General features: G+C 72.2%; 106 protein-coding genes, 3 rRNA genes and 2 pseudogenes (2 of these 111 cut by a window edge). 72 read left to right on the top strand and 39 right to left on the bottom strand.

Going from position 1 to position 113176, the window contains the following annotated elements:
* The 3 genes in view from pheT to Cs7R123_RS28945 are tightly spaced (at most 8 nt apart) and all read left to right on the top strand, a layout consistent with a single transcriptional unit that may run on beyond the window.
* On the top strand, positions 1-462 hold the final stretch of the coding sequence (gene pheT / locus Cs7R123_RS28955) for a phenylalanine--tRNA ligase subunit beta (RefSeq protein WP_212831069.1). The gene continues 2019 nt to the left of window position 1, outside the view; only the last 462 of its 2481 coding nucleotides appear in the window; its start codon lies off the left edge, out of view; its stop codon occupies positions 460-462.
* Entirely contained in the window at positions 462-1352 is an 891-nt protein-coding gene (gene folP / locus Cs7R123_RS28950) for a dihydropteroate synthase (protein WP_212831067.1), read from the top strand. Before pheT ends, folP begins: the two co-directional genes overlap by 1 nt.
* A gap of 8 nt (positions 1353-1360) precedes the next feature.
* Positions 1361-2068: a dihydrofolate reductase family protein gene (locus tag Cs7R123_RS28945; RefSeq protein WP_212831066.1), complete on the top strand. Its 708-nt coding sequence runs from the start codon at positions 1361-1363 to the stop codon at positions 2066-2068.
* A gap of 92 nt (positions 2069-2160) precedes the next feature.
* Here the strand turns inward: Cs7R123_RS28945 and Cs7R123_RS28940 are convergent, their stop codons facing one another.
* Both Cs7R123_RS28940 and Cs7R123_RS28935 read right to left on the bottom strand, forming a co-directional pair.
* Entirely contained in the window at positions 2161-3414 is a 1254-nt protein-coding gene (locus tag Cs7R123_RS28940) for an MFS transporter (RefSeq protein ID WP_212831063.1), read from the bottom strand.
* Positions 3411-3983: a transcriptional regulator gene (locus Cs7R123_RS28935; RefSeq protein ID WP_212831061.1), complete on the bottom strand. Its 573-nt coding sequence runs from the start codon at positions 3981-3983 to the stop codon at positions 3411-3413. Before Cs7R123_RS28935 ends, Cs7R123_RS28940 begins: the two co-directional genes overlap by 4 nt.
* A gap of 131 nt (positions 3984-4114) precedes the next feature.
* Here Cs7R123_RS28935 and Cs7R123_RS28930 point away from each other — a divergent pair, with 131 nt between their 5' ends.
* From Cs7R123_RS28930 to Cs7R123_RS28890, 9 genes are all read left to right on the top strand, one after another.
* Positions 4115-4381, top strand: coding sequence for a hypothetical protein (locus tag Cs7R123_RS28930; protein WP_212831059.1), 267 nt, complete (start codon positions 4115-4117; stop codon positions 4379-4381).
* Positions 4382-4454: 73 nt separating this feature from the next.
* Complete coding sequence (argC, locus tag Cs7R123_RS28925) at positions 4455-5468, top strand: N-acetyl-gamma-glutamyl-phosphate reductase (protein ID WP_212831057.1); 1014 nt, start codon at positions 4455-4457, stop codon at positions 5466-5468.
* Entirely contained in the window at positions 5465-6619 is a 1155-nt protein-coding gene (gene argJ / locus Cs7R123_RS28920) for a bifunctional glutamate N-acetyltransferase/amino-acid acetyltransferase ArgJ (protein ID WP_212831055.1), read from the top strand. Before argC ends, argJ begins: the two co-directional genes overlap by 4 nt.
* Positions 6616-7500, top strand: coding sequence for an acetylglutamate kinase (gene argB, locus Cs7R123_RS28915; protein WP_244872207.1), 885 nt, complete (start codon positions 6616-6618; stop codon positions 7498-7500). Before argJ ends, argB begins: the two co-directional genes overlap by 4 nt.
* A 26-nt stretch (positions 7501-7526) precedes the next feature.
* On the top strand, positions 7527-8750 hold the full coding sequence (locus Cs7R123_RS28910; RefSeq protein WP_212834605.1) for an acetylornithine transaminase: 1224 nt from the start codon (positions 7527-7529) through the stop codon (positions 8748-8750).
* Positions 8747-9670 carry an ornithine carbamoyltransferase gene (gene argF / locus Cs7R123_RS28905; protein WP_212831052.1) on the top strand — a complete coding sequence of 308 codons (924 nt, stop codon included), beginning with the start codon at positions 8747-8749 and terminating at the stop codon, positions 9668-9670. Before Cs7R123_RS28910 ends, argF begins: the two co-directional genes overlap by 4 nt.
* A gap of 16 nt (positions 9671-9686) precedes the next feature.
* The gene (locus Cs7R123_RS28900) at positions 9687-10211 is read left to right on the top strand and encodes an arginine repressor (RefSeq protein WP_212831051.1); all 525 of its coding nucleotides are present in this window, start codon (positions 9687-9689) and stop codon (positions 10209-10211) included.
* Between the two features lie 118 nt (positions 10212-10329).
* Complete coding sequence (argH, locus tag Cs7R123_RS28895; protein WP_212831050.1) at positions 10330-11742, top strand: argininosuccinate lyase; 1413 nt, start codon at positions 10330-10332, stop codon at positions 11740-11742.
* 231 nt (positions 11743-11973) lie between these two features.
* Positions 11974-12603, top strand: a complete 630-nt coding sequence (locus Cs7R123_RS28890; protein ID WP_212834603.1) for a DNA-3-methyladenine glycosylase — start codon at positions 11974-11976, stop codon at positions 12601-12603.
* Here Cs7R123_RS28890 and Cs7R123_RS28885 read toward each other — a convergent pair.
* Positions 12586-13407: an ABC transporter permease gene (locus Cs7R123_RS28885; protein ID WP_212831049.1), complete on the bottom strand. Its 822-nt coding sequence runs from the start codon at positions 13405-13407 to the stop codon at positions 12586-12588. The two genes, Cs7R123_RS28890 and Cs7R123_RS28885, sit on opposite strands and share 18 nt — an antisense overlap.
* Positions 13404-14123: an ABC transporter ATP-binding protein gene (locus Cs7R123_RS28880; protein ID WP_212831048.1), complete on the bottom strand. Its 720-nt coding sequence runs from the start codon at positions 14121-14123 to the stop codon at positions 13404-13406. The genes Cs7R123_RS28885 and Cs7R123_RS28880 overlap by 4 nt, the downstream gene beginning before the upstream one ends.
* A gap of 176 nt (positions 14124-14299) precedes the next feature.
* On the opposite strand from Cs7R123_RS28880, the gene tyrS reads away from it, so the two are divergent.
* From tyrS to rrf, 4 genes are all read left to right on the top strand, one after another.
* A complete protein-coding gene (gene tyrS, locus Cs7R123_RS28875) occupies positions 14300-15556 on the top strand; it encodes a tyrosine--tRNA ligase (protein ID WP_212831047.1) in 1257 nt (418 codons plus the stop codon).
* A 590-nt stretch (positions 15557-16146) separates the two neighbouring features.
* A 16S ribosomal RNA gene (locus tag Cs7R123_RS28870) occupies positions 16147-17663 on the top strand.
* Between the two features lie 351 nt (positions 17664-18014).
* A 23S ribosomal RNA gene (locus Cs7R123_RS28865) occupies positions 18015-21127 on the top strand.
* A gap of 115 nt (positions 21128-21242) precedes the next feature.
* A 5S ribosomal RNA gene (gene rrf, locus Cs7R123_RS28860) occupies positions 21243-21359 on the top strand.
* The 16S, 23S and 5S rRNA genes sit together here, the layout of an rRNA operon.
* 96 nt (positions 21360-21455) lie before the next feature.
* On the opposite strand, the gene Cs7R123_RS40415 is transcribed toward rrf, so the two are convergent.
* Complete coding sequence (locus Cs7R123_RS40415; protein ID WP_244872526.1) at positions 21456-23240, bottom strand: hypothetical protein; 1785 nt, start codon at positions 23238-23240, stop codon at positions 21456-21458.
* Between Cs7R123_RS40415 and Cs7R123_RS28855 the strand changes: the two genes are divergently transcribed.
* The 7 genes and pseudogenes from Cs7R123_RS28855 to recN all read left to right on the top strand — a co-directional run bounded on the left by Cs7R123_RS28855 (position 23175) and on the right by recN (position 29496).
* Entirely contained in the window at positions 23175-24071 is an 897-nt protein-coding gene (locus tag Cs7R123_RS28855; RefSeq protein ID WP_244872477.1) for a lipopolysaccharide assembly protein LapB, read from the top strand. The two genes, Cs7R123_RS40415 and Cs7R123_RS28855, sit on opposite strands and share 66 nt — an antisense overlap.
* A pseudogene (locus Cs7R123_RS28850) lies at positions 24068-24868 on the top strand (HAD-IIA family hydrolase); the annotation flags it as partial. The gene Cs7R123_RS28855 and the pseudogene Cs7R123_RS28850, both read left to right, overlap by 4 nt.
* 108 nt (positions 24869-24976) lie before the next feature.
* Positions 24977-25717: a phasin family protein gene (locus Cs7R123_RS28845; RefSeq protein ID WP_212831045.1), complete on the top strand. Its 741-nt coding sequence runs from the start codon at positions 24977-24979 to the stop codon at positions 25715-25717.
* On the top strand, positions 25714-25941 hold the full coding sequence (locus Cs7R123_RS28840; protein ID WP_212835141.1) for a hypothetical protein: 228 nt from the start codon (positions 25714-25716) through the stop codon (positions 25939-25941). Before Cs7R123_RS28845 ends, Cs7R123_RS28840 begins: the two co-directional genes overlap by 4 nt.
* 7 nt (positions 25942-25948) lie before the next feature.
* Positions 25949-26788: a TlyA family RNA methyltransferase gene (locus Cs7R123_RS28835; RefSeq protein ID WP_212831044.1), complete on the top strand. Its 840-nt coding sequence runs from the start codon at positions 25949-25951 to the stop codon at positions 26786-26788.
* The gene (locus Cs7R123_RS28830) at positions 26785-27687 is read left to right on the top strand and encodes an NAD kinase (RefSeq protein WP_212831043.1); all 903 of its coding nucleotides are present in this window, start codon (positions 26785-26787) and stop codon (positions 27685-27687) included. The genes Cs7R123_RS28835 and Cs7R123_RS28830 overlap by 4 nt, the downstream gene beginning before the upstream one ends.
* A gap of 60 nt (positions 27688-27747) precedes the next feature.
* Entirely contained in the window at positions 27748-29496 is a 1749-nt protein-coding gene (gene recN, locus Cs7R123_RS28825) for a DNA repair protein RecN (RefSeq protein ID WP_212831042.1), read from the top strand.
* A 300-nt stretch (positions 29497-29796) separates the two neighbouring features.
* Here the strand turns inward: recN and Cs7R123_RS28820 are convergent, their stop codons facing one another.
* Positions 29797-30108 carry a multidrug efflux SMR transporter gene (locus Cs7R123_RS28820; protein WP_212831041.1) on the bottom strand — a complete coding sequence of 104 codons (312 nt, stop codon included), beginning with the start codon at positions 30106-30108 and terminating at the stop codon, positions 29797-29799.
* Between the two features lie 206 nt (positions 30109-30314).
* Between Cs7R123_RS28820 and steA the strand changes: the two genes are divergently transcribed.
* From steA to Cs7R123_RS28755, 13 genes and pseudogenes are all read left to right on the top strand, one after another.
* The gene (steA, locus tag Cs7R123_RS28815; RefSeq protein WP_212831040.1) at positions 30315-31493 is read left to right on the top strand and encodes a putative cytokinetic ring protein SteA; all 1179 of its coding nucleotides are present in this window, start codon (positions 30315-30317) and stop codon (positions 31491-31493) included.
* A gap of 24 nt (positions 31494-31517) precedes the next feature.
* Positions 31518-32447, top strand: a complete 930-nt coding sequence (locus tag Cs7R123_RS28810; RefSeq protein WP_212831038.1) for a copper transporter — start codon at positions 31518-31520, stop codon at positions 32445-32447.
* An 8-nt stretch (positions 32448-32455) separates the two neighbouring features.
* Positions 32456-33283 (top strand): annotated as a pseudogene (locus tag Cs7R123_RS28805) (hypothetical protein); the annotation flags it as partial.
* Positions 33284-33681: 398 nt separating this feature from the next.
* Positions 33682-35313 (top strand): murein biosynthesis integral membrane protein MurJ, encoded by a 1632-nt coding sequence (gene murJ, locus Cs7R123_RS28800; protein WP_212831037.1) that lies wholly within the window; start codon positions 33682-33684, stop codon positions 35311-35313.
* Positions 35314-35438: 125 nt separating this feature from the next.
* The gene (locus tag Cs7R123_RS28795; RefSeq protein ID WP_212834601.1) at positions 35439-36524 is read left to right on the top strand and encodes a glycosyltransferase family 4 protein; all 1086 of its coding nucleotides are present in this window, start codon (positions 35439-35441) and stop codon (positions 36522-36524) included.
* Positions 36524-38680 (top strand): hypothetical protein, encoded by a 2157-nt coding sequence (locus tag Cs7R123_RS28790; protein ID WP_212831034.1) that lies wholly within the window; start codon positions 36524-36526, stop codon positions 38678-38680. The genes Cs7R123_RS28795 and Cs7R123_RS28790 overlap by 1 nt, the downstream gene beginning before the upstream one ends.
* Positions 38681-38720: 40 nt before the next feature.
* Entirely contained in the window at positions 38721-40424 is a 1704-nt protein-coding gene (locus tag Cs7R123_RS28785) for a CTP synthase (RefSeq protein ID WP_212831032.1), read from the top strand.
* An 84-nt stretch (positions 40425-40508) separates the two neighbouring features.
* Complete coding sequence (locus tag Cs7R123_RS28780; RefSeq protein WP_244872206.1) at positions 40509-41096, top strand: NUDIX domain-containing protein; 588 nt, start codon at positions 40509-40511, stop codon at positions 41094-41096.
* 237 nt (positions 41097-41333) lie between these two features.
* Positions 41334-42449, top strand: coding sequence for an alanine dehydrogenase (ald, locus tag Cs7R123_RS28775; protein ID WP_212831030.1), 1116 nt, complete (start codon positions 41334-41336; stop codon positions 42447-42449).
* Between the two features lie 219 nt (positions 42450-42668).
* Positions 42669-43598: a ParA family protein gene (locus tag Cs7R123_RS28770; RefSeq protein WP_212831028.1), complete on the top strand. Its 930-nt coding sequence runs from the start codon at positions 42669-42671 to the stop codon at positions 43596-43598.
* A gap of 145 nt (positions 43599-43743) precedes the next feature.
* Positions 43744-44712: a ScpA family protein gene (locus Cs7R123_RS28765; RefSeq protein ID WP_374707095.1), complete on the top strand. Its 969-nt coding sequence runs from the start codon at positions 43744-43746 to the stop codon at positions 44710-44712.
* Between the two features lie 1174 nt (positions 44713-45886).
* A complete protein-coding gene (gene scpB, locus Cs7R123_RS40410) occupies positions 45887-46624 on the top strand; it encodes an SMC-Scp complex subunit ScpB (RefSeq protein WP_244872475.1) in 738 nt (245 codons plus the stop codon).
* On the top strand, positions 46611-47420 hold the full coding sequence (locus tag Cs7R123_RS28755; RefSeq protein WP_212831017.1) for a pseudouridine synthase: 810 nt from the start codon (positions 46611-46613) through the stop codon (positions 47418-47420). Before scpB ends, Cs7R123_RS28755 begins: the two co-directional genes overlap by 14 nt.
* On the opposite strand, the gene Cs7R123_RS28750 is transcribed toward Cs7R123_RS28755, so the two are convergent.
* The 6 genes from Cs7R123_RS28750 to Cs7R123_RS28725 form a co-directional block, all read right to left on the bottom strand.
* Positions 47361-48398 (bottom strand): S8 family serine peptidase, encoded by a 1038-nt coding sequence (locus Cs7R123_RS28750; protein ID WP_212831015.1) that lies wholly within the window; start codon positions 48396-48398, stop codon positions 47361-47363. The genes Cs7R123_RS28755 and Cs7R123_RS28750 overlap by 60 nt on opposite strands.
* A gap of 71 nt (positions 48399-48469) precedes the next feature.
* Complete coding sequence (locus Cs7R123_RS28745) at positions 48470-49693, bottom strand: hypothetical protein (protein ID WP_212831014.1); 1224 nt, start codon at positions 49691-49693, stop codon at positions 48470-48472.
* A complete protein-coding gene (locus Cs7R123_RS28740) occupies positions 49690-50109 on the bottom strand; it encodes a hypothetical protein (protein WP_212831013.1) in 420 nt (139 codons plus the stop codon). Before Cs7R123_RS28740 ends, Cs7R123_RS28745 begins: the two co-directional genes overlap by 4 nt.
* Positions 50110-50207: 98 nt before the next feature.
* The gene (locus tag Cs7R123_RS28735) at positions 50208-50978 is read right to left on the bottom strand and encodes a hypothetical protein (RefSeq protein WP_212831012.1); all 771 of its coding nucleotides are present in this window, start codon (positions 50976-50978) and stop codon (positions 50208-50210) included.
* The gene (locus Cs7R123_RS28730) at positions 50975-55195 is read right to left on the bottom strand and encodes a hypothetical protein (protein ID WP_212831011.1); all 4221 of its coding nucleotides are present in this window, start codon (positions 55193-55195) and stop codon (positions 50975-50977) included. The genes Cs7R123_RS28735 and Cs7R123_RS28730 overlap by 4 nt, the downstream gene beginning before the upstream one ends.
* Positions 55196-55317: 122 nt before the next feature.
* Complete coding sequence (locus Cs7R123_RS28725; RefSeq protein ID WP_212831010.1) at positions 55318-56331, bottom strand: hypothetical protein; 1014 nt, start codon at positions 56329-56331, stop codon at positions 55318-55320.
* Positions 56332-56524: 193 nt separating this feature from the next.
* Between Cs7R123_RS28725 and Cs7R123_RS28720 the strand changes: the two genes are divergently transcribed.
* From Cs7R123_RS28720 to der, 7 genes are all read left to right on the top strand, one after another.
* A complete protein-coding gene (locus tag Cs7R123_RS28720) occupies positions 56525-57259 on the top strand; it encodes a hypothetical protein (protein ID WP_212831009.1) in 735 nt (244 codons plus the stop codon).
* A 63-nt stretch (positions 57260-57322) separates the two neighbouring features.
* A complete protein-coding gene (locus Cs7R123_RS28715) occupies positions 57323-57883 on the top strand; it encodes an NUDIX hydrolase (RefSeq protein WP_212831008.1) in 561 nt (186 codons plus the stop codon).
* Positions 57884-57949: 66 nt separating this feature from the next.
* The gene (locus Cs7R123_RS28710) at positions 57950-58600 is read left to right on the top strand and encodes an endonuclease V (RefSeq protein ID WP_280517362.1); all 651 of its coding nucleotides are present in this window, start codon (positions 57950-57952) and stop codon (positions 58598-58600) included.
* On the top strand, positions 58581-59009 hold the full coding sequence (locus tag Cs7R123_RS28705) for a YbaB/EbfC family nucleoid-associated protein (RefSeq protein WP_212831004.1): 429 nt from the start codon (positions 58581-58583) through the stop codon (positions 59007-59009). The genes Cs7R123_RS28710 and Cs7R123_RS28705 overlap by 20 nt, the downstream gene beginning before the upstream one ends.
* Positions 58996-59325: a hypothetical protein gene (locus Cs7R123_RS28700; protein WP_212831003.1), complete on the top strand. Its 330-nt coding sequence runs from the start codon at positions 58996-58998 to the stop codon at positions 59323-59325. Before Cs7R123_RS28705 ends, Cs7R123_RS28700 begins: the two co-directional genes overlap by 14 nt.
* A 177-nt stretch (positions 59326-59502) precedes the next feature.
* Positions 59503-60171, top strand: a complete 669-nt coding sequence (cmk, locus tag Cs7R123_RS28695) for a (d)CMP kinase (protein WP_244872205.1) — start codon at positions 59503-59505, stop codon at positions 60169-60171.
* Complete coding sequence (gene der / locus Cs7R123_RS28690) at positions 60168-61586, top strand: ribosome biogenesis GTPase Der (RefSeq protein ID WP_212831002.1); 1419 nt, start codon at positions 60168-60170, stop codon at positions 61584-61586. Before cmk ends, der begins: the two co-directional genes overlap by 4 nt.
* Positions 61587-61800: 214 nt before the next feature.
* Here the strand turns inward: der and Cs7R123_RS28685 are convergent, their stop codons facing one another.
* Positions 61801-62010 (bottom strand): cation transporter, encoded by a 210-nt coding sequence (locus Cs7R123_RS28685; RefSeq protein ID WP_212831001.1) that lies wholly within the window; start codon positions 62008-62010, stop codon positions 61801-61803.
* A gap of 121 nt (positions 62011-62131) precedes the next feature.
* Here Cs7R123_RS28685 and Cs7R123_RS28680 point away from each other — a divergent pair, with 121 nt between their 5' ends.
* The 6 genes from Cs7R123_RS28680 to mscL all read left to right on the top strand — a co-directional run bounded on the left by Cs7R123_RS28680 (position 62132) and on the right by mscL (position 66309).
* Complete coding sequence (locus Cs7R123_RS28680; RefSeq protein ID WP_212831000.1) at positions 62132-62494, top strand: helix-turn-helix transcriptional regulator; 363 nt, start codon at positions 62132-62134, stop codon at positions 62492-62494.
* Positions 62491-63066: an SRPBCC domain-containing protein gene (locus Cs7R123_RS28675; protein ID WP_212830999.1), complete on the top strand. Its 576-nt coding sequence runs from the start codon at positions 62491-62493 to the stop codon at positions 63064-63066. The genes Cs7R123_RS28680 and Cs7R123_RS28675 overlap by 4 nt, the downstream gene beginning before the upstream one ends.
* Positions 63067-63136: 70 nt before the next feature.
* Entirely contained in the window at positions 63137-64219 is a 1083-nt protein-coding gene (locus Cs7R123_RS28670; protein ID WP_212830998.1) for a type III polyketide synthase, read from the top strand.
* Positions 64216-64734 carry an isoprenylcysteine carboxyl methyltransferase family protein gene (locus Cs7R123_RS28665; protein WP_244872204.1) on the top strand — a complete coding sequence of 173 codons (519 nt, stop codon included), beginning with the start codon at positions 64216-64218 and terminating at the stop codon, positions 64732-64734. Before Cs7R123_RS28670 ends, Cs7R123_RS28665 begins: the two co-directional genes overlap by 4 nt.
* Positions 64731-65777: an NAD(P)/FAD-dependent oxidoreductase gene (locus Cs7R123_RS28660; RefSeq protein WP_244872203.1), complete on the top strand. Its 1047-nt coding sequence runs from the start codon at positions 64731-64733 to the stop codon at positions 65775-65777. The genes Cs7R123_RS28665 and Cs7R123_RS28660 overlap by 4 nt, the downstream gene beginning before the upstream one ends.
* An 82-nt stretch (positions 65778-65859) precedes the next feature.
* A complete protein-coding gene (mscL, locus tag Cs7R123_RS28655) occupies positions 65860-66309 on the top strand; it encodes a large conductance mechanosensitive channel protein MscL (RefSeq protein WP_212830997.1) in 450 nt (149 codons plus the stop codon).
* Positions 66310-66313: 4 nt separating this feature from the next.
* On the opposite strand, the gene Cs7R123_RS28650 is transcribed toward mscL, so the two are convergent.
* Complete coding sequence (locus Cs7R123_RS28650) at positions 66314-68476, bottom strand: protein kinase (protein WP_212830995.1); 2163 nt, start codon at positions 68474-68476, stop codon at positions 66314-66316.
* 252 nt (positions 68477-68728) lie between these two features.
* Here Cs7R123_RS28650 and Cs7R123_RS28645 point away from each other — a divergent pair, with 252 nt between their 5' ends.
* The 3 genes from Cs7R123_RS28645 to Cs7R123_RS28635 all read left to right on the top strand — a co-directional run bounded on the left by Cs7R123_RS28645 (position 68729) and on the right by Cs7R123_RS28635 (position 71339).
* The gene (locus Cs7R123_RS28645; RefSeq protein ID WP_212830993.1) at positions 68729-69355 is read left to right on the top strand and encodes an alpha-ketoglutarate-dependent dioxygenase AlkB; all 627 of its coding nucleotides are present in this window, start codon (positions 68729-68731) and stop codon (positions 69353-69355) included.
* A gap of 25 nt (positions 69356-69380) precedes the next feature.
* Positions 69381-70022: a bifunctional 2-polyprenyl-6-hydroxyphenol methylase/3-demethylubiquinol 3-O-methyltransferase UbiG gene (locus Cs7R123_RS28640; protein WP_212830991.1), complete on the top strand. Its 642-nt coding sequence runs from the start codon at positions 69381-69383 to the stop codon at positions 70020-70022.
* A gap of 84 nt (positions 70023-70106) precedes the next feature.
* Positions 70107-71339 (top strand): threonine/serine exporter ThrE family protein, encoded by a 1233-nt coding sequence (locus Cs7R123_RS28635; RefSeq protein ID WP_244872473.1) that lies wholly within the window; start codon positions 70107-70109, stop codon positions 71337-71339.
* Positions 71340-71447: 108 nt separating this feature from the next.
* Here the strand turns inward: Cs7R123_RS28635 and Cs7R123_RS28630 are convergent, their stop codons facing one another.
* Together Cs7R123_RS28630 and Cs7R123_RS28625 are read right to left on the bottom strand one after the other, a co-directional pair.
* On the bottom strand, positions 71448-73940 hold the full coding sequence (locus Cs7R123_RS28630) for an RNA helicase (protein ID WP_212830987.1): 2493 nt from the start codon (positions 73938-73940) through the stop codon (positions 71448-71450).
* Positions 73941-73955: 15 nt separating this feature from the next.
* Positions 73956-74480 carry a PadR family transcriptional regulator gene (locus Cs7R123_RS28625; RefSeq protein ID WP_212830985.1) on the bottom strand — a complete coding sequence of 175 codons (525 nt, stop codon included), beginning with the start codon at positions 74478-74480 and terminating at the stop codon, positions 73956-73958.
* A gap of 111 nt (positions 74481-74591) precedes the next feature.
* On the opposite strand from Cs7R123_RS28625, the gene Cs7R123_RS28620 reads away from it, so the two are divergent.
* Positions 74592-75383 carry an alpha/beta fold hydrolase gene (locus tag Cs7R123_RS28620; protein ID WP_212830979.1) on the top strand — a complete coding sequence of 264 codons (792 nt, stop codon included), beginning with the start codon at positions 74592-74594 and terminating at the stop codon, positions 75381-75383.
* A gap of 168 nt (positions 75384-75551) precedes the next feature.
* Here Cs7R123_RS28620 and Cs7R123_RS28615 read toward each other — a convergent pair whose 3' ends face one another.
* The 3 genes from Cs7R123_RS28615 to Cs7R123_RS28605 all read right to left on the bottom strand — a co-directional run bounded on the left by Cs7R123_RS28615 (position 75552) and on the right by Cs7R123_RS28605 (position 79693).
* On the bottom strand, positions 75552-75863 hold the full coding sequence (locus tag Cs7R123_RS28615) for a hypothetical protein (protein ID WP_212830977.1): 312 nt from the start codon (positions 75861-75863) through the stop codon (positions 75552-75554).
* Positions 75864-75976: 113 nt separating this feature from the next.
* Positions 75977-77986, bottom strand: coding sequence for a PIG-L family deacetylase (locus tag Cs7R123_RS28610; protein WP_212830975.1), 2010 nt, complete (start codon positions 77984-77986; stop codon positions 75977-75979).
* 3 nt (positions 77987-77989) lie between these two features.
* On the bottom strand, positions 77990-79693 hold the full coding sequence (locus Cs7R123_RS28605) for a stealth family protein (protein WP_212830973.1): 1704 nt from the start codon (positions 79691-79693) through the stop codon (positions 77990-77992).
* A gap of 67 nt (positions 79694-79760) precedes the next feature.
* Between Cs7R123_RS28605 and Cs7R123_RS28600 the strand changes: the two genes are divergently transcribed.
* On the top strand, positions 79761-80654 hold the full coding sequence (locus Cs7R123_RS28600; protein ID WP_212830971.1) for an inositol monophosphatase: 894 nt from the start codon (positions 79761-79763) through the stop codon (positions 80652-80654).
* Positions 80655-80664: 10 nt separating this feature from the next.
* On the opposite strand, the gene Cs7R123_RS28595 is transcribed toward Cs7R123_RS28600, so the two are convergent.
* The gene (locus Cs7R123_RS28595; RefSeq protein WP_212830970.1) at positions 80665-81855 is read right to left on the bottom strand and encodes a nucleoside 2-deoxyribosyltransferase domain-containing protein; all 1191 of its coding nucleotides are present in this window, start codon (positions 81853-81855) and stop codon (positions 80665-80667) included.
* 98 nt (positions 81856-81953) lie between these two features.
* On the opposite strand from Cs7R123_RS28595, the gene Cs7R123_RS28590 reads away from it, so the two are divergent.
* Together Cs7R123_RS28590 and Cs7R123_RS28585 are read left to right on the top strand one after the other, a co-directional pair.
* Complete coding sequence (locus Cs7R123_RS28590) at positions 81954-82574, top strand: uridine kinase (RefSeq protein ID WP_212830969.1); 621 nt, start codon at positions 81954-81956, stop codon at positions 82572-82574.
* Positions 82575-82678: 104 nt separating this feature from the next.
* Positions 82679-83110: a CBS domain-containing protein gene (locus Cs7R123_RS28585; protein WP_212830968.1), complete on the top strand. Its 432-nt coding sequence runs from the start codon at positions 82679-82681 to the stop codon at positions 83108-83110.
* Between the two features lie 57 nt (positions 83111-83167).
* Here the strand turns inward: Cs7R123_RS28585 and Cs7R123_RS28580 are convergent, their stop codons facing one another.
* The 5 genes from Cs7R123_RS28580 to Cs7R123_RS28560 all read right to left on the bottom strand — a co-directional run bounded on the left by Cs7R123_RS28580 (position 83168) and on the right by Cs7R123_RS28560 (position 88194).
* Positions 83168-84811, bottom strand: a complete 1644-nt coding sequence (locus Cs7R123_RS28580) for a cation acetate symporter (protein ID WP_212830967.1) — start codon at positions 84809-84811, stop codon at positions 83168-83170.
* Positions 84808-85152, bottom strand: coding sequence for a DUF485 domain-containing protein (locus Cs7R123_RS28575; protein ID WP_212830966.1), 345 nt, complete (start codon positions 85150-85152; stop codon positions 84808-84810). The genes Cs7R123_RS28580 and Cs7R123_RS28575 overlap by 4 nt, the downstream gene beginning before the upstream one ends.
* Before the next feature lie 171 nt (positions 85153-85323).
* Positions 85324-86112: a hypothetical protein gene (locus Cs7R123_RS28570; RefSeq protein WP_212830965.1), complete on the bottom strand. Its 789-nt coding sequence runs from the start codon at positions 86110-86112 to the stop codon at positions 85324-85326.
* Between the two features lie 136 nt (positions 86113-86248).
* Positions 86249-87010, bottom strand: a complete 762-nt coding sequence (locus tag Cs7R123_RS28565; protein ID WP_374707036.1) for a LytR/AlgR family response regulator transcription factor — start codon at positions 87008-87010, stop codon at positions 86249-86251.
* Entirely contained in the window at positions 87007-88194 is a 1188-nt protein-coding gene (locus Cs7R123_RS28560; RefSeq protein WP_212830963.1) for a sensor histidine kinase, read from the bottom strand. Before Cs7R123_RS28560 ends, Cs7R123_RS28565 begins: the two co-directional genes overlap by 4 nt.
* 128 nt (positions 88195-88322) lie before the next feature.
* Here Cs7R123_RS28560 and Cs7R123_RS28555 point away from each other — a divergent pair, with 128 nt between their 5' ends.
* Entirely contained in the window at positions 88323-89804 is a 1482-nt protein-coding gene (locus Cs7R123_RS28555) for a cation acetate symporter (RefSeq protein WP_212830961.1), read from the top strand.
* 10 nt (positions 89805-89814) lie between these two features.
* Complete coding sequence (locus tag Cs7R123_RS28550) at positions 89815-90198, top strand: hypothetical protein (protein ID WP_212830959.1); 384 nt, start codon at positions 89815-89817, stop codon at positions 90196-90198.
* An 82-nt stretch (positions 90199-90280) separates the two neighbouring features.
* Here Cs7R123_RS28550 and Cs7R123_RS28545 read toward each other — a convergent pair whose 3' ends face one another.
* Positions 90281-91057, bottom strand: a complete 777-nt coding sequence (locus Cs7R123_RS28545) for a pirin-like bicupin family protein (RefSeq protein WP_212830957.1) — start codon at positions 91055-91057, stop codon at positions 90281-90283.
* 89 nt (positions 91058-91146) lie between these two features.
* On the opposite strand from Cs7R123_RS28545, the gene Cs7R123_RS28540 reads away from it, so the two are divergent.
* The 5 genes from Cs7R123_RS28540 to Cs7R123_RS28520 are packed head-to-tail and all read left to right on the top strand — an operon-like array spanning position 91147 to position 95627.
* On the top strand, positions 91147-91653 hold the full coding sequence (locus tag Cs7R123_RS28540) for a MarR family winged helix-turn-helix transcriptional regulator (protein ID WP_212830956.1): 507 nt from the start codon (positions 91147-91149) through the stop codon (positions 91651-91653).
* Between the two features lie 9 nt (positions 91654-91662).
* The gene (locus Cs7R123_RS28535) at positions 91663-92469 is read left to right on the top strand and encodes an Fpg/Nei family DNA glycosylase (protein WP_212830947.1); all 807 of its coding nucleotides are present in this window, start codon (positions 91663-91665) and stop codon (positions 92467-92469) included.
* Positions 92470-92523: 54 nt separating this feature from the next.
* Complete coding sequence (locus Cs7R123_RS28530) at positions 92524-93852, top strand: glycosyltransferase 87 family protein (RefSeq protein WP_212830945.1); 1329 nt, start codon at positions 92524-92526, stop codon at positions 93850-93852.
* Positions 93853-93904: 52 nt separating this feature from the next.
* The gene (locus Cs7R123_RS28525; RefSeq protein ID WP_212830943.1) at positions 93905-95077 is read left to right on the top strand and encodes an acyltransferase; all 1173 of its coding nucleotides are present in this window, start codon (positions 93905-93907) and stop codon (positions 95075-95077) included.
* Positions 95078-95090: 13 nt separating this feature from the next.
* A complete protein-coding gene (locus tag Cs7R123_RS28520; RefSeq protein WP_212830941.1) occupies positions 95091-95627 on the top strand; it encodes a DUF1697 domain-containing protein in 537 nt (178 codons plus the stop codon).
* Between the two features lie 105 nt (positions 95628-95732).
* On the opposite strand, the gene Cs7R123_RS28515 is transcribed toward Cs7R123_RS28520, so the two are convergent.
* The 4 genes from Cs7R123_RS28515 to Cs7R123_RS28500 all read right to left on the bottom strand — a co-directional run bounded on the left by Cs7R123_RS28515 (position 95733) and on the right by Cs7R123_RS28500 (position 99600).
* Positions 95733-96773: a family 2 encapsulin nanocompartment cargo protein polyprenyl transferase gene (locus tag Cs7R123_RS28515; RefSeq protein WP_244872202.1), complete on the bottom strand. Its 1041-nt coding sequence runs from the start codon at positions 96771-96773 to the stop codon at positions 95733-95735.
* Positions 96774-96802: 29 nt separating this feature from the next.
* The gene (locus Cs7R123_RS28510) at positions 96803-98197 is read right to left on the bottom strand and encodes a family 2B encapsulin nanocompartment shell protein (RefSeq protein ID WP_308442900.1); all 1395 of its coding nucleotides are present in this window, start codon (positions 98195-98197) and stop codon (positions 96803-96805) included.
* 253 nt (positions 98198-98450) lie between these two features.
* Complete coding sequence (locus Cs7R123_RS28505) at positions 98451-98849, bottom strand: hypothetical protein (protein WP_212830939.1); 399 nt, start codon at positions 98847-98849, stop codon at positions 98451-98453.
* Positions 98827-99600 carry an SDR family NAD(P)-dependent oxidoreductase gene (locus Cs7R123_RS28500; RefSeq protein ID WP_212830938.1) on the bottom strand — a complete coding sequence of 258 codons (774 nt, stop codon included), beginning with the start codon at positions 99598-99600 and terminating at the stop codon, positions 98827-98829. Before Cs7R123_RS28500 ends, Cs7R123_RS28505 begins: the two co-directional genes overlap by 23 nt.
* Before the next feature lie 438 nt (positions 99601-100038).
* On the opposite strand from Cs7R123_RS28500, the gene Cs7R123_RS28495 reads away from it, so the two are divergent.
* Positions 100039-102792 (top strand): glycoside hydrolase family 3 N-terminal domain-containing protein, encoded by a 2754-nt coding sequence (locus tag Cs7R123_RS28495; RefSeq protein ID WP_212830936.1) that lies wholly within the window; start codon positions 100039-100041, stop codon positions 102790-102792.
* Between the two features lie 43 nt (positions 102793-102835).
* Here Cs7R123_RS28495 and Cs7R123_RS28490 read toward each other — a convergent pair whose 3' ends face one another.
* From Cs7R123_RS28490 to Cs7R123_RS28475, 4 genes are all read right to left on the bottom strand, one after another.
* Positions 102836-103243 carry an OsmC family protein gene (locus Cs7R123_RS28490; protein WP_244872201.1) on the bottom strand — a complete coding sequence of 136 codons (408 nt, stop codon included), beginning with the start codon at positions 103241-103243 and terminating at the stop codon, positions 102836-102838.
* 49 nt (positions 103244-103292) lie between these two features.
* Complete coding sequence (locus Cs7R123_RS28485) at positions 103293-103859, bottom strand: YdeI family protein (protein WP_212830933.1); 567 nt, start codon at positions 103857-103859, stop codon at positions 103293-103295.
* A gap of 49 nt (positions 103860-103908) precedes the next feature.
* The gene (locus Cs7R123_RS28480) at positions 103909-104388 is read right to left on the bottom strand and encodes an N-acetyltransferase (protein WP_212830931.1); all 480 of its coding nucleotides are present in this window, start codon (positions 104386-104388) and stop codon (positions 103909-103911) included.
* A 62-nt stretch (positions 104389-104450) separates the two neighbouring features.
* Entirely contained in the window at positions 104451-105113 is a 663-nt protein-coding gene (locus Cs7R123_RS28475; protein WP_212830929.1) for an NAD(P)H-binding protein, read from the bottom strand.
* A 112-nt stretch (positions 105114-105225) separates the two neighbouring features.
* Between Cs7R123_RS28475 and Cs7R123_RS28470 the strand changes: the two genes are divergently transcribed.
* From Cs7R123_RS28470 to Cs7R123_RS28445, 6 genes are all read left to right on the top strand, one after another.
* Positions 105226-105783 (top strand): hypothetical protein, encoded by a 558-nt coding sequence (locus Cs7R123_RS28470; protein WP_212830927.1) that lies wholly within the window; start codon positions 105226-105228, stop codon positions 105781-105783.
* 21 nt (positions 105784-105804) lie between these two features.
* Positions 105805-106065: a BON domain-containing protein gene (locus tag Cs7R123_RS28465; protein WP_212830925.1), complete on the top strand. Its 261-nt coding sequence runs from the start codon at positions 105805-105807 to the stop codon at positions 106063-106065.
* Positions 106062-106817: a metallophosphoesterase gene (locus Cs7R123_RS28460; protein WP_212830923.1), complete on the top strand. Its 756-nt coding sequence runs from the start codon at positions 106062-106064 to the stop codon at positions 106815-106817. The genes Cs7R123_RS28465 and Cs7R123_RS28460 overlap by 4 nt, the downstream gene beginning before the upstream one ends.
* A 47-nt stretch (positions 106818-106864) precedes the next feature.
* Positions 106865-107248, top strand: a complete 384-nt coding sequence (locus Cs7R123_RS28455; RefSeq protein WP_212830920.1) for a hypothetical protein — start codon at positions 106865-106867, stop codon at positions 107246-107248.
* Positions 107249-107443: 195 nt separating this feature from the next.
* The gene (locus Cs7R123_RS28450) at positions 107444-107734 is read left to right on the top strand and encodes a hypothetical protein (RefSeq protein WP_212830918.1); all 291 of its coding nucleotides are present in this window, start codon (positions 107444-107446) and stop codon (positions 107732-107734) included.
* Positions 107735-107885: 151 nt separating this feature from the next.
* Positions 107886-109256, top strand: coding sequence for a wax ester/triacylglycerol synthase family O-acyltransferase (locus tag Cs7R123_RS28445; RefSeq protein ID WP_212830916.1), 1371 nt, complete (start codon positions 107886-107888; stop codon positions 109254-109256).
* Positions 109257-109352: 96 nt separating this feature from the next.
* On the opposite strand, the gene Cs7R123_RS28440 is transcribed toward Cs7R123_RS28445, so the two are convergent.
* The 4 genes from Cs7R123_RS28440 to Cs7R123_RS28425 all read right to left on the bottom strand — a co-directional run bounded on the left by Cs7R123_RS28440 (position 109353) and on the right by Cs7R123_RS28425 (position 111919).
* A complete protein-coding gene (locus Cs7R123_RS28440; protein WP_212830910.1) occupies positions 109353-109757 on the bottom strand; it encodes a hypothetical protein in 405 nt (134 codons plus the stop codon).
* A complete protein-coding gene (locus Cs7R123_RS28435) occupies positions 109754-111286 on the bottom strand; it encodes a hypothetical protein (protein WP_212830908.1) in 1533 nt (510 codons plus the stop codon). Before Cs7R123_RS28435 ends, Cs7R123_RS28440 begins: the two co-directional genes overlap by 4 nt.
* A complete protein-coding gene (locus tag Cs7R123_RS28430) occupies positions 111286-111576 on the bottom strand; it encodes a type VII secretion target (protein WP_212830906.1) in 291 nt (96 codons plus the stop codon). The genes Cs7R123_RS28435 and Cs7R123_RS28430 overlap by 1 nt, the downstream gene beginning before the upstream one ends.
* Positions 111577-111640: 64 nt before the next feature.
* Positions 111641-111919: a hypothetical protein gene (locus tag Cs7R123_RS28425; RefSeq protein WP_212830904.1), complete on the bottom strand. Its 279-nt coding sequence runs from the start codon at positions 111917-111919 to the stop codon at positions 111641-111643.
* Positions 111920-112161: 242 nt separating this feature from the next.
* Here Cs7R123_RS28425 and Cs7R123_RS28420 point away from each other — a divergent pair, with 242 nt between their 5' ends.
* Positions 112162-112611: a DoxX family protein gene (locus tag Cs7R123_RS28420; RefSeq protein ID WP_212830902.1), complete on the top strand. Its 450-nt coding sequence runs from the start codon at positions 112162-112164 to the stop codon at positions 112609-112611.
* Between the two features lie 27 nt (positions 112612-112638).
* Entirely contained in the window at positions 112639-113097 is a 459-nt protein-coding gene (gene rnhA / locus Cs7R123_RS28415) for a ribonuclease HI (RefSeq protein ID WP_212830900.1), read from the top strand.
* On the opposite strand, the gene Cs7R123_RS28410 is transcribed toward rnhA, so the two are convergent.
* Positions 113094-113176 carry the 3' portion of a putative glycolipid-binding domain-containing protein gene (locus Cs7R123_RS28410; RefSeq protein ID WP_212830898.1) on the bottom strand. 517 nt of this gene lie beyond the right edge of the window, so only the last 83 of its 600 coding nucleotides appear in the window; its start codon lies beyond the right edge, outside the window; its stop codon occupies positions 113094-113096. The two genes, rnhA and Cs7R123_RS28410, sit on opposite strands and share 4 nt — an antisense overlap.

Here is a 113176-nt window from a genome sequence, read left to right as displayed (position 1 = left end):
TGGCACCCGGGCCGCTGCGCCGCGATCGCCGTGGACGGTGTCGTGGTCGGCCACGCGGGCGAGCTGCACCCGGCCGTGTGCACCGCGCTGGACCTGCCCAAGCGGGCCTGCGCGATGGAGCTGGACCTGGACGCGGTGCCGCTGCCGGGCACGACCCCGCCGCCGGTGTTCTCGACGTACCCGCCCGCGCTGATCGACGTGGCGCTGGTGCTGTCGGCCTCGGTGCCTGCGGCGCAGGTCGAGGCGGCGCTGACCGAGGGCGCCGGTCCGCTGCTGGAGTCGGTGCGGCTGTTCGACGTGTACACGTCGGAGCAGCTCGGGGCCGACCAGCGGTCCCTGGCGTACAAGCTGACCTTCCGGGCGCCGGACCGGACGCTGACCGTCGAGGAGGCCGTCGCCGCGCGCGACGCCGCCGTGGCGGTCACGGCCGAGCGGTTCGGCGCGGTGCTGCGCGGCGCCTGATGTTCATCCCCGAACTGATCGCCCCGAAGCGGGTCATCGCCGGACGCGAGTTCGACTTCGACCGCGAGGTCGCGGTCATGGCGGTGGTGAACCGGACCCCTGACTCGTTCTACGACCAGGGGGCCACGTACGCGCTGGACAAGGCGGTCGCGGCAGTCGATGCCGCGGCCGCCGCCGGCGCGGACTGGATCGACATCGGCGGGGTGAAGTTCTCGCCCAACGACGGCGAGCTGCCCGCCGAGCAGGAGCTGTCGCGGGTGCTGCCGGTGGTGCAGGCCGCCGTCGCGCGGCACCCGCACCTGGTGATCAGCGTGGACACGTTCCGCGCCGACGTCGCGCAGGCGTGCCTGGAGGCGGGCGCGCACGTCGTCAACGACACCACCGGCCTGCACGACCCGGCGCTGGCCGACCTGGTCGCCCAGCGCCCCGGCACCCAGCTGATCATCACGCACAGCCTGGCCAAGCCGCGCACCCACTTCCCGAAGCCGCAGTACGCCGACGTCGCGGGCGACATCGCCGCGTTCCTGCGGGCCCGCGTCCAGGTCGCCCTGGACCGGGGGGTACGGCCCGAGCAGATCGTCATCGACCCGGGCCACGACCTGAACAAGAACACCTTCCACACCCTCGAACTGACCCGGCGCATGTCGGAGATCACCTCGATCGGCTACCCGTGCCTGGCCGCGGTGTCGAACAAGGACTTCGTGGGCGAGACGCTGAACCGCCCCCGCGAGCAGCGCCTGTCCGGCAGCCTCGCGGCCGCGGTCGTCTGCGTCATGGAGGGCGCCCGCATCGTGCGCATGCACAACATCCCCGAGTCCGTCGACGCGGTGCGCATGACCGAGGCGATCATGGGCTGGCGGGCGCCGGCGTACACCGTGCACAACATGTGAGGACGTCGATGCGCAGGCTGTGGCCCGTACCGGAGGAGGAGCTGGACCAGCGGGGGCTGCTCGCGGCCTATCCGCGCGGCGGGCAGCCGGTGGTCCGGCTCAACATGGTGTCGTCGCTGGACGGCGCGGCGACCGTGGACGGGCGCTCCGGCGGGCTCGGCAGTCCGGCCGACCAGGCGCTGCTGGGGCTGCTGCGGGCGCAGGCCGACGTGGTGCTGGTGGGGGCGGGGACGATCCGCGCCGAGGGGTACACCGGAGCGCTGATCGGCGACGCCCTGGTCGCGCTGCGGGAGGCGGCCGGGCTGGCGCCGCATCCGCGGCTGGCGGTCGTCAGCGGCCGCCTCGACCTGGACCCGGCCGTGCTGACCACGTCCCCGGTGCGGCCGCTGCTGGTCACCTCCGCCGAGGCTGTGGTCCCCGCGGCGTTCGCGGAGGCCGCCGACGTGGTGCGGGCCGACGGACCGGCGGCGATGGTGGCAGGGCTTCGGGGGTACGGGCTGGCGCAGGTGCTCTGCGAGGGCGGGCCGAGGCTGGCGGGGCAGTTCGCGGCGGCGGATCTGCTGGACGAGGTGTGCCTGACGGTGAGCCCCGTGCTGGCGGGGCCGGGGGCGTCGCGGATCGTGGCGGGGGAGTCGGGGACGGCGCCGCGCCGCCTGGAACTGGCCCACACCCTCACCGACGGCACCCACCTGTTCCTGCGCTACCGCCGCCCATAAACGTTGGCCTATCTCATCGACTTTGATCTACGTCCAGTCGATGAGATAGGCCAACGTTTATGAAGAAGCGTCGGTCGGCGCGGCCGCGTGGGTTACGCGGTGACCGGGTCAGGGGTGGCGGGTGCGGGGGCGGGGCCGTGCAGGCTGCGTACCCCGCGTGACGCGATCATCGCCAGCACCACCACCGCGTTGATCCCCGCCGCCGCCAGCAGCGCGTTCGACGTGCCGATCGCCGCGGCGGCCGGTCCGGCCGCGATCTGCCCCAGCGGCACCGCCAGGATCGAGCCGAGGATGTCGTACGCGTACACCCGCGCCAGCCGGTCCGCCGGGATGTGCTGCTGGAGGGACATGTCCCAGGCGATGCTGAACTGCTCCACCGCCGCCCCGCTGAGGAACCCGACCACGACCAGCGCCGCCAGCGACCCGGGCCACTCGGCCAGTGCCACCAGGAACACCACCTCGGCGAGCATGCACACGCATCCGACCAGCAGCGGCCGCCGCAGCTTGAGCCGCAGCGCGACCAGCGCCCCGGCGACCATGCCCGCGGTCACGGTGGCCAGCACCACGCCCCACCCGGAGCGCCCGACGGTGCCGTCCGCGACGACCGGGCCGAGCACGTAGAAACCGCCGACCCAGGTCGCGTTGAGCACCATGAACGCCAGCACGATGATCCACACCCAGCTGCGCGAGGTGAACTCGGTCCAGCCGACCCGCAGCTCGGCGAGGACGCCGTCGCGGGGCGCGGTGCGGTCGCGTACGTCGGTGACGCGGACCAGGGCGAAGAACAGGGCGCTGACGGCGAACGTGGCCGCGTCGGCGACCAGGCCCCAGCCGGGCCCGGCGGTGGCGACCAGTGCCCCGCCGAGCGCGGCGCCGCCGATCATCGCGCCGTTGCCGGCCAGCCGGTTGAGCGCGTTGGCCTGCTGGAGCAGGTCGCCGGGGACGGTCTGCGGCATCAGGGCGGCGGTGGCGGGCAGCGAGAACGCGCTGACCATGCCGTTGACCGCGCTCAGTGCCATCAGCAGCGGCACGGTGGCCGAACCGGTGAGGACGAGTGCGGCGACGGCGGTCTGGGTCGCGGCCGCCATCAGGCTGGAGCCGACCATGACCAGGTGGCGGGGCAGGCGGTCGGCGATGACGCCGCCGAACAGCACGAACGCGACGTTGGTCAGCGAGCGGGCGCCGACGACCAGGCCCAGGTCGCTGGCCGAGTGGGTCAGGTCGAGCACGGCGAAGGCGAGCGCGATCGGCGCGACGGCGTTGCCGAGCAGGCTGATCAGGCGGCCGAGGGCGAGGTTGCGGAAGGCGGAGTGGCGCAGGGGTGACAGCGCGGCGGCCAGGGTCATCGGTCTTCCATCCGGAACAGGGCGATCGTGGCGCTGACGTGCAGCGTCCCGGGGGTGTGGGGGCGTTGGGCGATACGGTGCAGGTCGTCGGCGGCCGCGGCGACGCGGTCGCGGATCTCGCGCCACTGGTCGGGGTCGACCCACAACTCGGCGTCGGTGAGGAAGTTGGCTCCGCCGGGGATCATGGCGCGGGCGCGGCGTTGCAGCTCGGCGGCGAGCGCGGCGTAGACCAGCCGGGCGCCGTCGGGGTCGGGCGCTCGGTCGGGCCGGCCGGGAGGCCTGTTCAGCTCGTGGTCGTGGTCGTACCGGTAGCGCTTGGCGCGGCCGCCGCGCACCTGCTCCTCCCCGGCGGTGGTGATGGTGCCGCTGGCAAGCAGCAACCGCAGGTGGTAACTGGCGTTGGCATGCGTGATGTCCAGCTCGCGGGCGACCTCGGCGGCGCTCATCGCCGCGCCGGTGAGCAGGGACAGCATGCGCAGCCGGATGGGGTGGGCGAAGGCCCGCAGCCCCTCGGTGACCTCGCGCAGGGACGGTTCGTCGAAGACGTCGTCCGTGTCTCCCAAAGACATGTTGGGGAGTCTAGGAGCGGGCCGGGCGACTGTCAAAGAGTTGTTGGGGAGTTTCCCGGCGCGTCGCTCCTGGTTCGGGCAACCTGGGCCCGGCATCCAGTACAAGCTGGAAGGCGGGATTCGATCGGGCGGTGGCGACGGGGGTGGACGTGGATCGGCACGAGCTGGCGCTGGCCCTGCTGGAGGCCGGGCAGCCGCCCGAGTCGTTCCAGCTTCCGGGGGTGCATGAGCATGTGCCGGTGCCGGACGAGTGCTGGTTCCTGCGGCAGGCGGGCCCGCGCTGGGAGATCGGCGCGTACGGCCGCGGCCGGTACGAGGTGCGCGAGTCCTTCGACACCGAGGCCGCCGCGTGCGCCTGCCTGTTCGAGGTGCTCGTGGGCGCCGCGCCGCCGGAGTGAGTGACCCGGACCTCACTTGCATGAAAATGCAGTGGGCCGTATTCTCATCAGGAATACTTATACGGAGGTCATCATGGGAATCCGGGTCGCGGTCGCCGGCGCCAGCGGGTACGCAGGCGGCGAGCTGCTGCGCCTGATCGCCGGGCACCCCGAGTTCGAACTCGTGTCCGCCACGGCGCACAGCCAGGCCGGCAAGCCGCTCGCCACGGTCCACCCCCACCTGACGGGGCTCGACCTGACCCTAGCCGAGACCGGCCCCGACGCGTTCGCCGACGCCGACCTGGTGTTCCTGGCCCTGCCGCACGGCGAGTCCGCTGCCCTGGCCGCCACCCTGCCCGCCACCGCCAAGGTGGTCGACCTCGGCGCCGACCACCGGCTGCACGACGCCGACGCCTGGAGCAGCTACTACGGCGGCGCCCACGCGGGCGCCTGGGTCTACGGCCTGCCCGAGCTGCCCGGCCAGCGCGCCAAGATCGCGCAGGCGCAGCGGGTCGCCAACACCGGCTGCTACGCCGTGGCGATCACGCTGGCGCTGGCGCCGCTGCTGCACAGCGGCCTGGCCGAGGCCGACGACGTGGTCGCGGTCGCCGCCTCCGGCACCTCCGGCGCGGGCAAGTCCGCCAAGCTGCACCTGCTGGGCAGCGAGGTCATGGGCGACCTGAGCCCGTACAAGGTGGGGGCGCACCAGCACGTGCCCGAGATCAAGCAGGCCACCGGGGCGCGCTCGCTGTCGCTGACCCCGGTGCTCGCCCCGATGCCGCGCGGCATCCTGGCCACCGTCACCGCCAAGCCCACCAGCTGCGACATCACCCCGTCCGTGGTGCGCGCGGTGCTCGCCGACGCCTACGGCGACGAGCCGCTGGTGCACCTGCTGCCGGAAGGGGCGTGGCCGCACACCGCCGCGACGCTCGGCTCCGGCGCGGCGCACCTCCAGGCGACCGTCGACGTCGACAGCGGCCGCGTCATCGTGGTCAGCGCGATCGACAACCTGGGCAAGGGCGCCGCCGCGCAGGCGGTGCAGAACGCCAACATCATGTTCGAGCTGCCCGAGACCGCGGGCCTGTCGGTGTTCGGGGTCGCACCATGACTGTCACTTCGCCCAAGGGCTTCCGGGCCGCCGGTGTCGCCGCGGGTCTCAAGGGGTCCGGCAAGCTCGACGTGGCGCTGATCGTCAACGACGGGCCCGACGCCACCGCCGCGGCCGTGTTCACCGGCAACCGGGTCAAGGCCGCGCCGGTCATGTGGTCGCAGCAGATCATCAAGGGCCGCGCGGTCAAGGCGGTCGTGCTCAACTCCGGCGGCGCCAACGCGTGCACCGGGCCCGGCGGCTTCCAGGACACCCACGCCACCGCCGAGTACGTCGCCCGCCGCCTCGGCGGCATGGGTGCCGGCCAGGTCGCGGTCTGCTCGACCGGCCTGATCGGCGAGCGGCTGCCCATGCCCAAGCTGCTGTCGGGCATCGAGGGCGCGGCCAAGGCGCTGGCCAAGGCGGGCGGGTTCGCCGCCGCCGAGGCGATCATGACGACCGACACCAAGGCGAAGATCACCGAGGTGGCCGGGGACGGCTGGACCGTCGGCGGCATGGCCAAGGGCGCGGGCATGCTCGCCCCGGCGCTGGCCACGATGCTGTGCGTGCTCACCACCGACGCGGTCGCCGGGGCGGACGCGCTGGACGAGGCGCTGCGCGAGGCGTGCCGGGTCACCTTCGACCGGCTCGACTCCGACGGCTGCATGTCGACCAACGACACCGTGCTGCTGCTGGCCTCCGGCGCCTCCGGCCTGGAGCCCACGCAGGAGGAGCTGACCGAGGCGGTCACCGCGGCCTGCCGCGACCTGGCCATGCAGCTGCTGGCCGACGCCGAGGGGCACACCAAGCAGGTGGCGGTCGAGGTGGTCAACGCCGATACCGAGGAGGACGCGGTCGAGGTCGGCCGGGCGGTGGCCCGCAACAACCTGGTGAAGGCCGCGCTGTTCGGCAAGGACCCGAACTGGGGCCGCGTCCTGGCCGCGGTGGGGACCACCGGTGCGGTGTTCGAGAGCGACGAGCTGGACGTGGCCATCAACGGGGTATGGGTGTGCCGCTCCGGCGCCGCAGCCGAGGACCGGGCCAAGGTGGACCTGAGCGGAGTGCAGGTGAAGATCACGATCGACCTCAACGCCGGCGACGAGTCGGCCACCGTGTGGACCAACGACCTGTCCCACGCGTACGTGCACGAGAACTCGGCGTACAGCTCGTGACGCCGCAGGACCGGGCGCAGGCGCTGGTCGGGGCGCTGCCGTGGCTGAACCGGCTGCGCGGGGCGATCGTCGTGGTCAAGTACGGCGGCCACGCCATGACCACCCCCGAGCTGCGCGGCTCGTTCGCGGCCGACATGGCGTTCCTGCGCGCCGCCGGGCTGCGCCCGGTGGTGGTGCACGGCGGCGGCCCCCAGATCTCGGCCATGCTCGACCGGATGGGCATCGCCTCGGAGTTCAAGGGCGGCCTGCGGGTCACCACCGCCGAGGCGATGGAGGTCGTCCGGATGGTGCTGCTGGGCATCGGCAAGGACCTCGCGCGCACGATCGGCACGCACGGCGTGCGCTCGGTCGGGCTGTGCGGCGAGGACGGCGGCCTGATCACCGCCGTACGCCGGGGCACGGTCGTCGACGGACAGCAGGTCGACCTGGGCCAGGTCGGCGATGCGGGCGACGTCGACACCGCGCTGCTGCACGGCCTGCTCGACAAGGGCGTGGTGCCGGTGGTCTCCACGGTCGCCCCCGACGCGGACGGCGTGCCGCACAACCTCAACGCCGACACCGCCGCCGCCGCGCTCGCGGTCGCGCTCGGCGCCCGCAAGCTGATCGTCCTCACCGACGTGCCCGGGGTGTACGCCAACTGGCCCGACACCTCCACCCTGCTCTCGCGGCTGACCGCCAAGGAGCTGGAGGCGCTGCTGCCGACGCTGTCGGCGGGCATGGTGCCGAAGATGGAGGCGTGTCTGCGCGCCGTGCAGGGCGGCGTGCCCGCCGCGCACGTGGTCGACGGCCGGGTGCCGCACTCGACCCTGCTGGAACTGTTCACCGACGAGGGCTTCGGGACGATGGTCGTCCCCGGCGCCGACACTGAGGAGACGTCGTGACTCTCACCGACCGGTGGAAGCAGTCCATGATGGACAACTACGGCACCCCGCCGCTGGCCCTGGTCAGCGGCAAGGGCGCGGTGGTGGTCGACGAGTCCGGCCGCGAGTACGTCGACCTGCTCGGCGGCATCGCCGTCAACGCCCTCGGCCACGGCCACCCGGCCGTGGTGGCCGCGGTGACCAAGCAGATCTCGCAGCTGGGCCACGTGTCGAACCTGTTCGTGGCCGAGCCGCCGGTCGCCCTGGCCGAGCTGCTGCTCGCGCTGACCGGCCGCCCCGGCAAGGTGTTCTTCGGCAACTCCGGCGCCGAGGCCAACGAGGCCGCGTTCAAGATGTCCCGGCGCACCGGCCGCACGAAGATCGTCGCGGCCAAGGAGGCGTTCCACGGCCGCACCATGGGCGCGCTGGCGCTGACCGGCCAGCCGAGCAAGGCCGACCCGTTCCGCCCGCTGCCCGGCGACGTCGTGCACGTGCCGTACGGCGACACCGCCGCGCTGGCCGCGGCCGTCGACGGCGAGACCGCCATGGTCATCCTCGAACCGATCATGGGCGAGTCCGGGGTGCTCCCGGCGCCGACCGGCTACCTGGCCGCCGCCCGTGAGATCACCGCCCGCCACGGCGCCCTGCTGGCGCTGGACGAGGTGCAGACCGGCATCGGCCGCACCGGCCACTGGTTCGCCCACCAGGCCGAAGGCGTCGCCCCCGACATCATCACCCTGGCCAAGGGCCTGGGCGGCGGCCTGCCGATCGGCGCGGCGATCGCGTTCTCCGACGGCGCGTTCGCGCAGGCCCACCCCGGCGGCGCCGCGGCCCTGTTCACCCCGGGCCAGCACGGCACCACCTTCGGCGGCAACCCCGTCTCCTGCGCCGCGGCCCTGGCCGTGCTGCGCACCATCGCCGCCGACGGGCTGCTCGACCATGTCAAGCGGATCGGCGAGCGGATCCGGCGCGGCATCGAGGCGCTGGGCCACCCGCTGGTCTCCGGCGTACGCGGGGCCGGGCTGCTGCTCGGGATCACGCTGACCGCCCCGGCCGCGGGGGCGCTGACCAAGGCGCTGCTGGCGGACGGGTTCATCGTCAACGCCAACCAGCCCGACGTCATCCGGCTCGCCCCGCCCCTGATCCTCACCGCCGAGCAGGCCGACGCCTTCCTGGCCGGGTTCGCCCACGCTCTCGACACCCTCGGTGCCGCCGCCGTCCCCGAGCAGACCGTCCCCGCCGACACCCCTGCCCAGGAGAAGGCCGCATGAAGCACTTCCTCAAGGACGACGACCTCAGCTCCGCCGAGCAGGAGCAGGTGCTCGACCTCGCGGACGTCTACGCCGCGGACCGGCTCGGCAGCCGCACCGCCCTGGACGGGCGCGCCATCGCCGTGCTGTTCGAGAAGCCGTCGCTGCGCACCCGGGTCTCGTTCGAGGTCGGCATCTCCGAGCTGGGCGCGCACGCGGTGCTCATCGACGCCACCAACACCCACTTCGGCCGGGGCGAGACCATGTCCGACGCGGCCCGGGTGCTGTCGCGATACGTCGACGCGATCGTGATCCGGACCTTCGAGGACACGCGCATCGAGGAGCTGGCCGCCGCGGCGACCGTGCCGGTGGTCAACGCGCTGACCAACGACTTCCACCCGTGCCAGGTGCTGGCCGACCTGCAGACCATCCGGCAGCGGCTGGGCACCCCGAAGGGGAAGGTCCTGACCTACGTCGGCGACGCGGCCAACAACATGGCGCACTCGTATCTGCTCGGCGGGGCCGTGGCGGGCATGCACGTGCGGATCGCGGGTCCGCACGGGTTCACCGCCGACCCGTCGATCGTGGCGCGGGCGGCGGCCGTGGCGGCCCGCACCGGCGGCTCGGTCCAGGAGTTCTCCGACCCCAAGCAGGCCGCCGCCGGGGCCGACGTCATCGCCACCGACACCTGGACCTCCATGGGCCACGAGGGCGACGGGCTGGACCGGATCACCCCCTTCCTGCCGTACCAGGTGAACGACGCTCTGCTCGGCCACGCGCATCCTGATGCGATCGTGCTGCACTGCCTGCCCGCCCACCGCGGCGAGGAGATCACCGACGAGGTGATGGACGGACCGGCCAGCGCCGTGTTCGACCAGGCCGAGAACCGGCTGCACGCCCAGAAGGCGCTGCTGACGTTCTTGATGACACAGGCGTCGTGAACCAGGGGGAGCCGAGATGACCGCACCGCAGACCCGCACCGCGCGCCACGCCCGTATCGAGGAGCTGATCCGCGGCGGCGGGGTGACCTCGCAGACCCAGCTCGCCGAGCTGCTGGCCGCCGACGGCGTCCAGGTCACCCAGGCCACGCTCTCGCGTGACCTGGAGGAGCTCGGCGCGGTGAAGGTACGCGGCCGCGACGGCGGACCGGCGGTCTACCTCATCCCCGAGGACGGCCACCCCGCCCTGCGCCCCGCCACCATGGGCCCCGCCCGCCTGATCCGCCTGCTGCGCGAGGTCCTCAACGGCACCGACCACAGCGGCAACCTGGCCGTCCTGCGCACCCCGCCCGGCGCCGCCCACTACCTGGCCAGCGCCATCGACCGCAGCGGCCTGCCGGACGTGGTGGGCACCATCGCCGGCGACGACACCATCTTCGTCGTGGCCCGCGGCCCCGAGGCCGGCGAAGCCCTGGCAGCCAAGTTCCAATCCTGGGCCCTCGACACCACCCCCGTCGCCGACGACCCCGACGACCCCCTGTAACCCACCCGGCCCCGGCCCACCCCGAACGTTGATCATGAACTTATGGCAGTGTTCGACGGTGTGTCGGCACCCATAACTTCATGATCAACGCATTTTTGTGAACTGGTGAGGGAGACACATGACCAGGCTCTGGGGAGGGCGGTTTGCCGACGGGCCCGCCGAGGCGCTGGCGCGGCTGTCGGTGAGCGTCCACTTCGACTGGCGGCTCGCCCCGTACGACATCGCGGGGTCGCGTGCGCATGCCCGGGTGCTGGCCGCGGCGGGGCTGCTCGACCCGGACGAGCTCGGGCAGATGCTCGCGGCGCTGGACGACCTCGACGCCGCGGTCGCGACCGGCACGTTCCGGCCCACCATCGAGGACGAGGACGTGCACACCGCCCTTGAGCGCGGGCTGCTGGAGCGGCTGGGCACGCTCGGCGGCAAGCTGCGCGCCGGGCGCTCCCGCAACGACCAGGTCGCCACCGACCTGCGGCTGTACCTGCGCGACCACGCCCGCGGCCTCGCCGGAGTGATCACCGAGCTCGCCGAGGCGCTCACCGACCAGGCCGCCCGCCACGTCGGCACCCCGGCCCCGGGTATGACCCACGTGCAGCACGCCCAGCCGGTCACCTTCGGGCACTGGCTGCTGGCGCACGTACACCCGCTGCTGCGCGACCTGGAGCGGCTGCGCGACTGGGACCACCGCGCCGCCGTCAGCCCGCTCGGCGCCGGTGCGCTGGCCGGCTCCGGCCTGCCGCTGGACCCGGTCGCCGTCTCCAAGGAACTGGGCTTCCGCACCTCGTTCGCCAACTCGATGGACGCCGTCAGCGACCGCGACTTCGTCGCCGAGTTCCTGTTCGTCACCGCGCTGCTCGGGGTGCACCTGTCCCGGCTCGGCGAGGAGGTGGTTTTGTGGACCTCGTACGAGTTCGGCTGGGTCGAGCTCGACGACGCCTTCGCCACCGGCTCGTCGATCATGCCGCAGAAGAAGAACGCCGACATCGCCGAGCTGGCCCGGGGCAAGGCCGGCCGCCTCATCGGCGGCCTGGTCAACGTGCTCACCATGCTCAAGGGCCTGCCGCTGACGTACGACCGGGACATGCAGGAGGACAAGGAGCCCGCGTTCGACGCCCTCGACACGCTCAGCCTGGTCCTGCCCGCGCTCACCGGCATGATCGCCACCATGACGGTACGCACCGACCGCCTCGCCGCCTCCGCCCCGGTCGGGTTCTCGCTGGCCACCGAGGTCGCCGACTGGCTGGTGCGCCGGCACGTGCCGTTCCGCGACGCGCACGAGATCACCGGCAAGCTGGTGGCGCTGTGCGCGCTGCGCGGCTGCGAGCTGCACGAGGTCAGCGACACCGACCTCGCCGCGATCAGCGCGCACCTCGACCCGTCGGTGCGCGACGTGCTCACCGTCGACTCGGCCCTGGCCGCTCGGACCACCCCCGGTTCCACCGGCCCCGGCCCGGTCGCCGACCAGCTCGCCGCCGTCCAGGACCAGCTCAAGACCTGGCACGACTGGGCCGCGGAGACCGTCGTCCCCCGCTGACCGCCCACCCCGGCCGACCCGCCCACCGGCGAGGCCGCCGAGCCCGTCCTTTCACAGACGTTGGCCTATCTCATCGACTGGATCGAGATCATTCTCGATGAGATAGGCCAACGTTTATGAAAAACGGGGTCGGCTGACACCGCACGAGCCGGAACCGGGTGGCTGTGCGGCGGACCCGGGCAGCGCGGCAGGCACCGGGTGGGGTTAGCTGGGGCGGTGGATTACGCGTGGATGCGGGCGCCCGCCGCGCAGGTGGCCCAGACGGCGCAGACCCTGCTGGGCTGGGAGCTCGGCTGCGGCGGCGTGCGGGTCCGGCTGACCGAGGTCGAGGCGTACGCGGGCACCGGCGAAGACCCCGCCTCGCACGCCCACCGGGGCCCCACCCCGCGCACCACCGTCATGTACGGCGCGGCCGGGCACGCGTACCTGTACTACATCTTCGGCGCCCACTGGTGCCTCAACATCGTCTGCGGCCGCCCCGGTGAGGCCGCCGCCGTCCTGATCCGGGCCGGCGAGGTGATCGCGGGCGAGGACCTGGCCCGCACCCGGCGCGGCGCGGTGGCCCACCGCGACCTGGCCCGCGGCCCGGCCCGGCTGGTCCGGGCGCTGGGCGTCGACCCGTCCGCCAACGGCAGCTCGATGATCGACGGCAGCGGCCCGCTGCTGCTGTCCCCGCCGACCCGCCCGATGGATCCCGCATCCGTCACCGCCGGTCCGCGCGTGGGCGTGGCCGCCGCGCACGACGTGCCGTGGCGGTTCTGGATCGCGGGCGACCGCACCGTCAGCGCGTACCGCCGCCACACGCCCCGCCGCCGCACCGAGCGGGGACCTACCGCGCCGGAGTCAGTCGCCGAAGCGTGACAGCTTGCCGTGCTCGCGGGCGTGGCGCAGCGCGTACGCCAGGAAGGCCAGCGCGAGCGCCACGTACACCAGGTCCAGCCCCGCCGCCGCGGCCAGCGCGCCCCAGTCGATCGCCCCGCCCGCCAGCACCGTGCGCATGCTCTCGAAGACGTACGACGCGGGCACCGCCCTCGACGCCGTCTGCAACGCCTGCGGCAGCACCGACAGCGGATAGAACACCGCCGAGAACGGCTGGAACACGAACGACAGGATCCACGCCAGCACCTGCGCGCTCGCCCCGAACCGCACCACCACCGCGATCGCGAAGACGCCCAGCGCCCACCCCATCACGATCAGCACCACCATGTACGGCACCAGCGCCGGACCCATGCTGAACAGCCCGAACCCGAACATCAGCAGCGCCAGCCCGCCCATCGCGGCCGCGCTGACCGCCATCTTGAACGAGCCGAACAGCACCAGCCCGGTCAGGTACTCCCGCACCGTCACCGGGGTCACGAACAGGTTGACCAGGTTGCGGCTCCAGATGTCGTCCAGGAACGCCAGCGACAGCTCGCCCTGCGACCGGTAGAGCACCTGCCACAGCAGGGTCGCGCCCAGCAGCGCGCTCACCGCCGCCGACATCGCGTTGGCCTGTAGGTACAGCGAGACCGAGCCCCAGATGATCAGCTCCAGGGTCGGCCAGAAGATCGTCTCGATCCATCGCGGCGTGTTGCCGCGGAACGCGTAGAAGTCGCGCAGGATGATGCCCCAGATCCGCCGCCGCGAGGCGCCGGCACCGGAGGCGAGCAGCGGTGATGTCGTCACTGGCGGGCCACCTTCAGGAAGACCTCTTCGAGGTCGGCCACTCCGAACTCTCCGGCCAGCTGCGCGGCGTCGCCCTCGGCGACGATCCGGCCGCCGGCGATGAAATGGATGCGATGGCACATCCGCTCCACCTCCCGCATGTTGTGCGAGGTGATCAGCATCGCCCGGCCGGTCTGGCGGGCCTGCGTCAGCAGCAGCTCGCGCATCCGGTCGCCGACGTCGGGGTCCAGGCTCGCGGTCGGCTCGTCCAGCACCAGCAGCTCCGGCTCGTTGATCAGCGCCTTGGCCAGCTGCACCCGGGTCTGCTGGCCGGACGACAGCTCGCGGAAACGCTGGTCGCGCTGCTTGCCCAGGTCCAGCAGCTCGATCATCTCGGCCACCCGCGCGGCCGGGCGGGCCACGCCGTACGAGAAGGCGAACGCGCGCAGGATCTCCACGACCCGCAGCGAGCCGGGCAGGCCTAGGTAGCCCGCGGCGAAGTTGATGCGGCTGAGCACCTCGACCCGGTGGCGGGCCGGGTCGCGGCCGAACAGCCGCACGGTGCCGGAGTCGGGGGAGATCAGGCCGAGCACCATGTGCAGCGTGGTGCTCTTGCCCGCCCCGTTCGGGCCGAGCAGCCCGACGATCTCACCGGGCTCGACGCGCAGGCTGACCCCGTCGACCGCCTGCACCGCCCCGAACGCTTTACGGATCGCGGATACATCGAGGACAGTCACATCCGTCATGGTGGCGCGGGTCCCGGGTGGGGACAACGGAATTTCACGGGGGTACGCCGAACGCGGCGTCACGCCGTACCCCCTGGTGGAAGTGCTGGTCGCGAGCTGGCGGCCGGGCGCGGCGCGCGACCAAACCGGTTGCCGGGCCGCGGCCGCCATGCGCGACAATCGACGGCGTGACGGACATCCTCGACGATCTGCGGTGGCGCGGCCTGCTGCAGGACTGCACCGGCCCTGACGAGCTGCGCGAAGACCTGGCCAACGGCCCGCTGACCTTCTATGTCGGCTTCGACCCGACCGCGCCCAGCCTGCACCTCGGCAACCTGGCACAGGTGGTCACCGCGCGCCGCTTCCAGCTCGCGGGCCACCGCCCGCTGCTGCTGGTCGGCGGGGCGACCGGGCTGATCGGGGACCCGAAGGAGAGCGGCGAGCGCACGCTCAACTCGCCCGAGGTGGTCGAGGGCTGGGTCGACAAGATCCGCGCGCAGGTGGAGCCGTTCTTCGACTTCGAGGGGCCGGCCGCCGCGCGCATGGTCAACAACCTGGACTGGACGTCGAAGCTGTCGGCGATCGAGTTCCTGCGCGACGTGGGCAAGCACTTCCCGGTCAACAAGATGCTGGCCCGCGACGTGGTGAAGAACCGCCTGGAGACCGGGATCAGCTACACCGAGTTCAGCTACCAGCTGCTCCAGTCGCACGACTACTTCGAGCTGCACCAGCGGTACGGCTGCCGGCTCCAGTTCGGCGGCTCGGACCAGTGGGGCAACATCACCGCGGGCGTGGACTACATCCGCCGCCGGGGCGCCGGGCCGGTGCACGCGTTCACCACGGCGCTGGTCACCAAGGCCGACGGCACCAAGTTCGGCAAGACCGAGGGCGGGGCGATCTGGCTCGACCCGACCATGACCAGCCCGTACGCGTTCTACCAGTTCTGGATCAACACCGACGACCGCGACGTGCTGCGCTACCTGAAGTTCTTCTCCTTCCGCTCCCGCGAGGAGCTGGTGGAACTGGAGCGCGAGACCGCCGAGCGGCCGTTCGCGCGGGCGGCGCAGAAGGCGCTGGCCGAGGAGCTGACCACCCTGCTGCACGGCAAGGACGAGTGCGCGCAGGTCGTCGCGGCCTCGCAGGCGCTGTTCGGCCGGGGTGCGCTGGACGCGCTGGCCCCGTCGACGCTGCGCTCCGCGCTGGCGGAGGCGGGCCTGGTGAGCGTGTCGGAGCTGCCCAGCGTGGCGGTGCTGTTCAAGGAGTCGGGCCTGGCGGCGAGCCTCGGCGAGGCTCGCCGCGCGGTCGGCGAGGGCGGGGCGTACGTCAACAACGAGCGCATCACCGACGCGGACGCCCCGCTGTCTGAGGACCTGCTGCTGCACGGCCGGTTCCTGGTGCTGCGGCGCGGCAAGAAGACCATCGCGGGCGCGGAGCTGGCCCGATGACGCGCTGACCTGCCCGTATAGGGGCCTCTGGATCATGTGACGGGGGACGCGGCCAGCCGATTTGCGATCGGAGCCGCGTCCCCCGTAATGTTCTCTCTGCCAGCGCGGAACGGACAAAAACGCCAGGGCCTGAGGGTCTAGGTGAAAGTGGACGGAGCGCACCGGGCGGGGCGGATTTGATCGCGCGAACCCGACCGGGTACGGTAATCGAGCCGGTGACGAGCCGGGCGGACAGCGGTGCCGAGATCTTCGGCGAGCCGCGTCGGCCGGGTCACTGGTTCTCCCCGAACCGCTCAAACCCTCAGGGGTTTGGTGTGTGCGGGGTGTCCAAACGGACGAGTCGGGCAGATCCGAAAAATCGGGTTTGACACGAAGCGGCCGGATGGGTAGGCTGGATGAGTTGCCCCGGAGGCGACCGAGACAAGATCTCGGAAGTCGCGGTGTGTGCTTGTTCTTTGAGAACTCAACAGGGTGCTAGATATGCCAGTGCCAATTTATTGATCACCTCGTCGTGGTCATTCCTTTGGTATTAAGCAAACATTCGGACATTTTTTATGTCGGTGGTTGTTTTTTGCCGGGTTTTTGAATTCTTTTTGGAGAGTTTGATCCTGGCTCAGGACGAACGCTGGCGGCGTGCTTAACACATGCAAGTCGAGCGGAAAGGCCCTTCGGGGTACTCGAGCGGCGAACGGGTGAGTAACACGTGAGTAACCTGCCCCTGGCTTTGGGATAACCATCGGAAACGGTGGCTAATACCGAATATTCACTTCTGGTCGCATGGCTGGTGGTGGAAAGTTTTTCGGCTGGGGATGGGCTCGCGGCCTATCAGCTTGTTGGTGGGGTGATGGCCTACCAAGGCTTTGACGGGTAGCCGGCCTGAGAGGGCGACCGGCCACACTGGGACTGAGACACGGCCCAGACTCCTACGGGAGGCAGCAGTGGGGAATATTGCACAATGGGCGGAAGCCTGATGCAGCGACGCCGCGTGAGGGATGACGGCCTTCGGGTTGTAAACCTCTTTCAGCAGGGACGAAGCGAAAGTGACGGTACCTGCAGAAGAAGCGCCGGCCAACTACGTGCCAGCAGCCGCGGTAAGACGTAGGGCGCGAGCGTTGTCCGGATTTATTGGGCGTAAAGAGCTCGTAGGCGGCTTGTTGCGTCGTCCGTGAAAACCTGGGGCTCAACTCCAGGCTTGCGGTCGATACGGGCAGGCTAGAGTTCGGTAGGGGAGACTGGAATTCCTGGTGTAGCGGTGAAATGCGCAGATATCAGGAGGAACACCGGTGGCGAAGGCGGGTCTCTGGGCCGATACTGACGCTGAGGAGCGAAAGCGTGGGGAGCGAACAGGATTAGATACCCTGGTAGTCCACGCTGTAAACGTTGGGCGCTAGGTGTGGGGGGCCTCTCCGGTTTCCTGCGCCGTAGCTAACGCATTAAGCGCCCCGCCTGGGGAGTACGGCCGCAAGGCTAAAACTCAAAGGAATTGACGGGGGCCCGCACAAGCGGCGGAGCATGCGGATTAATTCGATGCGACGCGAAGAACCTTACCTGGGTTTGACATGCACTCTAAAACTGGAGAGATTCAGTGTCCTTCGGGGGGGTGCACAGGTGGTGCATGGCTGTCGTCAGCTCGTGTCGTGAGATGTTGGGTTAAGTCCCGCAACGAGCGCAACCCTCGTTCCATGTTGCCAGCACGTTATGGTGGGGACTCATGGGAGACTGCCGGGGTCAACTCGGAGGAAGGTGGGGATGACGTCAAGTCATCATGCCCCTTATGTCCAGGGCTTCACGCATGCTACAATGGCCGGTACAATGGGCTGCGATACCGTGAGGTGGAGCGAATCCCAAAAAGCCGGTCTCAGTTCGGATCGGGGTCTGCAACTCGACCCCGTGAAGTCGGAGTCGCTAGTAATCGCAGATCAGCAACGCTGCGGTGAATACGTTCCCGGGCCTTGTACACACCGCCCGTCACGTCACGAAAGTCGGCAACACCCGAAGCCCATGGCCCAACCCGTAAGGGAGGGAGTGGTCGAAGGTGGGGCTGGTGATTGGGACGAAGTCGTAACAAGGTAGCCGTACCGGAAGGTGCGGCTGGATCACCTCCTTTCTAAGGAGCACCTACCTGCGAAAGCGGGTCAGGACCCAGCTGCTGCGAGTGTCAGCAGTGGGGCTCATATGGCGGAGACGCTGGCAGAGAAGTATCGGCAACGGCCGGATCCCTAGTACTGCATCTTCGTGTGCGTGGAACGGCCCGGTGCGGCTGATGGCTTCGTATAGCACCCTGTTGGGTCCTGAAAGAACAAGCTCCGAGTTCGGGGCGGGTTTTTTCTGGATCGCCGATCGCATCTTCTGATTCAAACTGCCGCGTGTGTGGTGTGTGTTTCGGGTGTGGGTGTGGGTTGGTTGTTTGTTGAGATGTGCATAGTGGACGCGAGCATCTTTGTTTTCTGCGTATTGTAGGTAAGTTTTTAAGGGCAGACGGTGGATGCCTTGGCACCAGGAGCCGATGAAGGACGTGGGAGGCCGCGATAGGCCTGGGGGAGCTGTCAACCAAGCTGTGATCCCAGGGTGTCCGAATGGGGGAACCCAGCCCGAGTCATGTCGGGTTACCCGCACCTGAATTCATAGGGTGTGTGGAGGGAACGCCGGGAAGTGAAACATCTCAGTACCGGTAGGAAGAGAAAACAACATGTGATTCCGTGAGTAGTGGCGAGCGAAAGCGGATGTAGCCTAAACCGTGTGCGTGTGATACCTGTCAGGGGTTGCGTACGCGGGGTTGTGGGACCCTGCAGATCCAGCTGACACTGGGTGACACAGTTATAAAGTCGTGGGCTAGGCGAATCCTCTGGAATGAGGGACCGTAGAGGGTGAGAGTCCTGTAGCTGAAAGTTTACGACCTGTGGTGGGTGTTCCCGAGTAGCGGCGGACTCCTGTAATCTGCCGTGAATCTGCCAGGACCACCTGGTAAGGCTGAATACTCCCTGGTGACCGATAGCGGACTAGTACCGTGAGGGAATGGTGAAAAGTACCCCGGGAGGGGAGTGAAATAGTACCTGAAACCGTCTGCCTACAATCCGTCGGAGCTGAGGACTTGTTCTGAGGTGACGGCGTGCCTTTTGAAGAATGAGCCTGCGAGTTAGTGGCATGTGGCGAGGTTAACCCGTGTGGGGAAGCCGTAGCGAAAGCGAGTCTGAATAGGGCGCTTTAGTCGCATGCTCTAGACCCGAAGCGGGGTGATCTAGCCATGGGCAGGTTGAAGCGACGGTAAGACGTCGTGGAGGACCGAACCCACCAATGTTGAAAAATTGGGGGATGACCTGTGGTTAGGGGTGAAAGGCCAATCAAACTCCGTGATAGCTGGTTCTCCCCGAAATGCATTTAGGTGCAGCGTCGCGTGTTTCTTGCCGGAGGTAGAGCTACTGGATGGCCTAGGGGGCCCACAAGCTTACCGAAGTCAGCTAAACTCCGAATGCCGGTAAGTGAGAGCGCGGCAGTGAGACTGCGGGGGATAAGCTTCGTAGTCGAGAGGGAAACAGCCCAGATCACCAGCTAAGGCCCCTAAGCGTGTGCTAAGTGGAAAAGGATGTGGGATCGCATAGACAACCAGGAGGTTGGCTTAGAAGCAGCCACCCTTGAAAGAGTGCGTAATAGCTCACTGGTCAAGTGGTTCCGCGCCGACAATGTAGCGGGGCTCAAGCACACCGCCGAAGCTGTGGCATTCACACAATGACTCGGCCAGCGTGAGCTGGTCCAGGTGTGTGGATGGGTAGGGGAGCGTCGTGTGGCGGGTGAAGCGGCAGAGTGATCTAGCCGTGGACGCCACGCGAGTGAGAATGCAGGCATGAGTAGCGAATGCAGGGTGAGAAACCCTGCCGCCGGATGACCAAGGGTTCCAGAGTCAAGCTAATCTGCTCTGGGTGAGTCGGGACCTAAGGCGAGGCCGAGAGGCGTAGTCGATGGACAACGGGTTGATATTCCCGTACCCGCAAAGCAGCGCCCGCGACGAACCTGGCTGTACTAACCTTCATGGACGTGGATCACCTTCGGGTGGGAAGCGCGAGTGCTGGGATCTTGGCTGGTAGTAGTTGAGCGATGGGGTGACGCAGGAAGGTAGTCGAGCCCAGGCGGTGGTTGTCCTGGGGTAAGCGTGTAGGCCGTGGTGTAGGCAAATCCGCACCACAACAGGCTGAGACGTGATGCCGAGCCGTATCAGGTGAAGTCGATGATCCTATGCTGCCGAGAAAAGCCTCTAGCGAGCTGTGCGCGGCCCGTACCCCAAACCGACACAGGTGGTCAGGTAGAGAATACCGAGGCGATCGGGCGAACTGTGGTTAAGGAACTCGGCAAATTGCCCCCGTAACTTAGGGAGAAGGGGGGCCTCGTCTGGTGAAGGCCTTCGCGGCTGGAGCTGGGTGGGGTCGCAGAGAGCAGGGGGAAGCGACTGTTTACTAAAAACACAGGTCCATGCGAAGTCGTAAGACGCTGTATATGGACTGACGCCTGCCCGGTGCTGGAACGTTAAGGGGACCTGTCAGCCTTTCGGGGTGAAGCGGAGAACTTAAGCGCCAGTAAACGGCGGTGGTAACTATAACCATCCTAAGGTAGCGAAATTCCTTGTCGGGTAAGTTCCGACCTGCACGAATGGCGTAACGACTTCCCCACTGTCTCAACCACAGGCCCGGCGAAATTGCAGTACGAGTAAAGATGCTCGTTACGCGCGGCAGGACGGAAAGACCCCGGGACCTTCACTATAGCTTGACATTGGTATTCGGTTCAGATTGTGTAGGATAGGTGGGAGGCTTTGAAGCTGTGACGCCAGTCATGGTGGAGCCATCGTTGAAATACCACTCTGTTTGATCTGGGTATCTAACCTCGGACCGTGATCCGGTTCAGGGACAGTGTCTGGTGGGTAGTTTAACTGGGGCGGTTGCCTCCTAAAGGGTAACGGAGGCGCCCAAAGGTTCCCTCAGCCTGGTTGGCAATCAGGTGTTGAGTGTAAGTGCACAAGGGAGCTTGACTGTGAGACTGACGGGTCGAGCAGGGACGAAAGTCGGGACTAGTGATCCGGCACTGGCATGTGGAAGCGGTGTCGCTCAACGGATAAAAGGTACCCCGGGGATAACAGGCTGATCTTCCCCAAGAGTCCATATCGACGGGATGGTTTGGCACCTCGATGTCGGCTCGTCGCATCCTGGGGCTGGAGTAGGTCCCAAGGGTTGGGCTGTTCGCCCATTAAAGCGGTACGCGAGCTGGGTTTAGAACGTCGTGAGACAGTTCGGTCCCTATCCGCCGTGCGCGCAGGAGACTTGAGAAGGGCTGTCCCTAGTACGAGAGGACCGGGACGGACGAACCTCTGGTGTGCCAGTTGTCCCGCCAGGGGCATGGCTGGTTGGCTACGTTCGGAAGGGATAACCGCTGAAAGCATCTAAGCGGGAAGCTCGCTTCAAGATGAGGTCTCCCACCCAGAGATGGGGTAAGGCCCCCGGCTAGACCACCGGGTTGATAGGCCAGAGATGTAAGCACAGCAATGTGTTCAGTCGACTGGTACTAATAGGCCGAGGACTTACCTAACTATCTTTACGTCAGAAGCTGCGCAAAGAAACGCTCGCGTCCACCATGCACATCACGGCATGCAACCGCCTCCACCGTTCGGTGTCGTAGGCAAGGGTTGATATGTTGATAGTGTTACGGCGGTCATGGCGGAGGGGAAACGCCCGGAAACATTCCGAACCCGGAAGCTAAGCCCTCCAGCGCCGATGGTACTGCAACGGGGACGTTGTGGGAGAGTAGGACACCGCCGGACAAACGTTCCATACGAGGGCCTCCCCGCCAGGGGTAGGCCCTCGTGTGCGTTGTGCCGCCGTTTTTCGGCCGCATCAGGAAGGATGTACCCGTGACTTCAGAAGACAAGCCCCGCGGCGAGCGAGGGCATTCCGGCGGCGACGCTGGTGGACAGCGCGGCGACCGGGGCGGGTACGACCGCTCCCACGGTAAGCGTGAGGGCTTCCGCCGCGACGGCGATCGCGCCCGCGGCTTCGACGGCGGCTACGACCGGGCCAAGGGCACCGGTGACCGAGGCGGCTTCCGTTCCGGCGGCAGCAGCGGCGGCAGCACCGGCGGTTCGCGCGGCGGTTTCAGCGGCGGCGGCGAGCGCCGCGAGGGCGGTTTCCGCAGCGGCGGCGACCGGCCGGCATCCGGCGAGCGTCGCGAGGGCGGCTTCAACCGTGAGGGACGTCCCGGCGGCGACCGCCGCGAGGGTGGTGGCTTCCGCTCCGGTGGTGACCGCCCGAGCTACGGCGGCGGTGGTGACCGTCGTGAGGGCGGCTTCCGCTCCGGCGGCGACCGGCCGAACTACGGCAGTGGCGAGCGCCGTGAGGGCGGGTTCCGTTCGGGCGGTGACCGGCCGAGCTACGGCGGCGGTGGCGACCGTCGTGAGGGCGGCTTCCGCAGCGGCGGTGACCGGCCGAGCTACGGCGGCGGCGGTGACCGTCGTGAGGGCGGGTTCCGTTCCGGCGGCGGCGAGCGTTCCGGCGGCGACCGTGGCGGCTTCCGTTCCGGTGGTGACCGTCGTGAGGGCGGTTTCAACCGTGGTGGCGACCGGCCGAGCTACGGCGGCGGCGGTGACCGTCGTGAGGGCGGGTTCCGTTCCGGCGGTGGCGAGCGTTCCGGCGGCGACCGCCGCGAGGGCGGCTTCAACCGTGAGGGACGTCCCGGCGGCGAGCGCCGTGAGGGCGGGTTCCGTTCGGGCGGTGACCGGCCGAGCTACGGCGGCGGTGGCGACCGTCGTGAGGGCGGCTTCCGCAGCGGCGGTGACCGGCCGAGCTACGGCGGCGGCGGTGACCGTCGTGAGGGCGGGTTCCGTTCCGGCGGCGGCGAGCGTTCCGGCGGCGACCGTGGCGGCTTCCGTTCCGGTGGTGACCGTCGTGAGGGCGGTTTCAACCGTGGTGGCGACCGGCCGAGCTACGGCGGCGGCGGTGACCGTCGTGAGGGCGGGTTCCGTTCCGGCGGTGGCGAGCGTTCCGGTGGCGACCGGGAGCGTACCGGTGGCGACCGTCGTGAGGGCGGCTTCCGCCGTCCGTCCGACGACCGTGGCGGCTACCGCGGCGGCTCCTCGTTCGGTGAGCGCCGTGAGGGCGGCTTCCGCCCCGGCGGCGACCGGGAGCGCTTCGGCGGCGGCGAGCGCCGTGAGGGCGGTTTCAACCGTGAGGGCCGTCCGGGTGGCGACCGCCGTGAGGGCGGGTTCCGTTCCGGCGGCGACCGCGAGCGTACCGGCGGCGGCGAGCGCCGTGAGGGTGGCTTCCGCAGCGGCGGTGACCGGCCGAGCTACGGCGGCGGCGGTGACCGTCGTGAGGGCGGGTTCTCGCGCGACGGTGGTGGCGACCGTGGCGGCTTCCGCTCCGGCGGCGACCGTGACCGCGGTGGCGAGCGGCGCGAGTTCGCCCCCCGCACCGAGGACCGTGCCGGGTTCAAGAGCAGCGAGGAGCGCGCGCCGCGCGAGGACCGCGAGGACGTCACGAGCGGTGCCAGTCCGGCGCTGCCCGCCGACATCTCCGCGTCCGACCTGGACGCCGACGTCCGGGCCGAGCTGCTGTCGCTGGCCAAGCCCGTAGCCGACACCGTGGCCAAGCACCTGGTCGCCACGGGCCAGCTGCTGGACGACGACCCGGAGCAGGCGCTGCAGCACGCGCTGGCCGCACGCCGGCTGGCCTCGCGCATCGCGGTGGTCCGCGAGGCGGTCGGGCTGGCGGCGTACCAGGCCGGGGACTGGGCCAGCGCCATCGCGGAGCTGCGCACGTACCACCGGATGACCGGGCGGCAGACGCACCTGGCCGTCCTGGCCGACTGCGAGCGGGCCCTGGGCCGGCCGGAGAAGGCGATCGACCTGTTCCGCGCGGCCGAGCGCGACAAGATGAGCCAGGGCGAGGCCCTGGAGCTGCTCATCGTCGCCGCCGGGGCGCGTAGCGACATGGGTCAGCACGACGCGGCGGCCGCGATGCTGCAGGTGCGCGAGCTGACCGTCGAGTCGACTGAGGACTGGGCGCCGCGGCTGCGGTACGCCTATGCCGACGCGCTGCTGGCCTCGGGCCGTACCGACGAGGCGCGGGAGTGGTTCACGAAGGCCGCTGCCGCCGACACCGAGGCGGTGACCGACGCGGCCGAGCGCCTGCTGGAGCTCGACGGCGTCGAGCTGGCGGACGAGTCCGATGAGGACGACGACCGCCCCGTCGCCCGCGCGTCCGCCGAGGGTGCCGAGTCCGATGAGGACGAGGACGACGAGGACTACGACGACGAAGACGACGACGAAGACGACGACGAAGATGACGACGAAGATGACGAGGACGACGACTACGACGACGAGGATGAGGACGACCTCGACGACGAAGACGACGACGAAGACGACGACGAAGATGACGAAGATGACGAGGACGAGGACGGCGAGGACTCCGATGAGGAGGACCAGCAGCCCTCGGCGCCGGCCGGGACCACCGAGCGGAAGGCGGACGCGGCCTCGTGACCTCTCTCGTCGAGGCATATGACCTGGTCATCTTCGACCTCGACGGCGTGCTCTACCTCATCGACCGCCCCATTTCCGGGGCGGTCGATGCGCTCGCGAAACTGCGGGCGCAGGGCATGCCGGTCCGGTTCGCGACCAACAACGCGTCGCGGCGCGCCGGTGAGGTGGCCGCGCTGCTGCGCGGCATGGGCATCGACGCCCAGACCGACGAGGTGCTGACCTCGGCGGGGGCCGCGGCGGCGCTGCTGGCGCAGCGACTGGAGCCCGGCTCGCCGGTGCTGGTGGTCGGTGCCGCCGCGCTGCGGGCCGAGGTCGCCGACGCCGGGCTGCGGCTGGTCGACAGCGCCGAGGACGAGCCGCGCGCCGTGGTGCAGGGGTTCGGCCCGGACGTGGGCTGGGCGCAGCTGGCCGAGGCGTGCGTGGCGATCCGGGCGGGTGCCTGGTGGGTGGCCACGAACACCGACCGTACGCTGCCGACTCTGCGCGGGCCCGTGCCCGGTAACGGGTCGCTGGTGGCGGTGCTGGTCTCGGCGCTGGAGCGCGAGCCGGACGTGGTGGTCGGCAAGCCCGAGCCGGGCCTGTTCGCCACCGCCGCGACCCAGGCCGGTGCGCACCGGGCTCTGGTCGTCGGCGACCGGCTCGACACCGACATCGCCGGGGCGCACCGCGCGGGCATGGACAGCCTGCTGGTGCTGACCGGGGTCTCCACCGCGGTGGAGGCGGCCAAGGCTTCGGGTCAGCAGCGTCCCACCTATGTGGCGGCTGATCTCGGGGGCCTCTTCACGGCGCCTGCGGTGCCGGCACGGTAGTTTTGGACGGCGTAGGCCGGAGCCTGCCCGTTGCGCCGCCGTACGGCGGCGCAACGGGCAGGCCCTTTCCGGGTGCGTCAGTCGGCAGGATGGATGGTGACAGCAGTGGCAACCAAGTCGGGCGAACCGGTCCAGGACGTGGTCAAGGCGTACCTTGAGCTGGCGTTCGGGCTCACCGAGGCGTCGAAGAAGAAGGCCGAGAAGACCGTCCGCAAGGCGGCCAAGGAGCTGCTGGGCAAGAGCGGCGCGACCGCGACCCAGTTGCAGGCGATGGCCGAGGACCTGGTCAGCACCGGGCTGGCCAACCGCGAGGCGGTGACCCGCATCGTCCGGCTGGAGCTCGACCGTGCCCTGGGCCGCGTCGGCCTGGCCACCGCCGAGGAGGTCGCCACGCTGACCGCCCGGATCGAGGACCTGGAGCGCGAGCTGCACGAGGCCCACGCCGCGTCGGCCGCCCCCGCCGCCGCGACCCCGGCTGAGCAGGCCTCGGCCGCCGAGCCCGTCCCGGCTGCGGCGTCGAAGCCCGTGGTGGCGAAGAAGGCGGTCGCCAAGAAGGCTGTGGCCAAGACCACTGTCGCGAAGGCGGCTGAGCCCGCGAAGGCGGCTGAGCCCGCCGCCGCGCCGGTCGCCGCCGCCGCGCCGAAGGCCGACGACGTGCCGGTGGCGGCGAAGAAGGCGCCGGTCAGGAAGGTCGCGAAGGCGGCCGCCAAGACCGAGCCCGCCAAGACGGAGCCCGCCAAGGCCGAGCCCGCCAAGGCCGAGCAGAAGACCGCGGTCAAGGCCGTGGCGAAGAAGGCGCCCGTCAAGAAGGCGGCTGCCGGTAAGGCCGGGTCGTGAGCTCGCCGCAGCTGCCGCTGTCGTTCTCGACCGGGGCGTCCGCGCCGCGGGCGGTGCCGAGCCCGGCGACGCTCATGCCGGGTCCGACCGGGCACCACGCCGTCGACGCGGCGGTGCGCGGGGTCGCCAACGCGGCCGAGCTGCCCCTGTCGGAGCAGCTGGAGGCGTACGAGGCGGCGCACCGTACCCTGCGCGAGGTCCTGACCGCGATCGACGCGGCCTGAGGCTGCCGTGGCCAAGCGCACCCGCCTGGACGCGGAGCTGGTCCGCCGCGGCCTGGCCCGCTCGCGTGACCACGCGGGCGAGCTGATCGCCGCGGGCCGGGTCGAGGTGCGCGGCACGGCGGCGCACAAGGCCGCGGCGATGGTCGACCCCGCCGACGCGGTGCGGGTCGTCGACGTCGCCCCGGGTGACGAGTACGTCTCCCGGGGTGGGCACAAGCTGGCCGGCGCGCTGGCGGCGTTCGTCCCGCAGGGGCTGGGCGTCGCCGGGCGCCGCTGCCTGGACGCCGGGGCGTCCACCGGCGGCTTCACCGACGTGCTGCTGCGCGCCGGGGTGGCCGAGGTGGTCGCCGTCGACGTCGGCTACGGCCAGCTCGCCTGGTCGCTGCGTACCGACGAGAGGGTGAAGGTGCACGAGCGCACCAACGTGCGCACGCTGACGCCGGAGCTGATCGGCGGCGTGGTGGAACTCACCGTCGCCGACCTGTCGTTCATCTCGCTGCGGCTGGTGCTGCCCGCGCTGGCCGCGTGCACCGACGGCGACCTGGTGCTGATGGTCAAGCCGCAGTTCGAGGTGGGCAAGGAGCGCGTCGGCGCGGGCGGGGTCGTGCGCGATCCGGCGCTGCGGGCCGACGCGGTGCTCGACGTGGCCGCCGCCGCGGCGCAGTTGGGCCTCGGTGTGGCCGGGGTGGTCGCCAGCCCGCTGCCGGGCCCGTCGGGCAACGTGGAGTTCTTCGTGTGGTTCCGTCGGGACGCGCCCGCGGCCGACCCCGCGCACATCCGTGCGGTCGTCGAGGCCGGGGTCGGGTCCGGGCAGGCCGAGGACGACGAGACGGGGGAGGTGCGGTGACGGAGCGCGTGGCGCTGCTGGTCACCCATACCGGGCGCAAGGATTCCACCGACCACGCCCGGACGGTGGCCCGCGACCTGATCGCGGCCGGTTTCACGGTACGGGTCGTCGCCGAGGAGGCCGAGGACCTGGACCTGTCCGGGGTGAACCCGGTCTCGGGCGCCTGCGCGGCGCGCGAGGCCGAGATCGTGTTCGCCATCGGCGGCGACGGCACGCTGCTGCGTGCCGCGGAGCTGGCGCGCCCGGAGGGCGCCCCGCTGCTGGGCATCAACCTGGGCCGGGTCGGGTTCCTGGCCGAGGCCGAGATCGCCGACCTGGACCTGGCCGTACGCGACGTGGTGGCGCGCGCCTACAGCGTCGAGGAGCGGCTGACCATCGACGTCTCCGCCGAACTGGCGGGCGAGACGATCGCCGAGTCCTGGGCGCTCAACGAGGTCAGCGTCGAGAAGGCCAGCCGGGAGCGGATGCTGGAGCTGCTGGTCGATGTGGACGGTCGCCCGCTGTCGCGCTACGGCTGCGACGGCGTGGTGTGCGCCACTCCGACAGGCTCTACGGCGTACGCGTTCTCGGCGGGCGGGCCGGTGGTGTGGCCGCAGGTGGAGGCGCTGCTGCTGGTGCCGATCAGCGCGCACGCGCTGTTCAGCCGCCCGCTGGTGACCGCGCCCAGCTCGCTGATCCAGATCACCATCGACCCGTACACCGAGCAGGCGGTGATGTGCGCCGACGGGCGCCGCGTCTTCCATCTGCCGCCGGGAGCGCAGGTCACGGTGCGCCGAGGGGCGCTGCCGGTGCGGGTGGCGCGGCTGCGGCCGCAGCCGTTCACCGACCGGCTGGTGGCCAAGTTCGGGCTCCCGGTGGAGGGCTGGCGGGGTCACGGCGGCCGTCACGGTGCCCACTGAGCAGGTGACGCGCCCCTCCCAGCGTGACAGTGTCACAGGGGCGGACTACTGTCATCTGCTGTGCTGGAAGAGTTGCGCATCACCGGTCTCGGCGTCATCGAGGACACCACGCTCCCGCTGACCCGTGGCATGAACGTCATCACAGGCGAGACCGGGGCCGGCAAGACCATGGTCGTCACCGGGCTCGGGCTCCTCTTCGGCGGCCGGGCGGACGCGGGCCGGGTCCGGCAGGATCCGGGCCGGGCGTCGGTCGAGGGCCGGCTGCGGCTGGGCGGGCACGCCGCCACCGCCGTGTCGGCGCGGGTCGCCGACGCCGGGGCGGAGGCCGACGTCGACGGCAGCCTGCTCATGAGCCGCACCGTCACCATCGAGGGCCGCTCCAAGGCGTTCGTCGGCGGCCGCACCGTGCCGGTGTCGCTGCTCGGCGAGGTCGGCGAGCTGGTCGTCGCCGTGCACGGGCAGTCCGACCAGCTGCGGCTGCTGCGCCCGTCCGAGCAGCGCGGCGCGCTGGACCGCTTCGCCGGTCCGGAGCACGAGAAGCTGCTCGTCGAGTTCAAGGAGCTGTTCACCCGCTGGCGGGGCGTCGCCGACGACCTGGCCGACCGCCGCGCCAACGCGCGTACGCGGGCGCAGGAGGCCGACCTGCTGCGCCTGGGCCTGGACGAGATCACGCGGGTCGACCCGCAGCCCGGCGAGGACGAGGAGCTGCGCAACGAGGCCCAGCGGCTCGAACACGCCGAGGGGCTGCGCACGGCCGCCCACATCGCGCACCAGGCCATCGCCGGCGGCGGCGAGACCGACAGCGAGGACGCGACCAGCCTCATCGGCACCGCCCGGCGCACGCTGGAGTCCCAGTCGACCGTCGACACCAAGCTCGGCGAGTACGCGGCCCGGCTGGAGGAGGCGGCGACGCTGCTCGGCGACGTGTCGGTGGAGCTGTCGACGTACCTGGCCAGCCTCGACGCCGACCCGGCCCGCCTGCAGTTCATCTACGAGCGGCGCGCCGCCCTGCGCTCCCTGACCCGCAAGTACGCCGACGACGTCGAGGGCGTCATCGCCTGGGCCGAGCACGCCAAGGCGCGCCTGTCGGCGCTGGACACCTCCGACGAGCTCCTGGAGGAGCTGGAGCGCGAGCTGAACCGGCTCGCCGGTGAGGTCGCCGTGGTCGCCGAGAAGCTGCGCGCGGCGCGGCTGGAGGCGGCCGGCCGGTTCGCCGACAAGGTGACCGTCGAGCTGGCCGGCCTGGCCATGCCGCACGCCCGCATCCAGGTGCTGGTCGTGCCGCGTCCGGCCGGTGACGTCAGCCTGGTGGTCGGCGGGGTCGAGTCGGGCGTGACCCCCGACGGCGCCGACGACATCGAACTGCGCCTGCTGGCCCACCCGGGCGCGCCCGCGCTGCCGCTGCAGAAGGGCGCCTCCGGCGGTGAGCTGTCACGCGTGATGCTCGCGATCGAGGTCGTGTTCGCCGGGGTCGGCGGCCCGCCCACGCTCGTGTTCGACGAGGTCGACTCCGGGGTCGGCGGCCGGGCGGCGGTCGAGATCGGCCGTCGGCTGGCCCGGCTGGCCCGCAACCACCAGGTGCTGGTGGTGACCCACCTGCCGCAGGTGGCGGCGTTCGCGGACCGGCACCTGGTGGTGGCCAAGGACACCGGTGGCGCGATCACGACCAGTGGCGTGCGGGTGGTCGAGGAGACCGAGCGGGCGCGCGAGCTGGCCCGCATGCTGGCCGGTCTGCCCGACTCCGACCTGGGTATCGCCCACGCCGAGGAACTGCTGGCGGTGGCCGCCCGCGAGCGCACCGCCGAGTGACCCGTCCCACCCGAAGCCCCGTCCCGCCACCGGCGGCACGGGGCTTCGCCCTTTCCACCCGCTGCCCTCCCGCCCCGCCCCGCCGCTCCGCCCGCCCCGCCGCCGGGCGGGGGTGATTCGTGCAGTTTCGGGGAAACTGCACGAATAGCGGCCAAGATTCGCGCACTTTCCCCGAAACTGCACGATCCACCGGGCCGCCCGGTCCGGCGGGCCCGCCGCGGCGGGCCCGTCCCGTCCCGGCGTGGCGTGGCGGGTGGGGCGTGGAGGGTGGGTCGCGGCGTGGAGGGGGTGGGGCGTGGGTCAGTGGGACTGGCCGAGTTCGAGGGCCGCCACGCCTGCGGCGACGAGGACCAGGCCGACGACCTGGATCCAGGTGAACCTGTCATGGAAGAAGACGACGCCCGCGATGGCGACCAGGGCCACGCCGATGCCGGCCCAGACGCCGTACGCCAGGCCGAGGGCCATGCCGCGCTTGAGCACCTGGCTGAGCAGCACGAACGCGGTGATGTACCCGACGACCACCACGACCGACGGCACGACCTTGGTGAAGCCCGCCGAGGCGCGCAGGCAGACCGTGGCGGCGACCTCGGCGAGGATCGCTCCCGCAAGCATCAGATACACCATCGGCTCACTCTAGACACGCGGCGTCCCGGGAGGGGCGGGCCCGGTCCGGCCGGGGTCGGGGCGGCGGCTGAAATCCGACACGCCGAGGTCAGTGCGGTGTCCAGCACATTTCCTGGATCACAATTCGGGCGGTATCGGCCGATCAAGGGGTGTCGTACCCGCGAACCCCGAAGTGACATGCCAGGATGGCAGCGATGCGTCTTCCCACCTTGCGCCGGACCCGGACTGCCGAACCGGGAAACCTGACCGGCACCGCACGGCTAGATCGCCGGACCAAGCGTCTGGTCGGTCGTCTGCGTCCTGGTGAGATCGCCGTGATCGATCACGTCGATCTGGACCGGGTCGCGGCAGACTCCCTGGTCGCTGTGGGGGTCGCCGCGGTCCTCAACGCCAAGCCGTCGATCTCCGGCAGGTACCCGAACCTGGGCCCGCAGGTGCTGGTCGAGGCTGGCATCACGCTGATCGACGACCTCGGCGAGGGGGTGTTCCAGCAGATCCGCGAGGGCGACCAGGTGCGGATCGAGGGCAACACCGTCTATGTCAAGGGCGAGCCGGTGGCGCATGGGACGCGCCAGGACGCCGACACGGTGAGCAAAGCGATGCTCGACGCCCGCGAGGGCCTGTCGGTGCAGCTGGAGGCGTTCGCCGCCAACACCATGGAATACCTCAAGCAGGAGCGCGAGCTGCTGCTCGACGGTGTCGGCGTGCCGGACATCAAGACCCAGATCTCGGGCCGGCACTGCCTGATCGTGGTGCGGGGCTACGACTACAAGGCCGACCTCGACGTGCTGCGGCCGTACATCCGCGAGTTCAAGCCGGTGCTGATCGGCGTGGACGGCGGCGCGGACGCGCTGGTCGAGGCGGGCTACACCCCCGACATGATCATCGGGGACATGGACTCGGTCACCGACGACGTGCTGCGCTGCGGCGCGGAGGTGGTCGTGCACGCGTACCCGGACGGGCGCGCGCCGGGTCTGGACCGGGTGCATTCGCTGGGCGTGTCCGGGATCACCTTCCCGGCTGCGGCGACCAGCGAGGACATCGCGATGCTGCTGGCCGACGAGAAGGGCGCGACCCTGATCGTGGCGGTCGGCACGCACGCCACGCTCGTGGAGTTCCTGGACAAGGGCCGCGGCGGCATGGCGTCGACGTTCCTCACCCGGCTGCGGGTGGGCGGCAAACTGGTCGACGCCAAGGGCGTGAGCCGGCTGTACCGGCAGAGCATCTCCGGATCTTCGCTGTTGCTGCTGGTACTGTCCGCGATCGCCGCGATGGCGGCCGCGGTCGCCGTGTCGACGGTGGGCAAGGCCTACCTGTCGCTGGCCGCCGAGCGCTGGGACGCGCTGATGTTCCAGTTGCAGAAACTGTTCTAGGCTCCCGGGACGATAGGCTTCATCGTGATCAATTTCCGATACCACGTGGTGTCGATGACCGCGGTCTTCCTGGCCCTGGCGATCGGCCTGGTCGTGGGCACGGCCGCGCTCAACGGCCCGGCGGCCGACGCCCTCGAGGACAACGTCAACGCGCTGCGCAAGACCAACTCGCAGCTGCGCGACCAGGTCACCGGCCTGCGCGACCAGGCCAACCGCGAGGAGCAGTTCGTCACCGAAGCGGCTCCGATCATGCTCGCGGGCAAGCTCACCAACCGCCGCGTGGTGCTGGTGACCCTGCCGTCGGCCCGGGACCACGTCCCGGCCGTGGCCACGATGCTCAAGACCGCCGGTTCCAAGATCGTCGGTACGGTGGACCTGCAGGACAAGTTCTTCAACCCGGACAACAGCGCCGAGCTGCTGGACCTGGCCAGCAACGCCGAGCCCGCCACGGTGCCGACCTCGGCGATCCCGACCAACAGCGACGGCGTCGAGACCGCCAGCGCGCTGCTGGCCGCCGTGCTGCTGGACCGCTCGCCGACCGTGCCGAACCCGGACCGGCAGGCGGTGCTGACCGCGTTCAACAAGCTGGGCTACCTGAACTTCGACGCCACCATCTCCGGCCCCGCCGAGGCGGTCGTGATCGTGTCGGGGTCGCCGTACACCGACAGCCAGGCGGCGGGCAAGAACGCCTCGGTGGTCACCACGGCGGTGCAGTTCGACCACGCCGGGATCGCGGTGGTCGCGGGCGTGCTGGGCGGCGAGGGCAACCTGATGCTCGAGGTGCGCGACGACGCCACGCTGGCCAAGACGATCTCCACGGTGGACAACGCCGACACGGCGCAGGGCCAGGTCGCCACGTCCCTGGCGGTGTACGAGCAGATCTCCGACAACAAGGCCGGGCACTACGGCGTCGGCACCAACGCGACCGCCCTGCTGCCCCAAGAGGCGAAGTGAGCTGAACTGTGGGCCTGCTGGCAAGGGCAGCGTTGATCGGCCTGGGCGCCTGGGGCGCCCGGGCCGCGCTGCGTACGGTGAACACCCGGCCGCAGGCCGGGCAGCTTGAGCGCACCAACTTCCGGGGCCGCACGGTGACCCTGGCCGGGGGCCCCGCCCTGGCGGTGTCGGCCAGCCTCACCAGCGCCCTGGGCGCCGGTGACGTGCGTACGGCCACCGCCGCCGCGACGGCGGGCCTGTCCGCGGGCGCGGTGGGCCTCTACGACGACATCGTCGGCGCCCGCCCCGACCAGCGGGGCGACAAGGGCTTCCGCGGCCACCTGCGCGCGCTGCGCGAGGGCCGGGTGACCAGCGGCCTGGTCAAGATCGCCGGAGTGGGCGCCGGGGCGCTCGCCGCCGCCGCGCTGCTGCCGGACCGCCGCGGGCGCGGCCGCGCCGGACGCCTGGTCGAGGTGGTGCTGGGCGCGGGTGTGATCGCGGGCAGCGCCAACCTGATGAACCTGCTCGATCTGCGCCCCGGCCGGGCGCTGAAGGCGGGCGTGCTGCTCGGCGTGCCGTTGACGGCGACCCGAGCCGGCGGGCTGGCCGCCGGGCCGCTCGGCGCGAGCGTCAGCCTGCTCCCCGACGACCTCGGCGAGAACATCATGCTGGGCGACAGCGGGGCCAACTCGCTGGGCGCGCTGCTCGGCGTCGCGGCCACCGCCCGCACCGGGCTGTTCGGCCGCGCGGTGATGCTGACCGGCATCACCGCGCTGACCCTGGCCAGCGAGAAGGTCAGCTTCACCAAGGTCATCGAGCGGACGCCGGTGCTGCGCGACATCGACGCCTTCGGCCGCCTGCCCGCCGACCGCCTGCCCGCGACCGCGGCGGCTGCGGCGACCGCGGCCACCGCCGTGTCGCCCGGCGCTGCCGTGTCGCCCGCCACCGCCGCGTCGCCCGGCGCTGCCGCCGTTTCGCCGCAGAGATCGCCGTCTTCGGTCGTTTCCTCGCCGCAGACAGCAGATTCCGACCGCAAACGCCGATCTTCGGCGGCCCCGGCCGACGCGGACGCCGAGGCCGCTGGCGGCGCCGACGCCGCTCGCGGTGCCGAGGCCGCTCGCGGTGCCGAGGCCGCTGGTGGTGCCGAGGCCGAGGTCGACGTGGAGGCCGAGGACGGGGCCGGGGCCGGGGCTGAGCCGGTGGCGCCGAAGCAGGCCAAGACCACCCGGGCGCGGGCGGCTCGCCGTACCGCTACATGACCGTGGCCGCCGACACCCCCGTCGGCGCCGCCGCACCCGGTGACCGCGCCGCCGCGCGCATCGCGGGCGCGGCGACGCTGATCGCCGTGCTGACCGTCGCGAGCCGGGTCGCCGGGTTCGCCCGCACCTGGGTCTTCGCGCACACGGTCGGCTCCGGCGACCTCGGCGGCATGTACCTGGCCGCGAACACCATCCCCAACATCATCTTCGAGATCGTGGCGGGCGGGGCGCTGGCCGGGCTGGTGGTGCCGCTGCTGGCCGGGCCGCTGGCCGCCGGGGACCGCGACGGCGTACGCCGCACCGTCTCGGCCCTGCTCACCTGGACGCTGACCGCGCTGGTGCCGCTGGCGCTGGTGCTGTGGCTGGCCGCCGGGCCGGTCATCGGCCTGCTCGCCCCGAACGCCGACCCGGGCCTGCACGAGGCCGGGGCCGACATGCTGCGCGCGTTCGCACCGCAGGTGCCGCTGTACGGCATCGGCATCGTGCTCACCGGTGTGCTGCACGCGCACCGCCGGTTCGCCTGGCCGGTGCTGGCGCCGCTGCTGTCCAGCCTGACCGTCATCGGCGTGTACCTGCTGTTCGCCGCCACCGCGGGGGCGACCCCGGCCCTGGCCGACGTCGACGGCCGGGAGCTGGCCATCCTCGCGCTCGGCACCACGGCCGGGGTGGTGGTGCTGTCGCTGTGCCTGCTGATCCCGGTGAGCCGCCTGCGGCTGGGGCTGCGGCCCACCTACCGGGTGGCGCCGGGCGAGCGGCGGCGCATCGGCTCGCTGGCCTTCGCGGGACTGGCGACCGTGGCGGCGCAGCAGGTCGCGCTGCTGGTGACGATCCGGCTCGCGCTGGCCGTCGACGGCGCCACCAACTCGCTGTACAACTTCGCGCAGACCCTGTTCCTGCTGCCGTGGGCGGTGCTGGCCGTGCCCGCCGCCACTGCGGCGTACCCGGCCATCGCCACCGCGCACGCCACCGCCGACACCGCCACGCTGCGGGCCACCACGGCCCGGACCGGCCGGGCGGTGCTGCTGCTCAGCGGGCTGGGCGCGGCGGGGCTGGCGGCGGTGGCCAAGCCCGCCGCCGGGCTGATGCTGGCCGACCCGCAGCAGGTCGGGACCCTGGCGGCCGCGGTGACCGCGTTCGCGCCCGGCCTGCTCGGCTACGGCCTGACCGCCCTGCACCAGCGCACCCTGTACGCGGTCGGCGCCAACCGGCTGGCCGCGCTCGGGGTCGGCGCGGGCTGGGCGGTGACCATCGGCGCCGCGCTGTGGCTGTCGGCGGCGCTGCCCGAGTCGGAACGGGCTGTCGCGCTGGGCGCCGCCAACGCGGTCGGCATGACCGTGATGGGGCTCGCCCTGGCGCTGGCGGTCCGGGCCCGGCTGGGGCGTATGGCCCTGTCCGGCCTGCCCAGGGCCCTGCTGGCCGCTTCGGTGGCCGGATTGGCGGGCGCGGCCGCCGGAGTGGAGGCCGGTCGTGTGGTCTCCGGGCCGACCCCAGGCATCATGGGTTTGATCGGACAGGGCATGCTGTCCGGTGGCGTGTCACTCGCCGTGTTCCTGGGCGTGTGCGCCCTGCTCGACCTGCCGGACCTGCGTCCCCTGATCGAGCGGGTGGCGCGGCGCGGGCGGCGGTGACGGGCCAGGCAACGGGGCGTACGGGCGAACAGGGAGTGCACGAGCAGGTGGAGCGGGCTGAACACGGGCGGGCCCAGGATCGGGGTGTTGTCGTGACGGCTGGGCAGGACTGGGCCGGCAGCGTCATGCTCGTGCTCGCCTCCAGCATCGGAGGCATCGGCCAGCACGTGGCGAGCCTGGCGGCCGGGCTGTCGCAGGCCGGGTGCGCGGTCACCGTCTGCGGTCCCGCCGCGACCGAGGAGCACTTCCGGTTCACGGACCGGGGCGCCCGGTTCCACCCGGTGGAGATCCCGGCGAACCCGCACCCCAGCGACATGCGGGCGGTGCGGCAGGTGCGCGCCCAGCTCGCCGCCGTGCGGCCCGACGTCGTACACGCGCACGGGCTGCGCGCCGGAATGGCGGCCGCCCTGGCCCGCCCGACCTGCCCGCTCGTGGTCACCTGGCACAACGCCCCGCTGCGCGCGGGCCTGCGCGGCCGGGTGCACACCCTGATCGAGCGGATCGTGGCGCGCAGCTCCACGGTGACCCTGGGCGCCTCCGCCGATCTGGTGGCGCGGGCCAGGGCGGTCGGCTCGGCCGACGCGCGCCTGGCGCCGGTGGCCGCGCCCGTGCCGCGCCGCACCCGCCGCAGCACCGCCTCGGTGCGCGCGGGGCTGGGCGTGCCCGACGGCGCGCCGCTGATCCTGTCGGTGGGCCGGCTGCACGAGCAGAAGGCATACGACCTGCTCGTCTCCGTCGCCGCGCGCTGGCGGGAACTGACCCCGACGCCGCGGGTGCTCATCGCGGGGGAGGGCCCGAGCTACCTCGACCTCGCCGCGCAGATCTCGCAGCTGCGCGCCCCGGTCACCCTGCTCGGTCACCGCAACGACGTGGGCGACCTGATCGCCGCCGCCGACCTCGGCGTCGTCACCAGCGTATGGGAGGCACGGCAGCTGTTCGCCCAGGAAGCCCTGTCCGGCGGCCTGCCGCTGGTCGCCACCGCCGTCGGCGGCATCCCCGAGCTGGTCGGCGACGGCGCGGTGCTGATCGAGCCGAACGACCCCGACGGGCTGGACACGGCCGTACGCAAGCTGCTGGCCGATCCGCAGGCGCGGGCCGCGCTGGCCGAACGAGGCCGGGCGCAGGCGGCGACCTGGCCCGACGAGGCGGCCACCATGTCCGAGCTGCGCGACATCTACGCCGAGCTGACCGGCCGGGCGGGACGCGGCTGATGCTCAGGCCGCCACCCCTCCTCCTGGCCGCCGTCGTCTCGCTCCTGGCACTGCTCGGCCTCGGCGTGTCCGGCACGGCCGCCGCCGCCAAGCCGCTGTCCGACGACGACGCCGACTACGTGATCATCGCCGGCGCGGCCGGGCTGCGCTGGGACGACATCGACGCCGAGCGCACCCCGACGCTGTGGATGCTGGCCGAGCGCGGCGCGATCGGGTCCCTGTCGACCCGGTCGGCGCACGTGCCGACCTGTCCCGGCGACGGCTGGCTCACGCTGGGCGCGGGCAACTACGCCGAGCGCACCACGACCGAGGTCGGCGAGGTGTGCCCGAAGCTCGACGTCGCGATCGAGCGCCCGGACGCGATCGGGGCCTACCTGCCCGACCAGCGGGCCGTGGTGGAGCGGCAGCGGGAGCTGCCGTTCGGGACCGTGCCCGGTGCGCTGCCGGAGTCGGTGCGCTGCACCGCGGCCGTCGGCCAGGGCGCGGCGGTGGCCGCGGCGCGCTCGTTCGGCCGTGTCGACCGGTACGCCCCCGAGCTGCCCGCCGACCCGACCTCGACCCTGTCCAAGTGCCTGCTCAGCATCGTCGACCTCGGTTCGGTCGACGGGCTCACCCCGCAGCGGCGGGCCAAGCAGGTGCAGGCCGCCGACGCGGTGCTCGCCAAGATTGTCAAGGGCCGGCCGGAACGCTCCACGCTGCTGGTCGCCGGGGTCTCCGACACCGACCGCACCTCGCGGCTGCACGTCGTCATCGCCGACGGCCGGGGCTGGACCGGCGGCTGGCTGACCTCGGCGTCCACCGGCCGGCCCGGTTACCTGGAGCTGGTCGACCTGGCCCCGACAGCCCTGTCCATGCTGGGCCGGGACGCGCCGAAGAAGATCATGGCCGGGCACGCGGCCGCGCACGCCCAGGGCCGCCCGGACGACCTCGGCGAGGCCACCGCGGCGGGCACCGACGCCGACCGGCAGGCGGCCGCGGCGCGTACCGTGTCGGCCTGGTTCTTCTGGCTGCTGGCGCTGGCGCAGATCGGCCTGTTCGCGGCCGTGGTGCCGCTGCTGCGGCGCAGCTACCGCCACGCCGGGCCCACCGGGCCCACCCCGCCGCCCGAGCGCGTGGTGCGGCTGCTGGAGCTGCTGCTGGTCGGCGCCGCCCTGGCCATGCCCGCCGCATTGATCACCGGCATCGTGCCGTGGTGGCGCTTCGGCCAGCGCGGTCTGATCTTCTTCGCCGTCACCGGGCTGGTGCTCGCCCTGCTGACCGTGCTCACGGTGCGGCTGCCCGTCTCGCGTGCCCGGACCCTCGGCCCGGTCGGGGCGGTCGCCGCGATCGCCGCCGCCGTGGTCGGCCTGGACCTGGTGACCGGCGCGAAACTCCAGCTCAACGGCGTCGCGGGCTACTCGGCGCTGGAGGGCGGCCGCTACGCCGGGATCGGCATGGTCGGCATGGGGGTGTTCTTCGCCGCCGTCCTGCTCAGCGCGGCGTGCCTGGCCCAGCTCGTGCCGCAGCGGCGCCGCCCGCTGCTGGTCGCGGGCGTCGGCGCGGTGCCGATCCTGCTGGTCGGCACCCCGGCGTGGGGCGCCGACGCGGGCGGCGCGATCGCGCTGACCGCGGGCGTGTGCCTGACCGCCGCGCTGTGCCCCGGCGGCTGGCTGAACTTCCGGCGCCTGGCCGTCGCGCTCGGCATCGGCCTGGTGGTGGCCGTGGGCTTCGCCTACGTCGACCTGCACCGCCCGGTGGAGCAGCAGGGCAGCCTCGGCCGGTTCCTGGCCCAGTTCGCCGACGGCACGTCCGGGCTGACCCTCAACCGGCTCGGCAGCGCCAACCGCATCGCGCTGGTCACCAGCCCGCTGACGGTGCTGGCGCTGGTGGCGGCGGTGTTCATGTGGGCGGTGCTGATGCGCCCCTGGGGCGGCCTGAAGCGCCTGTATGGCATCTACCCGCCCGTACGCGCCGCCGTGGTCGGCATCGCCGTGGCGTCGGTGCTGGGCGGCCTGCTGGGCGGCGCCGCGCTGAACGTGGCGGGCACCGCCGCGGCCACCGCGCTGCCCCTGCTGACGCTGGGGGCGATGCGGGTGCTCGGCCACGCGGCCGACCGGACCCGGATCGTGGAGGAGTCAGTGAGCGCCGACACCCCGGTGGGGGTTTCGGGGGCGTAGCCGCCGGATGAACGCACCGCCCGTGTTAGGGTGAAACCCCGTGGTAGCAGCGCGGACGACCAAACATATCTTCGTCACTGGAGGCGTCGCCTCCTCGCTGGGCAAGGGCCTGACGGCCTCCAGCCTCGGCAATCTCCTCACCGCTCGCGGTTTGCGCGTGGTCATGCAGAAGCTCGACCCGTATCTCAACGTGGACCCGGGCACCATGAACCCGTTCCAGCACGGTGAGGTCTTCGTCACCGAGGACGGAGCGGAGACCGACCTCGACGTCGGCCACTACGAGCGTTTCCTGGACCGGGACCTGTCGGCCAAGGCCAACGTGACGACCGGCCAGATCTACTCGGCGGTGATCGCCAAGGAGCGGCGCGGGGAGTACCTCGGCGACACGGTCCAGGTCATCCCGCACATCACCAACGAGATCAAGTCCCGGATCCGGGCCATGGCCGAGCCTGACGGCCATGGCCGCACCCCGGACGTGGTGATCACCGAGGTGGGCGGCACGGTCGGCGACATCGAGTCGCTGCCGTTCCTGGAGGCGATCCGCCAGATCCGCCACGACATCGGCCGGGACAACATCTTCTACCTGCACGTCTCGCTGGTGCCGTACCTGGCGCCGTCGGGCGAGCTGAAGACCAAGCCGACCCAGCACTCGGTGGCGGCGCTGCGCAACATCGGCATCCAGCCCGACGCGCTGGTGTGCCGGTCCGACCGGGACATCCCGGCCAGCGTCAAGAGCAAGCTGGCCCTCTACTGCGACGTCGACGTCGAGGCGGTCGTCGCGGCGCCGGACGCGCCGAGCATCTACGACATCCCGAAGGTGCTGCACCGCGAGGGCCTGGACGCGTACGTGGTGCGCCGGCTGGGCCTGTCGTTCCGCGACGTCGACTGGGCCTCGTGGGACGACCTGCTGGAGCGGGTGCACCACCCGGTGCACGAGGTCACCATCGCGCTGGTCGGCAAGTACATCGACCTGCCGGACGCGTACCTGTCGGTGTCGGAGGCGATCCGGGCGGCCGGGTTCGGCCACCGGGCCAAGGTCAAGCTCCAGTGGGTGCCCAGCGACGACTGCCAGACGCCCGAGGGCGCGGCCAAGGCGCTGGCGCACGTCGACGGCGTGGTGATCCCGGGCGGCTTCGGCGTGCGCGGCATCGAGGGCAAGATCGGCGCCGTCCGGTACGCCCGCGAGAACCGCATCCCGACCCTGGGCCTGTGCCTGGGCCTGCAGTGCATGGCCATCGAGGTGGCCCGGCACGTGGCGGGCATCGCCAACGCCAGCTCGCTGGAGTTCGACGAGCGCACCCCGGACCCGCTGATCTCCACCATGGCCGACCAGCAGGACATCGTTGCGGGCAAGGGCGACCTGGGCGGCACCATGCGCCTGGGCGCATACCCGGCGAAGCTGACCCCGGGCTCGATCGTGGCCGAGGTCTACGGCGGCACCGAGGTCAGCGAGCGGCACCGGCACCGGTACGAGGTCAACAACGCCTACCGGCCCGCGCTGGCCAAGGCGGGCCTGCAGATCTCCGGCACCTCGCCCGACGGGCGCCTGGTGGAGTTCGTGGAGCTGGACCGGGAGCTGCACCCGTACTTCGTGGCCACGCAGGCGCACCCGGAGCTCAAGAGCCGGCCGACGCGCCCGCACCCGCTCTTCAGTGGACTCGTGGGTGCGGCCATCACCTATGCTCAGGCCGACCAGCTGCCGGGCGTCGCCGAGGCGGCCGAGCCGGTGGCGGCACAGCGCTAGGCACCACAACCACACACCACGCGGCGGTCGCGACCAGGCCTTTTCGGCCCGGTCGCGACCGCCTCGTCTTTCGAGGGGGTACGGGTGTACGAGGTCGTCGACAGCATCGTCCGGTTCACCGGACGGGTCTTCGGTGTCCGCACCGACAGCGTGACGATGCCGGACGGGTCGGTGGCGCCGCGCGACGTGGTCAGCCACGTCGGGGCGGTCGTGGTGGCCGCCCTGGACGACCGGGACCACGTCGTGCTGGTCCGCCAGTACCGCCACCCGGTCGGCCGCTACCTGTGGGAGCTGCCGGCGGGGCTGATGGACGTCTCCGGCGAGGACCTGGCCACGGCGGCGCTGCGCGAGCTGGCCGAGGAGGCCGACCTGACGGCCGGGCGCGTCGACCTGCTGGTCGACCTGCACACCTCGCCGGGCTTCTCGAACGAGCTGGTGCGGGTGTTCCTGGCCCGGGACCTGGCCGAGATCCCCGAGGCGGACCGGCACGTGCGCGGCGACGAGGAGGCCGACATGCAGGTGGCCCGGGTGCCGCTGGACGAGGCGCTGGCCATGGTCGCCGACGGCCGGATCAGCAACGCGGCGGCGGTGGCGGGGCTGCTGGCGGCCGCCCGTGCCCGCGACACCGGCTTCCAGGGCCTGCGCCCGGCGGACGCGCCGCTGCCCCGGTGAGCGGCTCCGGGCATACCCGGTAAAAGGCATTTTTCCTTTTCGGCACTATCCTTGAGAACAGCTGCGGGCGGCCATCCTGTCGAGGATGCGCAACACGGTGTCAGGTCGATGGATCATCGCCTGACACTCTGTCAGGGCTTCCGGCCACCGCGCCGAGCCTAGACTGCCGCCGCAGGGGTGGACCGCCGGCAACGGCGCCGACGGCACTCCGGCAGCAGGCAACGAGGAAGGTGCATCGTGAAGGTCGGTATTCCCCGCGAGGTCAAGAACCACGAGTACCGGGTGGCGATCACCCCGGCGGGCGTCCACGAGTTCGTCCGCAACGGGCACGAGGTCGTCGTCGAGACGGGTGCCGGGCTGGGCTCGTCGATCACCGACGCGGAGTACACGGCGGCCGGGGCCCGCATCCTCGACACCGCCGACGAGGTCTGGGCCTCGGCCGAGCTGGTGCTCAAGGTCAAGGAGCCCATCGCCGAGGAGTACCACCGCCTGCGCGAGGGGCAGGTGCTCTTCACCTACCTGCACCTGGCCGCGTCCAAGGAGTGCACCGACGCCCTGGTCACCCAGAAGGTCACCGGCATCGCCTACGAGACCGTCGAGACCGCCGAGGGCGCCCTGCCGCTGCTCGCCCCGATGAGCGAGGTCGCGGGCCGGCTCGCCCCGCAGGTCGGCGCGTACCACCTGATGAGGTTCGCGGGCGGCCGCGGCGTGCTGCCCGGCGGCGTGCCCGGCGTGCGCCCCGCCAAGGCGGTCGTCATCGGCGCGGGCGTGTCCGGCCTCAACGCCGCCACCATCGCCCACGGCCTGGGCTTCGAGGTCACCGTCCTCGACAAGAACATCAAGAAGCTGCGCGAGGTCGACCAGCAGTTCGCCGGCCAGGTCCGCACCGTGATGTCCAACGCCTTCGAGCTGGAGCAGGCGGTGCTGGAGGCCGACCTGGTCGTCGGCGCCGTGCTGGTGCCGGGCGCCAAGGCCCCGACGCTGGTCAGCAACAACCTGGTGTCCCGGATGAAGCCCGGCAGCGTGCTCGTCGACATCTCGATCGACCAGGGCGGCTGCTTCGAGGACTCCCACGCCACCACGCACGCCAACCCGGTGTACAAGGTGCACGAGTCCATCTTCTACTGCGTGGCGAACATGCCCGGCGCGGTCCCGCACACCAGCACCTACGCCCTCACCAACGTCACCCTGCCGTACGCGGTGGAGCTGGCCAACCACGGCTGGCGCGAGGCGCTGCGCCGCGACCCGGCCCTGGCGCTGGGCCTGAACACCTACGCGGGCGAGATCGTCTACGGCCCCGTGGCCGAGGCGCACGGCCTCACCGCCGCCAGCCTCACCGATCTGCTTGCCTGACCTGCGTTTTCCCGGTGCCGGCGACGATCTCCGTCGCCGGCACCGTCATGTCGTGATCCCGGATGGCCGACACGCCGAGCCGTGCGGTACGCCGAAGCCCCCCGGTGACGTACAGTCGGACGACGACGACAACAAACAGCCGGTTGGGAAGCTGATGGCCCGACTCACGACGGCGCCTCAACCGGACGGTCGGAAGTCGTCGGGAAGGGCGTAACGGAGATGGCAGGCAACGGTCGCGCTGAGGCGTGGACCTCGACGCTGCGAGCGGAACAGTCCGCTCTGGACCTCGGTGCTGACCTGGGTCCAGCGGATCCGTCTGCCTACACCGCGCGCAAGGAGATCCCCGAACCGATGCCGACGGACCGCCACGGCCCGTCCCGCATCATCGCGATGGCGAACCAGAAGGGTGGCGTCGGCAAGACCACGACGACCATCAACCTGGGCGCCGCGCTGGCCGAATACGGCCGCAAGGTGCTGCTGGTCGACTTCGACCCCCAGGGCGCGCTGTCGGTCGGCCTCGGCGTCAACCCGCACAACCTCGACCTGTCGGTCTACAACCTGCTCATGCAGGACGACGTCACCGCCGAGGACGTCATCATCAAGACCGACGTTGCCGGGCTGCACCTGCTGCCCGCCAACATCGACCTGTCCGCGGCCGAGATCCAGCTGGTCAACGAGGTCGCCCGCGAGATGGCCCTGGCCCGGGTGCTCAAGTCGGTCCGCAAGGAGTACGACTACATCCTGATCGACTGCCAGCCGTCGCTGGGCCTGCTGGCCATCAACGCGCTGACCGTCGCCCACGGCGTGCTCATCCCGCTGGAGTGCGAGTTCTTCAGCCTCCGGGGCGTGGCCCTGCTGCTGGACACCATCGACAAGGTCCGCGAGCGCCTCAACTTCGACCTCGAACTCGAAGGCATCCTCGCCACCATGTACGACAGCCGCACCACCCACTGCCGCCAGGTGCTCCAGCGGGTCGTCGAGGCGTTCGGCGACAAGGTGTACCAGACCGTGATCACCAAGACGGTCAAGTTCCCCGAGTCGACCGTCGCCGGTGCGCCGATCACGTCCCTGGACCCGGCTTCCTCCGGCGCCCGCAACTACCGCCAGCTCGCCCGCGAGGTCATCGCGGCCGAGGCCGCCCGGCGCTGAACGCCTGATCCCGATCGTCGCCTGGTGCAGCGGCCGTTCGGTGGTATCCGTAGCGCAGCGAAGGATGCCGCCGATTAAGGCCGCGGAAACAGGCGAGCATGTTGTGGCCGACCGGGCTGCGTGGTCCAAGTGAGCTGCTGGGATACTGTCCGACGTGAGTGATCCTGTGGTGACGGCGCCCCCGGCGGCCGAGCAGTCCGCCGAGCCGTCCGGTTCCGGGCGCTTCACCGTACGGCTCACCAACTTCGAAGGCCCGTTCGACCTGCTGCTGCAGCTCATCGGCAAGCACAAGCTCGACGTCACCGAGGTCGCGCTGCACCGGGTCACCGACGACTTCATCGGCCACATCCGCGCCATGGGCAAGGACTGGGACCTCGACGAGGCCAGCGAGTTCCTCGTCATCGCCGCGACCCTGCTCGACCTGAAGGCCGCGCGGCTGCTGCCCACCGCCCAGGTCGAGAACGAGGAAGACCTCGCCCTGCTGGAAGCCCGCGATTTGCTGTTCGCCCGGCTGCTGCAGTACCGGGCGTTCAAGCAGGCCGCCGCGTTCATCGCCGACCTCGAAGCCCACGGCCTACGCCGCTGGCCCCGCGCCGTCGCCCTCGAACCCCAGTACGCCGAGGCCCTGCCCGACCTGGTGCTCGGCATCGGCCCCGACCGGCTGGCGAAGCTCGCGCTCAAAGTGTTCACCCCCAAGGTCGTGCCGACCGTGTCGGTCGCGCACATCCACCAGATCCGCGTCAGCGTCCGCGAACACGCCGAGATGCTGCGTGCCCGCATCTTCGAACTCGGCAAGGCCACGTTCCGCGAGCTCACCGCCGACTGTGAGAACACGCTGGAGATCGTGGCCCGGTTCCTGGCCCTGCTGGAGCTGTACCGGGAAGGCCTGGTCGGCTTCGACCAGGAGACGGCGCTCGGCGAGCTGACCGTCAACTGGATCGGCGGCGAGGCCGCGAGCGGGGAACTGGCGGTCGAGGAGTACGACGGCGACGGCGACGCGCGCCAGGCGTTGGCCGCCGCGGACGCCGAGTCTGACGCCGACGCGGAGGCCGTGGAGCAGGAGACCGAGCCGGAGGAAGAGCCCGGCGAGGGTGGGGGAGACGACGATGAGTGACAACGAGTCCCTACAGCAACAGGCTGCGGCCTGGGTGCCCCCGTGGGCCCGGCCCGCGCCGGAGGGCGCCGAGCCTGGCGCGGAGGAGGCCGGGGACACCGACAGCCGCCCCGCATCCGGTACACCCACCGAGGCTGACGCATCCGGCGCGCCCACCGAGGCTGACGCGGCTGGTGCGCCCACCGCGGCTGGCGTGGCTAGCGCACCCACCGGGGCTGACGCGGCCGCTGCGCACGCCGAGGGCGGCGCGGCTGGTGCGCACGCCGGGGCTGGCGTGGCTGGTGCGCACGTCGAGGGCGGGACGGTTGGTGCGCGCGCCGGGGCTGGTGCGGTCGGAGCGCGTGCCGAGGGCGGCGCGGTTGGCCATGATCGCGGGTTTGGGACGGAATCGGCTGCTGTAGCCGCAGAGGTGACCGCAGGCGGCGATCTTGCCGCGCTGGTGGCGGCGGCGTGGCAGGGGCGTGAGGCGGTCGGGTCGGCGGGGGCGGCCGAAGATCAGCGTTTGGGGTCGGAACCTGCTGCTGGAGTTGAGGATTCGACCGGAAGTCGTGATCTCGGCGGCGAGCGGGCGGATGCGCCGGGGGCCGAGGCTGTCGCGTCGGCCGGGGCGTCGGCCGGGGCGTCGGCGGCTGGGCTGGACGATGATCGCGATTTCGGGTCGGAAGCTGAAGCTGGCTGCGAGGTCGTGACCGGAGACGGTGATCTCGCTGAGGCGCAGACCGACGAAGCGGACATTTTTGTGCCTCGCCAGCGGGTCGACGAGGTCGAGGCGGCCTTCGAGGAGCCGGTTTCGTGGCCGGGTGACGCGGAAGTCCGCGACGCCGAGGTGGTCGATACCGACGGCTCGGGATTCCTGGACGTCGCGCCGGTGGCCGCCGATGATACGGCCGAGCAGGCAGATGACGGCGCAGCCGGTGCCGCCGCCGTCGAGGCGGATGCCCCGCAGTACGGAGACGCGCAGGCGTCCGGAGACGCGGCGCGGTCCGGAGACTTCCAGGAGTCGGGTGTCGCGGCGCGGTCCGGAGATGCGCAGGCGTCGGGTGTCGCGGCGCGGTCCGGAGACTCGCAGGAGTCGGGTGTCGCGGCGCAGTCTGAAGGCGCGCAGGAGTTCGTAGACGCGGCGCAGTCTGAAGAGGCGCAGGCGTCCGGTGACGCGGCGGGGTACGAAGACGCGCTGGGGTTCGGAGCGGGCGGCGCTGCCGTCGGTGCCACCGCGACCGCGGTGTCGGTCGGCGAGGCGGACGGGATCGAGACCGTCGACAGCGCGGCGTTCGACGCGGTCATCTTCGGGACGGAGCAGTCCGGCAGCGCGGCGGCCGCGCCGGAGCCTGCTGCGGCGCAACTGGGGGTCGCACCTCCCGGGCTGTCGCCGCTGGACCTGGTGCCGGCGCTTGAGGCGATCATGCTGGTCGTGGACGAGCCGGTCAGCGAGCTGACGCTGGCACAGGTGCTGGAAATGCCCGCCGAGGAGATCGCGGCGACGCTGATCGAGCTGTCGGCGGCGTACACCCGGCAGAACCGGGGGTTTGATCTGCGCCGCGCCGCCGGTGGCTGGCGGCTCTACACGCGCGCCGACTACGCGCCATATGTCGAGCGGTTCGTGCTCGATGGGCAGCAGCTGCGGCTGACGCAGGCTTCGCTGGAGACCCTCGCGGTCATCGCCTACAAGCAGCCGGTCACCCGTTCGCGGATTTCCGCGATCCGCGGTGTGAACTGCGACGGCGTCGTCCGTACGCTGGTCACCCGCGGAATGATCGAGGAGTGCGGGACCGAGCCCGAGTCCGGCGCGTACCTCTACCGCACCACCATCCTGTTCCTGGAGAAGCTCGGCCTGGACTCGGTCGACCAGCTTCCCCCACTGGCACCGTTCCTGCCGGACAACGTTGAGGAGATCGCCGATGAGCAGCGCTGACACCGAGGGCCTGGATCGCCTGCAGAAGGTGATGGCCGCCGCCGGTGTCGGGTCGCGGCGGGCCAGCGAGGAGCTGATCGCCGCGCGGCGCGTCACCGTCAACGGCAAGGTCGCCAAGCTCGGCGACAAGGCCGACCCGATCAACGACGTCATCCACGTCGACGGGCAGCGTATCGTCACCGACAGCCGCCTGATCTACCTGGCGATGAACAAGCCGCGCGGCGTCGTGTCGACCATGGCCGACGACAAGGGGCGTGAGGCCGTCGCCGACTACCTCGGCAACCTCACCACCCGCGTGTACCACGTGGGCCGCCTCGACGCCGACAGTGAGGGCCTGCTGCTGCTCACCAACGACGGTCAGCTCGCCCACAAGCTCATGCACCCGTCGTACGAGGTGCCGAAGACGTACCTGGTCGAGCTCGTCGGGCCGCTGCCCCGGGCCGTCGGCCGTGACCTGCTCGCCGGGGTCGAACTGTCCGACGGGCCCGCGCGGCTCGACGGGTACAAACTGGTTCAGGCGATCGACAAGCTGGCGCTGGTCGAGGTGACCCTGCACGAGGGGCGCAACCGGATCGTGCGGCGGATGTTCGACGAGGTCGGATTCCCGGTGGAGCGGCTGGTGCGTACGGCGATCGGGCCGATCAAGCTCGGTGACCTGCGGGCGGGCCGCCACCGCCGCCTCAACGCGGGGGAGGTGGCGGCCCTGTTCAAGATGGTCGACCGCAAGCGTGGGGCGTCATCTGCCCCGGCGGCCGGCGAGGATGACGGCGCCGACGACGAGGGCTACGAGGACTAGTAGGCCAGCCAGTCCTGCGAGCAGGATGCCGAGGTTCAGCGGATCGTCCGCTGGGGCCTCGGCATTCGTGCTTGGTGGGGCGGATGGCGGGGTGCTGGGGGCTGCGACCGGGGTCAGCGGAGGGACGTTGGCGGTTAGCGCGGCTACGAGGTTGAGCACGCCGTAGCCGTACTGGTCGTCGCGTCCCTTGGGGCCCTTGTCGGTGGCGGTCGCGGTGAGGCGGTGGATGACCTCGGCCGCGGGCATGTCGGGGTACTTGGACCGAATCAACGCCACAGCCCCGGCTACGATCGCCGCCGCGTCAGAGGTGCCAGAGCCCAATGACCAGTCGTTGTTGGTCGACGTCGAGGAGATTCCTTCGCTGGGCGCAGAGATGACGACCTCTGGTCCGGCAACAGACACGGCCGAATGGTTGCCATGTCGGTCAACGCCAGCGACTGCGACTACCCCTGGCTGCGAGGCCGGGTAGTCGACTGTCGTGCTGTCAGGTCTGTTGCCCGCGGCGGCGACCACCACGATGTCGGCCTTCATCGCCGCTATCAGGGCATTATGGACGGTGAGGTCATACTTTCCGCCCAGCGATATGGAAATGACGTCGGCTCGCTGTTCGATGGCCCATCTGATTCCCGCTTCAAGCGACCCTCTACCGGTCAGGACCCCACCGGCGGTCTCCTGCACCCGAACGGTCAAGATCTTTGCGGCGGGAGCGACGCCATGGACCTTCCCGTTGGCGGCGATGATCCCCGCCATCGCCGTGCCGTGGCCGATCACGTCAGTGCGGCCGTCCGGACTGCCGGTGCCGGTGATATCAACCCCGGAAAGTACTGCGGAATCGAGATCTGGATGATGAGCGACGCCGGTATCGAGGACCGCGACTACAGTTCCGGCGCCGCTCGAGGCGCGGTGAGCTTCGGTGGTCCGAAGGAACTGGTGGAACCACTGGCCGTCGGACAACTTGTCGATCGCCCCGGCGGCCATGCCGGCTCCTGTGTTCGCTCCTGCGAGTCCGATCGCCACTGCCAAGATCAAAACCCGCCGGTATCGTCCTTTCACCGGTCTTCTACTCCTCGTCGGATCGTCACTGTCGGCGCAGGTCCGTCGTCGCCCTCAAGGCGCCACGGCATCGCAAGCTCGGTATACCACTCTTGGAATGCTGCTGAGGTGTCGTCCTGCTCGACTCCATGCTGCTGCAACTTTGCTTCAGGCATGATTACAGGAGGAACGCCCTGGCGTACCGGCCAAGTCGTCTCACCCTGCCTGCGGTAGCCGCCTTGACCGCCGCTGCCCCGACCTGGTGCGGGTGCGCCACCAACCGGCATGGGCATCATTCCGCTGCTGCCGTTAGGTCCTAGCCGACCACCGGCGTTCGTTCCATAGCCTGTTGCGGCTGTGGATGCCGTGGGCATCGGCACGACATATCCGCCGCGACCGACGCCAGGACCGGGAAGAATGTAGGCACCCCCGCCTGGCACATATGGATTGCCGGGCGCGATGGGCAGCATGGACACAGGTTGTCCCGGCACCGCAGGAACCCCTGCCGGAAGACCTTGAAGATCTGGCCCAGAACCTTGTAGCGGTGGGAATCCAGGCACAGGAGGGATCGGACGGGCTGGTCTGAAGTTCGGTCCGCCAGTTCCAGGGCCGAACCCTGTTCCAGCCTCCGGACCTCCCTCGCCACTCTTGATGGTCGTCCTCTTGTCGCGAACGGGACTCTGGACTATCTGCGGGACGATGAGCCGAGAGCGGTAGGAATTAACGTCAGCGTCGCTCTTTCCCATGATGGAACGGGCTTCCCTGTTCAGCCGGTCTGCTACGTGCGACCACCATGGGCCGGGTCTGGCGACATGGCTCGTGTGATTGAACCATTCCTCCGCCAGCGGCTGCATCTCCCGCTTCGCGGTTGAAAGGCTGACCATGATGCCGTTTAGTCCGTGGGATGACGTCGCGGCGGCCAATGAATCTGACTTAAGTGCGCTTATGTGCTGGTCAAGTGCCTTGAGCAGGGTGACGGCGGCTGGCGTGCTTTCGGGCGGCCATGCCTGCCAAAGCTGTTCACGCTGACGCTCAAGCGCTGCCACATGGCTGTCGATCAGTTCGCTCAACTGCTTGAAGCCCTGGATCTGCTCCCAACCCAGGGCGTCGTCCTCGTGACGGACCATGTCCCACATACGGGGCACGTCGTACGCGTTCCAGTCGACGTCGCGGTATTCCCAAGTCGGCTGTGGTGGGAGTCCGTCGGGCAGCTTGTACAGGATCTTCTTTTCCTGGATCATGCCGTCTCGCCTCGGGCATGCAGGTTCTGCTCTGGCAGCCGGTCGGGAGCGACCAGCGCTGCGGCCTGGGCGAGCAGCGCGTCGACAGTCTCCATCTTCGCCTTGGCGAGATGGTCGGCGTCCGCGTAGTTAGTGAGGATGTTGTCTATCGCCAATGACAGGGCGGCGGCCGCGCGGACGTGTTCGGGGCCGTTGTAGAAGTGCGTCGTCAGCGCCGTCACCAGAGCGTGGCGGGCGGCGTAGCCGGGTCCGCTCGGCGAGTGCAGCGCGAATCTCGCGCCGTGCTGCATCAACTGGTCACATCGGACGAGTCCGGGTTCGAGTTCCTTGCTGGTCTGGCGTTGGACCGCGGTCGCGATCTCTTTCAACCCGATCAGGTCGACTCTGACCTTTTGCGGTGCATGCTCGTCAGACATCGTTGCCTCCCCCAGCAGATGTGCTGCGCAACCTCGGTTGGTCCCCGGCCTGCGGGCAGGGTAACGGATCGGACACACTCAGTACAGTCACGCCCTGCTCACCGCGTCTCGTACGCGTCCACACTGGACCCAATCTCGATGATCGCCCGCTTCCCCTGCTCCACCAACGGTGTCACCGCCCGGCTCAGCACCGCCGCGTCCCGAGCCGAGAACATCGCCACCCCCAGGCACCACCAGTCCGTCCCCGGCGTACGCGTCAGATCCACCACGACGCCCTCCCCGCCCACCGCCGTCAGCACGTCCCCGAACGTCACGTCCTGCGGCACGCCGAGCTCCCCGTACGGCAGCATCCCCATCCGTTCGCGCAGCGTCTCCAGCGCCGCCGGCGTCATCGCGTGCCGGAACCGCAGGAACCACCGCCGCGGCTGTGGCTCGGTGGCGGGATCGGCGATCGGCACGTCAGGCCGTACGCCGATGTCGGCCATGGCCAGCCCGTAGTGCTCGCACACCACCAGCACGGCCTGGATCAGCTCGTGCATGGTCTGCCGGACGGTCTCGTCGTCGACCAGCGGCGGTTCGGCGGCGCTGACCCGCAGCCGGTCGGCGCGCAGCTCGACGACCCAGTGCCCGTCGGCGGTGCCGCGGACGAGTTCGAGCCGTCCCCGGCAGTCGGCGACGGGCAGGTCGCGCGCGGCGACGACGTCGGCGGTGCCGTCCTGCGGGTCGGCGAGCGGGCGCAGGGACAGCGGCCGGCACAGCTCGGCCAGGGTGGCGGCGGTCAGGGTGCCGCGGAGGTGGACGGTGACCGCGCGCAGGCGGGCCAGCATCTCGGCGGGACCGCAGGGCGGGAAGGAGGTCTGGATGGTCACTGGTGGCTCCGGTCGGGGTCGGCGCGCAGATGGTCGGCGATGGCGGCCAGGGTGTCGGTGGTCGGGGTCTCGCGTACGGTCAGCGCCCGCCGCAGCGCGGCGGCCGCCTGGGGCGACTGGCACAGCCGCAGCAGCAGTTCGGGTTGGTCGGTCAGCGCCGCCCGCAGGGTCGGCGAGTCGAGCAGGACGTCTACGACGTCGTCGTTGCCGCGTACGGCCCGGACGAGGTCGTCGGGATCGACCGCGCCGGTGTCGAGGCGGTCTATCGCGGTGGCGAACTCGGGCAGGGTGAGGGCGGCGGCGCGGCGCCGGGCACGTTCGGCATCCCCCGGTTCGGGGTCGAGGTCGAGCACCCAGTCGGTGCCGCGGAAGTGCGACGACAGTTCGGGTGACTTGTCAGGCGGCCCGGCCGAGTGGAAGACGGCGGGGGCGACCTCGCGGCCGAGCTCGCGTTCCCAGGTCCTGGCCCAGCGGTAGAGCTCGGGGAACGCCAGCTCGATGCTGGACTTGTTCAGGAAGTTGTACGTGTTGTTGGTCAGCGGTGAGTCGGGGAAGAACAGGCGGCGGATCTGGTCGGTGCGGGCGGCCATGGCGTCGCTGGACAGCTGGACGTCGTAGTCGCTGGGGTCGCGGTCGATGCCGAGTCGGTACATGGAGTCGAACGGGCGTCGCTGCGGACGCCTGCGGTCGGCGAACCAGGTACGCAGTGTGCCCGCGAGATGCCGGTATGTGGGGTCGCTCTCGTGCGGCATCTTCTTGTGCCCGCCGGAGAAGAACTCCGACGACGAGCCTTTCAGCCGGGCGTCGACCTGGTCGGCGGTGACGCCACGAGCGGCGAGGGCGTCGGCCAGCGTGGCGGCGAACAGGCGGAACTGCTGCTCGGTCATGCCCAGCGGCGCGATCCGTGCCGCCCAGCGGACCACCGCGTCGGGGACGACGCGCAGATGGTCGGCCTCGTCCGGGTGTACGCGGTAACCGCTTCCGTCGCCCGGCAGCAGGTGTGCGGCCTGGTCCCAGGTGCGGGTCAGCTCCGGTCCGGGTTGCCCCGCGTCCGGAAGAACCAGCGGATCGTGTCCTCGTCCGGCAGGTTCTCCCCGCCCGTGAAGCCCGGGGTCGCCGTCTCCGCCTGGGCCCGGTCGATCGGCCGGCGTCGGTTCCGGTACACCGGGTCGCTCATGATCCGGCCCGCTCCCGTCGGGTCGTAGTCCCAGCAGCGGTTGCGGTGGCTCCACATCATGGCGTGGTAGCGCCAGTCCGGCTCCGGATCCGTCGTGTCCACCACGATCCCCACCGGCGGCTCGCCCGTCAGCCAGCCCTGATCGCTGCGATAGAGCGCGTAGTAGTACAGCTCGCGCGGGGTGTCCATCGGTTCCCTTCGTCAGATCGGCGGTGGTGAGTCCGAACTCGGCGACGACGTCGGCGAGGTCGCGGCCGTGGTAATCCAACCACGCCTGGTAGTCGTCCCAGTGTGCTCGGTTTGCGGCGATCCAGTCGGCCAGGCTGGTCCCGTGCGGCGGCGGCCAGCCCGCGGGTACGCGCGGCAGCACGGCGTCCAGGCCCAGTTCCCGGCTGACGGCAGTGATCTGCAGCAGCGCGTGTACGCGCCGGGCCGGGCGCTCGTCACGGCGGGCCGCCAGCTCGTGCAGTCCCTCGGTGCGGCGGTCGGCTTCCAGCGCGGCCGTGGTGGCGAACCGGACCTGGAACGACTGCCCCTGCGGGGTGCGCAACGTCGCCTCGACCCCCGGGCGCGGGTTGCCGTCGGCCCACAGGTTCCGGATCGGACCGATCTGCCGGTAGCCGCGTTCGAGCATCCCGGACAGCGCCGACTCGACGTCGGCGGCGTAGCCGTCGCCGCCGGGCAGCTCGACGGTGAAGCGCAGCACGCGGTCGCCGTGGTCGGCGACGAAGGTGCGCAGGTCCTGGTGGAATCGGTCGTTCGCGTCGAGGAACGTGTCGGCCAGCGTCTGGTACGACATGACGTTCGGTTCCCCGGGAGTCGCCAGCCCCAGCCCGCGCAGGTCCGCCTCGACCACGGGGGCCGCGGCCTCGGCGCCCCGGATCAGGTTGCGCAGCGCCTCCTGGACGCGCCGTCCCAGCGGCACCCGCTGCGACGGCGGTGGCGGCAGCAGCATGGGTTCGTGGCCGGTGCCGTAGAGCTGGGCGGGCAGCAGGCTGCTCTGCCGGGCGGCCCGGAACAGGGCCAGCTCGCCCCAGGTGCGCGGCGGGACCCCGCGCGGATGGACGATCTCGCCGACGCTGCCGCCGACGACCAGGCTGCCGTCGGGGCGCCGCCGGATGTCGACGTCCGGGGCCGCCTCGGCGAGCTGCTTGGCCGTGAACTCATGCGGCCAGTCCGCCAGCGCCTCCGCCGGGCGGTGCACGGTGACGGGCACCGCCTCCAGCCCGGCGCGGCGGGCCGCGCGCAGCCGTTCGTTGTCCAGCGCGGCGAGGCTGCCGTCGCCCCACCGTACGGCGTGGATGGGCAGGCCGCTCCAGCGGTCGAGGGCGTACTGCGTCTCCAGGGCGACCGAGGTCTGCTGGCCGACCTTCACGGCCGCGGCGCGCTGGGTGTAGCGGAGCTCGGTCGGCGCCACCAGCACCGTCTGCGGCAGCGCGGCCTCGATCCGGGCTCGCTCGCGACCGCGGACGTCTGCGGGGTCGAGGTTCAGGTCGCGTACGGTCGCGGCGCCGAGCACGTCCGCCCCGGCGTCGCCCGCGTCGCCGAACATCACCTCGGCGAGCACCGGTCTGCCGGATGGCGCCCCTGCGCCCGGTCCCGCCGGCTGCTCGTGGCCGCCCGCCTGCGGCGCTCCGGTCCCGCCGCCGGGTAGTCCGAGATCGGCGGCTCCGGCGGAGTCCGGCGCCGGGACACCGTGCTGCGCGGCGGTGTCTGCCTGCGACTGCACCGCCTCGACGGCATGTGCCCGCGGCTGCGCGGCGGCGATGGAACCCGGCGCAGCCTGGGCGGTCGGCGGCCCGTCGTGCGACGCGGCGGGTACACCGTCGGCCGCGCCGATGGCGTCCTGGCCGGTCTTGTGTGCGCCGACTGGTTCGGGTTCGGCCCCCGGCGTCGGAACCGGCTCGGCGTGGGTGCCGAGCGAGGCGTCGGCGGGCGGGGCGGCGGCTGCCGTGGTGTCGGGTAGCGAGATGGCGGCGGCCGCCGCGATGGTGCCGGACAGGGTGGCGGCGTGCAGGCCGGGCAGGTGGGTGGTGGCCAGCTGGTGGGTGGCCAGGTGGTGGGTGTTGCCGGTGATCGCGCCGGAGGTGGCCGAGGTGGCGGCCATGCCGAGGGACTGGAGGCTGACGCCCTGGCCGCTGACCAGGCCGATGGCGCCCTCGGCGAGGATCTCCCCGCCCGCGCCGCGCAGCGAGTGCTCGGCGTAGCTGCCGAGCAGCCCGCCCGCGTGGCGGCGGCCGAGCGAGGCCAGCCCGCCGGCGCCGCCGCCGAGCGCGCCGTATCCGGCGGAGGCGGCCAGGTCGACGCCGTCCAGACCGCTGCGGTTGCCGGACTGGATCTGGTAGAGCTGGGTGCCGAGCGACGTGACGGTCTCCTCGACCGCCTCTTCGACAGCCTCCTCGCCCATCTCCAGGACCAGCCGGGAGCGGACGCGCCTGCTGATGCGGTCGCGGATGGCGTGTTTGAGCCGGTTGGTCAGGCCCTTGCGGGCGCCGCGCTCGATGAGGCGCCTGGCCGCGGCCTTGAGCGCCTGCTGGATGGCGAAGCGGGTGCCCAGCATGGCGGGGGCGGCTCCGGCCATGGAGGCGCCGAGGGTCACCGCGGCGGTGGCGGCCAGCGTGATCAGCTCGATGAGCAGCAGCCCGAGCTCGACATAGAACTCGATCTTCACGCTCTCGACGTCGTTGGCGCCCGCGTCGATCAGCTCGCCGAACTCGCCCAGCAGGTCGGTGACGGCGCCGAGCGCGGCCTGGTCGTCGCCTCGGCCGAGCTGCCGCCACAGGTGGCTGATCGCGGCGGCGACCTCGCCGTCGGGGCCGCCGTTGGCCGCGATCGCGGCCAGTGCCGCGTCGTCGGCGTCGTCGAGCAGCGGGCTCATGGCCTGCCCGGCGGCGCGCCACTCGTCGGCGAGCTCGCGCATGGCGGCCTCGTCGCCTTCGGGCCAGTCGACGCCGACGACCCACTCCAGGGCGGTCCGCGTCCAGTCAGGCGCATCGAAGAACGTCAGTGGATGCGGAATCGGAGATGCTAACGCAGGCATCGATGTAAGTCCCTCCCCAGGTACCCCTGGCGTGACCGTAGCCGACGCCGGTGCGGCGCGTCACGAACTGGTTCGCGCCTGTGGATAACTTCGGCGGGGTGCCGGGGGAGGGACGTCGAGCGCTAGCCGAGCAGGGCGTTGACGACCGTGGTCGCGTTGTCCTCGTGCTTGGCGTACGCGTCGGGGAAGGCCGAGATCTGCACCGACTGCGCGGCCACCGTCAGCGGCAGGTTCTGCCAGCCGTCGACGGTCACCAGCACGGCGTAGAAGGCGCCCGCCGAGTACGACGGGTTCATGATCTGCTGGACGGTGCCCCAGCTGCCGCTGGCCCGCTGCTGGAACAGGCCGACCGAGTCGTGGTCGGCACCGGTGCCCTGGTGCGGGTAGTCCAGCGACTCCGGCACCGCGTAGCTGGCCAGGTTGTACAGGGCGCTCTCCTGCATGGAGGTGGCCACCGCGATGACCATCGCCCGCCTGGGCAGGCCCATGTCCAGGGCCTTCTTGACGATCGCCGCCGCGTTGTCCATCTGCTGCTGGTCCAGGCCGGCGACCGGCCTGACCACGTGCTTGGTCGGCTTGGGCTTCGGCGGCGGCGCGGCGGGCTTGCGGGTGAACGTCGGGCTCGGCTTCGGCGGAGCCGGCTTGGTCGGCTTCGGCTTCGGCGACGCGCTCGGGGAGGTGCTCGGGGAGGCGCTGGGCGTGGGCGAGGAGGCGCTGGGAGACGCACTGGGCGAGGCGCTCGCCGTGGGGGCGGCCAGGTCGGGCGAGCGGCTCAGCAGCGACCGGCTGGCGGCGTCGTCCCGGTCCGCGACGCGCTGCACGGTCAGGGTCGGCGCCGGCAGCGCGGCGTTCGGGTCGGGGTTGCCGCCGTTGACCCCGCTGAACAGGGCGAACGTGCCGATGCCGACGAGCGCGGCAGTGGTGAGCAGCGGGGCGACGGCGCGCTGCAACGCGGTGGGCGCGGCGCGGTGGGCGGGTTCGTAGCCACCGTGGCGGCCGCGCCGAACGGGGGCTTCGTCGGCGGCGGAGGCGCGGGGACGGACGAGGGCGGTCGGCTGGAGCGCTGCTGGGGCGGTGGCGCGCCGGAAAGACGCCTGTTCGCCGAAGGGCAGCTCACGGGGGTCACGCGGGGGCATGCCGGGAATAGTAGAGACGCAAAACCGCAGGTCAAAAGGGGTGCGCTCAGTTTTCTTCCAGCTGCGCCCTGATTTGGGGCGAATTGCGGGGACTTGTGCTGAGAATCTTTGCCCAGCTGCGCAAATGTTGGGATCAGGTAAGGCTTCCCGGCGGACCCGCTCCGGCGGGCGCGGGCTCGGTACAGTGCCGCCCGTGACCGAGCGCCCCACACGGCCCCTGCCACCCGCGGTCGACCCGTGGGCCGGGCAGGACGACACCGCCGTCAACATCGTCGGCATGTCGGGCATTCCGACCCGGCCCGAGCCCGCCCCGCCCGCGCCGACCGGCGTCCTGCCCGGACCCCAGATCGTGTATGTCGAGCGGCCACGGCGCCGCCGCTGGCCCTGGGTGCTCGGGGTCCTCGGCGTGCTGGGCCTGGCCTGCTGCGGCGCGGCCGCGGTGCTGACCGAGCCGATCCGCGCGCAGTACCCGGTGCACACCGAGATCCACGGGCGCGTCGCCGGGTTCGTCGTCGACGCCGACCCGAAGGTGCGGGCCGAGGCCGTCAAGATCGTCGCGAAGATCAAGGCCGAGCAGGGCGCCGACGGCGCGTTCGCGGCGAAGCTGGACGATCCGCGGGACCCGAAGCGGCCGGTGGTGGTGTTCGGGGCCACGCGGCTGGTGTGGGACCCGGCGGCCGAGATGAAGAAGGCGATCGGCGGGCTCGGCGACGGCCAGGTCACCGGCGTGACGGCGTACCCGGTGCGGGTGCGCGACGCCCAGCTGCGCTGCGCCGACACCCACGACGACCAGGGCGTCGCGGTGGTCGTGTGCGCGTGGTTCGACCACGGCAGCGTCGGGGTCGGGCTCTTCTACGGCGGGCGTACGAAGGACGACAGCGCCGCCGCGCTGCGCGAGATCCGGGCGGCGATCCTCGTCAAGGATTGACGGCCGTCGCCGTCGTCGCTGGTCGGCGGGTTATCCACAGGGTCCGAACGCGCGGGCCCGCGGATGTCTACCATCAGCCGGGTGAACGAGACCCTGCACGCCGACGCGCTCGCCCTGTTGACCGGGTGGCAGCCGCCCGCCGACGCGCACGACGACTGGCGCCGCACCCTGGACCTGCTCGCCCTCGGGCCGCAGGTCATGGCCAAGCCGCACCCCGGCGGCCACCTCACCGCCAGCGCGGTGATCGTGTCGCACGACCGCAGCCGGGTGCTGCTGTGCCTGCACGGCAAGCACGACATCTGGTGCCAGGTCGGCGGCCACTGCGAGCCCGGCGACGCGACCATGGCCGCCGCGGCGCTGCGCGAGGCGACCGAGGAGTCCGGGATCGCCGGGCTCACCGTCGACCCGGTGCCGGTCGACGTCGACGTGCACGACGTGCCGTGCGGCGGCCGCCCCAACCACCACCACGACGTGATCTTCCTGGTCTACGCGCCGCCGCAGGCCCAGGAGCTGGTCAGCGAGGAGTCGCACGAGCTGGGCTGGTTCGACCCGGCCGCGCTGCCCTCGCCGCTGGGCACCGACACCGGCCGCGTCGTGGCCAACGCGCTGCGCCGGCTGGGCTGAGCCGTGCGCGTCGAGCACGAACCGTGGCCGCGCGATCCCGAGCAGGCCGAGCGCATCCAGCTCGCGCTGCGCGAGCAGGTCGTCCCCGATGGTGAGGTGACCGGGGTGCGCACCGTCGCCGGGCTGGACGTGTCATACGACCCCGACTCCGCGCGGGTGGTGGCGGCCGCGGTCGTGCTGGCGCTGCCCGACCTGACCGTGCTGGAGGCGGTCACGGTCCCCGGCGAGGCGACGTTCCCGTACGTGACCGGCCTGCTGGCCTTCCGCGAGCTGCCGACGCTGGTCGAGGCGCTGCGGCGGCTCACGGTCACCCCCGACGTGCTGGTCTGCGACGGGTACGGCGTGGCCCACCCGCGCCGCTTCGGCCTGGCCTGCCACCTCGGCGTGCTCACGGGGCTGCCCACGTTCGGGGTGGCCAAGACCCCGCCGCCGCTGGCCCGCCCCGACGAGGCGGCCGGCGTCCGCGCCGCCCCCGGCCCGGCGCGCGGGGACTGGTCGCCGCTGGTCGAGGACGGGCAGGTGCTCGGGCGGGCGCTGCGTACCCGCGAAGGGGTCAAGCCGGTCTTCGTCTCCGTCGGCCACCGCATCGGCCTCGACGCCGCCACCGACCTCACCCTTGCCCTGTGCCGGGGTTTCCGGCTGCCGGAGACCACCCGCCAGGCCGACCAACTGTCCCGACGCGTGCTGGGAGGCGTGTATGCCACCGACCGACCGTGACGCCAACGCCGCGCTGCGGGCCCGCTTCGACGAGGTCCACAGCCGCTACACGCACCTGCGCGACAACGTCGCCGAACTCAAGCGCCGCCTGGACGGGCTGGAGGTCACCGCACGCTCGCCCGACGGCACCGTCACCGTGGCCGTCGGCGCCCGCGGGCAGCTCACCAGGCTGCGCCTGCACGAGAAGGCATACGCCCACCGCCCGGACCGGCTCGCCGACCTGATCACCGAGACCACGAGGAAGGCCGAGACCGCCGCGGGCGAGGCGGTGCTGCGGCTGACGGCGCAGGTGGTGCCCGCCGAGGCGGGCGTGGCCGACCTACTGCGCGGCGGCGACCTCGGCGGCCTGCTGCGCCGCCACGACGAGGCCCTCGGCTGGCGCCCGGCAGGCGACGATGGACGGCGGTGAGCTGCGGCTCGACCCCGACGCGGCGGTGCGCGCCGGAGCGGACCTGCACGACGCCGCCGACCGGATGGCGCGGCTGCGCGACGGTGCCGGGGAGAGGCTCGCCACGGGCGGCACGGCCGCGCCGTGGGGCCGCGACGCCCTGGGCGCCTCGTTCGCGGCCAACTACGACCCGAACGCCGGACCCGTGCTCCAGCTGTGGCGCGACGCCGCGCAGCAGGCCGCGCTGATGGGCCAGCAGATCACCCGGGCCGCCCGCCGCACGGCCGAAGTCGACAGGGCCGGGGCGCACCGCCTCGACCAGGCCGGCGGCCTGTGAACCCGGTCACCGGCCGGGATCGAAGCGGCAGCCGGTGGCGTTGTGCCGCCAGGGGCGTGTGCGCAGGCAGAGGAGGGTGGGACGTGTTCTGCGCCGCGTCCGGACCCGGCTGCCTGCTTACCCTTCGGACGCACCGGGCAGAATGGGAGCATCAAACCTAGGGGCGGAGGATAGGTCGTGGCTGAGCTGCGCTGTGTGGTGGCGGTGGACGGTCCGTCGGGCTCGGGCAAGTCGACGGTGTCGCGGCGGCTGGCACAGCTGCTCGACGCCCGCTACCTGGACACCGGCGCGATGTACCGCGCGGCCACCTGGGCGGTGCTGCAGGCCGGGGTCGACCTGGCCGACACCGACGGCATCGCCAAGGTCGTGGTCGACCTGGAGCTGCTGATCACCACCGACCCCGCGCACCCCTCGATCAGCGCCAACGGCGAGAATGTCGACGGGCCGATCCGCGGGCCCGAGGTCACCGCGGCGGTGTCCGCCGTGTCGGCAGTGCCGTTCGTGCGGCAGGTCATGGTCGCGCGCCAGCGCGCGCTCATCGACGAGTCGGCCCGGATCGTGGTCGAGGGCCGCGACATCGGCAACATCGTCGCCCCCGACGCCGACCTGAAGGTCTTCCTGACCGCCTCGTCGGCCGAGCGCGCCCGCCGCCGCAGCACCGAGAACGCCACCGATCACGCCGCGACCGAGGCCGACCTGGCCCGCCGTGATCACCTGGACTCCACCCGCAAGGTCAACCCGTTGCAGCAGGCCGCCGACGCGGTCGTGCTCGACTCGACCGAGCTGGGCATCGATGAGGTCGTCAGCGAGCTGCACCGGCTGCTGACGACAAGGAAGGCAGCATGAGCGAGAGTGAATGGACCGAGCTGGTCGTCGTCGAGACGGCGGAGCCTGAGGTGTCGGCCGAACCGGCCGCCCCGCAGCCGGTCCTGGCGGTGGTGGGCCGCCCCAACGTGGGCAAGTCCACCCTCGTCAACCGCATCATCGGCCGCCGTCAGGCGGTCGTCGAGGACATCCCGGGCGTGACCCGCGACCGCGTCGCGTACGACGCGCAGTGGGCGGGCCGCCGGTTCACCGTCGTGGACACCGGCGGCTGGGAGCCCGACGCGAAGGACCGCGCCGCCGCCATCGCCGCGCAGGCCGAGGCGGCCGTCGCCATGGCCGACGTGGTGCTGTTCGTGGTCGACGCGACGGTGGGCGCCACCGACGTGGACGAGAAGGCCGTACGCATGCTGCGCCGCAGCGCCAAGCCGGTGCTGCTGATCGCCAACAAGGCGGACAACAACACCATCGAGCACGAGGCGCATGCCCTGTGGGCGCTGGGCCTCGGCCAGCCGTGGCCCGTCTCGGCCCTGCACGGCCGCGGCTCCGGCGACCTGCTCGACGCGGTGCTGGCGGCGTTCCCGAAGGAGGCTCCGCGCGAGACCTTCGCGGTCGGGCCGCGCGGCCCGCGCCGGATCGCCCTGGTCGGGCGCCCGAACGTGGGCAAGTCCAGCCTGCTCAACCGGCTGGCCAACGAGGAGCGCTCGGTCGTCGACCCCGTCGCCGGCACCACGGTCGACCCGGTCGACTCGCTGGTGGTCATCGGCGGCGAGACCTGGCAGTTCGTCGACACCGCCGGGCTGCGCAAGCGCGTCGGCAAGGCCAGCGGCACCGAATACTTCGCGTCGCTGCGTACCGCGGCGGCGATCGAGGCGGCCGAGGTCACCGTGGTGCTGCTGGACTCCAGCGAGGTCATCAGCGAGCAGGACCAGCGCCTGCTGTCGATGGTCACCGAAGCCGGCCGCGGCGTGGTGCTCGCCTTCAACAAGTGGGACCTCGTCGACGCCGACCGGCGGCACTACCTGGACAAGGAGATCGAGCGGGAGCTCAAGCGCATCCCGTGGGCGCTGCGCGTCAACATCTCCGCCAAGACCGGCCGCGCCGTGGAGAAGATCGCCCCGGCCCTGCGTACGGCGCTGGCCAGCTGGGAGAAGCGCGTCCCGACGGGCCAGCTCAACCAGTGGCTGACCGCCCTGGTCCAGGCCACCCCGCACCCGGTGCGCGGCGGACGCGCCCCCCGCATCCTCTTCGCCACCCAGCCCGGCGTGGCCCCGCCGAAGTTCGTCCTCTTCACGACAGCCCCCCTCGACCCGGGCTACATCCGCTTCGTCGAGCGCAAGCTGCGCGAGGAGTTCGGCTTCGACGGCAGCCCCATCGACATCTCAGTAAAGCCCCGCAAGGAAAAGGGCCCCGGCGGCCGCGGCAAAACCCACGGCTAACCCCGTTCTACCGCCCGCCCCCGCGGCCCCGGGCCGCACCCCTCTCCGCGTCGATCATGAACTTATGGCACGGGTCGACGGTGTGTCGTGGGCACAGCTTCCTGGTCAACTCGCTTAGGCGTTGACGATCAGGAGGTTGTGCCCGAGACACACCGTCGACCCGTGCCATAAGTTCATGATCAACCGGGTGGTGGGGGCCGGGGTGGGTGGTGGGTTAGAGGGGGATGGCGGGGTAGCCGTGGTGGGTGATGGTGGTGGCTACGTCGGCGGGGGTTGTCGCGGGGGAGAGGTCTACCTCGGTGCGGGCGGTGGTGTGGCTGGTGTGGGTGGCCAGGACGCCGGGTAGCTGGGATACGGCCTGGTCGATGAGGTCGGCGCAGTTCTCGCAGTGGATGCCGGATACGGCGAAGGCGTGCTTGCCCATGGAGACTCCTCGGGTGCGGCGTGGGGGATTCGAGGGGATAACTGCCGTTCGGGGGTACGGGTCACCTCGACCTTCTCTTTAAGTCCTTGCTTATATAAGGCCGGACGTATATTGTCGGTACGTGCACGCGTTCGACATCCTCGGCGATCCCGTCCGGCGTCGGATCCTCGAACTGCTCGCCTCGGGCGAGCGGTCCGCGGGAGACCTCGCCGCCGTGGTGCAGGCCGAGTTCGGGATCTCGCAACCCGCGGTCTCCCAGCATCTGAAGGTGCTGCGCGACAACGGCTTCGCGACGGTACGTGCCGAGGGCACGCGCCGTCTCTACGCCGTCGACGCCGAACCCCTGCGGCAGGTCGACGAGTGGCTCGATCCCTACCGGCGCTTCTGGACGCAGCGCCTGGACGCCCTGGCCACCGAACTGGCCCGGGGCAGACAAGAGCGGCAGCAGGCCGACCCGACCACGAAAGGCACCGACCAGCCATGAACAGCACTGAGACCGCCAAGACCGACATCGAGCTGTACCGGCGCGAGATCGCCGCCGGCGAGGCGCGCTGCGCCGTCTTCCGCCGCGTGTACGACGCGAGCATCGAGGACGTGTGGGACGCATGCACCGACCCGGAGCGGCTGGCCCGCTGGTACGCCCCCGTGCAGGGCGACCTGCGCGTCGGCGGCGAGTTCAGCCAGGGCGACTTCGGGCCCGGCCGGGTGCTGCGCTGCGAGGCGCCGCGCCTGCTCACCGTGGCCCTGGGCGGCGGCGACCCGGCGCCGGACGAGATCGAGCTCCGCCTGTCCGAGGGCCCGGACGGCACCACGGTCCTGGAGTTCGAGCACGCGACGACGCTGTCCGAGCACAACATCGGCGGCCAGCTGTTCGACGCCGTGTACTGCATGGGCGGCGGCTACGGCCCGCGCCTGGTGACCCTGGACCGCTACCTGGGCGGCACTCTCGGCGACGTCGACGCGACCCAGCTGCACCTGCGCGAGGACCTGCGCCCGGCCATCGAGCACGCGATGTCGGCCCTGGCCGTACTCGTCGAGAAGGACAAGAACCGCTGACGAGCCGGCTGACCGCCCCCGTCGGGCGTGGTGGACGGGCGGGGCACCGCCGGCGCGGTAGGGTCGCGTGATGAGTGACGTCGATGTCCGCGCCCCTCAGGTGGCGTCGGTCGCAGTACGCTTCCCCGCGCACCGATACCGCCAGGAGGACATCGTCGCCGAGTTCGCCCAGCTCTGCCTACCGGCGTCGCACCCGTCCCGCGAAGCCTTCGCCCGCTTCGGCCGCAACACCGGCGTGCGCACCCGCCACCTCGCCCTCCCGCTGGACAGCTACGCGGACATCACCGGTTTCACCCAGGCCAATGACCACTTCATCGAGGTCGCCCTCGAACTCGGCGAGGCCGCGCTGCGCGGCGCGCTGGACGCGGCGGGAGTGGACGCCGCCGAAGTGGACCTGATCGCGACCACCAGCGTCACCGGCCTGGCCGTCCCGTCGCTGGAGGCCCGGCTGGCGCAGCGGGTGGGGCTGCGCCCGGACGTCAAGCGGCTGCCGCTGTTCGGCCTGGGCTGCGTCGCGGGCGCGGCCGGGGTGGCGCGGCTGCACGACTACCTGCGCGCCTGGCCGGGTCACACGGCGGTGCTGCTGGCGGTGGAGCTGTGCTCGCTGACGTTGCAGCAGGAGGACACCACCGCCGCGAACCTGGTCGCCACCAGCCTGTTCGGTGACGGCGCGGCCGCGGTGGTGCTGGTGGGCGGCGACCGGCCGCTGCCGGGGCCGGGCCGGCCGCGGGTGCTGGCCACGCGCAGCCGCCTCTACCCGGACACCGAGCAGGTGATGGGCTGGCGGATCGGGTCGAGCGGCTTCCGGATCGTGCTGTCGACGGAGGTCGCGCCGATCGCCGAGCGGTATCTCGGCGACGACGTGCGCGGGTTCCTGGCCGAGTTCGGCCTGTCCCCGGCCGACGTGGGCACCTGGGTGTGCCATCCCGGCGGCCCGAAGGTGATCGACACCGTGCAGCGGGTGCTGGACCTGCCCGCCGCGGCGCTGGAGCCGACGCGGATGTCCCTGGCGGCCCGGGGCAACCTGTCGTCGGTGTCGGTGCTGGACGTGCTGCACGCCGGGTTGGCCGATCCGCCGCCGCCGGGCACGCCCGGCCTCATGATCGCGATGGGGCCGGGGTTCTGTTCCGAGCTCGTGCTGCTGGAGTGGTGAGCGTGCTGCCGTACACCCTGCTGATCCTCGCCGTGGCGGCCGAGCGGCTGGTGGAACTGGTCGTGTCGCGGCGGCATGCCGCGTGGGCGCGGGCCCGGGGCGGCCGCGAGTTCGGCCGGGGCCACTACCCGGCGATGGTGGCGATCCACACCGGACTGCTGGCGGGCTGCCTGGCCGAGGTGTGGCTGGCCGACCGGCCGTTCCTGCCCGCGCTGGGCTGGCCGATGCTGGCGCTGGTGGTGGCGAGCCAGGCGCTGCGCTGGTGGTGTGTGGCCACGCTGGGGCAGCGGTGGAACACGCTGGTGATCGTGGTGCCGGGGCTGCCGCTGGTGGCCCGCGGCCCGTACCGGTGGCTGCGGCATCCCAACTACGTCGCGGTGGTGGTGGAGGGGATCGCGCTGCCGCTGGTGCACACCGCGTGGGTGACGGCGCTGGCGTTCACGCTGGCCAACGCGGCGGTGCTGGCGGTGCGGATCCGGGTGGAGAACGCCGCGCTGGCGCAGGCCGCCGCGTGAGCCCTGGCGCCGGCCTGCGCGACGCCGACCTGCTGGTCGTCGGCGGCGGCCCGGCCGGGCTGGCCACGGCGCTGCTGGCGCGGCGGGCCGGAATGTCGGTGGTGGTGGCCGAGCCCCGCGACGCCCCGATCGACAAGGCGTGCGGCGAGGGGCTGATGCCCGGCGGGCTGGCCCGGCTGCTGGACCTGGGCGTGGACCCGCCGGGCGTGCCGTTCCACGGCATCGGCTACCGGGGGCCGGACCGCGCCGTCGACGCCCGCTTCGCGGCGGGGCCGGGCCGGGGCGTGCGCCGCACGGTGCTCCAGGCCGCGCTGCACGCGGCGGCGCAGCGGGCGGGCGTGGGCTGGGTGCGGCACCGGGTGACCGGCCTGGTGCAGGAGGCGGGCGGCGTCGTCGCGGCGGGGGTACGGGCGAACTGGCTGATCGGCGCCGACGGGCTGCACTCGGCGGTGGCCCGCGCGGCGGGCATCGCCTCGTCGGCCGGCTCGCCGCGCCGCTACGGGCTGCGCCGCCACTGGCGCGTGGCGCCCTGGTCCGACCTGGTCGAGGTGTGGTGGTCGCCGCACGCCGAGGCGTACGTGACCCCGGTCGCCCCGGACGAGGTCGGGGTGGCGATCCTGCACCGGCAGACCGGGGCGTCGTACGAGCGGCTGCTGGCCGGGTTCCCGGGGCTGGTAGCGCGGCTGGCCGGGGCGCAGGCGTGCGGGCCGGTGCGCGGGGCCGGGCCGCTGCGGCGGCGGGTGCGGGCCCGGGTGCAGGGCCGGGTGCTGTTGGTCGGCGACGCGGCCGGGTACGAGGACGCGCTCACCGGCGAGGGGATCAGCCTCGCGTTCGGTCAGGCCGAGGCGGCGGTGGCGGCCCTGGCCGCCGGGCGGCCGGAGGGCTACGAACAGCAGTGGCGCCGCCGCACCCGGACGTATCGGCTGCTCACCCGTGGTCTGGTGCTGGCCACCGCGCCGCGCCCGCTGCGCCGCGCGGTGGTGCCGGTGTGTGCGGCCGCCCCGGCGCTGTTCGGCCGGATCGTGAACGTGCTCGCGGGCTGATGTGAGCGGCTTCACCTGATCATTCCGGCGGAACCGGTGTCGCGGCTGGGTGCATCACCGCAGGTGACGTACGGTGAGGTGCATGCTGAACGGCTTCAAGAACTTCGTCATGCGCGGCAACGTGGTCGACCTGGCGGTCGGTGTGGTGATCGGTGCGGCTTTCACGACGCTGGTCACCCAGTTCACCGCGTCGTTCCTGCAGCCTCTGATCAAGATGATCGGCGCCGGTGGTGCCGTGTCGGGGCTGAAGTTCACGATTCCCGGCGACCAGAACGCCATCGACCTCGGCTCGTTCATCAACGCGCTGATCACGTTCGTGCTGACGGCCGCGGTGCTGTACTTCCTGGTCGTGCTGCCGATGAACAGGCTGGCCGAGCGGCGGGACCAGGGCAAGGAACCCGAGCCGAAGCCGATCACCGAGGACGTCCGGCTGCTGACCGAGATCCGCGACGCGCTGGTCGCGGGGCGGGTGCCCGCGCAGGCCGTACGCGCCGAGACCGGGTCCGCCGCCGAGCCCGTCGCCGAGCGCTGACCGCTCAGGTCTGCGGTTCCAGCGCCACGGCCAGCACGTCGGCCTCGTCGGAGTCGGGGAACGGCGGCGGGCGCAGCACCACGTACGCCAGCGGCGGCCGCAGCACCAGCGCCTCGATGCCGCCCTCGTCGGCGTTGGGCACCGGCGCGTTCCAGGCCGTCCTGCCGTCGGGGGTGATGGCGGCGATGTGCTCGTCGCCGACGACGTAGAGGGTTCCGCCGTCGGGCGCGACCGCCACGCGGGCCCCGCGCAGGCTCGGCCCGGACCACGCGTTCTCGCCGTCGCTCTGGCGTAGCGTGACGATCCGGTCGGCGCCCAGCACCACCAGGTCGCCGAAGAGCGCCATGGTGGCGACGGGACGTTCCCAGACGCGCTGCCAGACGGTGCCGCCGTCGGACAGGCGCATCCGCCGGACCTGCATGCGGTCGCGTACGACCACATGGTCCTCGGTCAGCCGCGCCTCGCCGACGATCCAGTCGTCGTCCGGCGGGCCGCCCGGCCCGCCGGGGCCCCCGTCGCCCGGCCCGCCCGGTCCGCCGCCCCCGGGCGGCCCCTGGTCCGCACCGGCATCGAACTGCTGCTGCCAGACCCGGTCGCCGGAACCCGCCTCGCGCAGCGTGATCGTCACGGTGCCGCCGCTCTGCCGCCGGGTGACCAGCCAGCGGCTGTCGGCGGCCAGCGGCTGCTCCGACGAGGACAGCTCCCATACCCGCACCCCCGCCCGGCTGTACGCCAGCAGCTTCGCGCTCTGCTGCACGAACGCCGTCTCGGTGCTGGTCAGCACGGCGGTCACGGTGCTGGTGGTGTCCACCTCGAACTCGACGCCGCCGGAGACGGTGTTGACCCGGAACAGCTTCGCGCCGCCGGTGACCAGCACGGACGGGCCCCAGTCGTGGACGGCGAGCGTGCCGCTGCTCTTGAGCGGCCTGGTCCACAGCTCCCTGTCGTCGCGGACGTCGCGGGCGAAGACCCGGGTGCCGTCCGTGCCGACGATCCGGCCGTTGCGGTCGATGACCAGCCGGTGCCTGTCCGCACTGGCGTGCGACGCGGCTTGGGCGACCACGTCGCCGCGTCCGCCGGCGCCGCCGCGGCTCGGATCGGGCTCGTCGGAGACGATGTGCAGGCTGGGCCCCGGGCTGGCCTGCCCGTCCGGCGTGCCGCTGCCGCGGCCCAGCGCCCAGGCGACCCCGGCGATCAGCGCGGCGCCGCCGCCCGCGCCCGCGATGAGCAGGGTGCGCCGGGACACGCGCGGCAGCCGCGACGGGGCCGGGTGCGGCCAGCCCTCGGGCGGGGTCGGCGGGTGGTGCGGTCCGGCCGGCAGCGTCCGCTGGACCCCGGGCTGGTACCAGCCCGGGGTCGGGCCGGACACACCGGTGCCGATGAGGATGCGTGCCAGCTCGACGGCGGTCGGCCGGTCCTGCGGGCGCAGGCTGATGCACCGGACGATGAACGGCCGCAGCGTCGGCGACAGCTTGCCCAGGTCGAACCGGCCCTGCGTGACCTGGTTGATCTGCTCGAACATGCTGCCGCCGGAGATCAGCGTGCGGCCGGTGGCGGCGAAGAACAGCAGCGCCCCCAGCGAGAACACGTCCCCGGGCGGCCCGCTCTCCTCGCCCTGGATCCGCTCGGGCGCCATGTACGACGGCGTGCCGACGTTGACGCTGGTGGTCATCCGCTCGTCGGCGGAGTCCAGCGCGATGCCGAAGTCGATGATGTGCGGGCCGTCGTCGTCGAGCAGCACGTTGGCGGGCTTGAGATCGCGGTGGGTGAGCCCGACCCGGTGGATCGAGGCCAGCGCCTCGGCCAGGCCGGTGGCCAGCGTGAGCACTGCCGGCTCGGGCAGCGCGCCGTGCTCGGCGATCTGCCGCTCCAGGCTCGGTCCCTCGATGTACGCGGTGGCCAGCCAGGGCGCCTCGGCCTGGGTGTCGGCGTCGACGACCGCGGCGGTGAACAGCGGGCTGACCGACTTGGCGGCGGCGACCTCGCGGCTGAACCGGCGCCGGAACACCGGGTCGGCGGCCAGCTCCTGACGGATCACCTTGACCGCGACGCGGCGGCCGCTGGGGGAGTGTCCGAGGTAGACGCGGCCCATGCCGCCGCCACCGAGCACCCCGGCGAGCCGGTACGACCCGACCGAGATCGGGTCTGAGGTTTCCAGCGGACGCATAGCTCACCCTCATACACGATTCATCTAAATCTTCGGCGGCATACTATCCCCGTCGATACCTCGGTTCGCATGCTGCGACACGGCTCGATTTCCGGATCGGACGGTCGGCGTGCCGTTCCACCCGGACGGTGCTCGGGTTCCACGGGACGGGACCGTCCCCGCCGCGCGTGCCGTCCCGGGCGTGTCGCGTCGGCGGGCCGCCTCGGCGGACCGCTCGCACAGGTGTACTAACCGGGGTGTATTCTCGCAGCCATGGCCCCAGTCGCCCACCAGCCGTCGATGTTCGATCTCGCCGAGGAGGCGAGCCTGGGCCCGCTCGCCCCGACCCGGCACGAGCTGACCCGCGGCGCGTGGGTCGACCACCTGCCCGCCTGGGTGGCCGGGTCCGAGGCGGTGCTGGAGACGCTGCTCGACGAGGTCGACTGGCGCTCCGGCCGCCGGGAGATGTACGACCGCGACGTCGACGTCCCCCGCCTGCTGCGCTGGTACGGCGGCGGCGAGCCGCTGCCGCACGCGCTGCTGGCCCGGGCCCGCGACCGGCTCAGCGCGCACTACGCCGCCGAGCTGGGCGAACCGTTCGTGACCGCGGGGATGTGCCTCTACCGCGACGGCCGCGACAGCGTCGCCTGGCACGGCGACACCCTCGGCCGCGGCGCCGCGCACGACACCATGGTGGCGATCGTGTCGTTCGGCGAGCCCAGGCCGCTGCTGCTGCGCCCGCGCGGCGGCGGGGACAGCATCCGGTTCCCGCTCGGCCACGGCGACCTCGTCGTGATGGGCGGCTCCTGCCAGCGCACCTGGGAGCACTGCGTCCCGAAGACGGCCCGGCACGTCGGACCCCGGGTCAGCGTCCAGTTCCGGCCCGTGAACGTGGGCTGACCTGCCGCGGCTACGCTGCCTGCGCATGGACGACACCGACCTGGCGTACTGGGAGACCGCGGGCGCCACGAAGACGTACAGCCACCCGCTGCGACCGTCCTGGCTGGACGGGGTGCCGCACGACGCGCGGGTGCTGGACTACGGCTGCGGCTACGGCCGGACCATGAACGAGCTGGCCGGGCTCGGGTTCACCGGGCTGACCGGGGTGGACGTGTCGACGGCGGCGGTCCGCCGGGGCCGGGAGAGCTTTCCGGGGCTGGACCTGCGCGTGGTCGGCCCCGGTGCGGTGCTGCCGTTCGCCGCCGGGGCGTTCGACCTGGTGCTGCTGTTCGCGGTGCTCACCTGCGTGCCGGCCGACGCGGCGCAGGACGGTCTGGTGGCCGAGCTGGTCCGGGTGCTCGCCCCGGGCGGGCTGCTCTACGTCAGCGACCTGCCGTTGCAGCACGACGAGCGCAACCGCGAGCGGTACGCCGCCCACGCCGCAGGCTCGGAGCTGCCGTACGGCACGTTCACCACCGACGACGGCGCGACCTGCCGCCACCACGACCCGGCCTGGCTGCGGGACCTGCTGTCCGCCTGCGACCTGCTGCGCGAGGAGACGATCCCGGTCACCACCATGAACGGCAACGCCGTGCACGCCCTGCAACTACTCGCCCGAAAACCCTGAGCCCGGCCGCCCTGGAAGGTGCCCTTCCTTACCTGTGGGCGGGGGATTTCGCGGGGGACGATCTTGGGTGATACTGCGGCGGTGATGCTCCCCTCCGAGGACATGCTCGAGTTCTTCCGCAAGTGCGGCGCCGCCCTGTGCCTGGCCGGGGAGACGGCCAGCCGCATCCCGGAGGAGCTGTCGGCGCTGGCCGACGCGTACGGGATGCGCAACGTCGAGTTCCTGGTGGTGCCCACGGGCGTATTCGTCCGGGTCGCCGGGCAGGGCGGAGTCACCGTCGACTTCGCCAACGCCGACTCCGCGCCGCTGCGGCTGGACCAGGTCGACCGGCTGTACAAGCTGATGGACCAGGTCAGGGCGGAGCCGATCCCGCCGGCCGAGGCGATCGCGAAGCTGGAAGAGATCATGGCGGCGCCGCCGCGGTTCGGCGCGGTGGTGAGCGTGCTCGGGCACGGGGTGCTGACCGTCGGGATCGGCCTGATGTTCGTCCGCGAGGCGCGGGCGCTGACCATCCTGGCTGCGCTGGGCCTGCTCGTGGGCATCATGCGGCTGCTGGCCGACCGGGTGCAGGTGCTGTCGCTGGCCCTGCCGGTCGCCGCCGCGATGGCGGTCACCGTGGTGGCGTACCGGTTCAGCCCGCAGCTGGGCACCGAACCGGCGAGCCTGCTGATCCCGCCGCTGGCCACGTTCCTGCCCGGGGCGGCGCTGACCCTCGGCGCCCAGGAGATGGTGACCCGGTCGATCATCAGCGGCGCCAGCCGCCTGGTCGCCGGGACGTACGTGCTGCTCCTGCTCACCTTCGGCATCTACGCCGGGATGCAGCTGGCCGGACCGGTCCCCGCCGCGCCGCCGGTCGACCGGCTCGGCCTGTGGGCCGCGTGGGTGGGCGTCGTCGTCTTCGGGCTGGGCATCTACATCAACAGCTCCGCCCCGTCGCGCTCGCTGCCGTGGCTGCTGCTCACCCTGCTGATCGCGTACGGCGCCCAGTACGGCGCCGGGCTGCTGGCCGACAGCCTGTTCGCCGCCTTCGTCGGCGGCCTGGTCATCGTGCCGATGGCGATCGTCGTGCAGCGCCTGGGCGGCCCGCCCGCGCAGGTGGTGTTCCTGCCCGCGTTCTGGCTGCTGGTCCCCGGCGCGCTCGGCCTGATCGGCACGACCGGCGCCACCGGCCTGCTCGCACTGGCCCCCGGCGGCAAGTCCAACCTGGTCACCGCACTGCTGACCGTGGTCGCGGTCTCCCTCGGCGTCCTGGTCGGCTCCAGCCTCATGGCCAACGTCAAGGAAAGCTCGCGTCTCGCCACCGCCCGCGCCGTCTGATGGTGCAGTTTCGGGGAAAGTGCGCGAAAGCTGGCCAAGATTCGTGCACTTTCCCCGAAACTGCACCGACCCACCACCCGCGCGGGGTGGTGGGTCGGGGGCGGAAGGTCAGAGCTGGCCCACGTCGGTGATGCGGATGACGGCGTGGCCGGCCTCGTCGGAGGCGGCCAGGTCGATCTCGGCGCTGATGCCCCAGTCGTGGTGGCCGTCCGGGTCGTCGAGGATCTGGCGGGCGAGCCAGATCTCCGTGCGCTGCTCCAGGATGAGGCGGGCCGGGCCGCGCGCGTCGGGGCCGATGCCGATCTCGTCGTACAGCTCGTAGTACGGCTCCAGCGCCTCGTGCCAGGCGTCGGCGTCCCAGCCGGACTCGGCGTCCAGCTCGCCGAGCAGGTCCCAGCGCCGCCGCGCGGCCAGCTCGACCCGGCGGAACAGGGCGTTGCGCACCTGCACCCGGAACGCGCGCACGTTGCGGGTGACCGCGGGCGGGGTCGCCGCGGCCGCGGCGGCGAGCTTGTCGGCGGTGGAGGTGCCGGACTGGAGCTGCTCCCACTCGTCGAGCAGGCTGGAGTCGACCTGGCGCACCAGCTCGCCCAGCCACTCGATCAGGTCGAGCAGCTCGTCGGTCTTGGCGTCCTCGGGGACGGTCTGGCGCAGCGCCCGGTACGCGTCGGCGAGGTAGCGAAGCACCAGGCCCTCGGAGCGGGCGAGGTTGTAGAAGCTGACGTACTCGGTGAAGGTCATGCCCTGCTCGAACAGGTCGCGCACGACGGCCTTCGGGGACAACCGGTGGTCGTCGACCCAGGGGCTGCTCTTGCGGTACGACTCGAACGCGACCTCCAGCAGCTCCTCCATCGGCTTGGGCCAGGTCACGCCTTCGAGCAGGGCCATGCGCTGCTCGTACTCGATGCCGTCGGCCTTCATCTGCGCGACGGCCTCGCCCTTGGCCTTGTCCTGCTGGGCGTAGAGGATCTGCCGGGGGTCCTCCAGCACCGCCTCGATGATCGACACGACGTCCAGGGCGTACCCGGGCGAGGTGGGGTCGAGCAGCTCGATCGCGGCGACGGCGAACGGCGACAGCGGCTGGTTGAGCGCGAAGCCGAGCTGGAGCTCGTTGGTGACCCGGATGCGCCCGTCGTCGGTCTGCTCGACGATGCCCGCGGTGCGCAGCGCCTTGTAGATCGAGATCGCGCGGCGGATGTGCTTGCGCTGCGCGGGCCGCGACTCGTGGTTGTCGGTCAGCAGGTGGCGCATGTTGGCGAACGCGTCGCCGCCACGCTCGATCACGTTGAGGACCATCGCGTGGCTGACGTGGAAGCTGGAGGTCAGCGGCTCGGGCTCGGCGGAGACCAGGCGCTCGAAGGTGGGCTGGGCCCAGCCGACGAAGCCCTCCGGCGGCTTCTTGCGCACCAGCTTCTTGAGCTTCTTCGGGTCGCCCGCGGCCTTGGCGGCGGCCTTCTCGTTCTCGACCACGTGCTCAGGCGCCTGCACGATGACGGTGCCCAGGGTGTCGTAGCCGGCCCGCCCGGCCCGGCCCGCGATCTGGTGGAACTCGCGCGCCTTGAGCAGCCGCATCTTCTGGCCGTCGAACTTGTTCAGGCCGGTGAACAGCACGGTGCGGATGGGCAGGTTGATGCCGACGCCGAGGGTGTCGGTGCCGCAGACGACCTTGAGCAGGCCGGCCTGGGCCAGCAGCTCGACCAGGCGGCGGTACTTGGGCAGCATGCCCGCGTGGTGCACGCCGATGCCGTGGCGGACCAGGCGGGACAGGGTCTTGCCGAAGCCCGCCGTGAACCGGAAGCTGCCGATCAGCTCGGCGATGGCGTCCTTCTCGGCCCGGGTGCACATGTTGATGCTCATCAGGGCGCTGGCCTGCTCCAGGGCCGCGGCCTGGGTGAAGTGCACGATGTAGATCGGGGCCTGCTTGGTGGTCAGCAGCTCCTCGATGGTCTCGTGCAGCGGCGTGGTGACGTACGAGTGGATCAGCGGGACCGGCCGCTCGCCGGAGCTGACCACGGCCGTGGCCCGCCCGGTGCGCCGGGTCAGGTCGTCGACGAACCGGGTGACGTCGCCCAGGGTGGCCGACATGAGGATGAACTGCACGTCGGGCAGCTCGATCAGCGGCACCTGCCAGGCCCAGCCCCGGTCGGGCTCGCTGTAGAAGTGGAACTCGTCCATCACGACCTGGCCCACGTCGGCGTCGGCGCCGTCGCGCAGGGCCAGGTTGGCCAGGATCTCCGCGGTGCAGCAGATGATCGGCGCGTCCGGGTTCACGGCGGCGTCGCCGGTCATCATGCCGACGTTGTCCGGGCCGAACGCCGCGCACAGGGCGAAGAACTTCTCCGAGACCAGCGCCTTGATCGGCGCGGTGTAGAAGGTCCGCTTGCCCTCGGCCATGGCCGCGAAGTGGGCACCCAGCGCGACCATGCTCTTGCCGGAGCCGGTGGGGGTGCTCAGGATCAGGTTCGCCCCGGAGACGATCTCGATGAGCGCGTCCTGCTGGGCCGGGTACAGCGAGAAGCCCTGGCTCTCGGCCCAGCCGGAGAAGGCCTCGTAGAGGGTGTCGGGGTCGGTGTCCGCGGGGATCTGATCAGTGAGCGACATGGTCCGCAAATTGTCTCACGTTTCGAGTTCGGCCAGCGCTTCGCGTAGCCACGCCTTCTCGGCACGGCTGGTGGCGCGCGCCACCTCCAGCATGCCCCGCCGGAACGGATCGGTCTGGTCGGCCGCGCGCTGCGGTCGCGCCCCGGTGTGGAAGAAACTCGCGGGCTGGTCCAGGAAGTCGAGCCGGCGGCGCAGCACGGCGGCCTGCGCGGCCGGGTCGGCCAGCTGCCCGAGGAACGCCAGCAGCGCGAAGAACCGGGTGCTGTCGGTCACGTCGAGCTCGGCGGGGTGGGTCAGCCGCCGGTGCAGCTCGGTGCGGCCCGCCTCGGTGAGCTCCAGCGTATGGCGCTGCGCCGCGGCCGCCCCGGCCTCGTGGCGGCGGGTGAGCAGCCCCGCCTTCTCCAGCCGGTTGATCGCCGGGTACAGCGTGCCGTCGCTGATCGGGCGGGCGTGCCCGACCAGCTGCGCGATGCGCGTGCGCAGCTCGTAGCCGTGCAGGGGCTGCTCGGCGAGGAAACCGAGGATGGCGAGCTCGATCACACCCGCATTCTCCCTGCCCCGAGCTTTCCTCGCCCCGAGCTCCTTGCCTCGATTCGAGGTATGGCCCTACCGTATACCTCGAATCGAGGTATCACGAACGGGAGAACTCTCATGGACGTCCTGGGCCACGGCGGCGTACGGCTCAACGTGCTCGACCTCGGCGGCTCCGGTCCCGGCATCCTGCTGCTGCACGGCCTCACCGACCGGGCCGCCACCTGGACCGGCACCGCCGAGTGGCTGACCGCCCACGGCCGCGTCTACGCCTACGACGCCCGCGGCCACGGCTACAGCGACAAGCCCGACGGCCCGTACGACCGCGACGCCTACGTCGGTGACGCCGTCGCCGTGATCGAGGCCCTGGGGCTCGGCCCCGCGCTGGTCGTCGGGCATTCGATGGGCGGGCTGACCGCCTGGCAGCTCGCCGGGCGCCGCCCCGACCTGGTGCGCGGCATCGTCGTCGGCGACATGGACCCGGTCACCCCGGACGACGGGATCGCGAAGTGGAAGGCGTGGCTCGACGACTGGCCGGTGCCGTTCCCGACCCTGGCCAAGGTTCGGGAGTACTTCGAGGGCACCGATCCCGGCGAGGGCGGGGTGTTCCCGGAGGTGATGGCGGGCGGGCCGGACGGGTGGCGGCCGCTGGTGCGTACCGAGCACGTGCTCGCGACGCTGGAGCACCTGATGGCCCAGGACCGCCGATCGGAGCTGGCGGCGGTGGCCTGCCCGGCGCTGGTGGTGGCCGGGGCCGCGCGCGGACGGGCGGTCGAGGGCAAGCGCGAGTCGGCCCGGCTGCTGCCGCACGGCCGCTACGCCGAGCTGCCGCTGGCCGGGCACGTGCTCCACTTCAGCGACCCGGCCGGCTGGCGCGCCGCCGTCGAACCCTTCGCCACCGAACTCCACTGACCCGGCCCTGCGCCGCCCGCGGTGCACCAAGATCGCGCAAGTTGCCGGGCAATCGGGCGTATCAAGGGACTTGATACGCCCGATTGCCCGGCAACTTGGCCGCCTGCGCGGGGCGGTGCGGTGCGGCCGGGTTCGGGCGGGTGCCCGGACCCGGCCGCAGGCGGGACGTCAGCGCTTCGGGCTGTGCTTGGGCTGGTTGCCCTTCTTGGACTTCATCGCCGTCGGCACGGCGGCGGTGTGCTCGTGCTGCGCGACGCCGGTCGCCACCGCGGTCGCCGCGGCCTGCTGCGCCCCCTGCTGCTGCGTGCCCTGCTGGGGCTCGCGCTGCTGGGACTCGCGCTGCTGGTCGCCCGAATGCGCCGCCATGCCACCGCTGGCGTGGGTCGTGTGCGGCTGGCTCGCGTGCGGCTGGGCCGGACGCGGCGCGTCGTTGCGGCGGTCGGTGCGCGAGTTGCGGTCGGGTCGGTTGTTCTTCGCCATTGTCGCGTTGCCTCCTCGGCTGACGGCCGCAGCACCATGCTGAATCGGCCCAGGCCCACGCTAGGGGAGAACCGGGGCGGTTCGGGGCTGAATGGACATACTCGACATGACGCTCAGAGTGGGGGTGCGTCGGCCGCCCGCCACTCGGCGGCCTGGGGCGAGCCGCCCAGGCGGCACGTCCACAGGCGCCCGTCCACGCCGACGATCGCCGCGACCGGTCGCCCCGCGCCGTCCAGGGCCGCGGCGGGCGCACCCGTGAACAGGGCACCCGTCGGCCACCAGCGCGGCCGCCGCCCGGCAGGCAGCGGGAAGCTCAGGTCCACCCCGCCGGAGTCGTTGCGCCGCAGCAGGTGCGTCATGCCGTCGCAGATCACCCCGGCCAGCGGGCCGGTGCCGCCGTTCGCCCGCAGGGTGCGCACCGTGTCGCCGTCGACGAGCCCGAACGCCGCCCCGTCGGCGTGGCCGACCAGCACCGGCGCGGCGGTGCCGGGCCGCGTGCGCACCAGCGACAGCGTGCCGTCCAGCGGCGCCGACAGCACCCGTTCCGGCTCGCCGAACGTCGCGGATGGACTGTCGCGGCGCCAGCGCAGCAGCTCGCGGGCGGTCACCGCGTACAGGTCGGTGCGGTCGCCGGCGGTGGCCGCCACCAGGGCGTCGCGCAGGCCCTCGCCGGGCAGCGCGGTCCACGGGCCCCAGCCGCCGCCGGCCAGCTGCGTCCGCAGGCTCACGCCGCGCCGGAAGTCGCGGGTGAACACCGTGAGCAGCCCGTCGGGTCCGGCCGCGGCGGTGGGCAGGCCGAGCTCGCGGGCGCGTACGCCGTCACCGTCCGGATTGCCCAGTTCCTCCCAGCCGGTGAACGGCCCGCCCGGCCACGCCTGGGCCGCGTGCACCACCACCTGCCGCTCCCGGCGCGCCTCGATGAGCTGGCGCAACCCGAACAGGTGCAGCCGCCCGTCCATCCCGGACACCACCTCCAGGTGCGGCACCAGGCCGTCGCCGCCGAGGTCGGCCGGGGCGCCCCAGGCGTCCGGGCCGCCCGACCACAGCAGCGCCCGCCCGGCGAAGACCGCGAACGCGGCCAGCCCGCCGGTGGGCTGCGAGGCCAGCCAGGTGGTGGTGCCGGGGTAGCGGTAGGTCTGGCTGCGGCCGTAGCGCTTGTCCCGGGCGACGGTGCCCACCTGGAGGTCGCCGCAGCCGTACGACTCGGCGCAGGGGCGGGCGTCGGCCCAGCCGTACACGTCGAGGAAGGTGAACTTGCGCCCGTAGACGCGGGGGCTGAGGTTGCGCGGCCAGTACCGGTTGAAGTAGCCGCGGTAGCTCTGCACCTGGACCGGCCGGTCGGCCGTGCGGGCGTGGCGCCGCGCCGCCTCCAGCGCGAAGTACGCCGCGTGCCGGTGGTCGTCGTGATCGGAGTAGGCGAGCGAGCCGCCGTCGGCGTGCAGGTGCTCCGGCGCCGGGTCCAGGGTCCGCACCACCGTGGGGCGGGTCCGGTCCAGCAGCTCCGCGAGGATGCCGAGCAGCTGCTCGCGGTCGAGCCGCCCGGGGCCGGGCAGCAGGCTGCCGGTGGGGCGCAGGTAGTCCTGCCGCTCGCGCCGCCCGGTCCACAGCCACTCCAGCCTGCTCGCGGCGGGGCCGCTGCGGCCGAGCTGGGCGCGGATGTTCAGGTCGAGCAGGGTGACGTGCGGCGCGGCGGCCAGCACGGCCAGCTCCACGGGCACGCCCGCGAGCTCGTGCAGGGACCGCTGCCAGGGGCTGTCGCGGTCCCCGGTGGCCATCATCGCGTACGCCGACCGGATGCCCTCCTGCCGCGCCGCCGCGTACGCCGCGAAGTCGACCGGATGGTCCCCGTGGCCCGCCCCCTGCGCGGCGTTGATGCCGTCCGCCTCGCCCGCGGTCAGGTACACGCTGGTCACCGGGCAGCCGCAGTCGAGTGCCTGGAGCACGTCGGGGTTGAGGAAGTACAGGTCGTCGTCGGGGTGGGCGCAGATGTTGAGGAAGCTGCCCGCGCCCCGGGGCAGCGCGGCGGGCGCGGCGACCGGCCAGCGGTCGCCGCCGCCCAGGGTGACGGTGCTCAGGGTGGTGCCCGCCGCCAGCAGCAGGCCCAGGCAGGTGCGCCGGTCCACGGCTCAGCCCCGGCCCGGCGCGTCCAGCTCCCACGGCGCGGCGACCGGGAAGTAGCCGGCGAGGAAGTCGCGCAGCAGCCGCTCCTGCACGGCGCGGGCGCCGGGGTCGGGCTCCTCGTCGTTGAGGCAGAACACGTCGAGGTCGCGTGCGGCGCGCAGCCGGTCCAGCCGCTGCGCGTCGCCGGGCGCGGCCAGGCTCAGGTAGACGCTGGCGATCCGGTCCAGCACCGCCCGGCCGGTGGCCAGGGCGTAGTAGTGGTACGCCGACGACGCCGGGGACAGGTCGGCCGGGTCGCGGAACTGGTGCGCCGCGGTGCGGGCGAACCCGTCGGGCCAGCGCTGCTCCATCTCGGCCAGCACGCTGCGGCGCAGCGCGTGCGGGGTGTGCTTCATCTTGTACGTCAGCAGCAGCCCGAAGTCCCGCCCGATCAGCTCCCGGTTGTTCTTGCCCGCCGAGGTCGCGCCCTTGTCGGCGGCGACCGGCTCGCCCGGGTCGACCTTGCCCTTGGACGGGAACAGCTTGGTCAGCCCGTTGGGCTGGAAGAACCGGCTCGGCGGCACCGGCCGCCCCAGGAACACGTCGTCGTTGAAGTACAGGAAGTGCTCGGCCAGGCCGTCGACGTGGTGCAGCCGGCTCTCGATCGCGTGGGAGTTGAACGTCGGCAGCACCCCGGCGCCGCCGAACAGCTGCTTGTGGCTGACCACGGTGATCCGCGGATGGCACGGGTCCAGCCACGGCGGCACCTGGTCGTCGGTGACCAGCCAGACGTGGCGCAGCCAGGGGGCGTACAGGTGCAGCGAGCGCAGCGAGTAGCGCAGCTCGTCCCGGTCGGCGAACCGCGCGTCGACGGCGGCCTGCGGCGGCACGCCCCGCTGCGCCAGCGCGGCGTCGCGGCGGGCGCGCCAGGCTGGGTCGGCGCCGTCGACCCAGGTGTAGACCGCGTCGACCGGGAACGGCAGGTCGTCGAGCAGCCGCCCGGCGAACTCGGGCCGGGTCGGCCGGACCACGGCCGCGCCCGCGTCGGCCAGGCGGGTGAAGCTCTCCTCGGGCAGCTCGATCTCGGGGCCGTCCTCGGCGATGTCGTCGGCGGCCCGGTTCGGGCGCGGCGCGCGCAGCCGCCCGGCGCGGGCGTGCCACAGCTCGACGTCGCAGCCGTGCTCGGGGCCGTACAGCAGCGCGCCGGACGGGTCGCGCAGGAACCGGGTCACCCGGATCACCCGGTGCCCGGACAGGGCCTGCCAGGCGTGGTGGGTGCCCGCCGGACGGGGCGGCAGCAGCTCGCCCTCCTCGGTGACGGCGCCGACCCACAGCGGGCGGTGCCGGGCCAGCGCGCGCAGGGCGGCGTACGCGGCGCGGCGCTGGGACAGCGGGACCGCCACGGCGGCGGCCCGGTCGTCGAGCCCGCGTACGCAGAACCGGGTCACCCCCGCCTCGGCCAGCACGTCCAGCACCAGCTCCAGCGCCTCCCGGCGGGCCCGCAGCGGGGTCGCGTCGGCGGCGGTGGCCGCCAGCACCGGCCCGTACGCGGTCTGCGTCAGCGTGCCCGCCTCCGGTGGGAACACCGCGCGCAGGTGCCAGGCGACGGCCGCGCGGGTCCACCGCTCGCGCCTGCTGCCCGCCGCGGCGGGGCGGCGGGACAGCCGGTCGACGGCGCGGCGGGACAGGGCGGCGCGCAGCGCGGCCCGGTCGGGTACCCGAAAGATCACGCCCGGTAAACGACCCGGCAACGTGCCGGTTGCGCTTTCTTCGCCCGCGCCGTGGCAGGCTGGGCGGGTGTTTGACGACAGAGACATGGCCCGGGTCGAGCAGGTGGTGCGCCGGGTGGCCGCAGAGCAGATCATGCCGCGGTACGGGCGCCTGGCCGCCGCCGACGTGAGCGAGAAGAGTCCGGGTGACCTGGTCACCGTCGCCGACCACGCCGCCGAGCGGGAACTGACGCGGGAACTCACCGCGCTGCTGCCCGGCTCGGTGGTCGTCGGCGAGGAGGCGGTCGCCGCCGACCGGGGCGTGCTGGCGCAGCTGGAGGGCGACGCGCCCGCCTGGATCATCGACCCGATCGACGGGACGGCGAACTTCGTCGACGGCAGCCCCCGGTTCACGGTGCTGGTCGCGCTGGCCCACCAGGGCGAGCTGCTCGCCTCGTGGACGTACGCCCCGGCGCTGGGCCTGGTCGCCACCGCGCGGGCCGGCGGCGGCGCCTGGATCGACGGCGAGCGGGTCCGGGTGCGCCCGACCGGCCCCGCCCTGAAGCACCTGGACGTGACCGTGGCCAACCCGAAGTGGTGGTCGGCGGAGCACCGGCGCGGCTTCCACGCGCTGGCCCGGCGCGGCGTGTCGATGGCGTACTACGACACCACCGGCCTGGACTACCTCGCGCTGGCCCGGGGCGGTCGCGGCGCGATCGTGGTGACCTGGGACAACCCGTGGGACCACGCGGCCGGGCTGCTGCTGGTCGCCGAGGCGGGCGGGGTGGCCCGCACCGCGTCCGGCACACCGTTCCGCCTGGCGGGCGGCAACGCGCTGCCACTGGTGGCCGGCGCCGACGCCGAGTGCACCGCCGCCGTCCTGGCCGCCTTCGCCGACGAGCCGACCCCGTCCCGCCTGACCGTCGGCCTCCCGTCCCCCGCCTCCCGCCTCAGCAGCACCACCACGCCCGCAGCGCGATAGGGACTGCTGCTCACCTCAGCGCCGCGGCGACGAGGGCGAGGGTGCTCCAGTCGACGTCCGCGGTGTCGAACAGCGCCCCGTACGTCGTGATCTCGACGGTGGTGTGCTCGCCGTCGGCGGTCACCCCGTGCTCGCGCGGGCCGTCGGCCAGGGCGGTCAGCTCGGCCTCGGTGAGTTCGAGGCTGAACAGGTGAAGCCGGTGCGCGGACAGGGTCGCCGCGACCTGGCGGGCACCGTGGGCGCGCAGCCGGGCCGGGTCGACCCGCAGCCCGGTCTCCTCGGCGAGTTCGGCCACGGCGGTGGCCAGCGGGTCGAGCGGTCCCGCACCCGGTCGGGTCGACCCGCCGGGCAGCTCGTGGACGTAGCCGTCGGTGGTGACGGCGCTGCTGCGGAACTCCCGGACCAGCACCACGCGGGTGTCGGCCGGGCGCGCCGCGGGCAGGTACGCCACCACCGCGCTGACGTCGGGCCGGCCGAGCACCACCTCGGTGTCCTTGACCCGCCCCTCGGCCGTCACCTCGACCGCCACGTGCGCGGCCCAGAAGAACGGCCGCTGGTCCGGCCCCGGCCAGGTCCAGGCGACCCGGGCCGAGCGCAGCCGGTTGCCCGCCGCCTCCTGCGCGGCCAGCCAGGTGCGCACCCCGGCGTCGCGCCACAGCGGCAGCGGCAGCTGCCGGTGCGCGCCCGCGCGGCGCTGGCCGGGCGTGACCGCCGCCAGGGCCGCCGCCAGCGTCCCGGCGAGCGTGCCGGCCACCGGCGCCCCGTGCACCTCGGCGTAGTGGCGCAGGTAGCGCAGGCCGGGGGCGTCGGCCGGGGCGCCGAGTACCACCCGGCCGCTGCCCTCCCACCGCCCCCACTCCACGTTGGTGGTGAAGCCGGGCAGGGTGGCCAGGTCGCGCGGCACCCAGAACACGATCGCGTCGCTGAGGTGCAGGCAGGCGTCCTCCCAGCCGACCTGGGCGTCCCAGCCGTGCGGCATGCCGCCGGTCTCGGTCTCCGGCACGAACACCGCCAGCCGCCCCGGACCCTGCCACAGCTCGTCCAGCAGCTTCAGCGCGACCGGGCGCCAGGAGGCGACGTCGGGGGAGCGCGGGGTGGGCCCGGCGAGGAACAGCGCCGCGTCCCACCAGTCCGGCGGCTCCTGCCCGGCGTACACGACGGCGACCTCGGTGGGTTCGTACACGGTGGACACGGTGGACATGGCCCGCAGCGTAGCGGCCTCATGTTTCGACGCCTGCGGCCCAGATTCCTAGGACGGCGTGGACGTGGTGCCAGGCGGCACTGCGGCATGATGGCGGGGTGCGTGCGATCTCTCCATCACGGCTGCGGGACGAGCTGACCGGGCGGATCGCCGCCCTGGCCGCCGAGCGCGACTGGACCCGGGTCGCGGTCGACGGGGCACCGGCCGCCGGTCCCGACGAGCTCGCCGCCGACCTGGTCGCGCCGCTGCGGGCGCTGGGGCACGAGGTGCTGCACGTGCGTACGGCCGATTTCCTGCGCCCCGCCTCGCTGCGCCTGGAGTTCGGGCGGACCAATCCCGACTCGTTCTACGAGGGCTGGGTCGACGAGGCGGGGCTGCGCCGGGAGGTGCTGGACCCGGCCCGGCCCGGCGGCACCGGCCGGGTGCTGCCGACGCTGTGGGACGCGGGGCGGGACCGGGCGACCCGGGCGCCGTACCAGGCGCTGCCGCCCGGGTCGGTGGTGCTGGTCAGCGGGGCGTTCCTGCTCGGCGCCGGGCTGCCGTTCGAGCTGGCGGTGCACCTGCGGATGTCGGCGGCGGCGCTGGCCCGCCGCACCCCGCCGGAGCTGGCCTGGACGCTGCCCGCGTACGCCCGCTACGACGGCGAGGTGGCCCCGCACACCTTCGCCGACGTGGCGGTGGCCCTCAACGACCCCCGCCACCCGGCCCTGATGACCTGACCCCGCGCTGTCGCCCCGTGGGCGGTGATGTGTGTCGATTCGGGTGCGCGGCGGCCTCCGGCCAGCGCAGGATGGCCCCAGGGGACCGCTCTAGGGGGTATGTCATGACCACGGCGAAGCAGATGATGCACTTCGGGGTGCAGTGCGTGCCCGAGCACGAGACGCTCGACCGGGCCGCCCAGCTGATGCGCGACCTGCAGGTGGGCTCGCTGCCGATCTGCGGCGACGACGACAAGCTGCGCGGCATCATCACCGACCGCGACATCGTCATCAAGTGCATCGCGGCGGGCAAGGACCCGGCCAAGATGACCGCGGCCCAGCTCGCGCAGGGAACGCCGATCTGGGTCGACGCGAAGGCCGACGAGGACGAGGTGCTCAAGCTGATGGAGCAGCACAAGATCCGCCGGATTCCGGTGATCGAGGACCACCAGCTCGTCGGCATGATCAGTGAGGCCGACCTGGCCCAGCACCTGGACCACGACAAGCTGGCCCACTTCGTGGAGGCGATCTGCAAGGCCCCGCCCAGCCGGGCGTGAGGCGAAGACGCCGGTGGCGCGGGTCCGGGCAGACCCGCGCCACCGGCGTGTTCTCGTTCAGTGCGCGCCGTGGCCGGTCAGCGACCGGACCTCCAGCTCGGCGTACTTGGCCGCGTCGGCGGGCTCGCGCGACAGCATGGTGCCGATCCAGCCGCAGAGGAAGCCGACGGGGATCGAGATGATGCCCGGGTTGGACAGCGGGAAGAAGTGCCAGTCCGAGTCCGGGAACATCGCGGTCGGGGTGCCCGACACCACGGGGGAGAAGAACACCAGCACCACGGCGGTGATCAGGCCGCCGTAGATGGCCGCGGTGGCCCCGGCGGTGGTGAACCTCTTCCAGAACAGCGAGTACAGGATGGCGGGCAGGTTGCCCGAGGCCGCCACGGCGAACGCCAGCGCGACGAGGAACGCCACGTTGAGGCTCTGGGCGAAGATGGCCAGCACGATCGCGACCGCGCCGATGGCGAACGCGGAGATGCGGGCCACCCGGACCTCGCCGCCCTCGGTGACCTGGCCCTTGCGCCATACGTTGGCGTAGAGGTCGTGGGCCAGCGAGCTGGACGAGGCCAGGGTCAGGCCGGCGACGACGGCCAGGATGGTGGCGAAGGCGACGGCGGCGATGACGGCGAGCAGGGCCGCGCCGCCGGTGGCGCCGCCGAGGTACTTCTCGCCGAGCGCCTCGGCCAGCTGCGGGGCGGCGGTGTTGCCGCTCTTGTCCTGTGCGGTGATGGCGGCGCCGCCGACCAGGGCCGCGGCGCCGAAGCCGAGGGCGAGGGTCATCAGGTAGAAGACGCCGATGATGCCGATGGCCCACAGGACGCTCTTGCGGGCGGCCTTGGAGTTGGGCACGGTGTAGAAGCGGATCAGGATGTGCGGCAGGCCGGCGGTGCCCAGGACCAGGGCGATGCCGAGCGAGAGCAGGTCCATCTTGTTGTAGAAGGTCTGCGTGGCGTCGCCGGCGACCTCCTTGCCGTAGCGCAGGCCGGGTTCGAGGAAGGCCGCGCCCTTGCCGGACTTCTCGGCAGCCGCGCCGAGCAGGCCGGACAGGTTGAACTTGAAGGCCGCGAGCACGAGCACGGTCATCAGGGCGGCGCCGACCATGAGCAGGAACGCCTTGACGATCTGGACGTAGGTGGTGCCCTTCATGCCGCCGACGGTGACGTAGACGATCATGAGGATGCCGATGAAGATGATGGTGGCGATCTTCGCGGTGGCGGCGTCCATGCCGAGGAAGGTCTGGCCGGGCTTGATGCCCAGCAGCAGCGCGACCAGGGCGCCTGCGCCGACCATCTGCGCGAGCAGGTAGAAGATCGACACGGTGATGGTGGAGATGGAGGCGGCGACCCGGACCGGGGTCTGCCGCATCCGGAACGCCAGCACGTCGGCCATCGTGTACTTGCCGGAGTTGCGCAGCAGTTCGGCCACGAGCAGCAGCGCGACCAGCCAGGCGACGAGGAAGCCGATGGAGTAGAGGAAGCCGTCGTAGCCGGACAGGGCGATGATGCCGGCGATGCCGAGGAAGCTGGCGGCCGACATGTAGTCGCCGCCGATGGCCAGGCCGTTGGCGAAGCCGGAGAAGGAGCGGCCGCCGGCGTAGAAGTCGGTGGCGGTGCGGGTCTGGCGGCTGGCCCAGATCGTGATGGCCAGCGTGATCAGTACGAAGACGACGAACAGGACGATGGTGAGGGTACGGGCGCTCACTGGTCGCCTCCTTCCAGCTCGGCCTTGATCTGCCCGGCGACGGGGTCGAGCCGGCGGCCGGCGTAACGGGCGTAGAGCCACGCGATGAGGAACGTGGAGGCGAACTGCAGCAGGCCGAAGATCAGCGCGACGTTGATGTTGCCGACGACCTTGGTGCCCATGAAGTCGCGCGCGTACGCGGACAGGATCACGTACAGGGCGTACCAGGTGAAGAAGGCGATGGTCATCGGGAAGACGAAGCGCCGCAGGGCCGAGCGCAGTCCGGCGAACTCGGGGCTCGCCGCCGTCTGCTCGTAGCGGTCGGAAGTGGCTGTGCTCTTCTCGGGAGCGTCGGTGCTCATGTGTCACCAGCCTCGGGTGGGGAGGGAACGGTTCAGCGCAGGCTAGGGCCGGTGATCGCCCGCCGGTACGGGCAAATCGGGCATGGTTGCCGCACGCGCCGAACGGTAGCCGCCGCGCGCCCAGCGGCGACCCCGCCTCGCCGAACGGCACCCCGAACCGGCTGCCCCGTCCTACGGGGCGTAGGTGAACGTGTACGACCCGGCGAGACCCGCGCAGCCGTCCTTGCCCGCCTTCGTGCTGATGCGGACGCCGTAGCGGGCGGCCGTGCGGTAGGTGTGCTTGGCGACGAGCCTGGTCTGGGCGGCGGCGCCGTCCACGGTCGCCGTGGCGGGTCTGGAGCCGTCGCCCCAGTCGACGGTCTCGGTGAACCGGCAGGCCTTGCCGCCCGGATTGCCCTTCTGGTAGATGCTCAGCACCGGGTTGGGGCTGGTGCAGGCCAGCCGGTCGCTGTCGCCGAAGCCGCAGGCGGCGACCGGCTCGGCCGCCGGGTCCTCGGTGTCGACGGCCAGGCCGCAGTAGCCCAGGCACACGAAGATGACGACGAGAAGCGCGCCGAGGGCGCGCTTGCCGCCGCGGCCGACGCTGCTGGCCACGGTGGGAATGGCTTTGTGGCAGGTCTCGCAGATCAGGTGGGGGCCCGGGAACCGCCTGGTGATCCACTTGCGCATGGCGAGGACCAGCAGCAGCATCGTCAGCCCGATCACCAGCACGGTCCGGGCCATGGTCGGGATGCTGGGCCAGGGGCTGGTCATCCAGTGCCACAGGTGCAGTCCCACCAGCGAGCCGAGCCAGTTCGCGGCGGTGATCGCGACCGTCGTGCCGAACGTCAGCAGGAAGATCACCAAGCAGCCGCCGGGGTCGTGCACGCCGGAGGTGTTGCTGAGGACGCCCGAGGTCCCGGTGGCGGGGTCGCTGACGACCGAGTGGGTCGGGGTGCCGCAGTGCGGGCAGACGCTCATGGACGCTCCTTGACCGGAGTCCGTCAGCTTCGGCCGTGCGACGGGCGAGGCGACCATATAGGAGGGATGCGCGCGTCGGCACCGGTTGCAAGCCCAGGTGAAACAGTGTGCAACACGTCGGGCGCGGGCGCTGCGGTCAGGCGGTCCAGTGCTGCTTGGCGGGGCGGATGAGGCGGTCCTTGAGCGCCCGGGTGTGCCGCCGGGCGACGGGCAGCTGGTGGCCCTCGACGGTGACGACGTACCCGGAGCCGGTCAGCCGCAGCTCGGTGACCAGGTCGAGCCGGACCAGGTAGGAGCGGTGGATGCGCAGGAACCCGGCCTCGGTCCAGCGCTCCTCCAGCTGCGTCAGCGACACCCGGACCAGGTGCGACCCGTCGGCGGTGTGCAGCCGGGCGTAGTCGCCCTGGGCCTCGACCCAGCACACCGCAGAACGGGGCAGCAGCTTGACGACGCCGCCGAGCTCGACCGGGATGGTGACGTCGCCGCCGTGGTCGGGGGCGGGCCGCTCGCCGCCGTGGCCGCGTTCGGCCAGTACGCGGCGCAGCGATTCGGCGATCCGCTCGGACCGGACCGGTTTGCGGACGTAGTCGACGACGCCGAGGTCGAACGCGTCGGCGGCCCGGTCGTCGTAGGCGGTGACGAAGACGACGGCGGGGGAGCGGGCGAAGCGCTGGAGCAGCCGGGCCAGGTCCATCCCGTCCAGGCCGGGCATGCGCAGGTCGAGGAAGACGGCGTCGACCTCGGTGTCGCGCAGGATGCGCAGCGCCTCGGTGGCGTCGGGGGCGGTGTGCACGTGCCCGACCCGGGGGTCGTTGCGCAGCAGGTAGGCCAGTTCGTCCAGGGCGGGGGGCTCGTCGTCGACGGCCAGCACCCGCAGCGAGGTCTCCATCGCGGTCATGCGCGGCTGCTCCGGTGGAATTTGGGGATGCGCAGGCTGACTCGGGTGCCCGCGTCGGGGGCGGTCTCGACGACCAGGCCGTACGAGTCGCCGAAGACCGCCCGCAGCCGGTCGTCGACGTTGCCCAGGCCCACGTGGCGGCCGGGTTCGCCGTCGCCGACCGGGGCCGGGTGCAGCAGGATCGCGGGATCCATGCCGACGCCGTCGTCCTCGACGATGATCTCGCAGTCGGCGCCGGCGTCGGCGGCGCTGATGCGGATGGTGCCCATGCCGGGCTTGGGGTGCAGGCCGTGCCGGACGGCGTTCTCGACCAGCGGCTGGAGGCACAGGAACGGCACCTCGACCGGCAGCACCTCGGGCGCGACCCGCAGCCGCACCTGGAGTTTCTCGCCGAAGCGGGCCCGTTCGATGGTCAGGTAGCGGTCGATGGAGCGCAGCTCCTCGGCCAGGGTGGTGAAGTCGCCGTGGGCGCGGAAGGAGTAGCGGGTGAACTCGGCGAACTCCAGGATCAGTTCGCGGGCGCGTTCGGGGTCGGTGCGCACGAACGAGGCGATCGCGGTGAGGGCGTTGTAGACGAAGTGCGGGCTGATCTGGGCGCGCAGGGCGCGCACCTCGGCGCGGGCGGAGCGGGCGCGTTCCTCCTGGAGTTCGGCCAGTTCCAGTTGCAGCGCCATCCAGTTGGCGGTCTCCAGCACGACGCGCAGCAGCCCGGGTGACGGGCGGGCGTCGGTGACGGCGATCAGCGCGGCGGCCGGGCCGCCGGTGCGGGAGCGGGCGCCGACCGGGGCCGCCACGACGCCGCGGACCGGGCAGTCCAGCCGTACGCAGGACAGCTCGTCGGCGTGCAGCAGCACGGGCCGCTCGGTGGCCAGGGCGCGGCGGGCCGCGCCGAGCACCGCGTCGCGGTGGTCGGCGCCGCCGCCGTCGTGGGCGACGATCCCGGTGCGGTCGGCCAGGGCGAGCCCGGCGGTGCCGACGAGGGTGCGCAGGTGCTTGAGGGCCGCCGCGGCGGTGTCGTCGCGCAGCCCCTGCCGCAGCGGCCCGCTGGCCAGCGCCGCCGAGTGCAGCACCTGGTACGTCGCCCGCTCCGTCGGCGTGATGACCCGCCGCCGCCCGCGCAGCATCACCACGGCGGCGGCCACGATGACGCCGACCACGGCGGCGACCCCCAGCGCTGGAAGCATCCCCCGATGGTGCCCTCCCGCCCCGCGAGAAGGAAGGGCACCTTCTCATCGCTTCACGCATCCCCACCGCCGGAGGCTGGCGCGTAGGCGTGGCGCGCGGGCGCCGGGGCGGTTACGATCCGACGCCTGTGAACACCTATGCCCTGCTCGCTGTCACGGCCGTCACGGTGGCGACGGTCGTGATCGGAGCGTGGGGGGTGCGCCTGGTGCGGGGCACCTCGGATCTGCTGGTCGCGTCGCGGATGGTCAGTCCGACGCAGAACGCGGCCGCGATCGGCGGGGAGTACCTGTCGGCGGCGAGCTTCCTGGGCGTGGCCGGGCTGATCCTGGCGTACGGCGCCCGCATGCTCTGGTATCCGGTCGGCTTCGCCGCGGGCTACCTGGCGCTGCTGCTGTTCGTGGCGGCGCCGCTGCGCCGGTCGGGGGCGTTCACGCTGCCGGACTTCTGCGAGGTCCGGCTGGGTTCGCCCCGGCTGCGGGCGCTGGCGACGGGGTTCGTGCTGTTCATCGGCTGGTTCTACCTGCTGCCGCAGTTGCAGGGGGCGGGCCTGACGTTCGGGATCGTCACCGGTGGGCCGCACTGGCTCGGGGTGGTGCTGGTCGGCGCGGTGGTGACCGGCAACGTCGCGTTCGGCGGGATGCGCTCGGCGACGTACGTACAGGCGTTCCAGTACTGGCTGAAGCTGACCGCGATCGCGGTGCCCGCGTTCTTCCTGCTCGCGCGGTGGCGCGGCGACGGCAGCCCGCCGGTGCCTGCGGACGTGGCATGGGCGGCGCCGACGGGCGGGCTGGTCGGGACGTACTCGCTGATCCTGGCGACGTTCCTGGGCACGATGGGGCTGCCGCACGTGCTGGCCCGGTTCTACACCAACCCCGATGGGGCGTCGGCGCGGCGCACCACCGCGATCGTGCTGGCCCTGGTCGGGGTGTTCTACCTGTTCCCGGCCGTGTACGGGGTGCTGGGCCGGGTCTACACCCCGCAGCTGGCGGGCGGGCGCAACGACACCGTGGTGCTGCTGCTGCCCGGGGCGGCGCTGGGGCCGGGCGTGGCCGCCGACTGCCTGGGGGCGCTGGTGGCCGCCGGGGCGTTCGCGGCGTTCCTGTCGACCTCGAACGGGCTGCTGACCAGCGTCGCCGGGGTGCTGGCCAACGACGTACGGCTGCCGGGCTGGCTGGCGCGGCGCACCAGCGGGCCGCTGACGTCGTTCCGGCTGGCGGCCCTGGTCGCGGGCGCCGTGCCGACGGCGCTGGCCCTGGCCGTGCACGGGCTGAACGTGTCGCAGGTGGTGGGGCTGGCGTTCGCGGTGGCGGCGTCGAGTTTCTGCCCGCTGCTGGTGCTGGGCATCTGGTGGCGGGGCCTGACCGCGAGCGGGGCGGCGGCGGGCATCCTGGCCGGGGGCGGCAGCGCGGTGGTGGCGGTGCTGTGGACGGTGTTCGCCCCGCCCGCGCCGGGTCTGGCCGCCGACCTGCTGGCGCAGCCCGCGGCGTGGACGGTGCCGCTGGCGTTCGCGGTGATGACGTCGGTGTCGGTGGTGACCCGGCGCCGGGTCCCGGCCGGGGTCGGGGCGATGCTGCTGCGGCTGCACGCACCCGAAACACTGCGGCTGTAGGTTGGCGGTCATGAGCGAACGGGTGCGGGTCGACCTGGCCGCCCACCGCCGGACCCGGCCCGTCGCGGGCGCGCACGCCGAGCTGGTGGAGCAGACCCCGGTCGGCGACGTGCTGGTGCGCGAGCTGATGCGGGTGCAGCTGGGGCTGGCGCTGCGGCTGGCCGGGGTGGTCGCGGTGACGCTGGGCGGGCTGCCGCTGGTGTTCACGCTGTGGCCTGCCGTGACCCGGGTGAGCGTGGCCGGGATCGGGCTGCCGTGGCTGCTGCTCGGGGTGGCGGCGTTCCCGTTCCTGGCGGTGGCGGGCTGGGTGTACACGCGGCTGGCCGAGCGCAACGAGGCCGACTTCGCGGCCCTGGTCGGCCGCCCGCCGGAGTCCCCCCAGCGCCGTCCCTGACCCGCCCCGGCCACCGCTGACGGAATGGAGAAGGGCACCTTCCACCTCGCCGTGCGATGAGAAGGTGCCCTTCCTTTGCGGGTCAGCCGGCGATGGTGGCGTTCATCTGCCAGACCAGGACCTCGGCGTCGGTCGTCGCGGTGAGGCGCTGGCCGCCGCTGGCCGTCAGGCGCACCGCGTCACCGGCGCCCAGCGGCCCGGCCTGCTCCAGCGCCACCTTGCCGCGGGCGACGAACACGTGCAGGTACGGCGCGTGCGGCAGCTCGACGCTGTCGCCGGGCTGCATCCGCGCCACCTGGAGTGCGGCGTGGCGGTTGCGGATGCGGATCGCGGCGGCGCCGCGGTGCTCCTTCATCCCGGAGGCGACGGTGACCAGGCCGCCGCGCAGCAGCTCGTCCTCGATCTCCAGCTGCTCGTAGCCGGGGGTGACGCCGTCGCTGTCCGGGACCACCCACATCTGGACGAAGTGCACGGGGTCGGCGTGGCGGGCGCCTTCCAGGCGCCAGGAGTCGTTCTTCTCCGAGTGCATGATGCCGGTGCCGGCGCTCATCCGCTGGGCCAGGCCCGGGTAGATGACGCCCGAATGTCCGGTGGAGTCCTGGTGCACGAGCGAGCCGCGCAGCACCCAGGTGACGATCTCCATGTCGCGGTGCGGGTGGGTCTCGAACCCGGCGCCCGGCGTGACGATGTCGTCGTTGTTGACCAGCAGCAGGCCGTGGTGGGTGTTGCGTGGGTCCCAGTGCTGGCCGAACGAGAACGAGTGCTTGGAGTCGAGCCAGGAGATGCGGGTCTTGGCGCGCTCGGCGGCCGAGCGCACGTCGATGAGCTCCCGGCGCGGGGTGGCGGTGGACAGCCTCATGGTCGCAACCTCCGTGTCGTTGCGGTGTCAACGAATTCACCATACAGGACATCGTTGCGCCGTCAACTATTCCCGGTAGACTGTGACGCATGGCAGAAACGCGCTGGCTCGACGCCGACGAGCAGGAGACCTGGCGGGCGTACCTCGAGGGCACCCGCCTGCTCATCCAGGCGCTCGACCGCCAGCTGGAGAACGACTCCGGGGTCTCGTTCACCGACTACGAGCTGCTGGTCCACCTGTCGGAGGCCCCCGGGCGGCGCATGCGCATGCGCGATCTGGCCGACGCTACCTTCTCCTCCCGCAGCGGCGTCACCCGGGCCGTCACCCGGCTGGAGGCCGCGGGCTGGGTGCGCCGGGTCGAGTGCGACGACGACCGGCGCGGCATGCACGCCGAGCTGACCGCCACGGGCGCGCGCAAGCTCGCCGAGACCGCGCCCGGCCACGTCGCGGCGGTGCGCCGCCACATGATCGATCTGCTCACCGCCGACGAGCGCGGCCGCATCCGCGACGCCTACAGCCGGATGCGCGGACGGCTGCGCCCCGGAGCGGCGGCCGGGGCGGCGGCTCCGGCCGGTGACGGCCCGGGCGCCGAGTAGGGTGGCCGGGTGCCAGAGGGACACACCGTACGCAGGCTCGCCGACCGCCACCGCGAGCTGTTCGGCGGGCGGCCGGTCGCGGCGGCCAGCCCGCAGGGGCGCTTCGCGGCGGGCGCAGCGCGGCTGTCCGGGGCGGTGCTCCAGGACACCGAGGCGTACGGCAAGCACCTGCTGCACCACTATGAGGGCGGCCTGACCCTGCACGTGCACCTGGGGCTCTACGGCAAGTTCGCCGACGGCGAGCTGCCCGCCCCGGACCCGGTCGGGCAGGTCCGGCTGCGGCTGGCCAACCCGGCCCACTGGCTCGACCTGCGCGGCCCGACCGCGTGCGAGCTGCTGGACCCGCCGCAGGTCGACGAGCTGCGCGCCCGGCTGGGCGCCGACCCGCTGCGCGCCGACGCCAAGCCCGAGCAGGCGTACGCGCGCATCCGCCGCAGCGGCAACGCCCTGGCCGCGCTGCTGCTGGACCAGTCGGTGGTGGCCGGCACCGGCCTGATCTTCGTGCTGGAGTCGCTGTACCGCGCGGGCATCGCCCCGACCCGGCCCGGCCGGGAGCTGACCGAGGCGGCCTGGCAGGCGATCTGGGACGACCTGCGGCAGCTGATGGCCCAGGCGGTCGGCACCGGCCGCATCGACACGGTGCGCCCCGAGCACACGCCCGAGGCGATGGGGCGGCCGCCGCGGGTGGACCGCCACGGCGGCGAGGTGTACGTCTACCGCCGCCCGGGGCAGCCGTGCCTGGTCTGCGGGACCCCGGTCAGCCGGGGTGAGCTGGCCGGACGCAACTCGTACTGGTGCGGGGTCTGCCAGCGCTGACCCGGCCGACCCGGCCGCACAGGTGAGGGTTTTTCGGGCTAGGATTCGGGCCCTATGGTCATCGAGCGTATCCGCCGGTTCGCCGCAGGCGCCGCCCCCGACCACGCCGCCCGTCCCCGGACAGCCATCCCCAACTGGCTGCTGCTGCCCGGTTTGGTCGCGCTGGCCGTGTCGCTGGCGGTGTACGTCGCGTACCTGCGCCACCATCCGTACAGCGGCACCGACTTCAGCATGTACCTGGGCGCGGCGCATGCCTTCGCCGACGGCAAGGCCGTCTACCAGTTCGGCTACACCGCGCTGAACCTGCCGTACACGTATCCGCCGATCACGCTGCCGGTGCTGGTGCCGCTGACCTGGCTGGAGCCGCGCACCGCGCTGTACCTGGTCAACGCGCTGGGCTTCGTGGCCATCCTCGCCGCCGTGTGGCTGACCGGCGGCATGCTGGGCCACCGGGGCTGGCGCGGCCGGCTGGGCGTCGTCGCCGGGATCGGCGCGGTGCTGCTGTGGACCGAGCCGCTCCAGCGCAACCTGAACCTCGGCCAGATCAACATCTTCGTGATGCTGCTGGTCGTCGCCGACCTGTCGCTGTCGGACCGCAGCCGGTTCAAGGGCATCGGCATCGGCGCCGCCACCGCGGCCAAGCTGCTGCCGGGCCTGTTCGTGGTGTACCTGCTGCTGACCCGCCGCATCCGGGCCGCGTTCACCGCCGCCGGGGCCTTCGTCGGCCTCACCCTGCTCGGCTGGCTGATCCAGCCGGGCGGCTCGCACGACTACTGGCTGGCCGGGCGGGCGTTCGACTCGCACCGGGTGCTGATGGCGTTCGGTCCCCGCTACGGCGGCAACCAGTCGCTACAGGGCCTGACCTCGCGGCTGCTGAACACCGACGAGCACAACACCGTCTGGTGGATGCTGTCGGTCGTGGTCGTCGCGGTCGCCGGGCTGGCGCTGGCCGTGTACGCGCAGCGGCGCGGCCAGGAGGCCATGGCCATGGTCGTGGTCGGCTTCCTCACCCTGCTGATCTCGCCGGTCAGCTGGTCGCACTACTGGCTGTGGATCGGCCCGCTGGGCGCGGTCCTGGTCGACGCGGTGCTGCGCAGCCGGGGCCGGGCGCGGGCGGTCGCCGCCCTGGTCGCGGTCGCGGCGACGCTGCCGTTCCTGATGTGGCCGCTGCGCAACGGCAGCGGCGACTTCGTGCCCCGTGGCCTGATCTGGCTCGCGGGCCGCTTCGACGGGCTCGCCCGGCACCTGGCCGTCGACCCGTACGTGCCGACGGTGCTGATCCTGTTCGCGATCGCCGCCCTGTGGCTGCGCCGCCGCCAGGACGACCCGCCCCTGCCGGCCCCGGCCGTCCCGACCGCCGTGCCCGTGACCGCCGACCGATGAACCATCCCACGCCGCCGGCCCCCGGCTGCGCGAAGAATACGAGGAGGCGCCGGTGAGCCAGGCGATCCAGCAGAGCGAGCCCGCGACGGTGACCCTGCCCGCGCAGCGCGAGCCCGAGCGGGACCACGCCGAGCAGCCTGCCCTCGCCGAGGCGCCCGCGCCCGGCGTGGCGGCCCCGGCAAAGGCGCACGCCCCGCGCCTGCTCGTGCTCGACGGGCTGCGCCTGGCCGCGGCGCTGATGGTGGTCTGCTACCACCTGATCGGCGACCGGATCGGCGTCTGGCAGCCGAAGGCCGAGAACCTGTTCGGGCCCGCGCACGGCCCGGCCATGTACGGCTTCCTCGGCGTGCAGCTGTTCTTCATCATCAGCGGCTTCGTGATCTGCATGAGCGCGTGGGGCCGCCCGCTGGGCGACTTCTTCGTCTCCCGCGCCGTGCGCCTCTACCCGGCGTACTGGCTGGCGGTGCCGGTGACGGCGGCGCTGCTGTACCTGGTGCCGATCACCGGATACCGGCCGTCCGGCCGCGATCTGCTGGCGAACCTGACGATGATGCAGGACTTCCTCGGCATCAAGAACCTGGACCAGTCGTACTGGACCCTCGCCGTCGAGATGATGTTCTACCTGCTGTTCGCCGTCGTCGTGGCGCGCGGGCTGACCTACCGCCGGGTCGTGGTGTTCTGCTCGGTGTGGACCGTGGTGTCGGTGCTGGCACCCCGGTTCGGCAGCACCTGGCTGTCCACGGTCACCGGGGCGGGCACCGCCTGCTACTTCATCGCCGGCATCGCCCTGTACCTGATCCACCGCTTCGGGCAGAACCTGCTGCTGTGGGGCATCGTCGGGCTGTCCTGGCTGCTGGCGATCGTGCGGCTGCCCGGCCTGGCCGACGCCCGCCACGTCGCGTTCACGCCCACCGCCGCGATCGTCACCGCGTTCTTCGTCGTCATGGCGGCGGTGGCGCTGGGCTGGTTCTCCTGGGTGAGGGCCGGGTGGATGGCCACCGCGGGCGCGCTGACCTACCCGCTGTACCTGATCCACCAGACCGTCGGCCTCGCCGTGATCAAGAAGGCCCAGGCGTACGTACCCGCGTGGCCGCTGCTGCTCGGGGTGCTGGCCGGCCTGCTGGCGGCCGCGTGGCTGATCCACCGGCTGGTCGAGCGGCCGGTCTCGCGCTGGATGAAGCGCCGCCTGACCGCCGCCCTGGGCCAGATGCGCGCCGCGCGCTGACCGGGGAGGGTCGATGAACCGCTACGTCGCGCTGCTGCGCGGGATCAACGTCGGCCGCAACAAGCAGATCCCGATGGCCGACCTCAAGGACCTGCTGGCCGGGCTCGGCCACACCGACGTGTCGACCTACCTGCGCAGCGGCAACGCCCTGTTCACCAGCGACGGCACCGACGAGGAGGCGCTGGCCGAGCAGATCTCGGCCGCGATCGCCGCCCGGTTCGGCGCGCAGGTCGGCGTGCTGGTGCGCGGCCGCGACGAGCTGGCCGCGATCACGGCGGCCGACCCGCTGGCCGACCGGGTCACCGACCCGGCCCGCTACCTGGTGGTGTTCCTGTCCGCCCCGGTCACCCAGGCGGTCGTCGACGGCATCGACCGCGCCGCGTACGGCACCGAGGTCATGGTCGCCGGCCGCCGCGAGGTGTACGTCTGGCTGCCCGACGGCATCGCCGACAGCAAACTCACCCAGGCCTTCTTCCAGAAGCGCCTCTCGGTAGACACCGCCACCGCCCGCAACTGGAACACCGTAACCAAACTGACCACCCTGCCCTGACGATCACCCCCACCCCAGCCGAATTGCCGGGCAATCGGGCGTATCTTGACCGTTGATACGCCCGATTGCCCGGCGACTTGTGCTGGTTGTGCCGAGGTTGACCGCTCAGCGCTGGCGGTGGGTGGCCATCCGGGCCAGGGCGTGCAGGGCGGCCGCGCCGTGCGGTTGGGGCCGCGCGGTGTGCAGGGCGCTCATCGCGTCGGCCAGCAGCTCGTTGGCCGCGCTGCGCCCGGCGGTGCGCGCCCCCGCCGCCTCGATCAGGTCGGCGGCCTGGACCGCCTCCGCCTCGCTCAGCGCCCGGTCGAGCCGGTAGAGCCGGTCCAGTTCGCGCCCGGCCGGGGTGCCCGAGGTCAGCGCCGTGACCACGACCAGCGACTTCTTGCGGCTGTGTAGGTCCGAATGGACCGGTTTGCCGGTGACCGCCGGGTCGCCCCAGATGCCGAGCAGGTCGTCGACGTACTGGAAGGCCAGGCCGAGCCGGGTGCCGAAGGCACGCAGCCCCGCCACCCGGTCCGGGTCGGCCCCGCCGAGCAGCCCGCCCAGCGCGCACGCCCCGCCGAGCAGGGCCGCGGTCTTGCCCTCGGCCATGATCCGGCACTCGGCCAGGGTCACGTCGTCGCGTTCCTCGAACGCCACATCGGTGGCCTGCCCGTCGATCAGTTCCAGCACCGCCGCGTGCAGCATCCGGCCGGCCTGCGGTGCGGCCGGATGGCCGCACCCGGTCAGCACGTCGTACGCCAGCGACAGCAGCGCGTCCCCGGCCAGGATCGCCGAGGCCTGCCCGAACACGCTCCACGCGGTCGGCCGGTGGCGGCGGGTCACGTCGCCGTCCATGACGTCGTCGTGCAGCAGGGAGAAGTTGTGCACCAGCTCCACCGCCACCGCCGCGGGCACGGCGTCGGCGGCGGAACCCCCGACCGCCTCGGCGGCCGCCAGCGTGAACGCGGGCCGCATGGCCTTGCCCGCGTCCGCGCCGGCGGGCGCGCCGTCGGCGTCGTACCAGCCGAAGTGGTATCCCGCGATGCGCCGCATCGACGACGGCAGGCGGTCCACCGCCTCACGCAGCGCGGAGTCGACGATCGCTCGGCTCCAGGCGAGCACCTCGCGGGCGGACTGGCCGCGGGCCAGCAGGTCGACCGTACTCACAGAGATCACCTCTTCGTCTGGTGCGGCGGTCAGTGGCCGAGCTCGACGTTCTCGAGCACGCCCAGGGCGTCGGGCACCAGGATCGCCGCCGAGTAGTAGGCGCTGACCAGGTACGACATGATCGCCTTGTCGTTGATGCCCATGAACCGCACCGACAGGCTCGGCTGGTACTCGTCCGGGATGCCGGGCTGGTGCAGGCCGATGACGCCCTGCTCGGCCTCGCCCAGGCGCATGACCAGGATCGAGGTCGTCCCGTTCTCGCTGACCGGGATCTTGTTGCAGGGCAGCAGCGGCACGCCGCGCCAGGCGGGCACCCCCGAGCCGTGCAGCTCGACGCCCTGCGGGTAGATGCCGCGGCGGGTGCACTCGCGGCCGAACGCGGCGATGGCCTTCGGGTGGGCGAGGAAGGCGTGCGAGCTGCGCCGCCGGCTGAGCAGCTCGTCGAGGTCGTCGGGCGTGGGCGGGCCGGTTCGGGTGTGGATGCGCTGCTTGAGGTCGGCGTTGCTGAGCAGGCCGAACTCGCGGTTGTTGATCAGCTCGAACTCCTGGCGCTCCTTGAGCGCCTCGATCGTGAGCCGCAACTGCTGCTCGATCTGGTTCATCGGCTCGTTGTAGAGGTCCGCGACGCGGGTGTGCACCTGGAGCACGGTCTGGGCGACGCTGAGCTCGTACTCCCTCGGCGTCAGCTCGTAGTCGACGAAGGTGCCGGGCAGCTGCGCCTCGCCGAAGTGGCCGGCCGAGATGTCGATCGCGGCCTCGCCGTGCTTGTTCTGCGCCGGGATCGGGCTGTCCCGGCGGCGCCGTACGTGCTCGCGCAGGCTCTCCGACAGGGCCGCGACCTCCTCGAACGCGCTGCGCGGCAGCGACAGCACGATGCAGGAGGTGACCGCCTTGACGGTGGCCTCCCAGGTGGCGCCGGTCTGGGTCAGCGACTGCTCGCCGAAGTACTCGCCGTCGGCCAGCACCCCGAGCACGATCTTGTCGCCGTACTTGCCGGTGCCGATCCGGTTGACCTTGCCGTGGGCGAGGAGGAACACCTGGTCGGCGGGCTCGCCGCTGGAGACGATGACGTCGCCGGGGGAGAACTCGTGCTGGCGGAACCGGTCGGCCAGGGCCTCCAGGACCATCGGGTCGTCGAAGTCGCGCAGCAGCGGCAGCTCGCACAGCTCCGGCGGCACCACGCGGACCTGGCCGCCGGCGGTCGTGAAGCTGAGCCGGCCGTCGCCGACGGCGTAGCTCAGCCGCCGGTTGACCCGGTACGTACCGCCCTTGACCTGCGTCCACGGGAGCATGCGCAGCAGCCACCGGGAGGAGATCTCCTGCATCTGCGGCGCGGACTTGGTCGTCGTCGCGAGGTTGCGGGCTGCGGCTGTCGCGAGTGACTGCTGCCGCTGTCCATTGTCGACCTCTGTGCGGGCGTCCACGGACACCACGATCACCACCCCTGGATAGGAGGAACCGGCGGGGGGAAGCCGCCGGTGTGTACCGCGACGCGGTTTTGATTACCTTGCGTCCGGTTCGTACTAATTCTTAGGGGTCGGGAGGCGGTTGTGGAAGTCCCGATCGCTGGAAAATATCCGCTTTTAATATGCTACGGCCTCTGCTAAGGTGCGACCGTCCACGACGCGCCGCCCTCACCCCTGTGGGGTGGCGTGCAGTGCGATGTGTGCCGTGTGGTCAGGCGGTGGCGAACCAGTCGCGGACCGACTGCATCGAGTCGAAATGGCAGGTCGGGAAGGTGGCGGGCCCTTCGGGGGCCGGTTCGGCCTCGGCCGCGTACGCGGGCGGCATCAGATAGGCCATTTTGGTCACACCGGCCCGGTTCCAGGCCGGGATCAGGTTGGTGTCGCACCAGGAGTCGAAGCCGGCGTCCGGCCGGTGGTGCAGTTGGCGGGCGTCGACCACCACGTACTCGGTGGGCAGCTGCTCGGCGGTCTGCGCGAACCGGCTCATCAGCGCCCGGAAGTCGGCGTCGGTGATGTGGTCGGTCGCCGGAGACCAGGTCAGCTCCAGGACGTGCTTGGCGTCGTCGTGGCTGATCGCGCCGTATTCGTCATGGTAGATCGAGTTCGACATGGTGATCCCTTCCTCGGGCGACGCTGTCGGTGGTCCCGTGCTCGCCGCCGCTGACCTCCAGCACCTGGCCGGTCACCCCGGCCGCCTCGTCGCAGGCCAGCCAGGTGATCGCCGCGGCGACCTCGTCGGCGGTGACCGCGCGGCCCAGCGCGTTGTCGGCGTACATGCGCGGCCCGCTGCTGTGGCTGGTGCGCACGTGGTTGACGCGGATGCCGCTGGAGCCGTATTCGCTGGCCATGCTGCGGGTCAGCGCCTCCAGCGCGCCCGCGATCGCCCCCAGCGCGCCGGTGTGCGGGCGGCCGCTGCGGCCGTCGGTCGTGGCGACCGTGATGATCGAGCCGCGCCGGGCGGGCAGCATCACGCGCGCCGCCTCGGCGCCGGTGAGGAACTGGGCGCCGACCACGTGCCCGAGTGCGCCGGTCAACGCCGCCGGGTCCAGATCGTGGTACGGGACCCCGTCGCCGACCGCGGTCCCGGCCAGGCAGAGCACGTTGACCACCGTGTCGATCGGGCCGGTCGCGGCGACCTCGGCCAGGTGACCGCGTACCTCGTCGCGGTCGCCCGGATCGACCGACGCCGCGGTGGCCTCGCCGCCGTCGGCCCGGATCTTCTCGGCGAGGGTCTGCACCGCGTCCTCGTCGCGGCCGCTGACCCAGACCGCGGCGCCGTTGCGGGCCAGATGGCGGGCGACCGACCCGCCCAGCCGCTCGTCGGCGGCGAACACCAGCACCCGCTTGCCGGACAGCATCATCGGTATCCCCTCACCCGTCGCACACAGCATCCGCCCAGCTCAGCCACTGGGCAGTCCCCACCGGCATCGTCCCACCCGCACCCGCCCCCCGTCCGCCACTCGCCCGCTCCGGTCGAACCCCGGCCCCCGCCGGGCCGAGGGACAACCCGCCGGGCCGCGGGACAACCCCGCCAAGTTGCCGGGCAATCGGGGGAATGCGGGTCCATGATTCGCCCGATTGCCCGGCAACTTGCGAAAGGGGCCGCGGGGAGGTGGGCGGGGCGGGAGTGGGGCCGGGGGTTTTCATGGGTGTGGATGTCACGTAAGCTGGCGATTGCGGGAGCGCTCCCACCAACCGGGCTCGGTGGGGATGACGTCCCTCGGTCGGCTGGTCGGCACCGCCGGGCTGAGGGTTCACTGTCGCGGGACCCGTCCCGCCCCTGTCACTCGGGAAACCCCATGAGACTCTTGCGTACCCGCGCCCTGCTGGCCGCGCTGCTGGGGGCGAGCCTGCTCGCCGTACCGGCCCCCGCCGGCGCCGCCGGCCTGCCCTATCAGGACCCGTCCCTGCCCGTCGCCACCCGCGTCAACGACCTGCTGTCGCGGATGAGCCTGGACGACAAGCTCGGCCAGATGACCCAGGCCGAACGGGCCTCGGTCAGCACGAGCGAGCTCACCTCGTACCGGCTCGGCTCGGTGCTGTCCGGCGGGGGCTCGGCGCCGTCGTCGAACAACGCCACCGGCTGGGCCGACATGACCGACAACTTCCAGCGCGCCGCCCTGGCCACCCCGCTGGGCATCCCGATCCTGTACGGCGCCGACGCCGTCCACGGCCACAACAACGTCGTCGGCGCCACGATCTTCCCGCACAACATCGGCCTCGGCGCGACCCGCAACCCGGCCCTGGTGCAGGACATCGGCCGGGCCGTGGCCGAGGAGGTCACCGGCACCGGCGTCGACTGGGACTTCGCGCCCTGCCTGTGCGTGGCCCGCAACGACCGCTGGGGCCGCACGTACGAGTCGTTCGGCGAGAAGCCCGAGCTGGTCAGCTCGATGGCGACCATCGTCACCGGCCTACAGGGCACCAGCCTCGGCGGCACCGCCTCGGTGCTGGCCACGGCCAAGCACTACCTGGGCGACGGCGGCACCACCAACGGCACCGACCAGGGCAACACCCAGATCTCCGAGGCGGAGCTGCGCGCGATCCACCTGCCGCCGTTCCAGGCCGCCATCGCCAAGGGCGTCGGCTCGGTCATGATCTCCTACAGCAGCTGGAACGGTGCCAAGCTGCACGGCAACCAGTACCTGATCACGACCGTCCTCAAGGGAGAGCTGGGCTTCACCGGCTTCGTGGTGTCGGACTGGAACGGCATCGACCAGATCGACGGCGCCACCGGCATGAGCGCCACCGACGTCCGCAGCGCGGTCAACGCGGGCATCGACATGGTGATGGTGCCCACCGACTGGAAGAACTTCATCAACCTGCTGCGCACCGAGGTCAACGCGGGCCGGGTCACCACCGCGCGCATCGACGACGCGGTGCGGCGCATCCTGACCAAGAAGTTCGAGCTCGGCATGTTCGAGCGGCCCCTGGCCGACCGCAGCTTCACGTCCGGTGTGGGCGGTGCCGCGCACCGGGCCCTGGCCCGCAGCGCGGTCGCGCAGTCCATGGTGCTGCTGAAGAACAGCAACAACGTGCTGCCGATCGCCCCGACCGGCGGCAAGATCTTCGTGGCCGGGCGGCACGCCGACAACATCGGCCTGCAGAGCGGCGGCTGGACCGTGACCTGGCAGGGCGGCTCGGGCAACACCACGCCCGGCACCACGATCCTGCAGGGCATCCGCAACACCGTCGGGTCCGGCGCGACCGTCACCTACAACGCGAGCGGCAGCGGCATCGACAGCTCGTACAAGGTGGCGATCGCGGTCGTCGGCGAGCAGCCGTACGCCGAAGGCCAGGGCGACCGCACCGGTGACCTGGGGCTGGACAGCACCGACCTGGCGGCGCTGACCACGCTGCGCAACTCCGGCGTGCCGGTGGTCGTCGTGCTGGTGTCCGGGCGGCCGCTCGACGTCGCCGCGCAGCTGCCGAACTGGAACGCGCTGGTCGCCGCCTGGCTGCCCGGCACCGAGGGCCAGGGCGTGGCCGACGTGCTGTTCAACGTCGTCGCGCCGACCGGCAAGCTGCCGATGACCTGGATGAGCAGCGCCAGCCAGCAGCCGATCAACGACGGCGACGGCAAGACCCCGCTGTTCGCGTACGGGTACGGCCTGGCGTACTCGACCCAGCCGCCGGTCGACACCACGCCGCCCAGCACGCCGGGCACCCCGTCGGCGAGCCAGATCGGCACCAGCGGCGCCACGCTGAGCTGGACCGCCTCCACCGACAACGTGGGCGTCACCGGGTACGACGTGGTGCGCGTGCAGGGCACGACCGAGACCGCGCTCGCCACGGCGACCACCAACTCGGTCGCGCTGACCGGGCTGTCCGCCTCCACCAGCTACACGGTCGCCGTGTACGCCCGCGACGCGGCAGGCAACCGCTCGACCCGCTCCGCCACCGCGACCTTCAGCACCACCGTCGTCGACGGCGCCCCGCCGACCGCGCCGGGCAGCCTCACCGCCTCGAACGTGACCAGCAGCGGCGTGACGCTGAGCTGGACGGCGTCCACTGACGACATCGGGGTGACCGGATACCAGGTGTTCCAGGCCCCGGGCGCGTCCGGCGGCACGTTCACCCAGATCGGCACCACCGCCACCGCGACCACGTTCGCGGTGACGGGCCTGGCGGCGTCGAGCACGTACCGGTTCTACGTGCGGGCGACCGACCGGGCGGGCAACGTGTCGGGCAACTCGAACACCGTCACGGTCACCACGCTGTCCGGTGGCGGCGGCGCGAGCTGCAAGGTCGGCTGGGTGCCCAACGACTGGGGCGGCGGGTTCACCGCCAACGTCACCATCACCAACACCGGCACGGCCACCATCAGCGGCTGGACGCTGGCCTGGACGTTCACCGGCAACCAGGTGCTGACCGGCGGCTGGAACGCCACGCTGACCCAGACCGGCAGCGCGGTCACCGCCCGGGACGTCGGCTGGAACGGCACCGTCGCGCCGGGCGGCAACGCCCAGTTCGGCGTGCAGGGGACGTACAGCGGCACCAACGCCGTCCCGTCGGCGTTCACCGTCAACGGCTCCGCCTGCACCCTGGGCTGACGTGAGCTGGGGCACCCTCCGCAGGGAGGGTGCCCCAGCTCACTCACGGTCGGGGCGGGAGGATCTGGATCGTGTCGGTGGGTTCGCGCAGGGCGCGGCCGACGGTGCAGTAGCCCTCGTGCACCCGGTGCGCGACCGCCTCGAACACCTCGGCGGCCTTGTCGTCGCCGGGCGGCAGCTCGATCTCGTACGTCGCGGTCACCGGCCCGATCTTGCTGGTCTCGACCTTCTCCGCGTCGACGCGCACCGCGAGCTTGACCAGCCGGTGTCCGCGCTTGGCCGTCAGCGGTTCCACGGTCACGATCTCGCAGCCGCCCAGGGCCACCAGCAGCAGCTCCACCGGGCTGAACACGCCGTCCTGATCGGAGCTGCCGATCTCCACCCGCGCGCCCCGCGCGTTGGTCGCGAAGAAGCCGCCGTCATCGGTCCGCTCGACCCTCACCTCAGCCATGATCGCCATGTTAGCCACGCCCGCCGCGACCCGCCCGCAAGCGGGCAGGTCACGGGTAGATCTTGCGCCCCTCGGCGCACATGGCGACGTACTGGGCGATCCGGCGGGCCCGGGTCTCGGGCCGTTTCGCCTCCTGGACCCGGTACAGGATCGAGAACCGGTTGGTGCTGTTCAGCGTGGCGAAGAACGCCGCCGCGGCCGGGTCGGCGGCCAGCGCCTCGGCCAGGTCGGCGGGCACCTCGGCGGTGCGCGGGCTGTCGTAGGCGGCGTCCCATCGCCCGTCGCCCTTGGCCCGGTCCACCTCGGCCTGCCCGCCCGGACGCATCCGGCCCGCCGCGATCAGGGCCTCGACCTTGGCCCGGTTGACCTTCGACCAGGGGCTGCGGGCCCGGCGCGGGGTGAACTTCTGCAACCAGTACGCCTCGTCCAGCGCCCGCTTCTGCCCGTCGATCCACCCGTGGCACAGCGCCACGTCCAGCGCCTGCGCGTAGTTCAGCGCCCCGGGCACGCCCTTGGCCAGCTTCAGCCATAACCCCTGGACGTCTCCGTGGGTCACCACCCACTGCTCGAACGCCTCCGCCGAGGGGAACTCGATGATCTCCGGATCGTCAGCCACCCGCACAGTCAAGCACCGCCCGCCGACATCCCCGGACCCACCGCCGGGGTCAGGCGTCCAGGGTGTAGTGGTGGACCTGGATGGAGGTGTTGCCGGGGGTGGTCCAGGATGCTTCCGTGGTGGCGGTGCGGCGCCAGCCGGTGCGCTCGTAGAGTGCGATCGCGGCGGCCGCGTCGGTCCGCACCTCCAGCGTCAGCGGCAGCGACCGCTCGCGGGCCCAGCCGACGGCCGCGCCGAGCAGCCCCGAGGCGATCCCGGCGCCCTGCGCGGCGGGGGAGACGTACAGGCGGCTGATGTTGTGCCCGTGGCCCGGGGTGTCGCGCAGCAGCACCTGCCCGACCACCGTGTCCCCGATGACCGCGACCCACCCCTGCGCCACGTCGGCCGGGGTCAGCCAGGCGATGGGATCGGCGGGCCACCGGCTCGGGTAGGGCACGCCGGAGGCGTGTACGGCGGCCAGCGCGTCGACGCAGCCGGGCAGGTCGGCGACCTCGCGGGGGCGGATCACCGGAACGTGAGGGGTGGTCACGACGCTGATCATGCCACGGGCCGGACGGCCGGCACGGGCCGCCGCCGGGCCGCCGCTGCGGGTCAGGCGGCGATGATGTTGATCTCGCGATTGCCCAGGACCCGCTCGCGGGCGCCGTCGCGGGCCACCCGGACCATGGCCCGGCCGACCTTCTCGGTCGTGGTGATCACGCTCGGGAACAGCCGCCGCAGCACCGGGTAGAGCGGGCGGCTGACCGCGTACCCGGCCCGGTACAGTCCGGTCTTGGAGACGATCCCGTGCATCGGCTGGATGAACCCGGGCCGGAACAGGTACGTGTCGAACGGCATCGCCAGCAGCGCGTTCTCGGTGCGGCCCTTGACCCGCGCCCACATGCTGCGCCCGCGCTCGGTGCTGTCGGTGCCGGTGCCGGAGACGTACAGGAACCGCATCCCGGGGCTGGTCTGCGCCAGCGTCGCGGCCACCGCCATGGTCAGGTCGTAGGTGACCCGGGTATAGGCCGCCTCGGCCATCCCGGTCGAGGACACCCCGAGGCAGAACAGGCAGGCGTCGAGGCCGGTCAGCCGGTCGGCGAGCGGGGACAGGTCGTACAGGTCGGCGTGCACGATCTCGGTCAGCTTCGGATGGGTCCGGCCGGTCGGCGTACGCCCGACGACCAGCACCGCCTCGACGCCGTCGTCGAGCAGGCATTCCCGCAGCACACCCTGGCCGACCATCCCGGTCGCCCCGAAGATCACAACCCGCACGGCGCGCTCCATTCGACATCGGCCGAGGTGAGGGTATCCGACCGCCGGTTGGGGCAGGATGGAGGCGGGTGGGGAAGGTGTGGAAGCTGCACATCGGGGGTATGGGCACCGCATGCTGAGCGAGATCAGTGCCGAGCTGCTGGAGACCATGAAGCGGTCCGCCAGCGTGCTCAAGCGGACGGAGATCCCGTTCGTGCTGGCCGGAGGCTTTGCCGCGTACGCGCGCGGTGGCACCTCCAGCGACCACGACGTGGACTACCTGATCCGCGAGCAGGACGTGGAGCCCGCGCTGGCGGCGCTGGCGCAGGCCGGGTTCCGGGTGGTGCGCCCGCCGGAGGACTGGCTGGTCAAGGTGTTCGACGACGACCGGCTGGTCGATCTCATCTTCCGCCCGGTGCAGCATCCGGTCACCGACGAGGTGCTGGCCGACAGCGACATCATGCCGGTCAGCGCGCTGCACATCCCGGTGCTGTCGGCGACCGCGCTGATGGAGCACAAGCTGCTGACGTTCTCGCAGCACCACTGCGACTTCGCCCGGGCGCTGCCGCTGGCCCGCTCGCTGCGCGAGCAGATCGACTGGGACCGGGTGCGCGGCAACACCAAGGAGTCGGTGTACGCCCAGGCCTGCCTGTACCTGCTCAGCCTGTTGGAGGTCATCCCGCCGCAGTAGGGGTCAGAGGAGGGGAGCGGCGTGAACGAGCACGACATCAGCGACGAGTACATCGACGCGGCGGTGCAGCGGATGCTGACCGAGGACGACGAGATCTCCGAGCAGGGCATCGAGGTCGTCCGGCACGGCGCCACGGTGGTGCTGCGCGGGCAGGTCGAGTGCGCCTCCCGGCGCGAGGCCATCGAGGCGCGGGTGGTGGCGCACTTTCCGGACCGCAAGGTGTGCAACGACATCTCGGTGACGGCGGTCCGCGAGCCCGCCGAGCCGGAGGTGCTCTCATGATGCGGGTGGCCGCGGTCGGCGACGTGCACATGGACAGCGACGTGCTGGGCCGCTACCGGCCCAGGCTGCTGACGCTGCCGGAGCACGCCGAGGCGCTGCTGCTGGCCGGGGACCTGACCCGCCACGGCACGCCGGAGGAGGCCAAGTGCGTGGCGCAGGAGTTCGGCGACCTGGGCGTGCCGGTGGTGGCGGTGCTGGGCAACCACGACCACCACAGCGACCAGCAGGAGGAGGTCGCCGACGTGCTGCGTCAGGCCGGGATCACGGTCCTGGAGGGCGACGGCGTGGTGCTGGACCGCCCGGCCGGGCGGCTGGGCGTGGCCGGGGTGAAGGGCTTCGGCGGCGGGTTCGCGGGCCGGTGCGCCAGCATGTTCGGCGAGCGCGAGATGAAGGACTTCGTGGGTACGTCCGAACGCAGCGCCGACGCGCTCCAGGCGGCCCTGCTGGGGCTGGACTGCGACGTGCTGGTGGCGCTGACCCACTACGCCCCGGTGCCGGAGACGCTGCACGGCGAGCCGCTGGAGATCTACCCGTTCCTGGGGTCGTACCTGCTGGCGCAGGCGATCGACGCGGCCCCGACGGCGCTGGCGCTGCACGGGCACGCCCATGCCGGCACCGAGCGGGGCATGACGCCGGGCGGGGTGCCGGTGCGCAACGTGGCCCACCCGGTGATCCGGCAGGCGTACAGCGTCTACCAGCTCCACTCCGACGATGATGCGGCGCGGGCGGCGGTTTCGCAGGCCGCGGCGTAGGGCATACGAGCGTCGTCGCCGTTCGCTGAGTAGGCAGGAGACAGACCATGTTCGGAACCCGGAACCACGAGGGCGTCGCGGCTGCCACCTGGCACGAGTTCCTGCGGGGGCTCGGTTCGACCCGCGACGTCGCCGCCGAGCGCGGTGCCGAGCGGGCCGAGGCCATCAGGGACACCCTGTCCGACACCGGCACCGAGGCGCGCCGCCGCGCGTCGGCAGCCTTCGACGTGCTCGCCGGCCGTCCCGCGCCGGTGCGCTGGTCGTGGGTGCTGGCGGCCGGTGCCGTCGGGGCGCTGGTCGGCTTCGCCGCCGCCGAGGCCCTGCGCGGGCACCCGGTCGACGAGGCGGTGGTCGCGCTGCGCAGGCAGCTCGGCCACGCGGGCGGGCGGGTGCGCGAGTCGGCGGCCAGTCTGGCCGACCGGTCCGCGTGACCTCGCGGCGTACGGCCCGGGGTGCACTGTTCCTGCTGAGCAGGGCCAGGCGCCCCGGGCCGTACGCCGTGGAAGGGGTCTTCGTGAAGCCCGGCGCACCCGGCGCTCGGCCGAACGGTGACGCGCCCCTGCCCGGCGCGGCACAATCGAGGTGTCCGGGTGCACGCGGACCCGGGTACGGGGGAGTGTGCGGCGATGGGTATCGAGTCGAAGCTCAGCAACGTGTCGCAGCGGCTGGTGGGCAAGGCCGAGGAGGTGGCCGGCCGGATCACGCACAACGACCACTGGCAGGCTGACGGCCGCGCCCGCCGCGAGCACGCGCGGGAGGACGAGATCCGGCAGAAGGCCAAGGACGTGGCGAAGGCGCAGGAGGCGATGGGCGTGATCAGCCGTGACGAGCGGTTGCGCCTGGAACGCGACGGGACGGCGCCCGCCCCGGCGGGAGGACCGCCCACGGCGGTCGATGCGCCGGATCGGCGACTGTGAGCGTGTCGCCCGACACGCTCGGCGGGGCCTGTAACGCGGGTGTCATCGCGCGCCCTTAACGTGGTCTAAGACGTTGTACGCAAGGTCAGCTCCCTGGACGCCAGCGCTGCCGGCTCGGGGGCGGTGGCCCTGCCGTCTTGAGACTTGAGGGATGCCGATGGAAGACGCGCGGCTCAGCGCTCTGGATCTGTCTTTCCTGTGCCTGGAGAACGACGCCTCGCCCATGCACCTGGGCGCGGTGGCGGTGTTCGGGCCGGATGCTGACCTGTCTGTGCCCGAGGTGGTGAGCCTGCTCACCGAACGGGCCGGGCAGGTGCCCCGGATGCGCCGCCGCGTCGTGGCGGCCTCGTTCCCGCCGGGCGCCGCGGCCTGGGCCGAGGACCCGGAGTTCGACCCGCGCCGGCACGTACGCCGGCACGAGCTGCCCGGTGGCGGCCGGGAGGACCTGGCCGCGCTGGTCGCCGAGGTGATGGCCGCGCCGCTGGACCGCGACCGCCCGCTGTGGGAGCTGCACGTGGTCGGCGGCCTCGACGGCGGCCGGTTCGCGCTGCTGGCCAAGATGCACCACGCGATGTGCGACGGCCAGGGCGCGATCGGGATCGGTCTGTCGCTGCTGGACGGTGAGCTGTCGCTGCCGTCGGCGCGGGCCGCGGCGGGCCGCCGCACCGCAGCGGCCCCGTCGGGGCTGGTGGGCCGGTCCGGGCAGCTGCTCGGCGGCGCGATCGGCGCGGCCGCGGGGGCGTACGGCACCGCGTCGGGCCTGCTGGGCCAGGCCACCACGATGCTGGACATCGCCTCGGCGGTGCTGGGCACGATGCGGGCCCCGGCGCCGTCGCCGCTGCTGGCGCCGCCGTCGGGCACCCGGCGGGCGGCGTTCGTGGGGCTGGAGATGCGCGAGTTGCAGCGGGCGCGCCGGGCCGTCGGCGGCACCGTCAACGACGTGCTGCTGGCGGTGGTGACCGGGGCGCTGCGGCACTGGCTGGACACGCACGGCCGGTCGCTGCCGGGGCTGCGGGCGCTGATCCCGGCCAGCCAGCGGGCGCGCTCCGGCGGCAGCGAGGACGGCAACCAGCTGTCGGCGTACCTGTGCGAGCTGCCGGTGGGCGAGGCCGACCCGGTGGCGCGGGCGCAGCGGGTGCGGGCGCAGATGGAGGCGAACAAGGCGCGCGGGCCGCTGCGCGGCGCCGGGGCGCTGCCGGTGCTGGCCGGGCTGGTCCCGCCGGCGCTGCACCGGCTGGCCGCGCCGCTGGCGGCGCACGCGGCGCCGCTGCTGTTCGACATCGTGGTGACCAGCGTGCCGCTGCCGCCGCTGCCCCTGCGGCTGGGCGGGGCGGCGCTGGAGGAGCTGTACCCGATCGCGCCGCTGGCCAGCGGGCACACCCTGGCCGTGGGCATGTCGCGCTACCGCGACACCGTCCACATCGGCCTGTACGCCGACGGCGTGGCCCTGCCCGACCTGGAGAAGATCAGCGAGGCGCTGCCGCGGGCGGTCGCCGAGCTGGCCGAGGCGGCCGGTAACTGAGCTTCGGCGGCCGCGCCACGCCACCAGGGCCGGGGCGGCGCGGCCTTTTGCCGGTGGCTCGGCTCGACGGGGGTGCCGTTCAGGCGCCCCCGTCGCCTACTCGCCACGCGGGGTCGGCGGCCGGACCAGCGACATGCGCATGCCGAGGATCGCGGCGACCGCGTCGAACCAGCGCGCCAGCGCCGTCTCGACGTCGAACGGGGTCCCGTCCTTGACGGAGGCGGCGGCGGTCAGCCATTCGCGCACCAGCGCGCCCTGGGCGGGCACCGGCATCGGTTCGGGCAGGTCGAGGGTGAACGCGAGGCCGCCGCGGCGCACGATCTCGGCCAGGAACGTCAGCGAGCGCGGCCGGGTGTGCAGGTGGTGCAGCGCGATCGCGGCGGCGATGGCGGCCTCGGCGAAGTGGTGCGGGCCGTACGGCCACTGCGCGAGCAGCGGTGCCGGGTCCATCGCGGCGAGTTCGGCCTCGGTGACGCGGCGGCCGATGCCGGGGGCGCTCATCGGGGCACCCGGATGCTGATCGGGGTCGGCGGGACGTCCTTCTCCACGGCGGTGTCCAGGTGCCCGTTGATGAAGTCCTCCTCGCTGACCCAGACGGTGTAGCCCCACGGGTTGTAGATCTGGAGCATGCCGCCGTCGTGGCCGACGATCATCATCTGGTGGTCGGGCAGCCAGTCGTCGCTGACCGACACCGGCACGGGCAGGCCGCTGTCGACGGCCTGCTCGACCTCGGTGAGCGCGTCGCGGCGGGCGTCGCCGTCGCCGAGCTTCACATCGTGGTAGTCGATGCCGGTGTGGGCGCCGATCTCCTCGTCGGCGACGGTGGTGGACTGCCAGTCGGCCATGCCGTCGATGCCGAAGACCTTCTGGAAGGGGTTGCGCCCGCCGTCGTAGACGCGTTCCTGCTCCTCGCGCAGGCGGGCGGCGAACGCGTCGGGGCTGTCGAACGCGGGGTCGCCGGGGTGGCCGCCGGTGGTGAGCTGGAGCGCGTACAGCGGGTCGACCTGGGCGCGGGCGGTGACGGTGGAGGACGCGACGCAGGTCGGGTACTGGCCCTGGGTCCACTCCCTGCCGTCGTACATGGTGGGGGTGTGCGGGCCCTGGACCGGGTTGGCGCTGGTGTCCAGCGGGGCGAGGTGCTGGTCGAGCCAGTTCGGGTCGTCGCCGTGGGCGTGGATCTGCTGGTCGAACGTGGTGATCTCGCCGACGCCGTATCCGGCGGCCAGGGCCTTGAGCAGGTACGCCCGCTCGTAGGGCGACCTGGCCCCGGCCAGCAGCGCCAGCAGGGCCGCCCGGTCGGCCTCGCTGAGCCCGTTGAGCCGCTGCTGGGCCCGGTCGGCGGCGGCCGCGGTGAGGATGACGCCGTGGTATTCGTCGGCGCCCGCGTTGGCGATCATCAGCTCGTCCAGGGCGCGCAGCGGCGAGTTGCCCAGCCGCGCCAGGCGGGCCTGGCCGGTCAGGTCGTTGAGGGCGCGGGCGACCCTGTCGGAGCTGTCGCGGGCGGCGGTGTGGGCGTGCACGCGGGCGTTGATGCCGTCCATCGCGGTGCGGTGGGCGGCGCGCATGACGTCGCCGTCGTAGTCGAAGAAGCCGTCGATGCCGTCGACGCGGGCGCGGGCGTCGCGCAGCTGCTCGACGCCGCGGCCGTCCTCGCGGGCGGCGTCGGTCATGGTGGCGGCGTGGGCGGTCAGCACGTCGGCGGCGTCGCCGAGCACGTCGACGATCCGTTTGAGCTCGGACTCCAGGGCCTTCATGCCGTCGGCGGCGGGCACCGACATCTGGCCCACGACGGCGGCGTCGAGCTTGCGGGCGGCCAGCGTGTGGGTCTGCACGGCCTGGGCGTCGACGCGCTTGGCGTATTCGCGCAGCCGGTCGGCGATGGTGGCGGCGATGCCGTAGAACTCGGTGAGGTGCGGGGCGCCCAGGCCGTCGTCGATGCCGTCGAGCAGGCCGCCGGTGCCCCAGTAGCCGTACGACCCGTCGATGTGCTCCTTGGCCTCGACGAGTCTGCGCAGGTGGTAGGCGCCCATCAGCGCGTCCCGACGGTGGCGGCCCGGTCGGCGTCGTCGTATGCCTGGGCGGCGGTGACCAGCCCGTACACGATGTCGCCGCAGGCGTCGGCGGTGCAGGTCAGCTCGGTCGACCAGATCCGCAGGAACTCGGTGAAGGCCTCGGGCACCTTCGCCACGGCGTAGACGTAGTCGTCGGTCACCACCGGCAACTCCTCGCGCCCGAGGTGCACGGCCTCGTCGCGCAGTGCGGTGGCGACGTCGCGGAAACCGTCCGCGACCTGCCGCATGGCGGTGGTGTCGGCATGCATGCGGGCAGGCTAACAGCGATCGATGATCGAGACAGTCCTGTTCGGACTGCGGTTGTGTTGCGGTTCAGGCGTCGGCGGAGGGCTCCACGACGCTGCCGCGGCGCAGGGCCGGCGGCTCGCCGCGCCCGCTGGCGGGCCACGCGTAGAACTGGCCGTCGGCGAGGTACAGGTCGAGCTGCAGGCCGGCGGAGGGGTCGTCGGGCAGGTCGATGCTGACGGAGAAGCACTGGTGGGGCTGGTCGTCCATGACGATCGCCAGCCGCTTGTGGCCGTCGTAGTCGGCGACGGTGCTGGCGTGGCCGTTGTACACGAAACGCCGGTTAATCAGGCCGTCTGAGGGCATCTGATCCTCCGTTCCTTCCGGTGCTGCTCGGTGCGGGCAGGGCCGTCCGCCGGGCGCGGTGGCGACCTTGCGAGTGCATCCCACCATGTCCGCGCGTTTTCTGCACGACGGGGCGGCAAGTACGAGTTCGGCTCGCGTGTCGGTGTGTACCGCCCTGTCGGGTTTACCGAGCTATACCGGGTTAATAGGCGGTTACTGTGAAAAGCTGGGTGACAACAGACGATCCGTTGGGGGCGGCTTCGATGATCACAGTGCCGGAATCAGTACGTGACCTGGTCAAACTGCTCGCGCGACTCGGAATTGGCGTCATCTTCTTCGCCCACGGCTGGCAGAAGCTCTTCGACCTCGGCATCCCGAAGGTCACCGCCGGGTTCCGGGCCATGGGCGTCCCGCTGCCGGGGCTGTCGGCCTGGTTCGCCACGTTCGTGGAGCTGGTCGGTGGAGCCCTGCTGGTGCTGGGCCTGTTCACCCCGATCGTCGGCCTGCTGCTGGCGGTCGACATGCTCGGGGCGTACCTGACCGTGCACATCGGGCACGGCCTGTTCGTCAGCGAGGGCGGCGCCGAGCTCGTCATCTCCCTGGGCCTGGGCGCGCTGCTGCTCGCGGCGGTCGGCGCGGGCCGGTACAGCCTCGACCACGTCCTGGCCCGCGGCCGCGTCCGCGACGCCGACGGGCCGATGCAGCGTTACTGATCCGGCCCCACCCGGTAGGTTGCCGGTATGGCAGACCCGGCCGACAACCTGGTGGAGATCTACACCGACGGCGCGTGCAGCGGCAACCCCGGCCCCGGCGGCTGGGGTGCGGTGCTGCGCTACCGCGGCCACGAGCGCGAGCTGTGCGGCGGCGAGGCGGAGCAGACCACCAACAACCGGATGGAGCTGATGGCCGCCATCCAGGCCCTGGAGGCGCTCAAGCGCCCGGTGGCGGTGCGGCTGCACACCGACAGCAGCTACGTGCGCAACGGGATCACGTCGTGGCTGGCCGGGTGGCGGCGCAACGGATGGCTGACCAGCGACCGCAAGCCGGTCAAGAACGCCGACCTGTGGCAGCGCCTGTCCGAGGCCGCCGCCCGGCACACGATCGAGTGGCGCTGGGTGAAGGGCCACGCGGGCGACCCGGGCAACGAGCGCGCCGACGCCCTGGCCAACCAGGGTATGGTCCAGGCCCGGGGCCGCTAGCCCACGCGGGCGGCGTAGCCGGGGTACGTGACGACGAACCCGTCGCCGTCCACGGTCAGCTCCGCGGTGAACGTCCCCG

It is taken from the genome of Catellatospora sp. TT07R-123, assembly GCF_018327705.1.
Lineage (GTDB): Bacteria > Actinomycetota > Actinomycetes > Mycobacteriales > Micromonosporaceae > Catellatospora.
Note: the sequence above shows the minus strand (reverse complement) of the source record. Positions and strands in the feature narration are given on the sequence as shown.

Coding starts and splice junctions, on each gene's coding strand:
- Cs7R123_RS28645 (WP_212830993.1), top strand. CDS start 68,729: ATGGCCCCAGTCGCCCACCAGCCGTCGATGTTCGATCTCGCCGAGGAG.
- Cs7R123_RS28725 (WP_212831010.1), bottom strand. CDS start 56,331: ATGCCCCCGCGTGACCCCCGTGAGCTGCCCTTCGGCGAACAGGCGTCT.
- Cs7R123_RS28630 (WP_212830987.1), bottom strand. CDS start 73,940: ATGTCGCTCACTGATCAGATCCCCGCGGACACCGACCCCGACACCCTC.
- Cs7R123_RS28435 (WP_212830908.1), bottom strand. CDS start 111,286: ATGGGCGCCTACCACCTGCGCAGACTCGTCGAGGCCAAGGAGCACATC.
- Cs7R123_RS28935 (WP_212831061.1), bottom strand. CDS start 3,983: ATGTCTTTGGGAGACACGGACGACGTCTTCGACGAACCGTCCCTGCGC.
- Cs7R123_RS28425 (WP_212830904.1), bottom strand. CDS start 111,919: ATGCCCTCAGACGGCCTGATTAACCGGCGTTTCGTGTACAACGGCCAC.
- Cs7R123_RS28420 (WP_212830902.1), top strand. CDS start 112,162: ATGATCACAGTGCCGGAATCAGTACGTGACCTGGTCAAACTGCTCGCG.
- steA (WP_212831040.1), top strand. CDS start 30,315: ATGCGTCTTCCCACCTTGCGCCGGACCCGGACTGCCGAACCGGGAAAC.
- Cs7R123_RS28445 (WP_212830916.1), top strand. CDS start 107,886: ATGCCGATGGAAGACGCGCGGCTCAGCGCTCTGGATCTGTCTTTCCTG.
- Cs7R123_RS28455 (WP_212830920.1), top strand. CDS start 106,865: ATGTTCGGAACCCGGAACCACGAGGGCGTCGCGGCTGCCACCTGGCAC.
- Cs7R123_RS28635 (WP_244872473.1), top strand. CDS start 70,107: ATGCTCCCCTCCGAGGACATGCTCGAGTTCTTCCGCAAGTGCGGCGCC.
- Cs7R123_RS28620 (WP_212830979.1), top strand. CDS start 74,592: ATGGACGTCCTGGGCCACGGCGGCGTACGGCTCAACGTGCTCGACCTC.
- Cs7R123_RS28520 (WP_212830941.1), top strand. CDS start 95,091: ATGAACCGCTACGTCGCGCTGCTGCGCGGGATCAACGTCGGCCGCAAC.
- Cs7R123_RS28440 (WP_212830910.1), bottom strand. CDS start 109,757: ATGAGCGCCCCCGGCATCGGCCGCCGCGTCACCGAGGCCGAACTCGCC.
- Cs7R123_RS28500 (WP_212830938.1), bottom strand. CDS start 99,600: ATGATGCTGTCCGGCAAGCGGGTGCTGGTGTTCGCCGCCGACGAGCGG.
- murJ (WP_212831037.1), top strand. CDS start 33,682: ATGACCGTGGCCGCCGACACCCCCGTCGGCGCCGCCGCACCCGGTGAC.
- Cs7R123_RS28910 (WP_212834605.1), top strand. CDS start 7,527: ATGATGGACAACTACGGCACCCCGCCGCTGGCCCTGGTCAGCGGCAAG.
- argJ (WP_212831055.1), top strand. CDS start 5,465: ATGACTGTCACTTCGCCCAAGGGCTTCCGGGCCGCCGGTGTCGCCGCG.
- Cs7R123_RS28715 (WP_212831008.1), top strand. CDS start 57,323: ATGTCTACCATCAGCCGGGTGAACGAGACCCTGCACGCCGACGCGCTC.
- Cs7R123_RS28705 (WP_212831004.1), top strand. CDS start 58,581: ATGCCACCGACCGACCGTGACGCCAACGCCGCGCTGCGGGCCCGCTTC.
- Cs7R123_RS28560 (WP_212830963.1), bottom strand. CDS start 88,194: ATGCTTCCAGCGCTGGGGGTCGCCGCCGTGGTCGGCGTCATCGTGGCC.
- Cs7R123_RS28685 (WP_212831001.1), bottom strand. CDS start 62,010: ATGGGCAAGCACGCCTTCGCCGTATCCGGCATCCACTGCGAGAACTGC.
- Cs7R123_RS28745 (WP_212831014.1), bottom strand. CDS start 49,693: ATGATCCAGGAAAAGAAGATCCTGTACAAGCTGCCCGACGGACTCCCA.
- Cs7R123_RS28615 (WP_212830977.1), bottom strand. CDS start 75,863: ATGGCGAAGAACAACCGACCCGACCGCAACTCGCGCACCGACCGCCGC.
- Cs7R123_RS28585 (WP_212830968.1), top strand. CDS start 82,679: ATGACCACGGCGAAGCAGATGATGCACTTCGGGGTGCAGTGCGTGCCC.
- Cs7R123_RS28795 (WP_212834601.1), top strand. CDS start 35,439: ATGCTCGTGCTCGCCTCCAGCATCGGAGGCATCGGCCAGCACGTGGCG.
- Cs7R123_RS28890 (WP_212834603.1), top strand. CDS start 11,974: ATGCGGGCGCCCGCCGCGCAGGTGGCCCAGACGGCGCAGACCCTGCTG.
- Cs7R123_RS28530 (WP_212830945.1), top strand. CDS start 92,524: ATGGTCATCGAGCGTATCCGCCGGTTCGCCGCAGGCGCCGCCCCCGAC.
- Cs7R123_RS28570 (WP_212830965.1), bottom strand. CDS start 86,112: ATGAGCGTCTGCCCGCACTGCGGCACCCCGACCCACTCGGTCGTCAGC.
- argH (WP_212831050.1), top strand. CDS start 10,330: ATGACCAGGCTCTGGGGAGGGCGGTTTGCCGACGGGCCCGCCGAGGCG.
- argC (WP_212831057.1), top strand. CDS start 4,455: ATGGGAATCCGGGTCGCGGTCGCCGGCGCCAGCGGGTACGCAGGCGGC.
- Cs7R123_RS28490 (WP_244872201.1), bottom strand. CDS start 103,243: ATGGCTGAGGTGAGGGTCGAGCGGACCGATGACGGCGGCTTCTTCGCG.
- Cs7R123_RS28755 (WP_212831017.1), top strand. CDS start 46,611: ATGAGCAGCGCTGACACCGAGGGCCTGGATCGCCTGCAGAAGGTGATG.
- rnhA (WP_212830900.1), top strand. CDS start 112,639: ATGGCAGACCCGGCCGACAACCTGGTGGAGATCTACACCGACGGCGCG.
- Cs7R123_RS28550 (WP_212830959.1), top strand. CDS start 89,815: ATGAGCGAACGGGTGCGGGTCGACCTGGCCGCCCACCGCCGGACCCGG.
- mscL (WP_212830997.1), top strand. CDS start 65,860: ATGCTGAACGGCTTCAAGAACTTCGTCATGCGCGGCAACGTGGTCGAC.
- Cs7R123_RS28740 (WP_212831013.1), bottom strand. CDS start 50,109: ATGTCTGACGAGCATGCACCGCAAAAGGTCAGAGTCGACCTGATCGGG.
- Cs7R123_RS28670 (WP_212830998.1), top strand. CDS start 63,137: ATGAGTGACGTCGATGTCCGCGCCCCTCAGGTGGCGTCGGTCGCAGTA.
- Cs7R123_RS28430 (WP_212830906.1), bottom strand. CDS start 111,576: ATGCATGCCGACACCACCGCCATGCGGCAGGTCGCGGACGGTTTCCGC.
- Cs7R123_RS28495 (WP_212830936.1), top strand. CDS start 100,039: ATGAGACTCTTGCGTACCCGCGCCCTGCTGGCCGCGCTGCTGGGGGCG.
- Cs7R123_RS28540 (WP_212830956.1), top strand. CDS start 91,147: ATGGCAGAAACGCGCTGGCTCGACGCCGACGAGCAGGAGACCTGGCGG.
- Cs7R123_RS28650 (WP_212830995.1), bottom strand. CDS start 68,476: ATGCGTCCGCTGGAAACCTCAGACCCGATCTCGGTCGGGTCGTACCGG.
- Cs7R123_RS28450 (WP_212830918.1), top strand. CDS start 107,444: ATGGGTATCGAGTCGAAGCTCAGCAACGTGTCGCAGCGGCTGGTGGGC.
- Cs7R123_RS28770 (WP_212831028.1), top strand. CDS start 42,669: ATGGCAGGCAACGGTCGCGCTGAGGCGTGGACCTCGACGCTGCGAGCG.
- Cs7R123_RS28595 (WP_212830970.1), bottom strand. CDS start 81,855: ATGTCCACCGTGTCCACCGTGTACGAACCCACCGAGGTCGCCGTCGTG.
- Cs7R123_RS28940 (WP_212831063.1), bottom strand. CDS start 3,414: ATGACCCTGGCCGCCGCGCTGTCACCCCTGCGCCACTCCGCCTTCCGC.
- Cs7R123_RS28750 (WP_212831015.1), bottom strand. CDS start 48,398: ATGGCCGCCGGGGCGATCGACAAGTTGTCCGACGGCCAGTGGTTCCAC.
- Cs7R123_RS28700 (WP_212831003.1), top strand. CDS start 58,996: ATGGACGGCGGTGAGCTGCGGCTCGACCCCGACGCGGCGGTGCGCGCC.
- Cs7R123_RS28820 (WP_212831041.1), bottom strand. CDS start 30,108: ATGCTTGCGGGAGCGATCCTCGCCGAGGTCGCCGCCACGGTCTGCCTG.
- Cs7R123_RS28790 (WP_212831034.1), top strand. CDS start 36,524: ATGCTCAGGCCGCCACCCCTCCTCCTGGCCGCCGTCGTCTCGCTCCTG.
- Cs7R123_RS28640 (WP_212830991.1), top strand. CDS start 69,381: ATGGACGACACCGACCTGGCGTACTGGGAGACCGCGGGCGCCACGAAG.
- Cs7R123_RS28675 (WP_212830999.1), top strand. CDS start 62,491: ATGAACAGCACTGAGACCGCCAAGACCGACATCGAGCTGTACCGGCGC.
- Cs7R123_RS28505 (WP_212830939.1), bottom strand. CDS start 98,849: ATGTCGAACTCGATCTACCATGACGAATACGGCGCGATCAGCCACGAC.
- Cs7R123_RS28900 (WP_212831051.1), top strand. CDS start 9,687: ATGACCGCACCGCAGACCCGCACCGCGCGCCACGCCCGTATCGAGGAG.
- Cs7R123_RS28575 (WP_212830966.1), bottom strand. CDS start 85,152: ATGAGCACCGACGCTCCCGAGAAGAGCACAGCCACTTCCGACCGCTAC.
- der (WP_212831002.1), top strand. CDS start 60,168: ATGAGCGAGAGTGAATGGACCGAGCTGGTCGTCGTCGAGACGGCGGAG.
- argF (WP_212831052.1), top strand. CDS start 8,747: ATGAAGCACTTCCTCAAGGACGACGACCTCAGCTCCGCCGAGCAGGAG.
- Cs7R123_RS28460 (WP_212830923.1), top strand. CDS start 106,062: ATGATGCGGGTGGCCGCGGTCGGCGACGTGCACATGGACAGCGACGTG.
- folP (WP_212831067.1), top strand. CDS start 462: ATGTTCATCCCCGAACTGATCGCCCCGAAGCGGGTCATCGCCGGACGC.
- Cs7R123_RS28730 (WP_212831011.1), bottom strand. CDS start 55,195: ATGCCTGCGTTAGCATCTCCGATTCCGCATCCACTGACGTTCTTCGAT.
- Cs7R123_RS28545 (WP_212830957.1), bottom strand. CDS start 91,057: ATGAGGCTGTCCACCGCCACCCCGCGCCGGGAGCTCATCGACGTGCGC.
- Cs7R123_RS28565 (WP_374707036.1), bottom strand. CDS start 87,010: ATGACCGCGATGGAGACCTCGCTGCGGGTGCTGGCCGTCGACGACGAG.
- Cs7R123_RS28945 (WP_212831066.1), top strand. CDS start 1,361: ATGCGCAGGCTGTGGCCCGTACCGGAGGAGGAGCTGGACCAGCGGGGG.
- Cs7R123_RS28470 (WP_212830927.1), top strand. CDS start 105,226: ATGCTGAGCGAGATCAGTGCCGAGCTGCTGGAGACCATGAAGCGGTCC.